Below are 115,343 nucleotides of genomic sequence, written 5' to 3' on the forward strand. Positions count from 1 at the left end.
TGTGGAAGTCGAGCGAGAGCTGGGTGACACCAGGGACCGAGAGATCGTAGTCCGGGATGTCGTGGCCGAGCTTGCGGGCGAACGGGAGGTACATGCCGCCGACGCAGCAGTCGACGTGGAAGAGGACGCCGCGGCGCAGGGCGATCTCGCCGAGCTCGCGGATGGGGTCGATGACGCCGAGCGCGTACGAGGGCGCAGAGCCGACGATCATGATCGTGTTCGGTGTGATCGCCGCATCCATGGCGGCGGGATCGGCGCGGAAGGTGCTCGGGTCGACGGGGACGACCACGGGCTTCACGTCGAAGTAGGCGCACGCCTTGAAGAAGGCGGGGTGGGTGGTCTCGGGGAGGACGAGCTCGGGGGCCACGATCTCCGGGCGGTTCTTGCGGGCGTGATCCCGGGCGGTCTTGACGGAGAGGAGGATGCTCTCGGTGCCGCCCGAGGTCATGCTGCCCTTCGCCTTGGGGCCGCCGTTCATGAGGTCGATGGCGGCGGCGATGACGTCGCGTTCCATCTCGAGGACGGAGGGGAACGAGGTGGGGTCGAGGCCGTTCTCCGTCAGAAACAGCGCGTTCGCTTCCTTGACGAGGCGCATCGCCTCGGGTCCGGCGTCGTAGATGTAAGCGAAGACGCGGCCCTCGGCCCAGGGGACGTCGTGGGTCTTCTTCTTCTCCAGTTCGGCTAGCAGGTCCGTGCGAGAGCGGCCCTCGGCAGGAAAGGACATGGGTTCAACTTCTCCGATCCGTGCGCTCCGAGGGGGCCCGTGACAGTCAGGGGGGACTGGCGAGATCCCTCAGGAAATCGAACAACAGGGCGCGCACGATGTCCGGCTTCGCCGGCTGCGTCCAGTGCTCACCGCGCGGCGTCGTCGGGCAGCGCCACACGGAGTCCTTCGACGAGCGGTCGAGGGTCTTTCTCCAGGCGGGAGCGCAGGGAGCGCGACATCTCCACGTGCAAGAAGGTGGCGCGGCGGCGTGTGCTCACGGCGGCCTGCACATTCGTCGTACCGCCGAGTTTGTCGATCTCGGTCGGGTAGGTGCGGATCTCGACCGACGTGAGGTGCTCTCGCAGACGTGCGGCGATGGGGGCGACGTCGAGCTTGGTCCGCGACGGGCTGAGCACCATGTCGACCCCCGGGGCGGATTCGTCCTTGAAGCCGTGGAGCTGGAGGGTCAGGAAGCGCGGGTCCACGTCGAGCAAGGCTTCATGCGCGCTGCCGAAATGCGACATCGGGATGTGGGCGACGTCGGAGGCGCTGCCCCCGGCCTCGTCGTCGCCAGGGGGTTTGTGGTTCGTGGCGGCGTAGCGGTGGACGGTGTTGATGAGCAGGGCGCGCGCCTTCAGGCCCTCGAAGGCGGCGATGCCGATGGGCAGGGTGCCGCCGTCGTAGAACGTGTGGGGAGCCTCGACGACGAGCCGCCTCGCCGGGCCGACGCGGAGGAGAAGCGCACCCGCGCCACGTCGCTGGTCGTCGCGCTCGACCACGGCGAGAAGATCGCCACGCCCGAGCAGCGGCTTCACCTCGAAGCCAGGTGGGAGGCGGCCGACTTCTCGAGCGATGGTGTCCGCCGGAGGCGCTGCGGGGTCGCTCACGCGGCGCACGAGGGCGGCGATGAACACGCCATAGGTCCGCGTCTCGGCAGGGTCCGGTGGGACGAACTTCAGGTCGCGCCCACCGCCGCGCCGCACGAGCCGGAACAGGTGCTCGATGGGTGCGAGGTCGGAGCCCGGACGAGCAGGACTGGCCGAGGCGTCCGAGGGCGCCGGCTCGCTCGTCGGTGAGGCAGAAGCCGCACTGGTGGACGAGACGGAAGGGTCGCTCGTGGACAGGGGGTGCGCGCCCCCCTGGAGGCTGCTTGAGGAGGGCGGGCCACTCGGCGGGGAGGCACCGCTGCCCGCACCCCCGCAGCGGCAGCCCCCACTTCCGATCACGAGCGCCAGTCCCAGGCCAGCGACGCCAAGGCGCGCCATCGGTGCCTCTCCTTCATGCGAGGGGTGGTAGCAGAGCGGATCCGTGGAGGGGCCGTCAAGGACCCCTACCTTCGCACGGGGTGTTACCCTCCCGCGCCCTCACGGACCGACCTCGATGGATCAGCTCGACCTCTTCGCCGCAGAAACCCCACCACCTCCTCGTCCACGGGATCCGGCCGTGTGGATCGCGCGGCTGCTCCTGCTGCGGGAGCCGAGCCTCGACGAGGGCGCGGTGCTGCGCGAGGTGCGCTTCCGCCGCGGGCTCAACGTGGTGTGGGCGCCACCGACGCCACCGAAGGGGGGAAACCGCCTCCGTGAAGGGCGCCTCAGCGGGCACACCGCCGGGAAGACGACGCTCTGTCGGGTGCTCCGCTACCTGCTCGGCGAGGAGCGCTATGGCACCGCGCGGACGCAGGAGCGGATCCGTGTGCGCTTGCCCGAGGGCTGGGCGGTCGGCGAGATCGTGGTGCAGGGGGAGCGCTGGGTGGTGGGGCGCCCGTTCGCGCTGGGGCTCCATCCGTTTGCGGTGCGGGGCGTGTCCGTGGAGGAGGCGCTCGCGCGGCGGGGTCCTTACCAGGACTTCCTCGCGGCGGTCTCGGAGGCCACCGCGGCGAGCCTGCCGGTGCGTGCGCTGCCTCATGCGAGGCGGCCGCTCGACTGGTCGCACCTGCTGACGTGGGTCGCGCGGGATCAAGAGGCCCGGTTCGCGGGGGTCGTGGAGCTGCGGCATCCAAGCAGCGAGTCGTCGAGCCCGAGCCCGACGGTAGCCGACCGGCACGTGGTGCTCCGCGCGGCGCTGAACCTGGTGTCGGACGAGGAGCGCGAGCTGCAACAGGAGCAGGAGGAGCTGGCCGAGCGGCGCAAGCGCCTGGAGAGCGAAGGCGCGTTGCTGCGACGTCGCGCAGAAGAGGACCGGCGGCGGCTGGTGTCCTTGCTGGCGCTCTCTCCCGACGAGGGAGAGGCAGGGCCGCTGTTCGCGACCCTCCTGCGCGAGCATGTGGTCGCACGGCGCGCGGAGCTGGAGCGGGAAGAGGCCGCCCTCGGCGAGCTGGAGGTCGAGGCGGAGGAGGCCTACGCCGAGGCCACGAGGGCCGCGGGGGAGCAGGCCGTCCGCGAGCATCAGCACCGCGAGGCCGAGGCGGCCGTGGAGCGTCAGGTGACGCGCGCGGGGGAAGGAGCGTCGAGGGAGGCGTCATTCCCGCCTCAGGCGCAGCGGTCCGAAGATGCGCGCCGCTCGGAGGCGAGCGTGGCGCCGAGGGCGGGTGTCGGGGCGAGCGCCGCGCCTCCTGACGGGGCGGCCCTCGTCGCGCCCGCTGTGCCACGTCAGAGTGCGGAGATCGTGGCTCCTCCCGGACCGCGCGCGACAGGCCGCTGCAATGTGCTCCTGTCTGTGGCGCTGGAGCGCGGCTGCCCCCACGCTGCGGCTGAGGCCGAGGCGCACGCCGCACACGCCGCACTTCCGCTGTTCGCTGCGAGCTTCACGCGCGTCGCCGAAGCTGCGCTTCCCGCGCCGACGGGCTCGGTGGGCATCGCCGGAACGACGGCACACAGCCTCCCGGACGCGGCCGAGGTCCTCGCAACGCTGGAGTCGGCTGCCGCTGCTGCACGCGAGGCGTGGGCGGCGGCTTCGACCGAGCGCGCCACCCTGCATGGCCTCTATGTACAAAAGAACGCCGCCGTCCAGACCCTCCGGGCACGCATCGCAGAGGGTCGCGCCTCGCTCGCCGAGGCCGAGCGGCTTCATACTTACGCGAGCGCGTCACTCGACGACGTGCAGGAACACGAGCAAGCTCTCGCTCGGGCGGCTCGCGCGGCCGATGCGCTCTCGAAGCGGAAGGCGCAGCGTCAGCGCCAGCACGGGGAGGCGCTGGGCCGCTTCTCGGGTCGCTTCGACGACGTGATCCAGGCGCTGCTCGGGCGGGAGGTCGGAGGGCGGGCCGATGTGCGAGGCGGCGAGATCGGTCTGCACATCACCGAGCACGGGGAGCGCGACGGCGCGGCGATGGAGACCGTGAAGGTGCTCGCCTTCGATCTGGCAGCGCTCTCGCTCGGCGCAGAAGGGACGGGGCACTTCCCGGGGCTCTTGATCCACGACGGTCCGCGCGAAGCCGATCTCGACGAGCTGATCTACGAGCGGCTGTTCCTGTACGCCGAGGAGCTGGAGGCGCGCTTCCCGGGAGAGCCGCCGTTCCAGTACCTGATCACCACCACGGCGCCGCCGCCGGAGCGGCTCCGCCAGGCCCCCTGGCTGCTCGAGCCGCGGCTCGATGCTTCCACGCCAGAAGGGCGGCTGCTGCGGATGGACCTCTGAGTTCCCGCAGGAGAGGTCCCATCAGAACGTGGCTTCGACCTCGGCGACCTCGGAAGCCGACAGGTCCAGTGCGCCAGCCGCGGCGCTATCCCGGACGCTCTCCTCGCGCCTCGCGCCAGGGATGGGGATGACCACCGGGCTCTTCGCGATCATCCACGCCAGCACCAGGCGATGCGGAGACAGGCCGCGGCGCTGCGCGAGGGCGGCCAGCCGCTCCATGGTCCCCAGAGAGCGGGCGCCGCTCGCTCCACCGAAGGGTGAGTAGGGCAAGAAGGCGAGCCCCAGCCGCTCGCAGGCGGCGAGCACGCCGTCCTCCTCGGGACTCCGGTCTCCGGGGTTCCACCGGTTCTGCACGCTGTTGATGGGCACGACGCGCCGCGCTTCGTCGATCTGCTCCGCGCTCACGTTGGAGAGCCCCACGTGGTGCACCTTGCCCTGCTCCCGGAGGCGGGCGATGGCGCCCACGCTGTCCACGAAGGGGACGTCCGTGTCGGGCGCGTGGAGCTGGTACAGGTCGATGCGCTCGACGCCGAGCGCCTTCAGGCTGGCCTCGCAGGCGGCCACGAGCTGCTCCGGGCGGGCGTCTCGCTTCCAGGCGCCGTCCGGTCGGACGAGGCCTCCCTTCGTCGCAACCACCACCAGCTCTCGTCGACCCTTCAGCGCCTTCGCGATGAGCCGCTCGTTGTGGCCGATGTCGCGGTGGTCGTGACAGTAAACGTCGGCCGTGTCGATGAGCCGCATCCCGGCGTCGAGCGCCGCATGGATGGTACGGATCGCCTGCGCTTCGTCGGGCCGCCCCTGGATCGAGAGGTACATCCCGCCCAGCCCCACCGCGCTCACCATCGGCCCGTCGGGCCCCAGCCGCCGCTCTTTCATCCCGCCTCCTCTTGGGGCCGTCGTAGCAAACGAGGCGTTCGGGGAGGAGTCAGGGACTTCTTGAAGACGCGGACCGGCTCAGGAGGAAGCCTCGCGCGAGGGTGCCGGGCGCGCGCTGGCACGCTCCGCCTCTGACCTCGCGCCCTGCTCCACCCACACGAGGCCTTCGATCCCGTCGACCTGGACCTCGACCATGCTCGCCGTGAGCTCGCTGGTCGCCATCCACACGATCTGTTTCGCGCTGGCGTCGTACACGCGGACCATGGCCATGGGGTCGCCCTCCGCGGCCCTCGCCGCCCGGGTCCGCTCAGGGTTTGGAGGAGGGAGCTTCGCCTGCCGTCCTCCATCGATGCGTCGCGGGGGAACACGGAACATCCACCAGGCGACGGCCAGGATGGCCAGGAGCAGGAGCAATTTACTCATGGCATGCGCGCACCTCGGGCGACCGGAGCGTGGAGACACCGCATCCTAGCGCGGCCTCCAGCGCACTGGGTGCCCTCGTCGTGCGGGGCCTCGTTCGGTCGTCCGCAGCGCGTCGGGAAGCGTCGCTCCGCCATGGCACCCAGCATGCAGATCCGGGCTGAACGTGATGTGAAAGGAGGAGGCATGGGAAAACTGTCGACGTCGGCATGGGTGCTTCACGATCTGGGCCTCGCCGCAGGGTTCGGTGGACCGCTCTTCGGCAAGATCGCGCTCGGTGAGGCGGTCAAGGACATCCACTCCGAGGAGGAGCGGGGGCTGGTCCTCCACGATGCCTGGAAGCGCTACAACCGGGTCACGGCGATCTCGCTGGGCGCGGCCGCCGCAACCTGGTTCATCGGCCGGACGCTGCTCTCGGGGCGCTCGGTGAGCCGGGAGGCGCGCCAGCTCGTCCTCGCCAAGGACATCGTGCTCGGCGCGACCATCGCGGCGGGGGTGGCGAGCATGATCAGCGGTGAGATCAAGAGCCGGGAGGCGCACGGTGGGGCCGTCCCCGTGCGGAGCGGGACCGAGCCCTCGGAGCGGACGCCACCGATCGCCCGCGCGGCGCAGCGGGTGCTCTCGGTCGTCGGGCCGATGGAGATCGCCCTCGCCGGTGCCGCGATCGGCATCACGTCGGTGCTGGCCATGAAGTCCGGTCGCTCCGGGAAGTGGAGCTTCCTGTCGCGTCTGCTGCCATGAGCACGAGGAGCACGGGGCGCTGCCAGGCCTTGCCCGCGGCGCCCCGGGGCTTCTTCTCGAGAGAGCGCCGGGGGGTTCGAGGCCGTCGTGAAGCGGAGCGTGGGGCGTGGCGGAGGCCGTCAGGGCTCGCAGTCGGGCGCTTCCTCTCGGTAGGCTTCGCCGCTGTCCACGGGCACCTTGCCCCCCTGATCGTGGGGCACGATCACACGGCACACACCGTCGATGGTCCCACCCATGTCGTCGATCGCGCGAAAGCCGAGGTTGTACACGCGCGCGTCACCGTTGCCTTTGCGCTCGGAGAGCAGGTCGACCGAGTCACAGGTCAGGTTGGCGATGTCGTCCTCGGTGTTGCCGTCGCCGGTGTCGTTGCGCGGCTCGTCGCTCGTCGCGTACGTGAAGAAGGCCCTCACATCGGGCTCACAGAGCTCGTTCACATCGATGCAGTCGTCGATGGAGAGGGTGTGCGTCTTGTGGTTCGGCGGCCACAGCTCGATGGTGGCCGCCTCGAAATCGTTCAACGAGATGCACGTCGCGCCCCCGTCACCGCCGCTCTGACATCCGGTGAACAGAGCGGTCGTGGTGACAAGGAGCAAACTCAGCGCGGAGAGACCGTGTGCTCGCTTCATCATCTGTTGATCGGTAGCGGAGAAAGCACGCACGAGCCAGGAGAAATGCCCGCCGGATTGTGGCTCATCACGATCTCACACCGCCGAGGTGAAGGCCTCATCGACGATGGCACGCGCCTCCGTGACGATGCGATCGAGGTGAGACGGCCCGAGGAAGCTCTCGGCGTAGATCTTGTAAACGTCCTCGGTTCCCGAGGGGCGGGCAGCGAACCAGCCGTTCTCGGTGACGACCTTGAGCCCGCCGATCTCCGCGTTGTTTCCGGGCGCGCGGGTGAGTTTGTCGAGGATGGGCTCTCCGGCGAGGGAGCCGGCGCGCACGGTCTCCGGGGACAGTCGCTTGAGCACATTCTTCTGGCCCGGCGTCGCTGGTGCATCGATGCGGGTGTAGGTCGCAGCACCATGGCGGGCGGCGAGCGCCTCGTAGTGCTCTCCAGGATCTTTTCCGGTGCGCGCCAGGATCTCGGCGGCGAGCAGATCCAGCAAGATGCCGTCCTTGTCGGTGGTCCAGACGTAGCCGTCACGCCTCAGGAACGAGGCCCCCGCGCTCTCCTCGCCGCCGAAGCCCAGTGAGCCTTCCAGGAGGCCGTCGACGAACCACTTGAAGCCGACGGGGACCTCGACCAGAGGGCGCCCGAGCTCACGAGCCACGCGATCGATCATCCCGCTCGAGACCAGGGTCTTGCCAACGGCAGCGCCAGCAGCCCAGCCAGGTCGATGTCGGAAGAGGTAGTCGATGGCCACCGCGAGATAATGGTTGGGGTTCATCAGCCCCACGCTGCGGGTGACGATGCCGTGGCGATCGGCGTCGGCGTCGTTGCCGAAGGCGATGGCGTATCGGTCCTTCAAGGCGACGAGGCCGGCCATCGCGTGGTGCGAGGAGCAGTCCATCCGGATCTTGCCGTCGTGATCCACGGGCATGAAGCCGAACGTCGGGTCCACGGCGGGGTTCACCACCGTGATGTCGAGCCCGTAGGTCGAGGCCAGAGGTTCCCAGAACGCGACGCTGGCACCGCCGAGGGGGTCGGCGCCGATCGCGATCTTCGCGCCTCGGATGACCTCCATGTCGATGGCCTGCTCCAGATCCCGCACATAGGGGCGGATGAAGTCGTGGTGGTGCGTGGTCGGGGCGCGTACCGCCGCCTCGTACGCCATCCGCCGCACCTCGGCGAGCCCGGCCAAGAGCAAGGCGTTCGCGCGGTCTTCGATCCACTTCGTGGCGACGGTGTCGGCAGGACCACCGTGCGGGGGGTTGTACTTGATGCCGCCGTCCTCCGGCGGGTTGTGCGAGGGGGTGATGACGATGCCATCGGCGAGGTCGCGCTTGCGTCCGCGGTTGTGCACGAGGATCGCGTGCGAGACGACAGGGGTCGGGGTGTAGCCGCCCTCGGCCGCGATGAAGACGTCCACGCCTGCGGCGGCGAGCACTTCCAGGGCCGTGCGCTGGGCGGGCTCGGAGAGGGCGTGCGTGTCCATCCCGAGGTAGAGCGGACCGGTGATGCCTCGGGCACGGCGGTACTCGCAGATGGCCTGGGTCACGGCCAGGATGTGGGCTTCGTTGAAGCTCCTCCGCGCGGCCGAGCCGCGGTGCCCGGAGGTGCCGAAGCTGACCCGGTGGTCCGGTATGCCCATGTCGGGCCGCTCGTCGTGGTACTGCGCACGGAGCCGCTCGGGGTCGATCAGCAGCGTGGAAGGCGCCGTCTTTCCGGCGAGGGGGTGCGTGGGCATGGATCCGTTCCTACCAGCTCGTCGCCGGGCTGGCGATCCGGAGCTTGTTGGCGCGGCGTGTCCGGAAGGCCCCGAGCGCCGGGGTTCGATCGAGGTCCGCGAGCCGCCCATGATGGTGTCGTCCGTCGGCTCACGAATCCCACACAGGGTGCGTGAGCGGTGACGACGCGCGCCGCCTGTGCTCCGATCGGCGGTATGTCGACCAGCGCTCCCCGCCGTCGGGCAGCCCTGAGGTTCGTCGGTGCGCTCTCGCTCGCGGCGGTCCTCACCGCCTGCCGCTCCGAGCCGACGTCACCCACGCCGTCCGAGATCCCGAGCGCGTCAGAGCCCTCCGAAGTGCCCGCCACGCCGATGCCGGATCCGGCCGTGCACGCCACGCACGCCGGCTCCCACGTCTGGTTCGAAGGCACACCTGCGCAGGCGCTCGCCAGGGCGAAGACGGAAGGGAAGCCTTCCTTCGTGTACTGGGGCGCAGCGTGGTGCCCACCGTGCAACGAGCTGGCCGCCGACGTCTTCGAGCACCCCCGCTTTCCCGAACTCATGCGCGACGTGGTGCCGGTCTACCTCGACGGTGACACGGAAGAAGCCCAGAGCTGGGGTGAGCAACTCGGGCTGTCTGCGTACCCGACGGTCCTCTTGCTCAATCCGGAGCGAGAAGAGCTGCTCCGCTTGAATGGCGCGCTGACCATCACCGAGCTGGAGACGGCGCTCCGAGCCGCGCTCGTCCGAGGGCATGGCTTCATCGAGGCCGTACGGCGCCTCGAGGAAGGCCGGGTGCAGCCGGACGACTTCCATGTCCTCGCGCACGCCGCGTGGGAGCTGCTGCCCGACACGCTCTGGCCTCAGACGCGGCGTCTGACCGCGCTGCGGCAAGCCGCGACGCAGTGTCCCACCGCCCGCGTCCAGGAGCGCGCGCAGCTCGCGGCCCACACCCTGGGGCTGGCGCTGATGGGGCGCGGGACGCACGCGCTCGAGCCGCAAATCCAGGCCATCCGCGCCGAGGCGCAGCGCTACCTCGATGCCATCTTCGTCGATCCGACGGCGTGGCGAGCGGCCCGCACCTTCATCACGATGCGCGCCACGGACGTGCTCCAGTGGTTGTACGGGGACATGCCCCGGGCGCCGCCGGCTCCAGGTACCACGCCCTCATCGTCCTCTCCCCCTGCCGTGGAGACGGCACACGCCACGGCGCCGGCCGCCCCCGCGATGGCCGACGAGGCGACTCTCCGCCAGCGCTGGCTCGAGGCGGCCGAGGCGCTCGGGAAGGACGAGAACGCTTCGAGGGAGACCCGTCTCTGGTCGGTCCGTCCGACGCTGGACATCGCGCGCCGTGAGCAGCCGCAAGGGGCGCTCTCCGAGCCGTTGCGTGACCGCGTGGAGAAGGCCGTCCAGGCGGCGGTGCTGGCCGCAGAGAGCCGATCCGAACGTCAGGCGATCGTCTCCGGTGCCTCGTACCTCCTGCGCCACGCGGGCTCTCCCCACCGCGCCCGAGCCTTGCTCATCGCGGAGTCCCGGCGCGACGCCACGCCCTGGTACTACTATACGTTGCTCTCCGCACTGGAGCAGGAGCTGGGCCGCATGGACGAGGCGCATCGCTGGTCCGCCGAGGCACGCAAGAGTGCGTCCGGGCGTGCGACGCGGCTCCAGTGGATGGCGAACGACATCGCCTTGAACGCGGAGCGCTCGGGAGCGGATCAGCGGGCATACCTCCTCGCGCTCGTCGACCAGTACTACACGCTCGCCACGCAGCTCGATGATGGCTTCTCGGGGCGCAACAGATCCCGCGCGGAGCAGGTCGCGCGCGCGCTCGCACCGCACAAGCAGGATCGGGACGTCATCACCATGCTCGCCCGCCACCGGCCTCGCTGCTCCACGCTGCCGGAGGAGCGACGGGCCTTCTGCGAGCGCCATTTCGACGCCCTTCGCTGAAGCAGGAGCGCCGCACGCCCTCCTGCCGCAGTTGACACCCCTCGGAGAAGCGCACAAGCCAGGGCCATGGCCATCGGAGTGTTCGCCCGGCTTCGCGCCGTCCACGTCTCGACGGTGCTCGCGCTGCTCATCGTCTCAGGTTGCGCCGGTGCTCCGCCTCCTTCGTCCGCGTCGATCGCTCCCGGCGAAGCGCGGCATGACCCCACCTCGACGGCGTCTGCCTCGCACCAGGAGGGAGGCCATGACGAGCACGCGCGCTCCGGATCCGCACACGAAGCGACTCCGGCAGGCGCCCGGATCGATCAGCAGCTCGCCGAGGTCGCGCGGATCCATGGCGGCGCCGGCCCCTGGGCGGTCGCAGGCTACCGGATGGGCCGGTATGCCCTGGAGCGGCTCGGCCTCACGCACCAGAGCTTCGACCTGGAGGTCATCCACCACAGCCCCCGCTCGGTGCAGTTCACGTGCATCGCCGATGGCGCTGCGGCCGCCACGGGCGCGAGTCTGGGCAAGCTGAACCTCTCCCTGGTCGAAGAGGCCGACGAGGCCGCCGTGGCCACCACGTACAGGCGCCGCTCCACGGGCGCCTCGATCACGCTCCGCCCCACCGCGACGTTCAAGGCGCGCTTCAAGGATGTCCCGAGAGAGCAGCTCCCCGCGGCAGGGCGCGTGGCCATGGAGTTGCCCGAGACCGAGATCTTCGAAGAGCAGCGCTGATCGCGGTGCGCCCTCCGCGCGGCGCCGCGCGGTGTCAGCGGTCCAGATCCGGGCGCAGTGAGGCAGGTTCCAGCTCCGCCATGCACCGCTCGAGCAGCCGCCTCAGCCGCTTCACGGGTTCGCGGATCGGCGCGACGTCGGGGACCCCGGGGGCGGCGAGGACGAGGCCACCACCGAACGAAGCGCTCGCGGGGCGGTAGTGAACGATCAGCTCCCGTCCCTCCGGCCTGCGCACGATGCCGGAGCCGAAGGTCTCCGCGTAGCGCGCGTGGAACCGCTCGCGCAACGCATCGGGACATCGCCCCACGGTGGCCAGAGAGGCCGGCCACCCCTCGGGATCACCGAGCGCCCACGAGAGCGCCCACGCCGCCGGCACCGGCACGCCGTCGCGGAGGAGCTGGCCGAGGCCGAGCCGAAGCAGAAGCGGGAGCTCACCCGCGCGCGGCTCTTCGGGGGGTGGAAGGCGCGCGTAGACGGGCGTCTCTTCACCCATCCACATCGCTCCGAGCAACCCGGAGGCGTACCCTCGGAACGACGCACTCCGCGCGTAGCACTCGTGCAAGGCCAGGATCTCGGCTTCGAGGGCCGCGCGCTCCACCTCGCCGACGGGCGCATGCCGCGCGTCGTGGAGCAAGCGACGCTCCAGCCCATAGAAGAACAGAAAGACGTAGCCGATATCGATGTCCGGCTCGCGCCGGCCCCTGGCCAGCCAGCCCAGGTACTCCGCGCGGTGCTGCGGTGACAGCTCGCGGTAGGCAGGCCAGCACGTCATGGTCTCTTCGAGGCGCGCGGCGCGACCCCCCTCGACGGGCAAGCGAGGGTCGATCAGCGCAGGCTCCACATCGCAAGGCTCGGCGACGGGAGGAAGGTGGGCACCGACGTAGATCATGCCGCTCGCGATGCGCTGTTCCGCAATCGTCAGCTCGGCACCGCCGGGCGGAATCCAGGTGGCCGAGGGCGGGGCGTCGGCCTCGGTGGGCTTCTCCGAAACATCGGGAGACGCTTCGGACGGGTCAGGAGAGAGAGCTTGGATCTCCGCGGGGCGACGCCGCGAGTCGATCCACGCGCTCAGGGCCACGAGCCAGCGAACGGCGCGGCGCACTCTTTGCGGTGGCACGACACCATGGGAAGCCAGCTGGCGCGTGTCGTCAATCGAGGGGTCGCATGCCTCGCGACGGACTACGTCCGATCGGTGACGCGCGTCGTCGCTACGGTCTTCGAGCCCCCCGCAGCGCGCCTGGCACTCGGGCCATCGGGTCACTCCATTGCATGCACCGCACCGCATCCAGCCAGAGCGCAGAATGCCTTCCCGCATCGCTCATCCACAGCAACGGAGCATCTGGTTAGTCTGAGTGTAGGAAGGTCACCTGAACGCCCACCCGAACACACATGTCAACCGTCCAGAGTGCCTGCGAACGAGGGCTTGGGGCGAGCAAGTTGGTCGTCGTCCCCGGCAGATCATCGTCACCCTCCATGTCGGGCTGTGAGACACTCGCGCACGCCGGCCAGGGTCTCCCATCTCGGCACGGCACAGCACGGGAGGCGAGCATGATCCGACGCTCTTTGTATCTAATCTCAGCGCTTACGACAGGCTTCACGCTCATGGCGTGCGGGGGCGATGATGGAGACGGTTCCTCCACGACCAGCACCAGCACCAACGTCGGAGGCGGCGGCCAGGGGGGTGACGGCGGCCAAGGGGGTGACGGAGGCCAGGGGGGTGACGGAGGCCAGGGGGGCGGGACCGTCGAAGGCTGCGGTAACGGCGCCATCTCTGGCTCCGAGGGCTGCGACGACGGAAACACGAACTCCGGCGATGGCTGCAGCGCCTCCTGTACGGTCGAGGAGGGATATGCATGCAGCGGCGAGCCGAGCGTGTGCGGCCCCGCCTGCGGCGACGGCCTGATCGTCGGCGCGGAGGGCTGTGACGACGGCAATACGACGGCGGGCGACGGCTGCAGCCCGACCTGCACGGTCGAGCCCGGGCACACCTGCAGTGGTGAGCCGAGCGTGTGCGCGGCCGTGTGTGGCGATGGTCTCGTGGCGGCCGGCGAGGGCTGCGACGACGGCAACACGACGGCGGGCGATGGCTGTAGCCCCACGTGCACGGTCGAGTCCGGTTTCACGTGCAGCGGCGAGCCGAGCACCTGCAGCACCGCGTGCGGCGACGGCATCGTCGCGGCGTCCGAAGCGTGCGACGACGGTAACAACACGAACAACGACGGCTGCAGCGCCCTGTGCCTGGTGGAGCCCGGCTACACCTGCACCAACGCCTCCGGCTCGCCCTCGCAATGCACCACGACGTGCGGCGATGGGATCGTGATCGCTGGCGTCGAGGCCTGCGACGACGGCAACACCATGGGTGGTGATGGATGCAGCTCCAGCTGCACCGTCGAAGCCAACTACACGTGCTCCAACGCGCCGAACATGCCGAGCGTGTGTGTCGCGGGCTGCGGCAACGGGATCATCTCCGGCGGCGAGCAGTGCGACGACGGCAACATGGTGAACGGCGACGGGTGCAGCTCCAGCTGCACGCTCGAGCCCGGCTTCACCTGCGCAGGTGTACCGAGCAACTGCTGCTTCAACGAGGTCGAGCCGAACAACTCGTCGGCAACCGCCAATGGTCCCCTCGCGGTCGGCGCGAAGGTTTGCGCCGCGATCACCCCCGCCGTCGACCTGGACTTCTTCTCGTTCGTCCTGCCGACGGCCGGTGACATCACCGTGGAGACCTTGCTGGGTTCGGGGCTCCCCGGCACCTGCCCGAGCAGCATCGATACGGTGATCCGCCTGTACGGGCCGGATGGCACCACCGAGATCGCCAACAACGACAACAAGGCGAACGGGGACTTCTGCTCGAGGATCGATCCGGTCTCGCACCCCGCCGTGCGCAACCGGCCTGCTGGGACGTACTACGTTCGGGTCGAGGACTGGGGGAACGACACGACGATCGCCTCCTACCGCCTCTCGGTGAAGGCCACCGTCTGCGGCAACGGGATCGTCGAGGGGACCGAGAAGTGCGACGGCGGCCCTGGCTGCAGCGCGACGTGCCAGCTCGCCTCTCCTGGTCCGGGACAGAGCCTGGCGACGGCGACGCCCTTCCCTGGCTGCAACATCACCCCGAACTCGAACGCGCGCGTCGACGTGCCGAGCTGCTTCCCGCAGGTCGGAGGGGTCCACTGGTACTCCTACAGCACCGGCAATGGCCTCCTCTCCCTCACCGCGAACGCCGCGGGAGCCGTGGCGCTCTACAACAACGTCGGTGAGGAGCTGGGCTGCTTCCCCGACGTGACCCAGGCGCCGCTCGGTTCGCTGACCACGGCGGGCGGGACGGTGTACGTCGCGGTGGCGGTGCCGACGGCCATCAACTGCCTGACGTTCAACCAGATGCCGTACACGGGCGTCGGCAAGAACGCGACCGACATCAACATCACGTTCAACACGCCGCCGACCTTCGACTACGGCATGACCGTGGGGAACAACGCGATCTACCTGGGGACGAGCACCGAGGTGTACAGGTTCCCCAAGACCGGCAACTCCACGTCCGAGGAGTTCGGTACGGACGAGGGCGTGCAGTTCAGCCACCTCGGCTATGACCTGCAGTACGCGAGCGGCAACCTGATCAGCGCCAGCAAGAGCGCCAGCGCGAGCACGAGCCGGCTGATCCGCGTGTACGCCGAATCGAGCAACATGTGGGGCCCGACGTCCTGGGATCTCACGCCCAGCTACCCCACGAGCGCGCCCTTCTACACCATCACCTACGATGGAGCGGTGCTCATCGGGGCAACGCGGACGACGCAGGGCAGCGTTCAGTTCTACTCGGTCTCTGCCACGTCACCGGGGACGCCGGTCTCGCTCGGCTCGAACCCCACCGTCGGGTACGTGGTCGGCCTCGCCGCCGACAGCCAGTACTTCTACGTGGCGGGTGTCGGGTCGGTCGGCAAGGGCGTGTTCCGGATCAGCCGCGCGAACGTCACGGCCCCGGCCGTGCGCATCGCGAAGCTCGAGACGAGCACGCAGCACAACTCGCTCGTGGTCGACAACACGAACAACGCCAACTACCTGTATGTGCGCGCAGACGGAGAGACGCACGTGGTCGCGAGCCCTGGCGGCACCGCGATCCACGGCGGCGCGCTGTCCAAGCTGGGAACGTCCAGCGACTTCGCGATGACCTACGATCCCGCGACGAACGCGATCTTCTTCCTCGAATCGGAGAGCGCCGGCGTCGCCCGGATCTACCGCCTCCAGTAGCCGCCCTTTCTCTCGCCTTCCTCCCCTCCCCTCACCCGTCGCGCGGGGCTCCCGCGCGATGGGGATGGTGGCTGAGACCCACCAGATTCCCCTCCGGATCCCGCACGTAGAGCGTGAAGGGGCTCTCCCTCTCCACGGGGAAGCCAGCCACCTTCAGCCGCTCTCGCCACACCTCGCGCAGCTCGGGCTGGATGCCGAGCGCCATGCAGTGAAAGCCTGGCGCCGCATCTTCCCGTCTCGGCCCTTCCAGCGCCGCGCGCTCGATGGCCAGGAACGCTCCGCCACCAAGCTCGACCCAGATCGAGCGAGGTGCGCCCGCTTCATCCTCCCATCGCTTCAGCAAAGGGAGGCCGAGCGCATCGACGTAGAACGCCTCCGCGCGTCCCAGATCTCGGACGACCACGGCGAGGTGATGGATGGCGAGCCGTTCTTCCATGAAAGTCCCTCTGGCATGGCCAGCGGCCGGCGCACAGGGTGCCCACCCGCACACAACCCCCGCCCCTCGGTCTTCTCCGCCCTCGACGCTGCGGGGCAGGCCGCCGACGCCTTTGACATCGCCTCTCCTCTGGCGATGATGGCGCCGATGCGCTCGAAGCTGGCCTGGCTCGCCCTCCTGCCCGTGCTGACCCCTGCATGCTCACCGCCCGCGGTGACGCCGGCTCCGCGCGACGCAGCCTCCCCACCCACCTCGAAGGAAGCGCCCCGCGCGCCCTCGGATCGGCCCGCCATCCTGGGCCCCGAGGCCAGCGCCATCACCTTCGATCGGCTGGCAAAGTTCAGCGAGCCGGGCTGGCATGTCCCCCGAGGCGTCGCGTACTCGCCCGACGGCAAGCTGCTCACCTACCTCGCGAGCGAAGCGAAGGACGATCAGATGGCGCTCTTCGCCTTCGATCTCCAGACGAAGAGCTCCAAGGTGCTCCTCCGCGCGAGCGACCTGGTGAAAGAAGAGAAGCCCCTCTCCCGTGAGGAGGAGCTGCGCCGCGAGCGACAGCGCAAGAAGATCGTCGGCGTGACGCAGTACGGGTGGGCCCGTCGCGCTCCCGTCATGCTCGTCCCGCACGGCGGCGATGTCTTCGTACGCGCCGAGAGCGGCGCGATCACCCGCCTCACCGAGACGCCGTCCCCCGAGATCGATCCGCAGATCTGCGAGGGGGGCGAGAAGGTCGGCTTCGTGCGCGACGGCGAGCTGTTCATCATCGACGTGGCCACGCGCCGCGAGACGCAGCTCACCAAGGGAGCACCGGCCGGTGTCACCCGAGGTCTGAGCGACTACGTGGCCCAGGAGGAGTTCGATGAGCCGAGCGGCTTCTGGCTCTCACCCGACTGCACGCGCCTCGCCTACCTGGAGGTCGACGAACGCCAGGTCGGCCTCCACCCGATCGTCGGCTTTCGCGGCGGCCAGCCCGATCTGATGCAGCAGCGCTACCCCGAGGCCGGAGGGAGGAATCCCCAGGTCCGCGCAGGGATCCTCGACCTCAAGACGCGCCGCACGAGCTGGCTCACCTGGCCCAAGGGCAAGGAAGCCGAGGAGCGCTACCTGGTGCGCTTCACCTGGAGCCCGGACAGCAAATCCCTCTGGTTCCAGTCGCTCGACCGGGAGCAGAAGCACCTCGCGCTGCTCCGCGCCGACGCCGCGACCGGGGCCACCTCGGAGGTGCTGGGGCAGAGCTCGAAGACCTGGATCGATCCCGGGGAGCTGCGCTTCCTGGAGCGCTCGCCTCGCTTCCTCTGGACGACCGCCGTCGACGGTCACGATCACCTCTCCCTGCACGAGGTCGGGACCGGTGCGCGCGTCGCGCAGCTCACCTCCGGGAGCTGGGACGTGAACGCCATCAAGGGCGTGGATGAAGAGAAAGGCCAGGTGCTGTTCACCGGCTCGCGCGACACCCCGCTCGAGAACCACCTCTATGTGGTCCCCCTGGCCGGCGGCGAACCGAAGCGCCTCACCACCGAGCACAGCGACCACGCGGTGGCCGTCAGCCGGAATGGCTCGGGGTGGACCGACATGCACTCCGCCGTGGATCGTCCCCCCCAGGTCGAGATCCGGGCAGCCGATGGTTCCCTGCTCGGCGCGCTCCCTACCCCCGAAGATCCGGAGATCAAGGCGCTCCGCATCCGCGCGCCAGAGCTCATCACCGTGCGTGGCCCCAGCGGCGACACGCTGCACGGCGCCCTGTTGAAGCCTCGGGCCGTCGAAGACGGCAAGCGATACCCCGTGATCGTCATGGTCTATGGCGGCCCGGGGGTGCAGACCATCCGCAACGGCTGGTATCCACGCCTGCTCTGGCAGCACCTGGCTGACCGCGGCTTCGGCGTCTTCGCGCTGGACAACCGGGGCTCGTCGGGGCGCGGCCCCGCGTTCGCGAGCACCCTGTACGGCCGCCTCGGCGAAGTCGAGCTGGCCGACCAGCTCGCAGGGGTCGGCTACCTCCGGTCCCTCTCCTGGGTGAACCCCGACCGCATCGGCGTCTACGGCCACAGCTATGGCGGCTACATGAGCATCCTCTCGATGCTCAAGGCGCCCGACCACTTCCGCGTCGGCGTGGCTGGCGCTCCCGTCACGGACTGGCGGCTCTACGACACGGGGTACACCGAGCGGTTCATGGGCCTCCCCGCAAAGAACGCGGACGGCTACAAGGCCTCCAGCCTCATCCCGCTGGCCCCCAACCTCCAGGGCAAGCTCCTCCTCGTCCACGCCCTCATGGATGAGAACGTCCACTTCCAGAACTCCGCAGAACTCATCGACGCCCTGGTCGCAGCCGACCGCACCTTCGACCTGCTCGTCCTCCCCGGCGAGCGGCACGGCTACCGCACCCCGGCCTCGAAGCGCTACGTGAACCGGCGGGTGGTCGACTACTTCATCGAGCACCTCTGAGCGTCTTGCCCAGCGGACGCACGTCGTCTAAGTTCCGCCTCGCGGTCCAGACCGCACCGGGGAGTCGCACAGTCCGGTAGTGCACGAGCTTTGGGTGCTCGTTGTCGCGGGTTCAAATCCCGCCTCCCCGACCCAGCCCTTTGAGTTTGCTGGAAAGAACGGCGCGGGCGCCAGAGACGGCGGCATCTCGCCCAGCGCGACATCGAGACGACGACCGACGCCACGCCGGTCCAGATGTCCAGCGAAGGGTCCCAGCAATGCCCAGCGGCAAAGTATGGCAGCGGAACTCAGCATCATCCGCACCCCTTACCGCATCTCACGGGCCGACCCCTGTGAGCGGCCTCTCGCTCCCGGAGCGGTTCGTCCCGCTTCGACTTGCCGCAACTCGCCCCTCGACCGGATCGAGCATCCGCTTGCTCCGCGGAAAATTTGTCGGGGGGTGGAGGAGAGACAGGCGTAGCGAAGAAGTGCGCCCGAAGCCGCTCACTGTCTTCATTGGTATGGATCCGGTGCCCCCAACCCTGCCCGGACTGCATAAATTTTTTTGAGGTCTTTTCCCGAGGCCACTTGGCATCGGTGTAGCCCTTGATGAGCGAGAAGAGGGCGCTGAACGATAGACGAACTGGATCGTGAACACGAATGGCTCCAGACGCCCCTCGATCAAAAAAAACGTAAGGCGTTGCTCGCCGGTCGACATAGTGACGACACGAGCATCCCCGGTGTGACTTGATTGGCTCAAGCGGATGCCCATTGAAGACACGGCCAACACGACACCGACTGCTTGGCACCATCAGGTTGGACGGGACAGTTTGTTTGCATCTCCGAGCCGCGACCTCATGAGTCTCGGCGATATCATTGACAGGCAACCATGCAACGAGGGCGACCTCCTCCGATTGATGGGTCCGTGTGAAGAAAAGAATCTCCAACCCATCAGATTGCAATCGGTCCCTCCACTCACGGAAGAGCTTTTTCCGCAATCCTGGCCGACATAACCCGAGCGTGAGGGCGTCAAAGTCGGGATCCGGGCGACAGCTCGCATCGAGGTAGTTCCCCGACTCGCCGTACAGTCGTGCTCGCGAATTGTAGGGGTAAAGAATGAGGCGGGAATGACGTTTCATTTTCCGTTCAAGCCTACGCCAGATGAAAAGCGGCCGCGACCTCTGCTCACGACCTTCACCACGCCACGGACAGCCCATCATCGATCCAGCGACGCCTCCCTGGACCTCTGCAAGCGTCTCTCGCACCTGGGCATCGGCGCCCGTCTGAACCGACTCGGGAGCGCCTGCACCTAGCACTGCTCCACCCAGTCTCCGCGTCCTCGGTCGGCGACCCGCGACAAGCCGGTTCCAGCGACGCAGGACGGCTTGATAGCTTCCCCGCATGCCGAACCGGCCCGAGCCCTGGCACGACGACGACGCCTTCTGGAAGCGCACCTGGAGCTTCCAGTTCGACGAGACCCGCTGGAAGGATCTGGAGCAGCACGTCCGTGGGCTGATCCGCCTCGTTCCCCTGCGCAAGAACCAGGAGATCCTCGACCTCTGCTGTGGTCCGGGGCGCGTCATCCTCCCCCTCGCCAGCCGAGGCTTCCGAGTGACGGGCGTGGACATCACCAGGCCCTACCTGGACCACGCCAGGAAGCGCGCCAAGGAGCGCGGGCTCTCCTGCGCATTCATCCACGACGACATGCGCACCTACCGGGCCCCCCGCACGTACGACGTGATCCTGAACCTCTTCAGCTCCTTCGGGTACTTCAAGGACCAGCGCCAGAACCAGAAGGTGCTCAAGAACGTCCACGCCTCGCTGAAACCAGGCGGCACCTTCGTCCTGGAGCTGCGCCCGCGCGAGGTCTACCAGCGCATCTTCCAGCCCCGCGACTGGGACATGAAGGACGGCGTCGTCGTCCTGAAGAACCGGCGCCCCAACGCCGCATGGACCTGGCTCGACAGCACCTGGACCCTGGTCGAGAAGGGCCGCCCCGTCACGTTCGACGTCTCGCACCAGCTCTACGGGAAGGACGACCTCTTCGCGATGATGAGCAAGGCGGGATTCCAGGATCTGAAGGCCTACGGTCACCTGGACGGGCGCCCGTTCGATGAGCAAGCCATGAACCTGGTGATCGTCGGCACCCGCGCCTGATCCTCTCCCTCACGGCGACATGCGCACACGCCGCTGCCAGAACGCCCCTCCCACCCAGCGCCGCTCCTGCCCGTAGAACAGCGCCAGGTTCTCCCGGTACGCGGCGTGAATGGCCTCCAGCCGCGCCAGGTACCGCGCGACGCCTCCACCATCACCCGAGCGCCACGCGAGCAAGGCCTCCCCCGCCCGTAGCCCCGTGTAGAGCGCGTTCATCATTCCCTGCGACGAGAGCGGGTCGAACGACAGCGCGGCATCGCCCACCGCCAGCCATCCTTCCCCTCCGAAGCGATCCAGGCGCGCGCTCCCCGCATCGATCCCGCGTGGACGCCCACCCATCACGTACCCATGCCGCGCCAGCACCTCCTGCACGGCCCTCGTCTCGCGGACCCGCGCACCGAACCCCTCCTCGGACAGCAGGACTTTCCGGTCCGCCAGATCCGGATCCGTCAGAAAGGCCACCACCCGCTCCCCTGACGGCACCCGCGCCGAGTACCACCACCCGGCTCGCTCCGCCTCGATCAGCGTGCGCCCGTCCCGATCCGCCAGCGTCGACGCCCCCCACATGGCCTCGCCCCGTGACCGGAAGCGCACGAAGAACGCCACCAGCGCATCCTCCTGCGACCGCGATGCGCCCAGCCGCCGCGCGACCGCGCTCGACCTCCCCGTGGCATCGATCAGCGCGTCGCACGACAGCGTGAGCGCCTCCTCGCCCTCGACGACCCGCAGCGCGAACCCACCTCCAGGCGCCCGCTCCACATCACCGATCCGTGCCCTCCCGAGCACCTCCGCCCCGACGTCGCGCGCCGCAACCCGCAGCGACGCATCGAACCGGGCCCGATCCACGTGCCAGCCGGCGCCATTCACGCCGAACAGGAAGTCGGTCCCTCGCAGCGCCACGTCTCCCCACGCCGACACGTTCCCGTGACAGCGCAGATGCCCGTCGGCCTCGACGCGCTCCAGCACCCCCAGATCACGAAGCAGCGGCCGCGCCGCGGGAGGCAGCGCCTCGCCCACGCGGAACGCCCCCTCCGCAGCCGCATCCACCAGGAGCACGTCCCTCCCCGCCCTGGCGAGCACGATGGCCGCAGCCGCCCCCGCCGGCCCTCCACCCGCGATCACCACCTCGTGATGTCGATGGCGCTTCACGTCTTCTTCGGCAACCGCACGGGGAGTGGCGCATGCCGCAGCGCCTCCTCGGAGCCCCAGCCAGCCTCCTGCACCGCGCGTCGCCTCAGCACCTCACGCGGGAGCCTCCGCCCTCCGGGCACGCCCAGCGGCTCCGCCATCGGCAGCACGCCCGGCGTCGGCGGCTCCACGCCCTTCCCGAAGGAGGCCACGCCCATGACCGGTGGGAAATCGCGGTCCCCCTCGACCCCTCTCCTCAGCTCCACCAGACCCATCCCTCCGAACACCTCGACCATCTGCTCCATCTGCTCGACCGTCGTCCCCTTCAACGGCGCCACCCAGGACGCGCGGCGCGCGAAGGCGGCGAGGCGCTCCTCCCGTGGCAGCCTCGGGTTCATGACCTTCTCGTACGCCGCTGGTGTCAGCACATGGTTCGGCACCCGCGCGGGCCAGAAGGAAGGGACGAACGGGTCGTAGTCCGGATCGTAGCCGGAGCGGCAGTACGCGGTGTCCGCCTGCCACGGGAGCCCCATCCAGCGCGTCAGGTCCCCCGGCCCTTGTGCATGCAAGGGCCCTGCAGACGACAGGACCACCGCCTGGGTCAGCGTCGCGCCGTGATCCGGCTCGGGCTCTCCAGACGGCCGCTGTCGAATACGGAATGGCGCCGAATACATCGAGAGGTGCCGCATCGGCCAGGTCAGCTCGCAGCCAGGATGGAAGGCGTCAGCGAGACAGGCATCGAGCGCCGCCCGATCGAGCATCGCGGGCTGCTCTGCGAGCGGCACCTGCTCGATTTCCCGTGGCAGCTCTCGCTGCGGATCCCAGTCGGCCACGAAATCACCGGCGGCCCACAACTCGAGGACGCGGTACTGGGTCGGCGAGACCGCCGCATTCTGACGCGGAGACTCACCAGCGGGCACCTCCATCGCGTCGCCATAGAGCCAGGGCCACGGGAGCTGATCCCCATTCGCCTGCCCCGGATCGCGGAACGCCTGGAGCACCTGCCGACGCAGCTCACCATAGATGTCGTATTCACCTTCAGCAGGCTTCGCCGCCAGCTTCTGCACGTACTCGGGATCCTCGAAATGGTTCGCTCCACCCCACCCGAACTGGGTCGCGAACCCCTGGTTGACCCACTGATGCTCCGTCAATCGCTGCAGGATCGGGTACACATCCCGCTGGAACGACACCTGCGCCGGAAGACGGAGCCACTCGTTTTGCACGTACAGATCGAACATCAGATCGTACAGCGTGCGCACCGCGGTCACCGTCGGCGCATAGTTGGGCGGCGCAGTCACCACCCAGGCTGGCTCCACGGGGATGCGCTGCCCCTCGATGCGCACCTCGGCCGTCACGGGACCATCGGACGTATCGTCGTACCAGCCATCGGCATTGATGAAGCTGTCCTCGTCCGACGGAATGTAGATGGGCTTCCCCTCCGGCGACGCCGACTTGCCATGACCCCCGAGAAAGACGAGGCGCCCCGCCTCGTCGGTCCTCAACTCACCGAGGTAGACCTCTTCCTCCTGAAACTTCCCCCGGAACTGCGTGGCCTCCCCTCTTTGCTCCTTGCCACGGATGGAACGCGCCCCCCCGTCGATGGTCAACACGTCGCGCGCTGGCCCCTCCACCGAAGCATTGCGCAGCGGCAGCGCCACCGACGCCGCCTCCGGGATATCCAGCGAAAGCTGCCACCGGTACCAGCTCGCCTTCCGGTTCGCGACGTGGACCGTCCACGTGATGTCGGCCCAGTCCGCGGTCAGCTCACGGATCAGCTCCCCGGCCGCGTTGTAGCCATAGATGCGGAACCGCGCCGCCTGCCGCTTCAGGGCCCCCTCGTCGTCGCGATGCTCGAGGGGCCCTTCTCCCGGCGGCGTCGTCACCTCCGGCCCGTAGAAGATGCCGGACGCGCTGTTGCCGACCCTCGCCACCCCGATCGCCGGATGAATCGCAGCCCGCACGATCTTCGTGTCCTTCGCGGGTGGATAGTCACCTCCCGGGCACGCTGATTTCGACTTCGTCTTCTTCCCCTCCTGCTCGGCGCCCTCGAGCCCTGCGCACCACGAGAGCGCCCGCGGTTCGACCGGCTCGCCCACGGGCACGCCGTTCACGTTGCGCCGGACCCGCGCCGAGGCCTGATAGACGGCCTTCCGGGCCAGCGCCAGGCTACCCACGGGGGCGTGCTCGGGCAGGGCGTGCCATGTGTTGAACGCCAGGTTCTCCCCGTAAGTGGCCTGCCCGCGCGTTCCCAGATCCTGCTGCGGGAGAATCAGCGTCGCCACATGGACGGGCGGGCTCTTCTCCTCGCTCCACGGCCTCGTCGCCTCATCCGTCGGCATCTCCTGCTCGCTGGTCTGACGCTGGATGAGCAGCTGGAAGCGCGCCTCCCCTTGCTTCATCCGCGCGTGAAGATCGGCTCGCAGATAGAACGGGTCGTCCACGTCCGGCGGGTCTCCCGACCCTGGCGGCGCCTTCTCCGGCGTGAGCTTGTACTTCACGAACGCGCCCTCGCCGAACTTGAACGGCAGCACGCTCCAGTAGGGTGACAGCAGCACCGATGGAACCAGCTTCTCCATCGCGTCCAGCACCTCTTTCGTCCGTGGGTGCCGCGCCAGGTACTCGTCGAGCTTTCCATTCAACGACTGGCAGGTGAACGCGCACATGTCCTTCGCGGTATCGACGAAGAACACATCGTGGTTCTGGAGAATGAAATCGTGCGTCGTCGCGCTCTCTTCGCCCTCCAGGATCTTCTTCCCTTCGACGTCGAACACCTTCAGCGCAATCCCCACCGTGCCGCCCACATCGGGCACACCAGGCTGAACGTCGCTGGAGAAGCGCACCCAGACCTCGTACTCCGACTTCTGCGCAAAGATCCCCACACGCAGCTCCGGGGGCAGATCCTCCCGGATGCGCAGCGTGCCATGCGCGACACCGTGGAGGCGCAGGAACACGGGACGGGTCGCAGGGTCCCGCCCGGCGACCACCGTCCTCCCCTGCGCGTACCGCACGAAGAGGTCGACCAGAGCCTCGACGGCATTCTCATCGCAACCGCAAGGCGGCGCCGGCAGCTCCGGCGCGTCCGACGCTTGCGTCGGCTTCGCTGTGGGTGGCTTCATCACGAATACCTCCGCGCTGAGTAAAAATGCCAGGGCAGCGAAAACGATTTCAATCGACGAAAGCGTCGCATTCACGACGCTGGCTGTGGTAGCTGCCGTGAATGCGATGCACGTCGTCGCCCCGCAGGTTCATGCTATGACGAGAAAACACGATCTCTCAAAGATTTTTCCGATCTGTCTCCTCGCATTCCTGCCGGGATGCGCGGTCGAAATCGCCGAACCGACCGAGGAAGACCTCGTCGTCGGCGAGGCCATCTCCGAGCTGGAATACAGCCCCGGTGCAGGGTGGAATCTCGCTTGGTCGGACGAGTTCAATGGCACCAGCTTGAACAGCGCCAACTGGAATGTGCTGACCAGCAACTGGGACCCGGTCACCAACAACTGCAACTTCGGCACGGGTGAGCTGGAGTTTCCGCGAGCCCAGAACGTCAGCGTGAGCGGCGGAAAGCTCATCCTCTCGGCGCAGCGCACCGGCGACAACCCCCGACACGCGAACTGCAGCGGCTTCGCGCCGCGCTCGTTCTATTCGGGCCGGATTCATACCAAGGGCAAGGTCGAGCGCCGCTATGGCAAGATCATCGCCAGCATCAAGATCCCGTCCGGGTATGGCATGTGGCCGGCGTTCTGGACCCTCGGCGCCAACATCTCCAGCGTCGGATGGCCTGCCAGCGGCGAGATCGACATCCTCGAATGGCACTCCAACTCGCCGACCTGGATGCAGTCCGCCGCCCACTGGTTCAACGGAACGGATCGCCACTGGGGCACGGGCGCCAGCGGCGGTTACAACCTCGCCGACTCGTTCCACCTCTACGAGGTGGAGTGGACGTCGAGCAACATGACCTTCCGGCTCGACGGCAACATCGTCGCCAACAACGTCTACACCCACAACGAGAGCGAGTTCCAGCAGCCCCACTACATCCTGCTGAACCTCGCCATCGGCGGGAACTGGTACGGCGATCCCAGCCCCGCCAGCATCGACCTCCCCTCGGGCGTGACCAAGACGATGGAGGTGGAGTGGGTGCGCTGGTACGAGCGCGGAACCACCTCGGGCCCCACCCTCGTCAACCCCAGCTTCGAGTCCGGCCTGACCGGGTGGACCACCTGGAGCCCCAACGGCACCGCCCACGCAGCCGTCTCCGAGACGTACAACGGCGCGCACGCCGGCGCGTACCACCTCACCCACTGGACCAACGGAACCCCCTTCGAGGCGTGGACGTACCAGGTGGCCAGTGGCCTGTCCTCGGGCAACTACAGGGTCCGGGCGTGGGTGCGGAAGGGAGGCCCCTTCAACTTCGCGTACCTCCAGGCCAAGACCTGCGGCTCGTGCACCCCCGTCACCACGTCCCTCGGCACCTACGGCGGCTGGACGCAGGTCGAGACGCCCATCATCAACGTCACCGGAGGGACCCTGGAGCTCGGCTTCCACTCGAACTCTCCAGGCAACGGCGCCAGCTTCATCCACATGGACAGCGTCCAGATCATCAAGCTCTGAGCGCCCTCCCCCACGGCAGCCGCTCCCTCGGATCGGAAGCGAGCCGGCTGCCGTGAACGTCCCGCTCAGGGGCGCACGAAACCGCGCGGCACCGAGGCGAGATCCTCCTTTGGATCCACCAGCGACGCTGGCGGATGCCCGTTCAGCGAGACCTGTACCTTCGCCCTCACGATCGGTCGCACGCCCACCGCCGCTTGCTGTCGGTCCGCGATCAGGTGCGCGAAATCGACCAGCATGTCCGGCTTCGTTCCCATCTCACGCACTTGCCGCTGGGTCAGCAGAGCTTTCGGGTCGACCTTCTCCCGCGCTCCCGTCTCCGGATCGACCATGTAGATCTGGAGCTTCTTCACCTTCTTGTTCCGCAGCTTCATCCGCCACGAGAACCGGTGCCCCAGCTCGTTCCACGCCACGTCACCGGGGTGCCGCCAGTGCCGCAACGGCATCACGAACTGCAACAGCAGGTACCCGTGGAGCGCCACGAGGATCAGCCTGCGAGGAACGCTTCGGGGCACACGAGGCCCCTCGTGGAGCACCGCGGGGGGCTGCCTCAGGAGCCGGCGTGGCCAGCTCGGATCGGGGAACAGCGCCAGGGCGCCGATCATCACGAACGGGAAAATGCCGATCTTGAAGATGATGGCGTTCGCCAGATGGAAGAGCGTCGCGATGGCGATGCCCCAGGGCAGCCCACGCCTGGAGAACAGCAAGAACGGCACCGAGAGATCGATCAGCAGCCCGGCATGAGCCACCGCGAGTGGGATCCCCGGCTGCGCCAGGATGGGGCCGATGATCGGCATGTGCGCGCGCGCCGGCAGCCACATGTCCAGCGGCCGCCCGGCGAGCCAGTCGCCGTTGATCTTGGCGATACCTCCGAAGAAGTAGACCAGCGCGACCTGGAGACGCAGGAGCAAGAGCGCCCAGCGGGGCACGCCTTCCCCCGGCGGTGCGGTTCCCGAACGCTCGGCGCGGCGCAGCGCCCAGAGGCGATCCAGCGAGCCGACCCGGTGCGCCGGAATGAACGCCAGGAGCAGGCCAAGCAGGCTGCACAGGTAGAGGTGGTTGAGGTACTCGGTCTTGTCGAGCAGGAAGACGTAGGTCAGCGCGGCGCCGCAGATCGCCGCCGCCACCCGGTAAAACAGGCCCACGGCGCAGAGGGCTGCGCAGACACCGAGCACGATGAAGTGCCAGATCATCCCCTGGCCGCCCCAGGGCTTGATGAAGTCGACGTAGCTGAAGAAGAACTGCGGCTCCATGTAGTAGCGCTGGATGCGGTGGTTCGCGAAGTAGCGGACCACCTCCCACGCAATGAGCCCGCTGAAGACGACGCGAAACACGGCCAGCGAAGCGCCGTCGACCTCGGTGAAGAGGTAGGCCTGCCACTGCGCCCAGAACCCCTCACGCCCAGCAGACGTGGGAGGCGCGGCGTTCCTCTCGGAGGTCGTCGGCTCCGTGATCTCGGTCGAGGACATCGATCTCGTGCCCTACCACGATGCGGTACGACGCGTGACGCCGCACTCGGCCTCGATCGCGCTTTCCTGCTCGACGAGGAGGCGGCTCGATCTGCACGACAGAGGCTGCGTCAGCCCGCTTTGCACGCACATGAAGCCATACAAAACCTGTACCAGCACGACCTCGACGCGCATGGCAGAGGCCGCGCTGCGCACCCCGCCATCGCCGCATGAGGGCGAGAAGAGGCTCTATCTGGCGTCATGACGGGACCGGGAAGCCTCCGGGATGGCCTGCATCTCTTGTGAACGATCGTGTAGAGCCGGTGTCATTGCAGGCGAGACGCACTAGAGTCGGCCCGGAAGCCGAGCTGGGACGGGACCCGCACCACCTCGGCGAAGATGAAGGTCTCTTCATCTTCCACGGGCGATGAAGGTCTCTTCATCATCCCGCGTTCGGTCAACGAGAACCTCCCCTGCGGCGCGCGCTTCACACGAGGACCATGATGCTAGAGAGAGCTTTGATCGCGACCCTCCTTGCCACGACGCTGGCGTTCGTCGGCTGCTCGGACGACTCCGGGAGCACCACCGGCGGGAATACCGTCACCGACACCATCACCAACACCAGCACGAACACCGATACGGACACGGATACCGACACCGACACGGGCGGCCCCGGATCCGGAGCGGTGGTGATCAACGAGGTGTCGGCGACCCCCAAGGCGATCCCCTACGGTGACTGGGTCGAGCTGCACAACGGTGGCGACACGCCGTTCAATCTCTCCGGCTACGGCCTCGCAGACACGGACAACACCTCGGGTGGGCCGAAGCTCGGCGGCAAGGAACTCCGCTTCCCCCAGGGTACGGTGATCGAGCCGGGCGCTTTCCTCCTCGTGATCGCCGATCAGGACATCGCCAACGGCCCGGGCCCCCACACGACCTGCGGCTCGCACGCGGCCACCTGCTTCTACGCCGAGTGGGGCGCCACCGACGATGGCGAGAGCATCTACCTGGTCGACGGAAACGACGACATCGTCGATCAGACCACCTACCCCTCCCTCGGCACCGACGGCACCCAGACCTGGGGCCGCCTCCCCGACGCCACGGGTGACTTCGCGCTCACCTCGCCCACCCCTGGCGCTTCCAACGGAGCGCCCTGAGCCCGCCCCACCACGCACGTCGTCCCCACCGATCGATCCAGCATGATCCTCCGTCACCGCCGCCAGCCCCTCCGTGACGTGCCCTCGTGTACGCACCACGGTCTCTCCATCGCGCTCCTGTCCTTCGCCTCCCTGGTCGCCTGCAGCGGCGAACAGACCGGCACCAGCGACAGCAGCACCAGCACCAGCACCAGCGATGGCGCTGGCGCATCGGGTGGAGCGGGAGAAGGAGGGAGGGGCGACGGCGGCGACGGCGGCGCTGGGGCAGGCCCCATCCAGGGCGACTTCTGCTCCACCTGTGGCGCGATCGTCACCACCGGGCGGATCGCGAACAACGATCTCGACGAAGCCTCGGGCCTCGCCGCGAGCGCGATCCACCCGAACGCCTTCTACACGCACCAGGACGCCGGCAACCCCGCCGAGGTCTTCATCGTCGGCGTCAACGGCAGCAACCTCGGCGTGATCACCCTGGAGGGCGCCGCCTCGGTCGACTACGAGGACATCGCTTGCGCCCCTTGCTCTTCCGGGAGCTGCGTCTTCGTCGGCGACATCGGCGACAACGACACCGCGCGCGCCACCTACACGATCTACCGCTTCCCCGAGCCCGCCGCAATCGGCCCGAACCAGACGATCGCCGTCGACGCGTTCCCCTTCACTTACCCTGACGGCACCCACAACGCCGAGACGCTCCTGGTGCACCCCGTGACGGGCCTGATCACCGTGGTGACCAAGGTCTCCTCCGGCCCTTCCTCCGTTTACGAGATCACCCTCCCTGGCACCCCGGGCACCGCGAGTACTGCCGTGAAGGTCGGTACCATCACCCAGCGCGCCGGGAGCCCTCGCTTCACGGGCGGCTCGGTGCATCCCGAGGCCCGAGGCGTGCTGCTCCGGACCTCGACCCACGCCTTCTTCTACGCGATGGATCCCGGCGAGCGCGTCGCCGAAGCCCTCCAGCGCACGCCCTGCATCGCGCCCGTAGCCGACGAGGATCAAGGCGAGGCCATCGCCTGGACCGCCGATGGCCGCGGCTACGTCACCGTCGGCGAGGGCAAGCGAGAGTACCTGCACGCCGTCACCTGCTCGGCCCCCTGACGCACGCGCCACCGGGAGACCGCCTCGGCTTTCCGCGGCAGCACGTCACATCCTCCCCGTCGAGAGGGCACATCCACAACGCACGCTGACTTCCACACGCGAGCGACGAGACCTCAGGATCCTGAAGCATCGTCGGACGCGATGACGGCGACGTGTCTGCAGAGCTGATAGATTCACCTCCATGAGAGGCCTATCGCAACGCGCGGGATGGTGGGGTGGCGCTCTGAGCGTGACGTTCCTCGTCGGGTGCGGCAGCCGCGGTGACGCCACATCGCCGGACGATCTACCCAACTTCGTCCAGATCACGGTGGTGGATGCGAAGCTCGGCCTGGGCAAGAGCGACGGCTCGCAATGGGACGGCCTGGGTGTCGTTCCACTCGAAGCCATCCAGGATCTCGCGAAGGCGATGTCCGTCATCGATCGACGGGCCCAGATTGCCGATCACGGGATCGCCATCCTCAGGACAGGAATCGGGATGTTCAACGCCCCCGACGCCGTGGGGTGGGCCGAACTCGTCGGTGCGGATCTGCCGCAGACTGCCACGCGTCAACAACTGGTCGCGGAGGCGGAGGACACGTTCTTGCCTGTCTGGCGTGGCCCTCCGACGTGGAACCGCGTCCCCTTTCACGCCAGCCTGGCGCTCACCGGCAGGCTCGAGGACGACGACACCCCGGGCCGGAACGATCTGATCGGCAACTTCTACATCCCGTACGACCAGCTCCTTGCCGCCCTGCGCGCGCAGCGGGTCCACCAGGTGCAGCTCTCCGAGCAGACGCACAACCAGCTCCTCTTCATCGGCGTGCTGGTCCGCCCATCCTCCTGACGCGCGGATTCTCCTGAAATCTGAGCGCTTCCACGGGATGCCGGTCATGCCCCCCACGCCCGTATCCATCGTTTCGCTGTATACCTTGCGCTAAGCCCCCCGCACCTGGATGCCGTTCGTCCCCGCCCTCGGCCAGACCGACTTCCGTGCCCTTCGCGCGGACGGGGCGGGCTACGTCGACAAGACCGCCTCCATCGCCCAGTTCCTCGCCGCTCCGACTCAGGTCATCCAGTTCACGCGGCCGAGGCGCTTCGGCAAGACCCTCTTCCTCTCCACCCTCGCCTGCTTCCTGGAGCAGCGCACCGAAGACCTCTCTCACCTCTTCCATGATCTCGCCGTGTGGCACGACGCCTCGGCCCGCGCCCATTTCCAGCAGCACCCCGTCCTCTTCCTCTCCTTCAAGGACGTGAAGGCCCGCTCCCATGCGGCCACCCTCCAGGGCATCGCGCTGGTCATCCAGAAGCTGTACCGACGCACCGCGACCTGCTCGACAGCAGCGCACTGCATCCCGACGAAGCGCGCTCCTTCGAGCGCATCCTGAACGGCGAGGCTTCCGAGGCGGAGCTTTCCCGATCCCTCGAAGCCCTCTCCGACCTCCTTCATCGCCAGCGCGAACGCAAGGTCGTCATCCTCATCGACGAGTACGACACCCCCATCCAGTCCGGCTACATCCACGGCTTCCACGACGAGGTCACGCTCTTCTTCCGCAACCTCCTCTCCGCCGCCCTCGAGGACAACCCTGCCCTCTTCAAGAGCGCGCTCACCGGCGAGATCCGACCTTACTGGGTCAACACCGCGTCGAACGAGCTGCTCCAGGACCTCGTGGCCCGCCGAGGCCTCGGCCTCTCTGCCGAGTCCGAAGCCCTCCTGCGCAGCGAGACCATCGAGGCCAGGCTCGACGAGCACATCGTCCTGCGCGACCTCGACCAGCAACCCGAGGCCCTGTGGAGCTTCCTGCTCTCCGCCGGCTACCTCAAGCCAGCCACCCCAGCGCGACGAACAAGGCCGCCTCTACGCCTCCCTGGCCATCCCCAACCTCGAGATCCGCCTCGCCTACGAGGACCTCTTCCAGGGCTGGCTCCGGCGCGGCTTGCCGGATCGGCGCCACGTCGACGCCCTGGTGACCGCCTTGTTGACCGGCGACGCGAGCACCCTGGAAGCGCTCCTGGAGCGCCTGCTCTTGAACGTCCTCTCCTACCAGGACCCAGCAGGCCGCGACCCTGAGAAGCTCTACCGCACGCCGCGTCGACGACCTGCTCACCGCCCCCTGAGTCCACCGACGAGTCGCGCCGGACGACCTTCCTGGCCCTGGCGTGCGAACGCCTTCGCAACCAGCTCGCTGTCCTCGCACGTCACCGCCCTCCTCCACCTCTGCGAGCCCTCTCCTGAAGGACCGAACGGTCGCTGGAAGACTGAACGAACGAACCAAGGGGTGGGAGCAAGTACGTCGATGTTCCCCGCCAGAACAACTCTGTTCAGTCACTTGACTTGTTAAGTCGACCGCCTCAAGTGTCTCCACGGAGGTCTTGATGAACACCGACCGTGACGAGCAAGTCCGCGAGTACCCCTTCCGCGCGCCTGGCCCCCTCGAGCCCGCCGAGGAGTGGGCTCCCCTGCGAAAGGGATGCCCCGTCGCCCATGTGCGGCTGCCCAGCGGCGACCAGGCGGTGCTGCTCACCCGCTACGACGACGTCCGCCAGGTCCTCTCCGACCCGCGCTTCACCCACAACCTCTCGGCCGAAGGTGCAGCCAGGACCACGGCCAACGAGGCGGGCGGCGTCTTCGAGCGCCAGGAAGCGTCGATGTTGACCGACGCCGACCGGCACCAGCGATGGCGCCGCATGATCATGAAGTCGTTCACCGTGAAGCACATCTCGGCCATGCAGCAGCGGATCGAGGCCATGGCCGACCAGCTCATCGACGACATGGTGAAGCAAGGTCCCCCGCTCGATCTCGCCAGCGCCCTCGGCTTCCCCTTGCCCGTGTGGGTCATCTGCGAGCTGCTCGGGATCCCCGGCGTCGACCGGGACAAGCTCGCCTACTGGTCGAACACCATGCTCAGCGTCACCCAGTACGGCCAGCAGGAGATCGACGCCGCACAGGCCGAGTTCAAGGCGTACCTGACCGCGCACATCGTCGCGAAACGCGCGAACCCCGGGGACGACTTGCTGAGCGAGCTGCTCGCGGCGGGCGACGAGGGCCAGGGGCTCTCCGACATGGAGCTGCTGCTCACGGCGCAAGGCCTCCTGGTCGCCGGCCACGAGACCACCTCGAACATGATCGGGAAGATGGTCGCGATGCTCCTCTCGGACCGCCGGCGCTGGGAGCAGCTCCTCGCGGACCCGTCCCTCGTGCGCACCGCCGTGGAGGAGGTGCTGCGCTTCGACGCCAACGCCGGCTTCGGGCTGCCCCGGTTCATCACCGAGGACATCGAGGTCGCGGGCCAGACGCTCCCCCGCGGCACGACGGTCATCTGCGCCATGGCCTCGGCCAACCGCGACGAGCGCACCTTCGCCGAGGCCGAGGAGATGAACCTCGCCCGCTCCCCGAACGCGCACCTCACGTTCGGCGCCGGCCCGCACTCCTGCCTGGGCCAGACCCTGGCGCGCACCGAGCTGCAGACGGTGCTGCGCGTGCTCCTGCGCCGGCTCCCCACCCTGGCGCTCGCCGTCCCGACCGAGGCCCTGTCGCGCCGCGCAGGGCTCCTCGTCGGCGGCCTGGAGCAGGTGTTGGTACGCTGGTGACATGTCCAGCTCGAGGCCCAGGCAGGCAGCGCACGCGAACGAGACCCGCGAGTTCATCATCACCACGGCGGAACGCCTCTTCGCCGAGGAAGGCGTGACGGCCGTCTCGAACCGCCAGGTGAGTGAGTCCGCGGGACAGGCGAACAACTTCGCCGTCGGTTACCACTTCGGAACGAAGGCCGACCTCGTCCTCGCCATCGTGCGCCGTCACACCCCGGCCATCGAGCAACGACGTGTCGAGATGCTCGCGGCGATCGCAGGCTCGTCCGACCTGCGCGACTGGCTCGGCTGTCTGGTGCGACCACTGACCGACCATCTCGCCTCGCTGGGGAGCCCGAGCTGGTATGCGCGCTTCATCGCCCAGGCGACGACCGAGCCCGCGTACCGGCAGATCGTGATCGCCGAGACGGTCATCTCGACGTCGCTGCAGGAGATCATCGAGGGGGTCTCCCGGCTCATGCCGGTCCTCCCGGACGACGTACGAACGGAGCGCAGTGACATGAGCCGGCAGCTCATCGTGCACACCTGCGCCGAACGCGAGCGGGCGCTGCAAGAAGGCACCGCCACCCCGCGCGCGACCTGGGAAGCCGCCGCGGTCGGGCTGATCGACGCCCTGGTCGGCCTGTGGCGAGCCCCCTTCACCCCGACGGGTGAGACCAAGCACGGGCGAGAACGACCAAGGAAGTGAGGATTCGACATGCGCGTGATCGTGGACCTTCCGAAATGCTGTGGCGCCGGCCAGTGCGTGCTGATCGCCCCCCAGGTGTTCGACCAGCAAGACGATGGCATCGTGATCCTGCTCGACGAGGCGCCCCCGAAAGAGTTCCACGCGGCGACCCGTGAGGCCGCGAGCGTGTGCCCGGGCGCCGCCATCCAGCTCGAAGAGGACGCTTGAACCCCTCGAGCGTGCTCGTCGTCGGCGCCTCCGTCGGTGGCCTCGCCGTCGCCGAGGGCCTGCGGCGCGAGGGGTACGAAGGCGCACTGACGCTGCTCGGCGCGGAGCAGCACCTGCCCTACGACCGGCCACCGCTCTCGAAGAAGGTGCTGTCCGGCGCCCTCGCGCCCGCGCAGACCCAGCTCCGTCCCGAAGCTGCCCTCGAGCGGCTCGGCGCGGCGCTGGTCCTCGGCGATCCGGCCGTTCGCCTCGACGTCACCGCCCGCGAGGTGACGACCGCCGCGGGGCGTCACCTGCGCGCCGACGTCCTGGTGCTGGCCCTCGGCCTCCAGCCGCGCCGCCTGCCCGGAGACGCGCTGGCCGGCGTCCACGTCCTGCGCACCCTGGACGACGCCATCGCCCTGCGCGCCGCGCTGCTCACCGGCCCCCGCGTGGTCGTCGTGGGCGACGGCGTGCTCGGCACCGAGATCGCCGCGACCGCGCGCAGCATGGGCCTCGACGTCACCCTGGTCGGCCCGCAACCGGCCCCGCTCGCGAACCAGCTCGGCCTGCGGGTCGGTGGGGTCCTCGCGCGCCTGCACGAAGGTCACGGCGTCGTGCTCCGCCTCGGAGTCGGCGTCGACGATCTGCTCGGTACCGAGGGACGGGTCTCGGGCGTCCGTCTGGCCAGCGGCGAGGTCCTGCCCGCCGACGTCGTCGTCGTGGCCATGGGCTCCCGCCCCGCCATCGGATGGCTCGAAGGCAGCGGTCTCCCCCTCGCCGACGGGATCGTGTGCGACGCCCGGTGCAAGGCCGCGGACGGCATCTACGCCGTGGGTGACGTCGCCTGGTGGCACCACGAGGGCCTGGGCACGGGGATGCGCCTGGAAAACCGGACCAACGCCGTCGAGCAGGGCATCGCCGTCGCAGGAAACATCCTCGGCAAAGACCGGCCCTACACGCCGGTGCCTTACTACTGGACCGATCAGTTCGACGTGAAGATCCAGGTCCACGGCCTCCTGTCCGGCCACACGGACGTCGCCATCGTGGAGGGAGATCCCGCGCGCGGCCAGTTCGTCGCGCTCTACGGCCGCCACGGCCAGGTGACCGGCGTGCTGGGGTGGAACATGATGAAGCAGGCCCGCCAGTTCCGGCCGCACGTGGTGGAACGAACGGCCTGGAACGACGTGGTTCCTGCAACCCGAAGCGTGACGCTGGCCGACGGCCCGTCGACGAAGACGGTGGCCATCTAGCCAGAAAGGGCGGGGTGCGCCTCGACGCCCCCCCTGGCGTAGCGCTCCCGCGCCATCAGGCGCGCTGGTACGAATTCATCACCACCCCCGAAGCGAAGGCGCGCGTGGACTCCAGCCGAAACGCGCGACGCACGTAGGCGTTCGATGCGAAGAGGGGAATCCCGGCACCGAGCAGGATCGGATGGACCTTGAGGACGAGTCGATCGATCTCCTCGGCGACGTGGGCCGCCAGCAGTCCACCTCCGCAAAGCCACACGTCCCGCTCCGACGACTCGCTTTTGAGCCGTCGCACGAGGTCCAGTGGGTCCTCCTTCGAGACCACCACCTCCCCCGAGGCCTCCTCGGCCGCGTGACGGCGACTGCACACGAATTGCCGCAGGTGCGGATAGGGATCGCGTACCCCCTCGGGGAATCCAGCCGCGAACGTGTTCCACCCCATGACGACCGTATCGAAGGTGGCGTTGTCGGGCGAGATCCCCATCGCCTTCAGCGCAGGTCCAGGCAGCGTCTCCGGAAACTCACGGACGAGCGCCTCGATGTGATCTCCCCGCATGAGGAAGGCATCGAAGGCGCCCTCCGGGGAAGCGATGAACCCATCGAGCGACGTGGCCACGAAGTAAGTGAGACGACGCATACGGTCTCCTTCCACGACATCTGTCGTGGTCCAAGAACTACTCCACCTGTCGTGGTTCTGCAAGCTACCCTCGCCCCATGGCCCGAAACGAAGAGCGTCGACGAAAGCTCCTCGACGCCTCCATCCACGTCCTCGCGCAGCAGGGCGCGCGTGGCTTGACTCACCGCGCCGTCGACGCCGAAGCCGGCGTCCCCACCGGCACCGCCTCCAACTACTTCCGCTCGCGCGACGCGCTCGTGGCCCAGATTTTCGAGCGCATCAGCGAACGGTTGAAGCCCGATCCCGAAGTCCTCGCCGCGCTCGCCAGGCGGCGCCCTTCCAGGGCCCTCTTCGCCGACTACATGCGTGACATCGTCGCCCGCCTGACCCGAGAGCGCATGGTCACCCTCGCCCTCTTCGAGCTACGGCTCGAAGCGACGCGCAATCCCGAGATCGCGCAGCGCGTCGGTGAATGGATGCGCAATGGCTTCGTGGCAGACGTCGCCTTCAATGAAAGGGCGGGGCTGCCCGGCGGACGCCACGAGATCGCCCTCTTTCACTATGCACTCGATGGCCTCTTGCTCGATCGCCTCACGATCTCGCTCGATCCCGAGACGCCGACGGACGACGTCGTCGATGCCCTGGTGTCCGGCTTGTTGCCCTCCAGGCTTCCCGGGCGTGCGGCACCGAAAAAGCGCTCCCGTTCGTGACTGGATGCCCGAGGATACGGCGCGATCACGAAGGCGAGACCCTCTCGCATTCACCCGGACGAATCAAAACGTCTCGAATTGCATTCCAAGGCACGATCGGGGCACTCGGCAAGTGCATCGACGAGGTCAACCGCCGCTTTCAATATCGCGCGCGTCATCTTCGCTTATCGGCGAGCCATGGACCACGCGCCTGAACTCCAGGCGAAGTCCGTCTGCGCATGCACGTGAAGGGAGGCCGTTTCCAGGCACCTTCCAGCCGTCGCCCCGGTGCGCACCGTGCTCGATCGCTCGTCAGAGCGATAACGATTCGAGTCATCGGCCCCCTCGCGCGTCACCCCACGCCCGCCAGCCTCACTCCTCCGCGCTCTCCGCCTGCACCGGCTCCCGCGCCAGCACCTCTTCCACCGCCTCCGCGCCGGCCTCTGCGCCAGCCGCCTCCGGCTGCTCTTCCGGGCCCAGGAAGCGCGCCACGGGCTCGAAGATCTCCGCCGCCACGTGCGCGCCCACGGCCAGGTCGCCGTGCCCGTAGTCTTCCTTCTGGCCGAAGTCGCGTCCCAGCACGATCATCCGCTTCGGGGTCTCGGGCCGGTCGCGGCCCCAGGCCTCGAAGGCGTGACGCACCGCGCGCTCGGGTGCCACCCGGTCGGCGCTCCCGGCGAAGAACAGCACCGGGATCCCGATTCCGGCGAGCCCGTCCAGCGCGCGCTCGCCATCCACGCGGATCTCGCCGTCGCCGGCGGCCCACGACAGGAAGTCGGCTTGCAGCGTCGAGGGGATGTCGCGCACCAGGTTCATCAGGATCAGCCGCGTCACCCCGGGCGCCATGTTCCTCGGGTTGGCGAACGCGCCGTGCAGGGGCGTCCGCGCCCACTCCGAGGCGAAGGCGAAGCCCTGCGCGAGCGAACGGACGGGCACCGTGGGCACGAACCCGCGGGGGATCAGCTTCACCAGCGAGGTCGGCGAGCGCACTTGCCCCGGCGAGCCGATGATCACCACCCGCCGCACCTTCTCCGCGGCGACCGTCCTCCCCAGCGCCGCGTAGAGCAGCATCCCGCCCATCGAGAAGCCCACGTAGTCGAGCTTCGGCTTCCCCGTGCGCCCGAGGATCGCGTCCACGGCCATGGGGACGTCGTGCTTCACCATCGCCCCGAAGCGCGCCCGCCGTCGCTCCAGCCAGCCGGTGAGACGCCCGCTCCGCAAGGTGACCAGCCACACGTCGCGTCCGAGCGCCGCCAGGTGCCTGGCCAGCGACCAGTCCGGATGCAGGTCCTGGTTCCGGTGGTTCGCTCCGAGCCCGTGGACGAGGAGCACAGGGGGTAGCCCAGCCGCCTCGACCGCCTCGGCCCTCTCGGCCGGCCGCGGTACCCGACGCAGCTCGATGTGGGCGCCGTCCGGGGTCGGCAGCACGTCTTCCACGTCGTAGTCGAGCGCCAGGCTCAACCGTGCCGTCCAGAACCGAAAGTGGGCCCAGGTCGCGAGGATCGCGACGACAGCGGCCCCCAGCGCGAGGAGGAGGTACGTGGTGAGGGGCCAGTTCGTCATCAGGACGACGAAATTGCTGCCACGCGTCACCTCCGCCGGCAACGCCAGGAAGCGGGTTGCCTGGGAAAGTGCGGCGCTCGGCCACCGACGCCTCCAGTTTCAGCGCGAGACTTCCCTGGACGCCGGCCGATGGGGAGGCGTCTCGCGGCTTCCCTGCCCTGGGCGGCGGTCGACGCGCACGGTTCCCCGGCGGGACTCGCCCCGGCCGACCGGAGCACGGAGGTTCGCCCCGTGAAGTCCCCCCGGGACGTCGACGCAGGCAGTGCCGCCCCGAAACTGGCCTGGTCATCCGCCGACGCACCCGGTTTCGCAGCGAAACTGCCACCGTCGGGGGTCGCCGACGCACCCAGTTTCGCCGCGAAACTGCCTCCGTCGGCCGCCGACGTACCCAGTTCACGAGGACGAACCCACCCCGGGGCCGCCGACGTACCCAGTTTCGCGCCGGAACGCCGACGGTCGCGCCAACGCACCCAGTTTCGCGGCGCGCCTCTCGAACGGCAGCGGGCGATGGACGCGATTTCCGGACCGGAAGGATGCCGCGGAGAGGGCGGGGCTCGGTGCGCGACCAGGCCCCGGACGCCATGGAGAGGGCGGGGCTCGGTGCGCGACCAGGCCCCGGACGGCGTGGAGCTCAGGGGTTCGTCGTGTAGCAGACCTTGAGGCGGGGCCTGCGGAGCACGTCGTCGTACTCGCTGCTGCGGAACGAGCTGGCCATCATGGTGGGCTCCTGCAAGAGCAGACCCTGGTTCTCGATCTCGCCGTCGATCCAGGACTTCACCAGCCCCTCCAGGCGAATCTGCGCCGTCCCTCCGCCCCACGCGAAGAAGGTGGTCACCGGGGTGGGATCGAAGGCCTGGTTGAAGTTGTTCCAGGTCACTGTGTTCTCGGCCCACGGCTCGGTGATTGCGTGGAGGTCGATCATGGTGCCGCTCGCCTTGTACAGCTCGGAGAGATAGAGCACCGCCGAATCGATCCGCGCGCCCGCGGGGATGTCGCTGATGTCGAAATAGAGCAGTGCCTGCCGGAAGCCCGCGTGCGAGTTGCCGGTGTAGATGAGGGAGATGTTGCCGGTGTTGTAGGTGGGGGTGGCTTGCCAGAGCGTGGCATCGGCCACGTAGCCGGATTCGCCGCGCCGGTACGCCTTGCAGCCGCTGAAGGCCTGCTCCGCGACGCCGGTCACCTCGGCGTCCACGGCGTCGAGGTCGTCGGTGTCCTCAGGGGTCTCGGCAGCGCAGGCCGAAAGCATCGCGGCGGCGATGGCCAGGGCGCCACGGGACACGAACGAGGAGAGGACAGAATGGGTCATGGTGCTGGCTCCGGGTCGAATTGACGTTTTCACGTGAAGGACCAACTTTCCTCATAACCTCATTCGAGGCCAGAATGGAATGACCATTCGACATCCCGATCATCGAAATGCGCGCATCGTGAATGGTCCGCCATCGTCCACCATCATCCGCCATGGTAGCCGTCGGTGACGGGACGCCTTCGGCACCAGGACGTCTTCGTTGCTTGCCGAAACGTCGTCGCCACCGGCGTCGCCTCACAACGTCGTCGCCACCGGCGTCGCTTCACAACGTCGTCGCCACCGGCGTCGCTTCACAACGTCGTCGCCACCGGCGTCGCTTCACAACGTCGTCGCCACCGGCGTCGCTTCACCAGGACGTCTTCGCTCCTGAGATGCCTTCGTCACGGTCCGGAGACGCCTTCGTTGCGGGGACGCCATCGCTGCCGGGTCGCCTTGGTCCTGGGCGGGCATCGACGTGCGGGTGCGGGGATGGGCATGCGCGCAGGTGCGTGCGCTGGCGCTGTGGAGAGCCCGCGTGACGCGACCACGAAGCGCCCGTGGCGCGATGGCCAGCGCGAGGAAATCACGCAGCGTTCGTCGCGCGCAGGCGAGGCGCCTGAGCACGGTGGAGCCGTTTCCGTACCCGCCGGGCGCCTGCTGGGCTGGCGTGTGGTTTGCGTACGGGTCGTCCGGCGGCGCCGGCAGCGGGCATCCGGTGCCTGCCAGCGGAGAAGCTCATGGAGAAGGATCCTTCGGACACGGTCGTGGTGATCACCGGCGCATCGAGCGGGATCGGCCGGGCGACGGCGCAGCTCTTCGCCGGGGCCGGCGCCTCGGTGGTGCTCGCAGCGCGCAGCAAGGAGACGCTCGAAGAGGTGGCCATCGAGTGTTCGCGCGTGGGCGGGACCGCGCTGGTCGTGCCCACGGACGTGCGGAGCGAGGACGAGGTGCGTGAGCTCGCGCGGCGAGCCATCGAGCACTTCGGCCACATCGACGTGTGGGTGAACAATGCGGCCGTCTCGCTGTTCGGACGCACGGAAGACGTGCCTTACGAGGCGTACCGGCAGGTGATCGAGACCAACCTGTTCGGGAGCATCCACGGGGCGCGCGCGGCGCTGCCGGGTTTCCGCGCGCAAGGGCACGGGGTGCTCATCAACGTGGGCTCGGTGGCCGGGATCTTCGGGCAGCCCTACACGAGCGCGTACTGCGTGACGAAGTTCGGCGTGCGCGGTCTGGGCGAGAGCTTGCGGCAGGAGCTGATGGACGCGCCGAACATCCACGTGTGCACGGTGATGCCAGCGACCGTGGACACACCCATCTTCCAGCAGGCGGCGAACTACACGGGCCGCGCGGTGCAGCCGATCCCGCCGGTGATCGATCCCTACCGGGTCGCGCACACCATCGTGGAGCTCGTGGGTAGGCCGCAGCGCGAGGTGATCGTGGGCTGGGCCGGCCGGATGATGGCGGCGCAGCACGCGATCGCGCCCGGGAGAGCGGAGCGACGGATGGCGAAGACCGTGGAGGAAAAGCACCTGACGGATCGGCCAGCGCCGCTCTCGCCGGGGAACCTGTTTTCACCCGTGCCGGAGCAGAACCATGTCAGCGGTGGCTGGAGCCGCGATGGGTCGCCTGGGCGACGGGAGCGCATCCCCGCGGCGCTGGCGCTCTCGATGCCTGCGCTCGGGCTGGCCGCGGCGGTGCTGCTGCTGCTCCGGCGTTGAGGGTCGAGGCGTCGTGATGTCGGAGCTCTTGGATGGCGAGCGCGTCCCCTGATGCGCTCGCCATCGAGCGTCTGCGCGGTGCGTGGTGTCACCGCATGACGTCTTCTCAGGGGGTCGGCGTCGGCGCTTTGGGCATCCGGTAGATCCGCTGCTCACCGTTGTAGGCGTATCCCGGCCACACCTTGTCACGGTCACCTCCGAGGAGGCGAGCGAAGGGCCCGGAAGCCCAGGGACGGTACGGGTTGGGGAACACGGCGACCCGTTCGAGCTGGCCGAAGAGCGCCTCGTAACGGGCGATGGTGTCCGCGTGGCGCTCCGGGTCGTCGTAGAAACGATCCGTCATTTCCTCGCTGGAAATGAAGTAGCTCACGCGGTTCTCCCGGTACCAGGCGAGGTCGTACGAGGACAGGGTGCGGAGGGGGACCAGGTAATGAGCGGACCTGCGGGGCACGGCGCTGTGCCACTCGAGTGCGATGCGCTGGCCGGTGGGTACGTTGTCCTCGAACCACTGGCGCGCCTGCGCTCTCGGCGCTGGCATGCCGAGCGCGGGGATGTGATCGACGATCGCCAGGAGAGGCAGCGTGATGGAGAGAAGCGCCAGCGCGACCGCGCCGATGCGACGCGCTGGGCGCTGGAGGCGCTCGGAGGGCCCCCAGCCGGCGAGGCGCTGGAGGGCGACGAGGGCGAAGAGAAAGAGGAACGGCAGGACCAGCATCACCGTCCGGTCGTTGCGGTACGCCATCCGGCTGATCAGCGGCAAATAGACGAGGGGGAAAATGGAGAGCAGGGTCAGCTCGCGGGAGCGGCGGACGTAGCTCCACACGAGGCCGACGAAACCGAGGAGGACGACGGGGCCCTCGGCGAGCCAGAGGTAGCGCGCGTACCAGACGCCCGAGTTGCCCTCGGCGCCGAGGTGGCCCGTGGTGTAGTGGGCGACCTCTTTCTTGAACCCTTCCAGGAAGGCGGGGAAGTCGAGCACGGTGAAGGGTGAGGTGGCGACGAAGGCGGCCGCTGCCATGACGAAGCCGAGGTAGAGGCGCCGGTCCTTGAGGCCCTGGGCGCCCTCACGCAGGAGCTGCGCGGCGAGGGGGAGGACGAGCAGCAAGCCGGCGTTGTACTTGGTCGAGGCGGCGAGACCGACGGCGGCGCCGGTGAGCAGGTGGTCGCGGAGAGAGCCTCGCCGGAGCACGTCGAGGGCGCAGACGAGGGTGAGCAGCACGAAGAACGTGGTGCACGCGTCCGGGGAGAAGAAGCGGGTGTTGCGGATGAACGTGGGCGAGACGGCGAGCAGGAAGGCGGCGGCGAGGCCGGCGCGCGGGGAGATCAGGCGCTTGCCGGCGACGTAGAGGAGGTAGACGCTGCCGACGCCGAACGCGACGCTGAGGCCGCGGCTCAGGAGCAGGGCGAGGGTGGACTCGCTGATCGTGCTCGCCGCGCGCGTGAAGCTCATGCCTTCGGCCGGGGCGGGCACGGCGCCGAGGGCGCGGGCGATCCCGTAGGCGACGACGTGGAGCAGGGCGTGGAGGTAGAAGAAGAGGCTGGGGTAGTTGAAGAAGCGGGGGTTGAAATCGCCGGAGGAGAGGACGGTGCGCACGACGCGCTGGTTGACCGGCTCGTCGGCGTGGTGAGTGAGGGGGAACGAGTTCGTGGTCCAGGAGAGGGTCGGGATGTCGAAGCCGAGCCCGGGGAGGCGCACGAGGAGCGCGAGCAGGAGCACGGCTGGAAGGAGGAGGGCGGGGCCGGTCAGGAAGGCGCGGAGGCGCGATACCGCATCGCTGTCGGTGGGACGGTTCGGCGATGCCAGAGGCTCGAGGGGTCTGGGCTCGCTGGGCGGCGCCTCCATGGGGGCGCATGAGGAAGGAGTGCTCCCGGGCCGTCAACCCTCCAGGGAGCAAGGTTCCCCATCGCCGATGCGGGAGGGTCGGGGTCTCTGGGAGCAAGGCTCCCCGTCGCCGATGCGGGAGAGGGTCGGGGTCTCTGTCGATCGATCGCGCTCGACGCGAGGGGCGTCGCTCAGTCGACCTCCACCCAGACCTCGAAACGACGCAGGAACGGGAGGGTCGTGGGAGGATCGTAGGCGGCGAAGGTGGGCTCCCCTCGGACCGTGAAGCCGGCGCGCTCTGCGCTGGCGATGAGCTTGCGTTGCTCGACGGCGACCCGGGCGCTGTCGAGCCGGCCGCTGAAGCGACGGACGGCGATCCGGCGCGGCGGGATGTCGCGAAAGCAGATGCGGTGGTCGCGGGGTACGGGGAGTGAACCGGAGGTCCGGTCGCGGGGCATGAGGAAGCCCACGGTGAGTCCGGCGGCGCCGTCGAGGGTGCAGCCATCCGGGGAGGTCAGGGCCGTCGTCTCGCCGACGGTGGCGGTGGCGACGACGGGGGCCGTCATGGCGATCTGCTCGCCAGCGACGTTGCTCCCGAAGATGAAGCCCGCGAGCCGTCGGAAGCCTTCGCTGAGGGCGCGAGGCCAGAAGACGCCTTCGACGATGGTGGCCGCCTCGACCATCGCGGGGTAGTGCCGGACCTCGAGCTTGCCGATGCGTCGCTCGACGGTGTGCGCAGGCTGCTCGGTGAACAGGCGGGCGAGCTGCCAGCGGACGAGGCCGGCGCCAACGAGGGACCCGAGCATGCTCAAGGTCGCGGCACGCACGGCCGGGCGTCGGATCCTGTCCGCAGCGACGAACGCGGCCACGGCAGACCCCACGGCGACCGCGGGCAGGAGGGCGCGCACGGCGCGGGCACGGCGGTTCCGCGCAAGGACGGGGGGGTCGCCATGCTCTGCGGAGATCGGGAGCAGGGTGGCGGGGGTGGCCACCTCGGACGGAGTGGGGACGAGGGGATTCTGCATGAAAGGCAGCGGCAGGCAGGGGGCGTGCCCGAGGTGAGACGGCACCCGTCGCTGCACTTCGTGAGAGCGAGGTCAGCCAGACGGCTGGGGCGTGTCGGAGAGCGAGGTCAGCCAGGCGGCTGGGGCGTGTCGGAGGGCGAGGTCAGCCGGACAAGCGGGCTTCGGTCCGAGGCATGCGCTGGCGCATGCAGAGCTTGAGGGCGTCGCGGAGGCTGCTGAGGGTGCGCACGCCAGCGAACCCGGCCTGGAGCGCGGTGAGGGTCTGGGCGACGGCGGGACGGATGCCCGTGATGAGCCCCTGGGCGCCGAGGAGCTGGATGGCGCGGAGGATGCGGAGGAGATGATCCGCCGTCACCTCGTCGACGACCTCGACGCCGGTGAGATCGAGGATGGCGTAGCGGGCACCGGACTCGACGACGGCGTCGAGGATGCGCGCGGTGATCTCGCCAGCGCGTTCGCGGTCGAGCATGCCGACCACGGGGAGCGCGAGGACGCCGTCCCAGACCTGGATGATCGGGGCCGACATGGCGTGGATCGCCGAGCGCTGCTGCTCGATGATGGCCAGCTTCTCCGCGAGGTCGAGCTCGCGACGCTTCATCTCGTCGATGTCCTGGAAGGCACCGATGACACGAACGATCTCGCCATCCTCGATGATCGGGACGCCCGCCGTGCGCACCCAGACCCGGCGGCCCTTGGCGGTGACGATCTGCAGCTCGAGATCGTAGGGGATCGCTTCTTTCGCACACGCCGTGAAGGCGGCGGTGATGTAGGGGATGTGCTCGGGCGCGTAGTAGTTGATGCCCTCCTGGGTGGAGGGCTCGTTGCCCAGCGGGATCTCGTGGATGCGGAAGGTCTCTTCGGTCCACGACTGGCTGTTGTTGCGACAGTCGACCTCCCACCCGCCGACGCGGGCGACGGCCTGCATCTTCTGGAGGAGGACCTGCTGCTGGCGCCTCGCGGCCGCCGAGGGCTGCGGCCCCGCTTCACGCCCGGATCCGTAGACGTGCTCTTCCTCGGTCGCCCGGCGAAGGCCGAAGATGAGGCGCTGGGAGGTCATGTCGCGCCGGAGGAAGCGCGCGTCGACGCGCAGCAGGGGAGCTCCATTCCTCCCCTCCTGGATGAACGCCCTGACCGGCTCGACGTCCTCCGGGTGGATCACGGCAACAAAGGGCTCCCCCAGGAGCGCGTCCTCGCGGTAGCCGAGAACGTCGCAGAAGACCTGATTGACCGCGATGAACCGCCCCTCGCCATTGACCACGCAGAGGAGATCGCCCGACGACTGGAAGAAGTGCTCGTAACGGATGGGCTGTTCGTTCTGGGCGGAGGGCATCAGCAGCCTTACAGATGCACCTCGCGCGAGTCGGGTGTCAAGCGATCCATCGGGGCTGCAACCGTCTGACCCGCCCCCCGGCGGGAAACGGCGCCTCGTCAGGGTGACTCGACCCGGTAATACGTGCTCAAGATCAGCGTCCGCTTCGAGATCCGCCAGCCCTGGGGTGTGCGAACGACCACGTCCTCGTACGTTCCGTTCGCGATCTCGACGGCGCCCGCAGGATCGACGACGTGGGTCGCGAGGAGGTAGGTGGACATTCTCGCGGTGTTGCCGTGCACCGTGACGCGGACGTTGCCATTGAGGTGCTGCGTCGAGACGTAGCCACCATTGGTGAACTCATTCAGCGCGACGTCGGCCCAGTCGTCGGGTGAGCCGCTCAGGCTGGGAGGTCCATTGCGGTCGACGCCGGGGCTGTACACCTCGAGAACGGCGTCGGGCGTGAAGCACTGCGCGTACATTGCCTTGGCGACGAGCAACCTGCCCGCGCCGACGGCATCGGTCGCTGCGGCATAGCAGTAGGTGAGCTTCGTGATCTCGGACTCGTCGACGAGCTGCTGGAGCTGATTCTGAGGGTTGCCCGAGGCGGGGGCCGTGGCGGACATCCCGCTCACGACGAGCGCCGCCATGCCGAGTGCTGCGCCGATTCGACCGATGGACACGCGAGAGGTGAAATTGCGGCTCTTGTTCATGATGTACCTCCTGTGACACGCGCAGATCTTCCAGAGGATGAAGTCACGATAAGCCAATGAGCACGCCCCCCCGCGTCGCCGGCACGAACGAGAGCAGGGCACGGAATCTTCATGGGAGCGCTGGACGCAGCGCTCTTGGCGCGGAGAGCAGGCCCTGCATCAGGTGCGGGCCGGACCGTTCAAGGACCTCCGGGCACGCCATCGCCGCCGTGAACCAGCGATGCGACAGGTGTTTCTGATGTATGTTTTCGCATGGTTGCACGTTGAGATCCAACTTCTGCACGACGAATGCGGTGCGTTACCGACGGCGTACGGGAAATCCTGCACGCATTCACCTGAGGCCGGGCCGCAGCGCGTCGGCGTGTGCGCAGGGGTCCAGGGCGGAACGCGGTCTCTTTGCGACGGCTCCCCCGCGCCGGCGTGCGGGGTGGGCCCCTTCGGGGTAGGCTGAACACTCCTTTCATCGTGCGGAGAGACGTACCCGTGCCTCATCCCTCATCTGTGTTTCGACGAAGTGAGCACGAGTCTTCGATACTAGGGGGGCACTCTTCCGCCGTCTGCCCTCGATTTGCAGATAACATCGAATTTGATTTGCAGCTCACGCCCAGAGGAAGGAGCTAGCCATGCCCGGACCGATGAGACAGGGGAGAACAGCGCTGGTCCTCGCAGGAGGTGCGGCGAGAGGCGCTTATGAAGCAGGGGTGGTGCAATACATCGTGGAGGAGCTCGCACGCGATCTCGATCACGTGCTGCGCTTCGATGTGCTCTGCGGGACCTCGGTGGGGGCGCTCAATGCATGCGGGCTCGCTGCATTCGCCGATCTCGGCCAGGCCGGGATCCGGCGGCTGCTCGAGGTGTGGACCAAGCTGGAGGTGGCCGAGCTGGTCCGCCCGGATGCGCGAGGGATCCTCGAAATGGGCACGCGGCTGCTGGGGCGGCCGGCAGGGGCGCGGGTGCCGGCGCGCGAGGGGGGCGTCATCGATCCCAGCGGACTGGAACGGCTGGTGGAGTCGAGCATCCCGTTCGCGCGGATCGAGGAGAACCTGCGCGCCGGCTACCTGGACGCGCTCAGCGTCTCCACGACCCACGTGACCACGGGGCGGACGGTGGTCCACGTGCAGCGCCGCGAGGGGGGGCTGCCCCCCTGGGGCAACGACCCGACGACGGTGGCCCGCGAGGCGAAGATCGGGCCGCAGCACGCGCTGGCGTCGTCGGCGATCCCCATCCTGTTCCGCGCGGTGAAGCTGGATGGTGATTACCATTGCGACGGGGGGCTCCGGCAGAACGTCCCGCTGTCGCCAGCGCGGCGCCTGGGGGCGACCCACGTGCTGGTGGTGAACCCGCGGCACCTGGAGGTCACGCCACTCGACGATGGGGCGGCGGAGGACGTGTTCCCGGGTCCCCTGTTCCTGCTCGGCAAGACGCTGAACGCGCTGCTCCTGGACCGGATCGACACCGACCTGGCGCGCCTGTCGACCATCAACCGGATCCTGGAGGCCGGGACGCGGGTCGCGGGGCCCAGCTTCGTGGACGATCTGAACCGGGAGATGGGCTTTCCCGAGGGGATCGGGCTCCGGCCGATGCAGGCGACGCTGGTCCGGGCGTCGGACGACATCGGGCGGATCGCGACGGAATACGTGCGATCGCCGGCCTTCGGGCGGGTATCCGGGATGGGAGGGCGTCTGCTCCGGCGGCTCGCCGAGCGGGACTCGCGCAGCGAGGCGGATCTGCTGTCCTACCTGCTGTTCGATGGGGGCTTCGCGGGGCAGCTCATCGAGCTGGGGCGCGCCGACGCCCGGGCGAGGCACGAGGAGCTGTGCGCCTTCTTCACCGAGGCGGCGAAGAGCGCCGAGGAGCGGGAGTTCGACGAGGCGCTCACCAAGCGGTTCCCCTCGCAGCCGCAGATGGAGGCGCTGGACGCGGAGTGAGCCGGGAAGCGCCGACCCGTCAGCGCGCGGGTCGGGGAGCGCCCGACGAGAAGGCCGTCACTTCTTCGCGGCCCGGTAGCCGCGGACCCAGTCGCGGGCGAGGTCGGTCAGGTCCTCCTCGCTGAGGTCTCCGTCCCTCTCCAGGAAGGCCACGACCTGGGTGGCGCGGAGGCGGTTCACGTCGTCGAGGTCCGGGTCCTCGGCCAGCACGACGAGCTGAGGGACCAGGGCGGGAAGGCGGCCGGATTCGCGGATGGACCGGACGAGGCGGTGGAAGGAGAGCTCTTCCTGGCGCGACATGCCGCTGAAGCGGAAGAGGAGGCCGCGGAAGAAGCGATCGAGATCGAGCCCCACTTCTTCGAGGCGGTCGGCCTCGGTGCCATGGGCCGCCTCGCCGTAATTGGAGTAGGCGACGCGATCGAAGCGGTCGCCCATGATGCGGAGCTGGAGCTGGAGGAAGCAGCCCAGCTTCCCGAGGTCATAGCAAAGCTCGGCATGGTCCCGGGCGACCTGCGCCGGGCGCTCGTCCATCGAGCAGCGTCCCACCGGGGGGTGGTCGCGGTAAATGGAGAGCGCCGTCGCGTGGTCCCCGGTCATGAGGGCGTGCGCGAGCGCCGGCTGGTGGGCGTCCCAGCCGGTCGAGTCGGTCTCGGCTCGGTAGACGGGAGGCTCGGCGTTGACGAGGGTGGCCACGTAAGTCCAGTCCGCGAGGGCACTGGGCGAGGGTCGGGATGCGGGTGAGATGTAGTCCGGCTGGATCCACAGGGACTCCTCGTCCGTCGTCTCGTCCTTCCTGGTGAGGACGAGGCGCTGGCGGTCGTCGGCCAGGGAGCCTTGCGTGATGCGGAAGCCTCCTCGCGCGCTGTACGAGCTCAGGCGCGGAGGCAGGCGGTCGTCACCCAGCTCGAGGACCAGGCGGTACGTGCCCTTGTCGATGCCGGTGTCGGTACCGGCGTTGCTGGGGTCCCCTTGGGAGGAGGGTGTCGTCTCGGGGAAGAAGGAGAAGACCATCCCCTCGATCCCGGGCTCGTCGCCCCGGCCGAGTCGGCCTCGCACGAGGCGGATGGGTCGGAGTTCCCGGGTGGCCGCCTCCAGGGCGTGCTCGAAGGCGTCGGTCGCGGGCCAGCTCCACCGGGAAGCCGCCCTCGGAGGGAGGTGTTCGGGAAGGGCAAGGACGTCGGACGCCCGGCCGCCGGGCTCCGAGCGGGAGGGGGCGCAGTCGAGGGTCCCCGCCGCGAGGAGGAGGGCGGCGCTGGTCAGCAGGGCGCGCGAGGCGCCTGCGCGGTGGGTCGGGGCGCTGACATCGCTCGCGTCGCGGTCGCCATCCACACGCATCGGGCTTTCTCCTGGCTGGAGGCGCCGCTCGGAGCCGGAGGGCTCTGCGAGGCGCTCGATGAGGGCTTCAGGGAGCGCCGCGCCGAGAAAGTTCCCGCGAGGGTCCGAGGAGGTGCCGATGGTGAGGTCGTGAGGTCAGCCCGACGCTTGGCTCGGTGGCGCTTCCGGGGCGCGTGCCCTCGCTGTGCGCGTCAGGAGAGGAGGCGCTGCAAGAGGCGCCGGACGGCGGCCGGATCGGGGATGCGGTGCGGGGCGCGGCTGTCGCTCGGGCCGACGTGGATGGCCACGGCGCTGGGCGGGAGGGCGGCGAAGAGGTCCTCGTCGGTCTGGTCGTCGCCCAGGGCGAGGATGGCCTCGTCGGAGGGTTCCGGAGAGAGGACGAGGGGGACGATGGCGCCCTTGTTCACGCCGTGCATCCGGATCTCGACGACCTTGTGGCCCTGGAGAATCTCCAGGGGCTGGTTGCTGAGGAGGGCGCCGAGGTGCAGCCGCAGCTCCTTGGCCTGGGATGCGCCGAAGCCGGGATCGGCCATGCGGTAGTGCCAGGCGAGGGAGGCGACCTTCTCCTCGATCAAGGAGCCGGGGGTGCTGCTGACGAACTGCTCGACGATGGGGCGGACGTGGTCTTTCCACTGGGTCTGGGGGTCGATGTTCCTGTGCCAGTCGGCATCCGGGGTGAGGCGCGACCACAGGCCGTGCTCGGCGTGCAGGCCGATGGGGAGGGCGCCGAGCCATCGCTCCAGATCCTGGTGGGGGCGCCCGCTGACGACGTGAACGCGGGTGGCGGGCCGCCGGGCGAGGTCGCGGAGGAGCGCGAGCAGCGCTTCGTCCGGCGCCGCCTGGGGCGGGGTGGCCGCGAAGGGGACGAGGGTCCCGTCGTAATCGAGGAGCAAGAGGAGGGAGGGCGCGGCGCGCAGCGAGGTCACGACGGCGTCGATCTGCTCGGCGGGGGACTCGCGAGCGCCAGCGGGCTCCCGCTGGGTCGCCGAGCGCTCGAGGGTGCCGAGGAAGAGGGAGACCCAGCGGTGGACGTCGTGGGTCATGATGCGCCGTCGAAGGGCGCTCATGCGGATGCGGCGCTCTTCGGGCGCGAGGGCGAGGGCCTGGGCCATGGCCCCCGCGGTGGCGTCGATGTCGTAAGGGTTCACCCGCAGCGCCTCGCCCAGTTCGGAGGCTGCACCGGCCAGCTCGCTCAGGATGAGCACACCGTCGTCGTCGACGCGCGAGGCGATGAACTCCTTGGCGACGAGGTTGAGGCCATCCCGCACGGGGGTGACGAGCATCACGTCGGCGGCGCGGTAGAGCGCGATGAGCTGAGACTCGGGGATGGAGCGGTAGAGGTAGTGGATGGGGGTCCAGTCGATGGTGCCGTACTCGCCGTTGATCTTGCCCACCAGCTCGTCGACCTGGGTCTTCAGGGTGACGTAGGCGTCGACCTCGGTGCGGGAAGGGACGGCCACCTGGACGAGCCGCACCTTGCCGTGCAGCTCGGGGGAGCGGGCGAGGAGCCGCTCGTACGCGAGGAGGCGCCGGGTGAGGCCCTTGGTGTAGTCCATGCGGTCGACACCGAGGAGAATGCGGCACGGGGCCGCGCGCTGCCGGATGGCGTCGGCCTCGGTGGCGAGTTCGGGGGAAGTCGCGACCTGCGAGAAGTGAGCGGCGTCGATGCCCATGGGGAACACGCCGAGGCGGACGTTGCGGCCGGCGTAGCGGAGGCGGTCCACCTCGACGTCGAGGCCGAGGATCCGCATCATCGAACGTGCAAACTGGTCGAGGTACGAGAACGTGTGGAAGCCGATGAGATCGGCCCCGAGCAGGCCCGTGAGAATCTCTTCGCGCCGGGGCAGGATCCTGAACGCTTCCGAGGAGGGGAAAGGGATGTGCAGGAAGAAGCCGATGGTGGCCGAGGGGAGGCGCTCGCGGATCATGCCGGGGACGAGCATGAGCTGGTAGTCCTGGACCCAGATGGTGTCGCCAGGGCGGTAGCGCGCGACGGTGAGATCGGCGAAGCGCTGATTGACGTGCTGGTACACTTCCCAGTCGGTCGAGACGAGGGGGATGCGATCGACCATGTAATGGAACAGCGGCCACAGCACGCCGTTCGAATACCCCTCGTAATAACGGGTGACCTCCTCCGGCTCCAGGTAGAGGGGTACCGCCCGCATGGCCTCGAGCTTCTCGTCGAGAGACCCGCGCTGCGCATCGTCCAGGTGACTCACGTCACCCGGCCAGCCGATCCAGAGCCCGTCGGACTTCGTGTGAGGCCCTCGGAGCCCGGTGGCGAGCCCGCCCGCGCTCGGCGCGACGGAGAGCTCGCCTCGATCGGTCCGCACGGTGACGGGGAGACGGTTGGAGACGATGAGTAAGCGCGGTTCTGTCATCTCTTCGGCCTTCTGGGCGGGCTCATGCCGGTCCCGCCGTGGGGTTCACGCCAGCCTTCACGCCGGTCGTCACGTCGGTCGTCGCGGCGTTCCTCGCGGTCACGCCGGACCTGGACCTTGCGCCCCTTGAGCCGGGTCGAGCTCAGGGCCTCGATGATGAGCTCCGCCGACTCGGAGGGGACCTCGACCATGGAGAAGTGATCCGCGATCTCGATGGCGCCGATGGCGCGCGAGCTGAGGGAGGCTTCGTTCGCGATGGCGCCGACGAGATCGGAGGGGCGGATGCCGGCGCTGTGGCCAGCGCTCACGAAGAGGCGGGTGACGCCGCCCTGATCCTTGCGCGCGGCGCTCCGTGAAGGAGCGCGTCCCTCGCCGCCGGGCGGTCCTTGCCAGGCCGGGGCGCGCCCTTCGCCGCGGGTGAACTCCTTCGGGCCAGCGCCACGCGGTGCGCCACGCTCGTCCTCGGCGATGAGGTCCTGCCAGCGAGCGCTCGGGGCGGCAGGCTTCCCCGCGGCTTCCGGAGCGTCTTGCCAGGCCGGCGCACGCGCAGGACCTTGCCCCTCGTCTCCAGGCGGTCCTTGCCAGGACGGGCCCCGCGGGGGGCCACGCCGCTCCCCTCCCCCCTGGTCCCAGCGGCCCTGGCCGCCCTGGTCCCAGCGACCTCGCGGTCGGTCCTGGAAGCGCGTGTCGTTGCCGCGCCACCGCGGCGCGCCTCGATCCCCGAAAGACGGGCCGCCTCGATCCCCCCAGGCCGGGCCGCGTCGATCCATCGGAGGAGGCGGCGGCGCAGGGATCTCCTTCTCCTCGTCTTCGCGATCGCCGAGGCCCCCCTGGTGTACGAGCTTCACCGCGGCGGCGGCGATGTCCATGATGTCGAACTCCTCGGCGAGGCTGGCGACGACGGAGCGGAACGCCTCCAGATCGCCCTCGCCGAGCACCTCGCGGATGGAGGTGCGGGCCACCTCGAGGCGGCGGGCCTTCAGATCGGCGACGGTCGGGAGCGAGGCGACCTCGATGCGCTGGCCGGTGAGGCGCTCGATGTTCCGGAGCAGGCGATGCTCGCGCGGCTCGGCCAAGGTGATCGCGGCGCCCTCGCGGCCTGCGCGGCCCGTGCGGCCGATGCGGTGCACGTAGACCTCGGCGGCGGGAGGGACGTCGTAGTTCACGACGTGGGAGAGGTGGTCGATGTCGAGCCCACGCGCGGCCACGTCGGTGGCGACGAGCAGCTCGGCCGCACCCGAACGAAAGCGCGACATGACGCGGTCGCGCTGCTCCTGCGAGAGGCCGCCGTGCAGGGCCTGGGCGTCGTAGCCACGCGCGTGGAGGGCCTCGGTCAGCTCGTTGACCTCGTTGCGGGTGCGGCAGAAGATCAGCGCCGAGGCCGGGCTCTCCATGTCGAGCACGCGGGTCAGCGCGGCGGGCTTGTGCGCGCGGCCGACCACGTAGGCCGACTGGCGGATGCGGGGGAGCTCGCCGGGGGCCGTCTTCTCGACGGCGATCTTCACGTGGACCGGATCGCGCAGGTGCTTGCCGGCGATGGCGGCGATGCGCGGCGGCAAGGTGGCCGAGAAGAGGACGGTCTGCCGCTCGGCGGGGGTGGCGGAGAGGATCGCCTCGAGGTCCTCGGCGAAGCCCATGTCGAGCATCTCGTCCGCCTCGTCCAGGACCACGGTGCGCATGCCATCCAGGGTCAGGGTGCCGCGGTTCACGTGGTCGAGCGCGCGGCCAGGGGTGGCGACGATGACGTGGACGCCACGGCGCAGCGCGCGGAGCTGCAAGGAGAAGGACTGTCCGCCGTAGATGGGCAGGACCTGGACCCCCATCGGGCGACCGTAGCGGTGCACGGCCTGGGCGACCTGCATGGCGAGCTCGCGGGTCGGGACGAGGACGAGGGCCGTGGGGCGCGGCGCAACGGTCTTGTCGATCTCGAGGCGGTTCAGGAGCGGGAGCGCGAAGGCCGCCGTCTTGCCGGTCCCGGTCGCCGCCTGCCCGACCAGATCACGGCCAGCGCTCAGGTGGGGAATGGACTCGCGCTGGATGGGCGTGGGCTCTTCGTAGCCGAGTTCGGAGAGGGTGGAGAGAAGGGCGGGGAGGAGGCCGAGGGCGGCAAAGCCGGACGTGGACGGGGGGGGACTGGATTCGGTCGCCATGGGTTCTTCGGAATGTCGGAGCGCAGCGCGGCGTGTTTCCGCCGCGGCGCCCGAGGCCACCCGCACCACCATCGGCGCGGCCAGGACCTCGATGCGGCGGGACCCTACCACGGCCCGGAGGCCATGAGGTCGGCAGCGAAAGGGCCCCATCAGCCGGGGCGGACCGGCGGCTAGCGGCCGCGGATGGACCGGGTTTTCCGGGACAAAAGGGCCGAGCCACCGGCTCATGGCGCACCGGCGGCTCGGAAAGCGTTCAGGATGTCCAGCTGCGGGCGGCGCCGCGCAAGGCGGCGTCCGCTGGCTCCGGGCGACTACTTCGAGGCGCGCGCCTGGCGGCGCTTCTCGATGCCGGCCTGCTCGTTCCGGACCCACTGGGGGACGCTCTCGGCTCGCTTCGCGAGGGCGGCCTCGTCGGAGCGGAGCTTGATGAGCGACTGCATCTGCGAGTCGCCGATCAGCACGCCGTTGGCGTACATGGTCGTCTCCTCCTGGCCCATCTCCGCGCGCTCCTCGGGGGTGCCGAGGACCAGGTTGTAGACGACGCCCTCGTAGTCCTCACGCTCGACGTGGGTCACCACCGCCACGCCGTTCGCCGTCTGGATGCGGTCGCCGATCATGAGTTCCTCGGCCTTGATGATCCGCGCGTCGACGGTGGGCACCGGGTGGGTGTTGGTCATGCTCACCGAGTTGCCGAAGCTGTCGATCACCCGGACCAGCGGCTTGCGCTCGCTGCCCTGCACCACGTCCATGACCGTGAGGGTGCGGCCCGTCTCGTTGGACACGACCTTCTGGCCAGGGACGATCTTCTCGATGGCCACGCTGTTGCCGTCGGCCATGGTGATGCCGGTCCCGGCCGGCATGCAGCCCCACCAGATCGAGATGTGGTCCGCGTTCTTCTGCGAGGAGAACCCGAAGGTCGGCCCCTGCACGCCGGTGACCGGATCCTTCGTGGTCACCTCGAGGTGGAGGTCGACGAACTGGCGGTGGTCGACGCAGTAGTCCGGCCAGGTGGCGTTGCCGAGCGCCGGGGCGAAGGCCTCGATCACGAGCCCCTTGCGGACCGCCGTGAACGCCTGGAGCCGGATCTGCGGGGCGCCCGTGAGGTCGGCCTTGCAGAAGCCACCGGCGGGGGTGGTGTCGCCTGGGGAGCTGAGCGAGAGCCACGCGCTCGCCTTGTCGACGACGAGCGAGTTGGCTGCGGCCGGCGTCGAGGAGCCCTTCATGGGCATGTAGAGCTTGTCGTCGTTGTACGTGGTCCCCGGGTAGATGGGGAACGCCGGGTTGTTGTTCCGGTCGCAGATGGCGGCGCCGGAGCAGACACCCCAGGTGGTGTGCTTGTAATCGCAGTCGGCGCTCTCGGTGTCGCGCTCCAGGCAAAGACGGATCTCGTTGTTCGCGTTCAGATCGTACGGCGCGCTCATGTTGATGTTGACGGGCGTCTCGGTCGCCGCGTTCACGATCTGCGTGGTCATGTGGTAGTACGACTCGTCGACGCCGTTCTTGGACGCGAAGACGAAGCTGTCCGCGTACACACCCCGGTCCACGGGGGGATTCGCCGAGTTCAGCTCCACGTCGGCCACGCCATCGGGCTCGTCGATGCCGGTCGACTCCTTGTAATCGAAGGCGAGCACGTTCAGGTTCTCGTCGAACTGGTAGCTGTCCTGGTAGACGTACTCGAGCCCGTCGATGCAGCCCGCGCGGCCCTGGGTCTTGAACTGGTTCGCGTCGGCCTCGAGCGTGAAGGCGAAGGTATCGCAGTACTCGGGCGCCGCACCGCCAGCGTTGAGGGGCTGCACATCGAGGCCGCCACCGACGACGCCCGCCTTGAGCGCAATCGCCCGCTCCCGGGCCACGGTGAGGCGCTCGAAGATTTCGGGCGCGCTCTTCGCCGTGATGCCCGAGCGGCGCATGCGGTTCTGCACGAAGCGGAACTGGCCTTCATCGGCGAGATCGAGCTTGATCGCGGTGCGCTTCTCGGTCTTCTCGAAGCGCAGCTTCATGCGGCTCATGTCCTCACGGACCACCTCGGGGGAGGGCATTTCCTCGGCGTCATCGGTCGTGACGGTGCACGCAGACGCGAGGATCGAGACAGAGACGAGGCCAACGAGATTGCGGAAGGACAGCTTGCTCATGACAGGCTCCTCGGGGTGGTCGGTGGCGAAACGGGTGTCGACGGTTCGGCGGCAATCACCTTGCTGCCGGGCTGTTCGCTGCCATCGCAGCGCTTGGTTCCCGGCGTTGCCGCGCCGTGACCAACGCTTAAGCAGGCGTCGTGCCACGGGCTCCGAGTCGCTTTTCCTGCGGAAAAACGCGGTCGACACGGGTTGTTCAACGGCCGCTGAACGAGTTGTTCAACTTTTGAGCGACGGGTTGTTCAAACGCCGTGCGACAGGTTGTTCAACGCCGTGCGATGGGTTGTTCAAACGCCGTGCGATGGGTCGTTCAAGGCCCGAGACCTGAACCATGCGCTCCCGTCACACCTGTTACACGAGCATCACCCCACCTCCCCCACTGTCGCACATCGTGGCTTCCTGCTGGGCTTACCAGGGGTACGCGCCCGCGCACGCGAAGGATCGGGTCCTGCCCTCGGGGACCATCGAGATCATCATCCCGCTCCGACGCCAGCCCCTCGTGGTCCATGAGGGCGATCGCGGGAGCCGGCAGCTCCGCGGGGCGGTGGTGACGGGGATACAGTCACGCTTCTTCGACATCGACACGGCGCAGCAGCGCGATCTCCTGGGTGTCCACGTCCGTGCCGGCTGCGCGAGCGGGTTGCTCGGCATCCCCGCAGATGCGATCGAGGAGGACCATGTCGAGCTGAGCGCGCTCTGGGGACCTGCCGCCGACGCTCTCGTCGATTCGCTCGCCAGCGCGGCGTCGCTCGCCGACGCCTTCACCTTGCTCCTCGAGGCGCTCACGTTGCAGGTCCGAACGACAGGAGGCGCGGCCCGACATCCGGCCGTGGAGGGCGCACTCACGCGACTGGCCGAGGGAGGCTGTGAGACGCCCGTGGTCGAGCTGGCGGCAGAGCTCGGTCTGAGCCATCGGCGCTTCGTCGAGCTCTTCCGGAGAGACGTCGGGACGACGCCCAAACGCTTCGCCCGGCTGCGCCGCTTCCAGGCCGTCGTGCGCGCAGCGCAGGAGGGACCCCTCACCCGAGGCCTCCCGTGGTCATCGATCGCGCAGCAGACAGGTCATTTCGACCAGTCGCACCTGGTCCACGAACTCCGCGCATTCGCGGGCATGACCCCGGGCCGCCTCGCCTCGCTCCGCCCGACCCACCGAGAAGTCCCCCTCGAGGAGCGGGGTCAGATTCTTCCAATACCCGACGACGTCCGCGTGCCAGGGTGAGCAGGCGCCACGAAGGGCAAGCGCTGGCGCGAGAGGAGTGTCCTTTGATCGTCGTCTTCGGATCCAGCGGCACGGTGGGCCGCGAGCTGGTGTCGCACCTGGTGCGCGCAGGGCATGGCCCTCTGCGCGCCGTCTACCATCGCCATCCCGTCGCGCTCTACGGCGTCGAGACGGTCCAGGTGGACGTGGCGCAGGGTCGTGGCATCGAGGACGCGCTGCGAGGCGCTCGGGCCGTGTTCCTGTTGACGGGTGACATGCCCGATCAGGCAGGCGCAGAGCTGCGCGTGGTGGAGGCAGCCGCGCGTGCAGGGGTGGAGCGGTTGGTGAAGCTCTCCGTGCTGGCAGCGCCGAGCGAGGCGTTTCCTCTCGCGCGCATCCACCGCGCCGTGGAGCGCGCGATCGAGACGACGCGCATCCCCTTCACCTTCCTCCGCCCTGGCAGCTTCATGCAGAACTTCGTGCTCCAGTACGGCCACGAGATCCGCGCGGAGAGCAGGTTCTCGCTGCCGTGCGGCGACGCGCATGACAACCACGTCGATGCAAGGGACATCGCGCGGGTCGCGGCGCGTTGCCTCACGGAGTCAGGGCACGAAGGCCGCAGCTACGATCTCGTCGGTCCGGAGCCGCTGACCTACCACGAGGCCGCCGAAAAGCTCTCGCAGGCCGTGGGGAAGACCATCGCGTACGTGGCCATCTCCAGTGACGAGTTCACGCGGCGCATGCAAGCCACCGGAGCCCCTCGGGAGCTTGCCGAGGGACTCCTGGAGATGTTCCGCTACCACGCCACGAGCGGCGTCGAGCAGCGGTCGAGCGCGATTCGCGAGGTGACCGGACAGGAGCCCACGTCGCTCGCCGCCTTCGCGCGCGAGCACGCGGCCGCGTTCCGGTCCTGAGCACTCAGTTGCTGGCAGCCTTGCGCTGATCTCGCAGCGCCTTGACCCGATCGTGGCTCTTGAGGATGGCACTGTACTGCCGCTCGACGACCATGCGGATCTCCTGCGGCAGCGTCTTGTCGAGGGCCTTCTTGTAGTCCGACTTGGCGTAGTCTTCACCGCGCTCGCACTCGCTGAGGATGGCGGCGTCGTCTCGGCCCGTCACGGCCGCCTTCAGGTTGATCCAGCCACGGTGCGCCGCTCCCGCGACGCTGCCGCCTTGCTCGGGTGCGCCGCCGAGCGAAGTCACGAGGCTCTGGAGCTCGCGAGCACACGCGGCACGCTCCTGGGAGTACGTCGAGAAGAGGGTTTTCAGCGTCGCGTCCTTCGTGTCCTCGGCCGCCACGCTGAAGCCCTTCTCGCCGTCCTTCAGCGTCTCCACGAGGTCATTGAGGATCGTCACGGCTTCCTGGTTCATGGACGTATCTCCCGCGCAAAGCGCAATCGCAACTTCGTCAGGGGCGTCGTGCTCGCGATCAAAGCTCGAGACACCCCCTGGTACCGTTGTTCTCGGTACCGCAACAACGCGGCACCGCGTCAGCAGGGGGCGTGCCAGCACTTCGTGGCAGCCAGTACGGCGAGGCGCCGAGAAGCCGCTCCTCCGGACGGAAATTCGCACGAGAAAGCCTCATTTGCGGAGAAACGCTGCCGTGCGTTTCCTGCACGTGAATGAAGAAGGATGCCGTCATGGCCACAAGCCGCGCACGGGCTCGCCTGGGCCTATTCGAGGCCCGCCCAGAACGCGAGGTGGTGCTCGGTTACGTAGTCGACGGAGCGGATTCCGCCTTCACCTGGCGCGAGGGACTGGACATGAGGGACGCTCGCTGCCGCGTCGAAACGGGGCCACGAGGGCAGCCGAGCATCATTCGGATCGCCAGTGCGCGCCAGGTTCGCCCAGTACCGGTTCATGTCGGCGGCGAGCTGCCACTGTTCTGGTGTGAGGTCGGCTTCGTGCTCGTCGAGCTGAAACTGATAGACGACCTCTGCGCTGTGGTGGGCGCCCGGAGGAAAACCGGGAGGGAATGGGATGATCGGCGGGGCGTTCCGATCCGCGAACTCGTAGGCGTGCATCACGGTGTGGTGCGCGAGCGCGTGCGTCTGCTGCCAGGTGCCGAGCGCCCATACCCGATCGGTGACCACGGCAGCCCACGCGACGCTCGGCGACTCGTACGCATCCACGGGATACTTCGCTTTCACCGCCGCGGCATGCCCTCCGAAAGCCTGCAGGAGCAAGGCGTCGTACCCCTCTTTCGTGACCTCTCGATCTGCGAGGTCGTAGAAGGTGGCAATGAACAGGCGCGCTTCGTCCCGGGTCGCGCCCGAGAGGACGGGGACGCGATGAAAGCGACCTGCCCGCAGCGCAACGGTCGGGTCTTCGGGCAGGGTCGCATCGCCGAAGGCGAACCGGGTGAAGACCGACGAGAGGGGCAGCAGGGACTCGACCGGGAGGTCACGCAGGCACGGAAGTGCGGTCTCTGGATCTACACAGCCGAGTTCCGCGGCCATGATCTGACCGAGCGCTTCCACCTCGGGGGTCGACAGCCACATCGAGGGGATGGCTGGCGCGTCGGGCATCAGGGTGCCCTCCGGGTAGTCCATGAACGCGAGGCTGCTCTGGATGGCGGCACGATGGAAAAGGGTTTCAGCGGTGGGAGAGGCGAGCTGTGCGACGACGGCGAGGCCGCCGTAGGACTCGCCGAACAGGGTCACGTTGCGGGGGTCGCCTCCGAACGCCGCGATGTTCTGCTGGACCCACCGCAAGGCCGCCTGCTGATCCTGCAGGCCGAACGTGCCGGCCCCCTCCAGGCCGGGATGCCCGAAGGCCCCCAGGATGCCGAGGCGATAGTTGAGGGTCACCACCACGACGTCTTCGTCGACGGCGAGACGCTTCGCGCCAAAGAAATGGCCTGCGCCGTTGGCGCCTCCGCCGCCATGGATCCACACCATCACGGGCTTGAGCGCGTCCGTGCGCGCCGTGTTGGGGGTGGTCACGTTCAGGGTGAGGCAGTCTTCCTCCAGGCTCTCGACGTCGGCGAACGAGGCGGCGGCCTGCGGGCACGGAGGCCCTGGTCGGGTGGCGTCGAGCACCTCGGACCAGGGCTCCGCCGGACGGGGTGAGCGCCAGCGGTGTGCTCCGACCGGCGCTGCTGCGTACGGGACTCCCTGGAACACCCGGTGGGTCTCCTCGACGGTCCCTCGCACCGGCCCGAACTCCGTCTGGACCTGTGCGTTTGCGCTCTCTGTCGGCAGGTCCTCCGGTGACCCGCTGCACGAGACGGTCATCGCGGAGAGCACCAGCAGCGTGGGCGCGGCGTTGAAACGCCAGCTTCTCCGACGAGGTGTGCTGGTTCTCCGGCGAGGTGTGCTGGATCGAGCCCAGCTTCCACCAGATCCCAGCGCGAAGGCTCTCCTCATGCGCGAAGTCTAGAAAGGGGGAGTCGGCTTCGGAACCTGCTGTGAACGCCGCAATCCTGCCGTCGCGTCCACGTCGCAGGACTCCGGCCGACGTGTCCCAGCTCGAGCCCCTCGACGCGATGGGCTTGCACGCCAGGAACTCAGCGGATCTGCGCCTCGGCCATCCCAGGGAAGGAGATGGCTCATGGGTTGGATGCCGGTGGCACGTCGGAAGGTTGCGGCCTGCGACCATCGTGTTGATCGGGCGGCGGCCGCTCGGTAGCGTGAGCCCCCGCGTGGCCCGATGCGAACGCACGATGGCAGGGAGCGGGAAGGACTGACGGATGAGGCTGAAGATGGGCTCGAACCTGGCGAGCGCGCTGCTCGTCGTCTCGTTGCAGATCACCTCCGCAGAGACGGCACGTGCCGACTCGGCCCAGCAACAGCCGCCAGCAGGCCAGGACGCTCCCCCAGCGACCTCCGCGGGGATGCCCTCTCCGGAAGCCACGGCAGCCTCTGGGCCCACGGAGGGCACTGCCGGGGAGACACGCGTCACGGCGACGCTCCAGGGCGCGGAAGGGGGCCCCACGGCGGCGCCTGGGCCGCTCGCGCCGCCCCCCGGCCCGACGCCCGCAGAGGCCCCTCCCGCGATGCAGAGGAGACCAGGCTTGATGGCCGCCGGCATCTCCCTCAGCGCCGTCGGACTGTTCACGGGGGGTCTCGGCGCGATCGCCCTCGGCACGTGCGCAGGTGCCCCATCGCGTGCGGATCGAGCAGGCGGCGATGCGAGCGGGTCTCAGGGCCGTGAGGGCGGCTGCCTCACCGGCCTCTCGTGGGGCCTGGTGATCGGAGGGACCGCGGCGATGGCGGTGGGCGTGCCGCTCCTCGTGATCGGCGCGCGGAAGGTGCCGGTCCAGGCCGCGCAGGGCGCCGCGACGCTGCTGGTCGGTCCCGGAAGCGTGGGCGTGCGCGTGACGATGTGAGCCGAGGGCCGAGTCATTTTGCCTCGGTCCGATCCAGACGAGTTCCGTCGCGCACGGCAACGCGCAGGTCAGGGGTGTCGTCGACGGTTGCTCCAGCAACAGAAGACACCAGATAAAGCTGGATAACCCGAAACCAACTGCCTCTCCGCATCATCCACCCGGGGGGACAGTCAGCAGGGAGGGCAGGCGCTCACACGCTTCGCTCATCGGGCTCCATCCATGGCCTTCGTGTTTCCGCCCTGGAGCAACACAGCGATACGAGCTGGAATCGCCGCGCTCTTGCTCGGAGGTGCGGCTGCGATCGCGGCTCCCATGATCTACATCCGGACGAGCTGGAACTCTGGACAGGGGTATGCCCCGGTTCAGCCGGTCCAGTTCGATCATCGGCACCATTACCAGGATGGGGCGATCGATTGCCGGTACTGCCACAACACGGTCGAGCGGAGCGCGACGGCGGGCATGCCTTCCATGGGGAAATGCATGGGGTGTCATGGCCAGATCTGGAACGACAGCCCGAAGCTCGAACCGGTGCGCCAGAGCTACTTCTCCGGCCTCCCGCTCCGGTGGCGGCGCGTCCACGATCTGCCCGATTTCGTCTACTTCAATCACGCGATCCACGTGAACAAGGGGGTCGGTTGCGTGACGTGCCACGGGCGCGTGGACCAGATGGCCGCAGTCCAGCAGGTCGCACCGCTCACCATGAAATGGTGTCTCGACTGCCACCGCGCGCCCGAGGGGCACCTCCGGCCTCTTGAGACGATCACCGACATGGCCTGGAGCCCAGGAGGCGCTGGAGAGACGGTGGGACACGAGGTCGCCGCCGAGCTGGGCGTCCAGCGACTCACCCATTGCAGCACCTGCCACCGCTGAGGAGACGCAATGGTCGACGACGAGCGCAAGATCTGGGAGCGAGCACCGGGTGAGCCAGCAGCGATGGCGGATCTGGAGCGCGAGTTCCCGGAGGGCGCCGACGCTCCGCCGGGCGTGAGCCGCCGTGAGTGGCTCAAGCTCGTCGGCGCGAGCCTCGCGCTCGCCGGGGCCACCGGGTGCAATGTCAGCCGGGTCGAGGGCATCCTGCCGTACATCGAGGATCCTCGGGAAGTCACGCCCGGCATTCCACGCTTCTATGCGACGAGCATGGAGCTCGATGGCTTCGCCACGGGGCTCCTGGTGCAGAGCGTCCATGGGCGCCCCACCAAGGTGGAGGGCAACCCCGACCATCCCGCGAGCCTCGGCGCGACGGGGGTGCTGGAGCAGGCCTCCGTGCTGGGGCTCTATGATCCGAGCCGCGCCAGGAGGGTCCGCCACGGCAGCGGGGCGTCGAGCTGGGAAGCGCTGGTGGAACGCTTCGGGGCGCCGCGCGCCGATCGGGGGGCAGGGCTGAGGTTCGTGCTGCTCCCGAGCAGCTCGCCGCTGGTCCACGATCTCGTCGGCCGCATCCTGGAGCGCCACCCGGAGGCGCGCTTCGCGTTCCATGCGCCCGCCACGAGCGAGGCGGCCTGGCAAGGAGCGGAGCTGGCCTTCGGGCGGCGGCTGTCACCCCAGCGGGATGTGTCGCTGGCGCGCGTCTGTCTCTCGCTCGACGCCGATTTCCTCTCGTCGATGCCGTTCTCGCTCCGGTATGCGCGGCAGTTCGCCGAGCGCCGCCGGGCGACGGGGCCGGGGAACGAGATGAACCGGCTCTACGTCGTGGAGACGGCGCTCAGTCCGACGGGGAGCATGGCGGATCATCGCTTCGCGAGGACGCCGCGCGGGATCGCCAGCTTCGCTGCGGCGGTGGTGGCCGAGCTCGCGCAGCTCCGCGGGGACGCCGCGCCACGAGGTGTCGTCGACGCCCTGAGCAAGCTGCGTGCGGAGGGGGAAGAGCGCTCGCTGGCGCAGGCCGTCGCGCGGGACCTCGCGCAAGGGCCTGGCGCGGGGCTGGTCATCGCTGGAGATCGCCAGCTCCCGGTGGTCCACGCGCTCGCGCACCTCGCGAATGCGCTGCTCGGGAGCCGGAGCGCGGCCTGGACCACGGAGTCGCCGTTGATCCAGCTCGGCGCAGCCCAGCAGAGCCTCTCGGAACTCGCCGAGGAGCTGCGCGGCGGCCGGGTGGAGACGCTCGTCGTGATCGAGGCCAATCCGTCGTATTCGACGCCCCTGGCGCTGGATTTCTCGGCGGCGATCCGGCGCGCGCCGGAGTCGATTTACCTCGGGCACCACGAGAACGAGACCGCCGCTGATTGCACCTGGTTCGTCCCGATGGCGCACTACCTCGAGTCCTGGGGGGTCGCACGCGCGTGGGACGGGACGCTCTCCACGGTGCAGCCGCTCCTGCGCCCGCTGTTCGAGGGGCGCACGGCCTCGGAGCTGCTCGCCGTCTTCGCGGGAGACCAGCGCCCGGACGCGCGCCGGCTCCTCGAAGACGCCGCGCGGCGCAACCACCAGGGTGGGGGCTTCGAGCGCTGGTGGGCCGAGGCGCTCCGGCGCGGTACGGTCGAGGGGAGCGCGTTCCCGCGCATCGACGCGGAACTCGACGAGGGGCGCCTCGCTGCGGCGCTCACCGCCTTCGCGGAAGGCCGAGCGCCGGCGGGGTCGGATATCGGAGGCGAGGCGGCATCCGAGGTCGTGGCCGAGGTGGTGTTCGCGCCGTGCGCGCGCCTGTACGACGGCCGGTTCGCCAACAACGCCTGGCTGCAAGAGCTGCCGGACCCGGTGACCAAGCTGACCTGGGACAACGCGGCGCTGCTCAGTCCGGCGATGGCACAGCGGCTCGGCGTGGAGAACGAGCACGTCGTCGAGGTCACGCTCGACGGTCGGTCGTTGCGAACGCCGGTGCTGGTGGCGCCAGGGCACGCGGACGGCGCGGTGACGTTGCACCTCGGCTACGGACGCAGGGGCGCGGAGGCGCTCGGGGTCGGCGTGGGCGTCGACACCTATGCCCTTCATCCTGCGGATGCGTCGACAGCGGCGGGGATGGTCGTGCGACGCCTCGATGGGGAGCGCTACCCGCTCGCGCGCACGCAGAAGCACTGGTCCACCCACGGGCGCCCCATCGCGCTGACGAGCACGCTCGAAGCCTACCGGGCCCACCCGGACTTCACGGCGTCCCAGAAGGGGAAACTCCCCACGCTGCTGCCCGTCGTCGAGCCGCGCGGCGAGCAGTGGGCGATGACGATCGACACCAGCATCTGCACCGGATGCAGCTCCTGCATGGTGGCCTGTCAGGCCGAGAACAACCTCCACGTGGTGGGCAAGGAGGAGGTGAGAAAGAGCCGGGACATGCACTGGCTGCGCATCGACACGTACTACAGCGGGGCGATCGAGGCGCCCGAGGTCGTGCACCAGCCGATGCTGTGTCAGCACTGCGAGAAGGCGCCTTGCGAGTACGTGTGCCCCACCAATGCGACGGTGCACAGCCCCGACGGGCTGAACGAGATGGTCTACAACCGCTGCGTCGGAACGCGGTTCTGCTCGAACAACTGCCCGTACAAGGTGCGCCGGTTCAACTTCTTCGATTACACCGAGCGCGGACCACTGAATGACCGGCTGGTGCGCTTGCAGCGCAACCCGGAGGTCACCGTCCGCGAGCGCGGGGTGATGGAGAAGTGTACGTACTGCGTGCAGCGCATCCGCAAGGCAGGGATTAACGCCAGGATCGAGGGCCGCACGGTGCAGCCGGGCGAGGTGGTGACGGCGTGCCAGCAGGCCTGCCCCACGGGCGCCATTCAGTTCGGCTCGCTCACGCACAGGGAAGAGAAGGTCGTCACCTGGCGCGAGGAGCCACGCAGCTACGCGGTGCTCCACGAGTTGGGGACGCGGCCTCGCACCGCTTACCTCGCGCGCATCAACAACCCGAACCCGGAGATCACCTGAGCCGTGACAGAGCCCCTGATCCTCGGCAAGCCTTCGGATCGCGAGCTGTCCGAGCAGCTCCTGTCGGTCGTGTGGCGACCGCAGTCGCGGCTCTGGTCACTCGCGTTCGGTGCTGCCGGGGCCGGGACGGCGCTGTTCTTCTACTGTGTGTACGTCACCTTCACCACGGGCATCGGGACGTGGGGGAACAACATCCCCGTCGGCTGGGCGTTCGGCATCATCAACTTCGTCTGGTGGGTGGGGATCGGGCACGCCGGAACGTTCATCTCCGCCATCTTGCTGCTCCTGGAGCAGCCCTGGCGGACGAGCATCAACCGCTTCGCCGAGGGGATGACGCTCTTCGCCGTCATCCAGGCGGCGATGTTCCCCGTGCTGCACCTCGGTCGGCCCTGGTTCGCCTACTGGCTCGCGCCCTACCCCTCGACGCTCCAGGTCTGGCCCCAGTTCCGGAGCGCATTGCCCTGGGATGCGGCGGCGATCACCACCTACTTCACGGTCTCGCTGCTGTTCTGGTACGTCGGCCTCATCCCCGACTTCGCGTCGTTGCGGGATCGCGCGCCGGGGCGGCTGCGGCGGGTGATTTACGGGATCTTTGCGCTCGGGTGGCGGGGGTCGACGCGCCAGCTCGCCCACTATCGGCTGCTCTATGTCCTGCTCGCAGGGCTGGCCACGCCGCTCGTCGTCTCGGTGCACTCCATCGTGAGCAGCGATTTCGCCATGGGGCTGACGCCAGGGTGGCATGCGACCATCTTCCCGCCCTTCTTCGTCGCTGGCGCCATCTTCTCCGGATTCGCGATGGTGCTGACCTTGCTGCTCCCGGTGCGTCGCATCTTCCACCTGGAGAACGTGGTGACCCAGCGCCACATCGGGGCGCTGGCCAAGATGATCCTGGTCACCGCCTGGATCGTGATCGGGGCCTACATCATCGAGTTCTTCGCGGCCTGGTACAGCGCCTCTGAATACGAGAGCTATCAGTACTTCATTGCGCGCCCGACCGCCCCTGGGGCGGCCGTGTTCTGGGTGCAGATGGTATGCAACGCCGTCGTTCCCCAGCTCCTGTGGTCCCGCCGGGTCCGTGAGAGCGGCATCGCGCTGTGGATCATCTCGGTGCTGGTGAACGTCGGGATGTGGGCCGAGCGCTACGTGATCATCGTGCTTTCCCTGCAGCGGGAGTTCTTGCCCGCGCGGTGGAGCGAGTTCGTCCCCACCTGGGTCGACATCGGCCTCTTCGTCGGGACCATCGGCTTCTTCTCCCTGCTCTTCCTGATCTTCCTGCGCCTCTTCCCGTTCATCCCGGTGGCGGAAGTGAAGGAGCTCAACCACGAGCTGCGAAAGGGGCACGGATGAAGCCCGCACTCCTCGCCGAGTTCGAGACGCCAGAGGCGCTGCTCTCGGCCATCGAGGCGCTCCACGCGCGCGGCTACCGCAAGCTCGACGCGTTCACGCCGTACCCGGTGCACGGCCTGGAGAAGGCGCTGCGGCTGCCACGCTCGAAGTTGCCCTGGATGGTGCTCCCGTTCGCGCTCACGGGCGGAGGGGGCTGCTACTCGCTCCAGCTCTACCTCAACGGCATCGACTACCCGATCAACGTCGGCGGTCGGCCGCCACACTCCGCGCCGGCGTTCATTCCGATCACCTTCGAGATGCTGGTGCTTTCGGCCGCGCTGGCGGGACTCATCCTCTTCCTCGTGCTCTGCCGGTTGCCGGAGCTTCATCACCCGATCTTCGAGGTCGAGGGCTTCGACCGCGCGAGCCAGGATCGGTTCTGGCTGGCCATCGACGAGCGGGATGCAAAGCTCGTCCGCGGGCACACCGAGCCGGAGCTCCAGGGGCTCGGGGCGAGCCGGGTGGCCTGGACCAGCAACCCGCCGCGGCCTCCCTCGGAAGCGACCGCTGGTGGAGGCGCGCCATGAAGCGACACGCCCTGGCCACCTCGGCACGCTTTGCCTCGCTGCTGCTCGCAGGAATCGCGCTCGCCTCCTGCGCACTCCAGGACGCCCCCGCCCTCGAAGGCGAGGGCGACGTGAGCGGGACGCCGGCCCTGATCGAGATCGATCTGGAGCGGATGATCTACCAGCAGCGCTACGACCCGTGGGAGGCGGCCTCCATCTTCCCGGACGGGAAGGTGATGCGACACCCGCCCGAAGGCACGGTGCCTCGTGATCGGATCACCTTCGCCCCGCAGGTCACCGACGGGGTGGACGACGAGGGCGCCTACGTGGACCGGGTGCCGTACCGCCTCGATCGACGCGCCCTCCAGCGAGGCCAGAATCGCTACGACATCTTCTGCGCGCCTTGCCATGGCGTGGCTGGAGACGGCGTCGCCCAGGTGGCGGTGGCGATGAGCTTGCGCAAGCCGCCCACCCTGGTCGACGCGCCGATCGCTGCGTATCCGGCAGGGCGGCTCTATCAGGCGATCGACGTCGGATACGGACTGATGCGCTCGTACGCGGCCGATCTGACCGTGGAGGATCGGTGGGCGGTGGTCGCCTACGTGCAAGCGTTGCAGCGCGCGCGAAGCACCGCGCTCGACGCTCTCCCCCCTGCCGTGCGCGCACGCGCCCTCTCGGAGCTGCCATGAGCGACGACGCCCCCCGCCCTCAGCACGGAACCCCTCGCTTTCAAGGGGGCCGCCGCCTGTCCACCGTCGCGCTCGGGCTCGCATTGCTCGGTGGCCTCGGGCTGATCGCAGGGCTCTTCCTGGCCCCCCAGCGCATGTTCTTCGCGTACCTCGCGGCCTTCGCCTGGGCGAGCACCATCGCGATCGGCGGGCTGATCTTCCTGATGATCGTGCTCGCCATGCGCGCCGGGTGGCCCGTCGCGGTGCAGCGGTTGACGGAGACCGTCGTCAGCGCCCTGCCCTTGCTCGCACTGCTCTTCGTGCCCGTCGCGCTCGGGCTCGAACAGCTCTACCCGTGGACCCGCCCCGAGGCAGCCGCCGACGAGCACCTGCGCCATCTCCTCGAGCACAAGCGGCCTTACCTGAACGCGGCGGGCTTCGTGATCCGCACGGGCGTGTACTTCACCATCTGGATCGCGGTCGGGGCGCTGCTGCGGCACTGGTCGCTGCGGAGGGACGAGCAACCCGGGCTCGACGTGGATCGGCGCATGACCGTCCTCAGCTCGGTCGGGCTGCCGCTCGTGGGGCTCTCGCTGGTCTTCGCGTCGTTCGACTGGCTGATGTCGCTCGACCCCGCGTGGATGTCGACGATGTTCCCCATCTACGTGTTCGCAGGCGGGTTCCTCGCGGCGCTCGCCCTGCTCACGGCGCTGACGTTCGCCGCGGACAGGGCGGGGCTCTTGCCCGGCATCACGGACTCTCACTACCACGCGCTCGGACGCTTGCTCCTGGCGTTCACTGCCTTCTGGGCTTACGCCGCGTTCTTCCAGTTCCTGCTGATCTGGTCGGCCAACCACCCCCACGAGGTGAGCTTCTACCTGCAGCGGTGGCATGGCCCGTGGAAGGCCGTGACCGTCGCGCTGTGCGCGTCGCGGTTCCTGATCCCCTTCTTCCTCCTGCTCAGCTACCGGCTCAAGCGCACACCGGCGCGCCTGGGGACGCTGGCCGCCTGGATGCTGGCCACCCATTACCTCGACATGCACTGGCTGGTGGTGCCCAACGTCCCGGAGGCGGTCGGGTTCCCCTACCACTGGCTCGACGTCTCGGCGCTGCTCTTCCTCTCCGGTGCTTGCGTCGCCTACGCGTCCCACAGGCTGCACGGCAAGGCGACCCTCCCCGTGGGGGATCCTTCCCTGCCCCGAGCCCTCCAGTACGAGAGCGTATGAGCAACGACGACCGCGAACCGCAGCTCCGCCAGGAGCCCGACGATACGCCCGTGGGACGCGTCGCCCTCGTGGCGCTGATCATGGTGGGGATCTCCGTCGCGCTGGTGATCGCCGCGACGCTGCTGCTCGACGTGCAGCTGAACGAGCTTCGACCTTCGAGAACGTGGCCAGAGGCGCGCTCCGACAGGGAGAAGTTCCCGATCATCCTGCAAGACCTCTTCGGGGAACACGGCCCTGGGCAGCTCTTGAACCAGAAGCGGCGCGCGGAGCTCGGTACCTTCCGGTGGGTCGACAGGCCGGGTGGGCGCGTGGGCGTCCCCATCGACGTGGCGATGGACCTCGTGATCGAGGAGAGCCAGCGATGAGCCGGCTCATGCTGCTCGCACTCTTGCTCGCGCTGGGTGCCATGACGTGCCCTGCCCTCGCCGGGCCTGGTGCTCCAGCTGCAGCGCCTCCGCCGGGTGGGCCTACGGTGCTCCCGGTCGCGGCACAGGGTGCCGATCTGGACGAGAGGCTCGGCCAGCAGGTCCGGACCAATCTCGTGTTCACCGACATGCTCGGCCGGACCACGCGGCTCGGGGACCATCTGAGCGATGGGCGCCCTCTGGTGCTCGTCCTCGCGTACTACCGCTGCCCGGCGCTGTGCAGCATGGTCCTGCGCGGCCTGGTCGATGGCCTCCAGCGGCTCTCCTTCCGCCCGGGCGAGGACTATCGTCTGCTCACGGTCAGCTTCGATCCGCGCGATCAGCCGACGTCTGCCGCGAAGAAGCGGGACGGCGTCGTCGCAGAGCTCGCGCGCGGACGGGGTGCGGCGACCGTTCCGCCCGACACCTGGCCTTTCCTCGTTGGCGAGGAGTCGGAGGTCCGCGCGCTCGCCTCGGATCTCGGGTTCCAGTTCGCCTACGACCCCGCGACGGACCAGTACGCGCACCCAGCGGCAGTCTTCGTGCTGACGCCCGAGGGAAAGATCTCTCGCTACCTCTACGGCGCGGATTACCCGGCCCGGGATCTCCGGCTCGCGCTGCTCGAAGCGAGCGAGGGGCGGGTGGGCAGCATCGTCGATCGGGTGATCATGACCTGCTATCGCTACGACCCGGCGACCCGACGCTATGGGCCGTACATCACGGGGTTCTTCCGGCTCGGGAGCGTGGGCATCCTGCTCAGTGTCGGCGGGCTGCTCGTCACGCTGTGGCGCCGTGAGCGGCAGGTGCGCCGCGGTCCACCGCGAGAGGGAGCGGGCCATGAATGAGTTCTTGCGCCGGCTGCTGTTCCTCCCCCCGCAGCGCTCGACGATAGCGGCAGAGATTGATCACCTCCATTACCTCGTCATCACCATCACGATGATCGGCGCCACGCTCGTGGCGGCCATCGGGGGCTATTTCCTCATCCGTTATCGGCGCCGGAAGGATCCGGATGGCCGGCCCAATGCAACATCGGGAACTCGATCTGCGCTGAAGGCCGAGGCCGCCGTGCTGGTCGTGCTGGGCGCGCTCTTTCTCTGGCTCTGGTGGATCGGCTACCGCCAGTACATGCGCCTCGCGATTCCCCCGGAGGAGTCGCTCGACGTCTACGTGACGGGCAAGAAGTGGATGTGGAAGTTCGCGTATCCGCATGGCGCCGCGTCCGTGAGCGAGATGTACGTGCCAGCGGGGCGCCCGGTGCGGCTCATCATGACGTCGCGGGACGTCATCCACAGCTTCTTCGTCCCCGACTTCCGCATCAAGCAGGACGTCGTGCCGGGCCGCTACACGACCGCCTGGTTCGAGGCGGTGCAGCCGGGGACCTACGAGATCCTCTGCACCGAGTACTGCGGGACGGAGCACTCGTACATGCGGGGCCACGTCGTGGCGCTGGGCCCGGAGGACTACGCGCGGTGGCTGAAGAGCGACGATGCCCTCCAGCCGAGGGAACCGAGGGCGGCGCTGGACGAGCGGATCGAGCGCGGGGGGCCGCCGCTTCCCGTCCAGATGCAGCTCGGGGAGACGACGATGGCGCGTCGGGGGGAGCGCGCTGCCGCGGAGCATGGCTGCCTTCGCTGCCACACGCTCGACGGGAGCCGGCACATCGGCCCCACCTTCGGGGGGCTGTATGGCCAGAAGGTCCCCCTCGAAGGGGGCGGTGAGGCGCTGGTGGACGAGGCCTTCATCACGGCCTCCATCATGGATCCGGCGGCCGTGATCCACCGCGGCTTCGCGCCGGTCATGCCGTCGTACCTGGGTCGCCTCGAGCCCGCGGAGGTGGCGGGCATCGTGGAACTCATCCGCTCCCTGCGCCTCGTCCGGCCAGCGCCCGGCGCGCTGGAGGAGGGCATCCGGAGCTTCGAGACACTGGAGGAGCAGGCACGATGAGCGACGCGCAGGCGCAGGACGAGCACGCGCCCGAGGCGGGGCACGAGGCCGACTACCTGCGCGCCGACGGCGGGCTGCGCGGGTGGCTCTTGACCATCGATCACAAACGCATCGGCATCATGTTCTACGGCCTGGTGCTGCTGTTTTTGCTGCTCGGCGGGCTGTTCGCGATGATCTTGCGCGCCGAGCTGATCACGCCGGAACCCACCCTCATCCAGGCCGACACGTACAACCGCATGTTCACGCTGCACGGCGTGATCATGGTGTGGCTCTTCATGATCCCGTCGATCCCCAACGTGTTCGGCAATTTCCTCTTGCCGCTCATGCTGGGAGCGAAGGACCTGGCGTTCCCGCGCCTGAACCTGGCGAGCCTCTACGTCTTCGCGCTGGGGGCTCTCGTGACCCTGGGGGGCGCGGTGGCCGGCGGCGCCGACACGGGGTGGACCTTCTACGCGCCGTACAGCACCACCACGCCCACGGCCGTCGTCCCGATCGTGACCGGGATCTTCATCCTCGGCGTGTCCTCGATCATGACGGGCCTCAACTTCATCGTGACCACACACACGATGCGGGCCGAGGGCATGACGTGGACGCGGGTGCCCCTGTTCGTGTGGGCCATCTACGCCACGAGCGTCATCATCCTCTTCGCCACGCCCGTCCTCGGGATGTCGATCACCCTGGTCGGCATCGATCACATCTATCACTTCGGGATCTTCGACCCGGCGCTCGGTGGCGATCCCGTCCTCTTCCAGCACATCTTCTGGTTCTATTCGCACCCGGCGGTCTACATCATGATCCTGCCTGCCATGGGCGTGATCAGCGAGGTGGTGTCGACCTTCTGCCAGAAGCCGCCGGCCTCCTACATGGCCATCTTCATCTCCTCGCTGGGCATTGCGTTCGTCGGGTTCTTCACCTGGGGCCACCACATGTTCGTGGCCGGAATGAGCACGTTCGACGCCGGCGTCTTCGGCGCGCTGTCGATGTTCGTGGCCATCTTCTCGGCGATCAAGGTGTTCACCTGGGTGGCCACGATGTACCGCGGCTCCATCCGGTTCAGCACCCCGATGCTCTATTTCCTCTTCTTTCTCTTCCTGTTCGTGTTCGGGGGAATGACCGGGGTGGCGGTTGCGACGCAATCGCTCGACGTGCACTGGCACGACACGTACTTCGTCGTCGCGCATTTCCACTTCATCATGGTCGGCGCCACGCTGACGGGGTTCCTCGCAGCGGCCCATTACTGGTTCCCCAAGATGTTCGGGCGCATGTACTCCGAGCGCATGGGCCTGCTCACGTCGGCGGCCGTCTTCGCGGGCTTCTTCCTCACGTTCTTCCCCCAGTTCTTGCTGGGAAATGCGGGGATGCCGCGCCGTTACTATGCGTATCCCGAGCGCTTCCAGTGGCTGAATGCCCTTTCCAGCGGAGGCTCGTTCCTGCTCGGAGGCGCGCTCCTGCTCACGCTGGTGAATCTCCTCGTCGCCCTCCGCTGGGGCCGAAAGGCAACGCCCAATCCGTGGGATTCACGGGGCTTCGAGTGGGAGACGGCGACGATGCCCATCAAGCACAACTTCGCCGTGCCGCCACGAATCCAGCGTGGTCCGTACGATTATCACCTGACCGAGGAGGAGGCCCATGCCCGCGTCTCGCCTGGCTGAGCACTTCGAGGATCTGGAAAAGCAGACCCACGCAGCCCGCCTGGGGATGTGGATCTTCCTCGGGAGCGAGACGCTCCTGTTCGGGGCGCTGTTCGGGCTCTACGGGGCCTACCGCGCGATGTACCCGGAAGCGTTCGCCGCCGCCGCGGCGCACAACTCCATCTGGATCGGGTCGATCAACACCGTGGTGCTGATCACCAGCAGCCTCACCGTCGCCCTCGCGGTGGTCGCCGTCCGTGCCAACCTCGGGCGACGCGCGGGCGTGTTGCTGCTGGTGAGCTTGCTCTTCGGCGTGACCTTCCTCGTCCTCAAGGGGATGGAGTACGCGGACCACATCCACCACGGCATCTTGCCGGGCAGCGCGTACCACTTTCACGAACTCCCCTCGGCCGGGGCGAACCGGTTCTTCTCCCTGTATTACCTGCTGACCGGGCTGCACGCGCTGCACGTGATCGCCGGGATGATCTTCCTGGGCGCCGTGTCGGTGGGCTGCTTCCGCGGTCGCTACGACAACCGTTACCACACGCCCGTCGAACTCGGCGGGCTCTACTGGCACCTGATCGACATCATCTGGATCTTCCTGTGGCCGCTCCTCTACCTCACCCGCCCCTGAGGGCCGATGTCATGGAACACAAGCACGGCACCACGCGGCATTACCTGATCGTCTACGTGGCGCTCCTCGCGCTGACCGCGCTGTCGTTCGGGCTGACCTTTCTGCACCTCGGCACCACGGAGACGGTCCTCGCCCTCGTCATCGCGCTGATCAAGAGCACCCTGGTCGTGCTGTTCTTCATGCACCTGCTCGAGCAGCGTACGGTCAGTGCCCTGGTGCTGGGCACGACCCTGTTCTTCATCGCGCTGCTCACGGCCCTCATGGCCGCCGACGTGGTCACGCGCGTCAACATGACACCTGCCCCATTCAGCATCACCGAACGAGCCGACGCGGAGCGTTGAGCGCCTGCGCTGGCGCGTCCGGAAGGCCGACGCGGAGCGTTGAGCGCCTGCGCTGGCGTGCCTGGAGAAGCCACCGCAGAGCGTCGATCTCCTGCGCCGGCGCGGCCTGAAAAAGCGGCGACGGTCGATCGGACATTCTACGTCCACAAGGGGGCCTTCCGGACATTTACTGTCCGTCCGACGTCTTCTCGAACGCATTGATTCGGGCTATCAATGAAGGCGCGTGAGGGTCGCATCGCTCGACACCCGGAAGGAGCGCTTCATGGACAAGATCTCGATGACCTATTTCGTGGACTTCGTGCTCAAGGCTGGCACCCCCAAGCTCACGGGCGTGCGTGAAATCAAGGAGCGCAAGGACGAGCTGTTCACGGATTTCTATCGCCAGATCCGCGAAGCGATCATCGACATGCACCGAGGAAACAAGAACGATCGTGTGCTCGACGATTTCCTCGCCGCCCAGACCGACGAGCGGCGCCGGCGAATCTATCCTGGAATCGTCGCTGGCTACCGGAAGCTGCTCGCGAGCGGCAAGGTGACCTGGTTCGATCCGCCGGTCGGAACGTGTCAGCTCGGCGATGTGAGCATCAACGTCAATCCGGAGCTGGGCCTCGTGATCGACGGCAAGCCGCACCTCGTGAAGATGTACTTCCGCGGGGAGTCGCTCTCCGCGAAGCGATTGACCGTGATGCTGAACCTGCTCACGAACGGGATGGATGGCATCGCGGCTCCCGGCACGTCGTTCGCCGTGCTCGACGTGCGCAAGGCGAAGCTGCACGCGCCGAAGGTCCCCAATCCCCGCCTCAACACGCTGCTCCGCGGCGAGGCGGCCTCGTTCGCGACCATCTACGCTTCGCTCTGAGGGGTTCGATTGCGTTGCGTGCGGGGGGGCGGTCGTGCTGCGGGCGGGGATCGAGGAGGCGGCTGGCGTCCCGGTGGATCGGCGCCCCCGACGGGCGGGGGAAGCCCCTTGAGAGGGCCGCGGGGTTCCACCTAGATTCTCGTGGATGTCGGGCGCACGCGCGGTGGTCGTCGGCGGTGGCATGGCGGGGCTCTGTGCAGCCCGAGCGCTCACCGTCGCGTTCGACGAGGTCATCCTGCTGGAACGCGACGCGTACCCGGACGGGGATGCGCCCCGGCCCGGCGTACCCCAGGCCAGGCACGCCCACGCGCTGCTCGAACGGGGGTGGATCGAGCTGGAGCGTTTGTTCCCGGGTTTCCAGGCGAGGCTGCTCGCCGCCGGCGGGCAAGAGGTGGACTCGGGCATGGACCTGGCCACGCTGCGGCCCGCCGGCTGGCAACGGCGCGCTCCCGGGCAGCGGCTGTGGCTGATGTCGCGCGACGGGCTCGAGCGCATCGTCCGGGACTTCGTCCGGCAGAGCCCCGTGATCCTGCGCGAGCGTGTGAGGGCGACGTCGCTGCTCACCTCGCCCTCGTCGCGCGCGGGGGGCCGCGTGCAGGTCACGGGCGTGCGGCTCCGCAGCCGTGAGGGAGGGGCCGCGACGGAGCTCCCGGCCGACCTCGTCGTCGACGCGAGCGGGCGGAACTCGCGCGCGATCACCTGGCTCACGGAGCTGGGGGTGCGGGCGCCCGAGGTGGAGACCGTCGACAGCTTCGCCGGCTACAGCTCACGCTGGTACCGGCGGCCCGCGCCAGCACGCTGGCCGTCGTCCTACTGGTGGAAAGGCGCCTGGGTCGATCCCAGACCCCCCGGGCAACGCCGGGGCGGGGTGCTGTTTCCCATCGAAGGGGACCGCTGGATCGCCACCTTGTACGGCTACTCGCGGGGCTACCCACCGATGGACGAGGTGGGCTTCTTGCAGGCCGCGGCAGAGCTGCGCTCCCCCGTCATCGCCACCTCTCTCGCCCACGCGGAGCCACTCGGGCCGGTGCACGCGCACCGCGGCTTGCTCAACCGATTCCATCATTACGAGCGGATGCCCGACACGGTGGACGGGTTCACCGCAATCGGGGACAGCGTGTGCGTCTTCAACCCCATCTACGGCCAGGGCATGTCGGTCCTGGCGCTCTGCGCCGTCCAGCTCCGTGACGTCGCGTCCCGCCTGGGACCACGGGATCCAGCGCTCGGGCGGACGTTCTTCGCCGAGCAAGCGCGCTTGTTCCAGGCGCCCTGGGAGCTCGCGACGGGCGCCGATTTTCGCTTCCCCGCCACCGAGGGCGCTCGCCCCCGCGGCATCGCGCTGGCCAACGCGTACACCGACGCGCTGTTCGCCGCCGCGCTGCACGACCCCGTGCTCCTCGCCGACGCTGGTCGCGTGTTCTCGCTGATGCAACCGAGCACCACACTGCTCAAACCGTCGAGGATCGCGCGGGTGGTCGCAGGTTCCGTGCTGACGCGCCTCCGTGGCGGACACGCGAGCGTGCGGTATGGAATGCCTCCGCCCGCCTGACCGCGCCGCGGCTCTCCACAGGCGATGTCGTCACGGAAGCGACGGCGACACACGCAAGGCACCATCGCGGTACCTCTGCGTCAGGACATCCTTGGTCCGTAAATGACCTAGCTGACCAGGGAACCCTGTTCTATCGCGAGAGCATCGGATACCCTCACGGATTCCGATGCCTCGTTCTGGCCAGATCACCGCGACTCCGATCCATGTCCCGAGCGTGCTCGTCGTGCTCGACGCAGCGTGGCCCGACCTGTTCGCGCGTTGTCTCGGCGCGGCGGTCCGCAGCGGTGTGCTCCTGCATCGCTGTGAAGTGGCTGCGGCAGCCACCTTCGCGACCGAGCGGCGTCCGCTGGCGATCGTGCTGTCACAGGCGGTCTACGATCTCGATCCCGAGGAGTTCGAGGCGCTCGCGCGGGACGTGCACGCCATCCTGCTCAAGGTCGACGAGGGCATCACCGAGCGAGAGCTCGAGGCCATGTTCCTGGCCATGCTGCGGGACCGAGACCGCGACAAGGATCGCGACAGGGATCGGCGCGACGATGGCGGGCGCTACCGGCTCATTCGCCAGGTCGAGGCGGAGGCGCCGATGCCGCGCGCGAGCCAGCCTCCTCCGGCGCGGAGCTCGGTGGTTCCCCCTCCCCCGTCGCGCACGATGCGGCCGAACGCCGTCATGCCGCCCGCTTCGGTGCGGCCGTCGCAGCTCGCAGGCCCTCACCCGAGCCCGGTGCCGCCCTCCGTGCGCGCACCGCTCCCGCCCAGCTCGAGCCGCACCATCCATCCCTCGCGCGCCGGCTTGCCGCTGGACACACCTCCGCCTTCGGCGCGCTCCCCGCTGTCGCATCGCGTCGCGACGCCGCCCTTCGCGACGCCCACCTATGACGCACCGCCGCCTTCGATCCGCACGGCGACGGAGAACTCCCCTCCCTCGGCGCGCCACCCCGCGCTCGCCGGACGAGGGCACCAGGGCTCGATCACGCCCATCCCTGGCAGCTTGCCGCCGCCGCCTTCGGTGCGCGGAGCTCAGCTCAACCCGAACGCGACGGGCCCTGCCTCGCAGCGGCCTCCGGGCGCCACGGGCCGCTCCTCCACCTCCATGCCGGCCGTGCAGCCCCCGGCACCCCAGCGGACCGAGCCGCGCTCTGGCGTGCGCTACGGGGGTGACGCGCTCGATGCCGTGTTCGAGGAGCAGGAGCTGCCGCACGAGACGGTGGCGCGCGGCGGCCCCGTCACCTGAGAACCCATCACCCGAGGAGCTGACAGGGACACGCAGCAGCGTGTTCGGTCAGCTCCTGAAGTTCTCTCGTGAGCGGGGGCTCTGCAGAGGGGGCACCATCATCCGGACGCCACGTCGCCCGAGCACCCGCAGCACTGCACGCGGCGGGAGCGGCGGAGGGCAGCCTGGATCGCGCCCCTGGTCCACGAGGATCCTGTCGACACACCCGAGGACGCTTTCGGCGATCAGGTCGATCCCGGCGCCTCGCCCCCCTGCCATGTCCCCTGCGAGATAGAGACCTCGGACCGGGGTGTAGACGGTCGGTCGCGCGCGCCCTGCTTGATCGCAGGTCAGCGCAGCACTCACCGGCGCAGGGGGCGTCACCCTCGTCACGCCGCAGAGGCAGGCCGTGAGATCGGGCAGGGTGCGCGCGAGGAGCTGCACCACCGCGGCCTCTAGCCCTGCGTCGTCCAGCGTCGACGACGCCACACCCGACGTCGACGGGGCGCGCGACAGCGACGACGCGGCATCATCGAGCACCATCACCTGCACGTGGAGCACCTCCGCGGGCTGCCCGAGATGCCTCGTCTCCACGCTCGTCTCCACGCTCGTCTCCACGCTCGTCTCCACGCTCGTCTCCACGCTCGCCTCTGCGTTCGTCTCCGCGCTGGAGGTCGACGCCAAGGAGGGTGCTGGGGTGGCCGTACACGTGATGGCGAGACGGACGCCGTCGTCGAGGCAGGAGACGATCACCCGGTCGCCGAGCAGCGGGCGCGTGACGCCGATCTGGAGCGCGCGCATCGCCAGCCCTGGGCGCAGCCCTCGAAGGCGGGTCGCCAGCGCCACCGATCCGACGTCGTCGCCCAGGAGGGCCAGCGTTCCCGCGGTCCCCAGCGCGCTCACCACCACACGCGCGGGCAGAAAGGTGCTGTCCGAGAGCGTCACGCCACGCGCACGACCGTTCTCCACCACCACCCGGGCCGGGCGCTGTCCCGAGCGACACGTCACGCCATGCGCCGTGGCGAGGCGCAGGCAGGTCTGGTGGAGCGCTGGGAGGTCGGGAGAGAGCGAGGGGCCGCCTGCCTCGAGGGCGTCACGGAGCGCCGCGATCGCCTCGCTTGCGGACAGCGTGGTGGCCGGTGTGCCGAACGCGAGACCGAGGAGGCTCTCGAGGAGGGAGCGGGCCGGCTCGGGCAGCCCCAGCGTGTCGAGGAGCGCCGTCAGAGGCTGCGAAGACCAGGGCGCGCGCTGCGCGTCGGAGGCCGAGAGGGCGTGGCCGAGGAGGTGCGCGAGCCGGAGCGAGGCCTGGGCTCCGAGAGCGAGGCCGAGCCCGCCCAGGAAGCGCGCGCGCTTGCCCTGCTCCAGGGACAACGAAACATCACGCCGACCGTGATCCCTCATGCGGTGCGGTGGCGAGGAGAAGGTCAGGGTCAGGGGCACTGGGCGGAAGCGCAGGGCGCCCTCGGCACCGGCACGGCGGAGCAGCTCGGAGAGCGCGCGGTGCGCTCCGAGACACAGGGAGCCAGGCGCCGGCGCGCTCACGCGTGGCGCGTCGTCCTCGGAAAACTCCGGTGGCTCGGGTTGCACGAGGGTCGTGGGGATGCCCTCCGCGGCGAGCAACGAGGCGACGGAAGCCCCCGCAAATCCCTCGCCGAGCACCACCGCGCCGTCGTCCACGCGCGCGGACCTTAGCAGAGACGGGCCAAAGGGAGCGTCCGGACGTTGACCCTCGGGAGCTGCCCCACCTAGAGTAGCTGTCGCCTCTGGCTCGCCCCCATGAAGACTTGCCCGCAGTGTAACCAGCGTTATCCCGCGGATTCCTCCTTCTGCTTCATCGATGGTGCAGCGCTGACCGTGGAGAAAGATCCCCGCGTCGGCACCACGATCGCAGGCCGCTACGTCGTCGAGGAAGCCCTGGGCATCGGCGGCATGGCGACGGTGTACCGAGCTCACCACAAGCTCATCGACCGGCCCTGTGCCGTCAAGATCCTGAGCCTCCAGCTCGCGCAGGACGCGACCGCCCGCGAGCGCTTCCGTCGCGAGGCGCGCCACGCGCAGCGCATCGCTCACCCGAACATCATCGAGGTCTTCGACCAGGGTGAGACGGATGACGGGGCGCCCTTCCTGGTGATGGAGCTGCTCGTGGGCGAGCCGCTGGCCAACGTGGTGGCGCGCACCCGGATCCCGCTCTCGAAGGCGCTGCCGATCTGGGTCCAGATGGCACGCGCGCTCGCTCGGGCCCACGATTTCGAGGTGATTCACCGGGATCTCAAGCCCGAGAACGTGTTCGTGCTCGCGGACGAGCGCGTCAAGCTGCTCGACTTCGGGATCGCCCGGTGTGCGCAGGATGCGCGGCTCACCAACCTGGGCGACATCTTCGGGACGCCGCAGTACATGGCGCCCGAGCGGGCCACCTCGATCGACTCGGGCCCCGCGGCGGATCTCTATGCGTTCGGGGTGATCATGTTCGAGATGCTCACCCAGGATCTCCCCTTCGACGCGCCCGATCCGGCGACGTGGCTGACGAAGCACGCCACGACGCCCCCGCCGCGCTTGCGGACGCTCATGCCGGAGGCGCCCGAGGCCCTCGATCGGCTCGTCGACGCCTTGATGGCCAAGAGCCCCGCGGCCCGGCCGGCCGACGCGCACCGCGTGCTCGCCGAGATCAAGGAGATCGCCGACGCGCTGGGCGTCCCCTTGCCGCCGGAGCCCGAGGGATCCTGGCCGCCCGAGGTGATCTCGGCACCGCCGAGCATGGGCCACGACCCGTGGCGCAACCGCATCGCCCTGTTCGAGCGCATGCTCGCGCGGTGCGCGCCGGCGGCGGATCCGCCTCCGGAGACCTTGCGGATCCTGGAGGCGCTCCGGGTGAGCGCACGCGAGCGGCACGAGTTTCGGCGGCGCGGGCTCGACGCGCAGGGGCAGCTCGAAGAGGTGGAGCGAGAAGGCCGGGTGGGTCGGCTCCAGATCGGGCGCGCGATGGATGCGCTCACCGTCGACGCCTCGCTGACCCGAGAAGAGGCTCGCGCCCTGCGGGCGAAGGTCGCCCCGGCCACGAACGAGGTCCAGACGTACCTCCCCCGGGTCATGGCGGCCCACAAGGACGTCCTCCACTGGGAAGGACGCACCGGCTTCATCGAGCCTTACCTGGAACTCTCCGCGAGCTACCGGCACCTCGCCGGGATCATCGACGACTGGTTCGCGGCACGACAGCGTGAGCAAGAGATGCAGTCGGAGGCGATCAACCGTGAACGGGAGGTCGCCGAGGTCGACGCGCAGATCAAGGCACTCCGGAACCGCCTCGAGGAGCTGGACCGTGAGATGAACGAGCGCCGGCGCACGTCTCATGCAACCATTGCGGAGATGGGTCGACGGTCCGACCAGATCGAGGTCGAGATGCTCCATTTGGCCAGCCGCTTTTGTGCTCCGCTTCGCGTTCGGCCGGAGCTCGCGCCCCTGTTCGTGGAACTGGAGCAGCTCTCGGACTGATGGCGGACTCGGGTTCCACCCGGTCCGGCAGGGAATCCCCTGAAGACGCCGAGCGTCGGAAGTGTGCATCCCCCGCCCGGCACGAGCCGGCACAAAGCAAGCTTCGGGAGAGCTCGATGGTTTCGACCCCGATGCACACCCGTGTCCCGAGACCGAGCCGCCTCCGCCGGGCGCTGGCGAAAATCGGGGCCGGGCTGGGCCTCGGCGTCGTGTTCGTGAGCGGCGTTGCAGGTAGCGCGCTGCTCCACCTGAACACCCCGGTGACACGGCGGGTCGGCCAGACCGTCACCAATGATCTCCTCGCGTCCCTCTTCCAGGGCCGCATCGTGGTCGGCGACATCGAGGCCCTCGGCCTTCAGGGGCTGCGCGTCCGGAACCTGGTCATCCACGAGCCGCGCGGTGGGCAGGTCGTGGACGCCAGTGGCGTCGCGGCGAGCGTCGATGTGCTGCGGATCGTGCAGAGCGCGCTCTTCGGGACCGGTGACCTGGAGGTCGCCGTGCAGTCGATCCGCGTCGATCACGTGGATGTTCTCGTCGAAGCGTCGCCCGATGGCGGGGTGACGCTGGGCCAGGCCTTCGAGGCGAAGCCGTCCGGGAAGCCGGACACCGAGCCTCCGCAACCGAGCCGGCCGACGCGCGTCGAGCTGCCGAACATCGAGGTGGGGCACATCTGGGCGCACGGGCCCATCGCGCCAGGGCAGCTGCTCGACAGCGAGGTGACGGACATGCACGCCGGGGTCCTGGTGACGTCGGACGGGGTGAGCCTCGACCTCGATCGCACGCACCTCGTCGAGCGGACGCTGCTGCCAGGGAACCTCCCGGGCTCCCGGGCGAGCCTCGCGGTGGACGTGGCGGCTCATGTCTGGCTCGGGGACACGGTGGCGCTCTCGGCCGCGGTGGCGGGCCGCGTCGGTGCGCTGGAGCTCTCGCTCGAAGGCGCCATGGACGACGACCGCGTGAGCGGCACGGTGAACGTGCCCCACGTGACGCCTGAGGAGCTGTCGTCGCTGGTTCCCGATCATCCACTCACGCAGCCGGTGAGCCTGGAGGTGCAGGTCGGTGGGGGGTTGAACGAACTCATCGACGGTGTGCTGCAGGTGAACACCTGGCCCGAGGACGCGCTGGGCGCGCAGGTCGACGTGGATGCGCAGGTGGATCTCGGGGCGAGCACGGCAGAGGCCGAGGTGGGGATCGAGGCGTTCGACCTCCAGCTCGTCGGGGCCGACCTGCCGCAGACCCAGCTCGACGCCCACGCCAAGGTCCGCGCCGGGTTCTCCGATCTGTGGGCGATCCTGGACGTTCGCACCGAGCCCACGACGCTGAGCGCGCAGCCCATCCCGGCCGCGGATCTGCACGCGGTCTACGCGCACGAGGAGATCAACGGCACCCTCACCGCGCACGAGCCGGGCATGCCGGTGGAGGGGCGGTTCACCGTCCTGCCGCAGAACGTGGTGAGCTTTCTGGTGGAGACCGAGGCGCCTTCGCTCGCCGCCGTGCCGCGCCTGGGCGGGCTGGTGCAAGGGCGCGCGAAGATCCGGGTCGAGGGGACGGCGAGCGGCGAGTCGGTGGATGTCCGGTTGCGGGGCAACCTGGGTGGGATCGGGGCGGCCGGGGCGGTGTCGCTGGGTGGGGCCACCGTCGAAGGGCGCCTCAGCGGTCCGTTCGACAAGCTGCAGGTCGACGCGCGCGTCGCTGGGCGCGGCCTCCAGGCGGGCGGGATGGCGTTCGATACGGTGCGGGTCGAGGCGCGTGGAGGGCTGATGACGCCCACGGTCAGCGCGCGGGTGACGAGCGGGGACGACGCCATCGCCGCCCGCGCGAACCTGTCGGCGACCGAGATGAGCGCGCGCCGGGTGGAGCTGTCGGTGCGCCGTGGGGGCGAGGAGTTCCACGGGAAGATCGCCCGCGTCGGCCAGACGCCGACGGGGCTGCAGGTGGAGAACATCCACATCGAGGGGGATGAGATCGGGTCGCTGAAAGGTGGCCTCGCGCTGCGTGGGAACGACATCATCGGCGGGCTGCGCGCGGAGAACCTCGACCTCGGGCGGATCAGCCAGATGGTCGGCGTGCCGGTCAAGGTGGGCGGGCTGGCGAACCTCGATCTGGCCCTCGATCGCGACGCGGCGGGGAAGCCCGCCGGGAAGCTGAACCTCGAGCTGGAGAACGGCGCGTTCGCGTCGGTGAGCGGGGTGAGCGCCCACTTCACGGCGACGATCGCGGACGAGGAGCTCCTCGCCGACGGCCTGCTGCGGCTGATCGGGGACGAGATGGTGCCAGCGCGGGAGCGGCCTCCGGTGGGCACCACGAAGCCGGCACCAGGGGCTCTCGGCTCGCCGGACGAGCTTCACTGTGGCGGCTCCATCGCCGGGATCCGCATCTCCCGCGGGCGAGGCAAGGTGACGGGCTCGCTGCTCGAAGCGCGCACCTGGGAGGGCCTCACCGGCTCGGTGGAGATCGCCACGGACCGGACCGATCTCGGCTGCGTCGCCGAGGCGTTCCCGCTCGTCCAGGCGTGGGTCAGCGACGTGCGCGGGAAGCTGCATGCCCACGCGGCCATCGCGCGCGCAGCGGGAGAGCGCTTCCCGACCCTCTCGAAGCTGGTGGTGAACACGACGGGCCTCCAGGTGGCCGGGCCGCGGGGGTTCTTCGAGGACGAGGAGCAAGCCCCCTGGGCGTCGCGTTTCATCAACGGCCAGGTCGAGGTTTCGCTCGACGGCAAGACCGGCCGCGCCCAGACCGGCGTGATCATCCACGACGGGGACACCCTCCTCGATGTCGGCGTGCGCGCCGATCTCGACCTGGCAGCGCTCCTCGACCGCCCCGAGGACCGCTGGGCCACGCTGGAGAAGACGCCCTTCTGGGCGCGGGTGCAGCTCCCTCGCCGGCGCCTCGGCACGTTCCGCCGCAGGCTCCCGACGCCCTTCAACGAGAGCGTGCCCGCGATGACGGGCGAGATCCAGGTCGACGCGCTGGCCAAGGGGACGCTGCTCACGCCCTCGCTCACGGTGCGCGCCCAGGGCTATCAGGTTTCCTACGGATCGCGGCGCGTCGCGGGCTCGGAGCGCTTCGCGTTCCCGCTCGATCTCGACCTGCTCACGACGTACCAGACCGAGCAGCTCGCCCTCGACGCCCACATCGCCAAGGGGAAGGCGCGCATCGCCACCCTCCACGGCAGCGCCAGCGTGCCGCTCGCGCTGATCCTGGGCGACGAGGCGGCGAAGGCAGGCGGCGCCGGCAAGGCCGCGCCCCGCATCACGGGTGGGCTCCTCGCCCGGATCACGAAGGCGCCGATGAGCGAGCTGCCGCTGCTCGGCGACATGGGCATCGGCGGAGAGCTGAATGGCGAGATCACCCTGACCGGGCTGGGAGAGAACCCTGCCGTCAACGTGCAGCTCGACGTGCCGGATCTCCGCATCGGGGAGGATCTCGCGTTCGACCGCACCTCCGTCTCGTTCAAGATCCAGCCCCAGGGGGCTGCCCAGCAAGACGGGCCGCCACCTGGCAAGTCGCTCCCCGAGAAGCCGACGCCCGCGGACCTGACGCGGAGCGCCACCGACGGGGTGGCCGACAAAGCGGTCGCGCGCGTCGAGCTGGTCACGAAGGACGGCGGCCAGTTCTACCTCGACGGCTACGCCGGCGTGCGCTGGGAAGACAAGCTGATCCCGGGCCTCGACACCACGCGCCCGTCCGACGTCGTGGTGCGCGCCCAGCGGTTCCGGCTCGCCGCGGCGCAGCCGGCGGTCGCCGGGGTGCTCAGCCGGATCGACGGGTATCTCGATGGCGATCTCCACCTCGGCAAGGCCCTGACCGACGGGGTCGAGCTGGACAAGCTGGAGGCGAACATGGAGGTCACCCAGGGCGTGATCCATGTGCCCGCGCTGGGGCAAGAGCTGCAAGATCTGAAGCTCCGCATCACGGCCAAGGACGGGAAGCTCTCGGTCAGCGATCTCTCCACGAACGCGATGACGGGTCGGATCACGGGGGGTGGCGAGGTTCGCCTGGATGGGCTGAAGCTGCTCGGGGCGAAGGGCGGGATCCGGATCGACAAGGGGGAGGAGATCCCGCTGACGATCGAGGGGGTGCCGCTGGGCTCGGTCCGCGCCGAGGTCGAGGTGACCGCGGAGCAGAAGCAGAAGGAGCTCGTGGTGCAGGTGAGCGTTCCGACGTTCAACCTGCACCTGCCGTCGATCGCGCCTCGCTCGGTGCAGGGGCTGGATGCGAACCCCGACGTGAGCTTGTCGCACCAGCTCGGTCCCGAGGAGGAAGAGGAGAGCAGCAGCGGCGGCTCGCGGACGGTGCTCCAGGTGCAGCTCGGCAAGATCACCGTCGATGGGTCGGGGCTCGATCTGGCGCTGACGTCGCCGAAGAACGCGCTGCCCACGGTGGTGCTCGACGGCGAGACGAAGGTGTCGGGCGACATCGTGATGACGCAGGGATCGTTCGAGGGCTTCGGCAAGCGGCTGGAGGTCGAGCGCGCCCTGGTCCGGCTGCGGCCAGAGGACACGGGGAACCCGTACGTGAACGCGGTCGCGTACTGGGACGCGCCCGACGGGACGCGGGTGTTCATCGAGTACAGTGGCGATCTGCTGCCGATCACGGACGACAAGCTGCGGATCCGGTCGGAGCCACCGCTGTCCGAGTCGGAGATCCTCTCGAAGCTGCTCTTCGGGTCCGGCGCGGACACGAGCAGCTCCAGCAGCACCGAGAGCGGGGGCGCGGGTGGCGTCGCGGCCGACGTGGGCGGCTCCATCGCGTCGTCGCAGGTGAACGCGATCATCCAGGGCCTGACGCCGCTGCGCGGGCTCTCGACCAACTTCGGGACCAACGCGCAGGGTGGCCTCAAGACCAGCGTCGCGTACGAGCTGGATCGGAACCTGACCGCCTCGGCGAGCTTCGAGGAGGCGTCCAGGAAGAGCGGCGCGGGCGCAGGGACGAGCACGACGTCCGCGGGCGCGCCAGGAGGCTCGGCCAACCAGCGCTCCAGCCGCACGGAGCTGAGCGTCGACTGGCGCTTCAAGCGAAACTGGACTCTGCGCGGGATCGTCGGCGTCGGTGGGACACAGCCCAGCTCGGGCATCCTCGATGTCCTCTGGCAGTATCGCTACTGAGCAAGGCCGGACACCTCACGGAGGCGAGCGCGATCTCGACGACACCTCGGCGCATTCGCACGCGCGGTTCCGTTGCGCCGGGCCCTTTGCATCGCGCATCATGCAGGATCGATGATCCGCCTTTTCCAGCCGCCTGGTGCATGGGGACTGCCGAACCTCAGCCCTGCATGCATGAAACTCGAGACCTGGCTGCGGCTCGCGGGGATTCCCTACGAGCTCGCGCCCCACGACTTCAGCGTCGCCCCGAAGGGGAAGATCCCGTACGTCACCGAGGATGACGGGGCTCCGCTCGGGGACTCGACGTTCATCATCGAGCACCTGGTGAAGACGCGAGGCCACGATCCGGACGCTGGGCTCTCGCGCGAGCAGCGCGCCATCGGGCTGGCCTTCCGGCGCATGCTCAAGGAGAACCTCTACTGGGTGCTGATCCAGATGCGCTTCCGTGACGCGCACAACTGGAGCTTGTACCGCCCGGTGCTCGGGGGGATGCAGGTGGGGAAGCCCGTGGAGGTGCAGCTCGCCATCGCGGACGCGATCCACAAGGGGATCTGCGAGCAGATCGCGGGGCAAGGGATGGCGCGGCACAGCGCCGAGGAGATCGACCGCATCGGGATCGGGGATCTGAGCGCCGTCTCCGACGTGCTGGGCGACAAGCCGTTCTTCTTCGGGGAGCAGCCCACCAGCACGGACGCGACGATCTACGGCTACGTCGCCAACATCATCGAGGTGCCGCTCGTGAGCGCCGTCCTCGATCACGGGCGCGCGCTGCCGAACCTGGTCAGCTACTGTGACCGCATGCGCGCTCGCTACTTCCCGGATCTGCCGCGCGCCTGACCGGTCTTGCGCCTCAGGAGGGCGCGGCCACGAGAACGAACGGATGACGAAGTCGCTGGCATCGTGCGCAGCTGGACTGGAGCTGCTCGCCATCCCCGCCTGGGTGCTCGAGCCGGAGCAGATCCGCATGATCTGGGTGAACGAGCCTGCGGCGCAGCTCTGGGGGGCGGTGGATCGGGCAGCGCTGCTGGCCCGCGATTTCTCGGACATCTCTCCGTCGATGCGGGCGCGGGTGGCGCGTCAGGCCACCGAGGCGCGTGCGGGGCGGAGCCTCATCGAGCAGACGACGTTCTACCCCCTCGGATCGCCCGTCACCGTCACGACGCACACGTCGGGGCTCTGGCTCGAGGATGGGGCATTCGGGATGCTCGTCCAGGTCGTCGAGCAGAACCGCGCTCCCGATGCGGATCTGGTCCGGGGCATCGAGGCGCTCCGGCACACCGACACGCCGGTGGCGATGGTGACCTTCGAGGGCGAGCTGCTGATGCGGAACCCGGCGGCGCTGCGCGCCTTCGGCGATGCGCCGTTCCGCGCGTGGTTCGCGGAGGGGGCGGACGGGGAGGAGGCGCTCTCGCTGCTCCAGGAGGCGAAGGCGCTGGGGAGTCTCACCACGGAGCGGCGCGCGCGTACGACGTCGGGGGAGCGGATTCACCGCGTCGACATCCACGTGGTCCGGGATCCGCTGAGCGGGGAGTCCGTGGCGCTGGTGCAGCAGCTCGACGAGACGGCTCGCACCGTGGCCGAGGAGGCAGCCGCCGAGGAGGCGCGCACCGTGGCGCGTCAGCGAGAGGAGATCCTGGCGCTCTCCGTGCCCATCCTCGACGTCGGCGAGGGCAAGCTGGCGTTGCCGTTGATCGGCGTCCTCGACGAGGAGCGCGCGGCGCTGCTCGTGGAGCGGCTCTTGCCCGCGATCGTGGCGCGACGGACGTCGTCGGTGCTGCTCGATCTCACCGGGGTGGAGCAGGTCGATGAGGGGTTCGCGGGGCGCTTGCTCCAGATCACGCGCACGGTCCGGCTCCTCGGTGCGCGGGTGGCGTTGACCGGGATCCGGGCTGATGCCGCGCAAGCCATCTCGGCGAGCGGGGAGGATCTGGGCGGCGTGCTCACGCACCGGAACCTGCGTGACGCGCTGGAGGCGCAGCGCCGCAGGTAGTGGGCATACACGCTGTCGGCGCACGCGCTGGAGGCGCACGCGCTGGAGGCGCACGCGCTGGAGGCGCACGCGCTGGAGGCGCACGAGCTATCGGCGCACGAGGGCTCGGCGCACGAGGGCTCGAGGGTCAGATGCGCTCGGCGCGCAGCGTGTCGGCCCAGTCTTTTCCGATGCGGGGTTTCCAGCGCTCCAGGTGGGCGACGCCGGCCAGCACGAGGTCGTGGGCGATGCCGCCGACGGCGAGGTGGCCGGCGCGATCGGCGTCGAGGCCGAGGATCGCGCGTGGGCCGGCGTGGCGGGCCCAGGCGGTGTCCCAGCGCTGTGCGCCGGGGAGGCCCACCACGGTGGCGTCGATGCCGTCGCGCGAGAGCAGCCACCGGAGGGCCAGGACGTCGGCGGCGCCTTCGACGATGGCGAAGGTGGTGTCGGTGCGGACCTTGTCCAGGCCGTAGAGTTCGCGGGCGGGGCGGCCGGCGGGGAAGACGTATTTCTTGTCGGTGATGGTGTCGACGCGGCGGCGCTGCAAGGTCTGGACGGCGCCGTCGGCGGCACGCCAGGGGATGATCAGGCGGTGCTCGGGGTGGGCGAACACGAGGGCGCTGCCGCGCTTCCAGAGCAGGCCGGAGCGCTCCATGACGTCACGGCCGAAGACGCTGACGAGCATCTCGATCCACGCGGCCTGGGCCTTGCCGGAGGCGGGCAGGGCTGCCCAGCCCTCGGCGCGGGCGAGGTCGAGGAGCTTGCGCTGGGCGAGGTAGAGGGCGACGTCCTTCGAGAGGGGGCCTTCGTCGATGCGGCCGATGTGCAGGAGGACGCTGGCGATGGCGGCGAAGGTGGGGTCGTCGAGGGCCTCCGGTGGGGGCGCGAGCGAGAGAGAAGCGCTGGGCTTCGTTGCAGGGCGCGCGCCGACCTTGGCGAGCGCAGGGCCGCGCCGGCCAACGAAGGGGATGGTGGTGGGCGCGCCGAAGCGGAGGTGCGCGGGGTCGAGTCCGGCGATGCGGGCGGCCTCCGAGAGGACGTCGCGGAAGTCGCGGCGCACGTCGAGGCGATGGGCGACGGCGACGAGGGAGAGGGCATCGCCAGAGGCGCCACAAGCGTGGCAGTGCACGGCGATGGTCCCGTCCTGCGCGACGCGGACCGAGCACGAGGGGGTCTTCTCGTCGTGCCAGGGGCAGAGGATCATCAGGCCGCTGCGCTGGCGTCGGGCGCCGCGGTCGAGGCCGAGGCGGTGACACAGGGCGCGCGGGTCATCGAGGGCGCGCCGCACCTCGACCGAGGTGAGCCCGGGCGCCATGCGGGGCTTCGTGAAGGCCGCGGCGAGCGTCAGGGCGGGGGCGCGCAAGGCGGCATGCATGCAGGTGGAAGGATCGCAGGGTTCCTCGGGGTGGGCGAAGAAAGCGGCGCGGCGCGATCACGGAATGGCGGCGTTTCGGCGGGTTTCAGGGCGATCAGGGGGTGCGCACGGGGGGATGAGGGGGCGCGCTGGGGGAGAGAGAGTGCGCTGAGGGTCGAGCCGTTCGCCCTGGGTGGAATCGGGGGCTGGAGCTGAGAATGGACGTGACATGGAGCGGAATCGGTCCATGGGGCGCCTGGAGGGCGTCCATGTACCCCCCTACAGGGGAACGAGCGTCCGTCCATCAGCAGGCCACAGCAGGGCATCTATGCAGGGGGCGACGTCATCTGCCCGCGGAGGGACGCCATCTGCCCGCGGAGGGACGTCTTCGGTGCGCAGGGCGATGTCATCGGCTCGCGGGGCCACGTCATCAGCGCACGAGCCAACGTCATCAGCTCGCGGGGCCACGTCATCAGCGCACGAGCCAACGTCATCGGCTCGCGGGGCAACGTCATCAGCGCACGAGCCAACGTCATCGGCTCGCGGGGCCACGTCATCAGCGCACGAGCCAACGTCATCGACTCGCGGGCCCACGTCATCGACTCGCGGGCCTACGTCATCGGCGCACGAGCCAACGTCATGGGCTCGCGGGGCCACGTCACCTGCGCACGAGTCAGGCGCACCGGCGCATGCGCCACGGTCAGCGTGGGTGTAGCGGGTGCAGGTGAAGATGATGGCTGCGCTCAGGGGCGCGACAGCCTCTCGCGCGCTGGGCACGACGCGCTGTGGTGCTCTCGGGAATGTGTGAAGCCGTGCGCTGAGCCGCCCCCCCGCCAGCCCAGCACCCGACTTCTCGCGACCCTGCGTTGCTCAATGCGTCACGGCTCGGTCTTGCGCGCGTCGTCACGGGTGACGGGGCGGGCGCCGTCTTCACCGCCGCGGGCGCCTTGGCGGGGGCCCGTCTGCATGGAGCCTCCGCCTGGCTGTGCGGCGCGAGCGGCAGGGTCGGGTTTCGCGGCGCCAGGGACCTGACCGGGGGTTCCGCCGTGCGCGCCGGGGATGGTGGTGGTCACTTGCCCGGGGAGGCCGGGCGGGGCGCCGCCGCATGCTTCAGGGGTGATGCGGATGGCGGATTCGCGGTGCGCTTGCGCGCGCGCCATCACGTCGGAGAAGAAGTAGTCGAGGTCGGGGTCGCGGGAGACGCGCTGTCCTTGCTCGCCGATGTGCTCGAGCAGGATGTGGTCCGTGGGCTGGGAAGCCATGAAGGCGGCGTCGAAGGAGACGCCCTCCATGCCCTGGAGCATGGACAGGGTCTGCTTGCCGGCCTCGGTCTGCGCGCGGACCTGCGCGTCGGAGAGGGACATGCCCTGCACGTCGAGCTTCTTGTCTTTCGCCAGCTCGCCGATCTTGTCGAGCTGTCGCTTGTGGTCGTCGATGAGGGCCTGCGCGAACTTGCGGACCTCCTCGGTCGTGCCTTTTTCGAGGGCGAGCTTGGCCTTCTCGACCTCGGTTTGTGCCAGGGCCTGGGTCGCGGCGAGGAGCCGGGCCGTGGCGAGGGGCTCGGAGTCCATGGTCGCGCCGTCGACCATGACGCCACCTTTCTGGCCCTGGCCTGGGGCCACGGCCGAGGGCCTCTCCGCTGCCACCACGTCTCCTCGGTTGCCAGGATCGCAACCGGCCATCAGTGCCAGGGCAGCCAGCATCCAGACTCGTCGCATGAGAACTCCTCCTGGTGGAGGTCCACTAGCGATGAGCGTGCCGGACGAGATGAGCATCAGGCGCGCATCCGGACAGGGCCGGGTTTCCTGGAAACGCGTCGCGTCATTTGCTCGAGTTGCCGGGAAATACGGGGTCGTATGGGGTGAAAAGGGGGGGAGTCGCGCGGGACGCGAGGGAACGAGGGGGGCGCGCGAAATTGATGCACACCTGCGAGGAGGGTCGCGGGCGGTGGATCCGCTGCGCGATCCGGCGAAGCCCTGTACAGTCCGCCCACCGAAAACCCCATTCTGGGAGGACCCCGAGCATGTCCACAAAGCTCAATGTCGAAGGCGCTCATGCCTCTGCTGATCGTGCCTGGGAGCAAGAGATCGTCCCGGCGCTGACCGAGTACATTCGCATTCCGAACAAGTCGCCGGCGTTCGATCCGGAATGGCGCGAGCACGGGCACATGGATCGTGCGGTCGCGCTGATCGCGGACTGGTGCCAGAAGCAGCCGATTGCGGGGCTCACGCTCGAGGTCGTGCGCCTCGAGGGGCGTACGCCGGTGATCTACATGGAGATCCCTGCGCGCGGGCCCGGGGGGCAGGTGGTGGAGGGGGGCGCGGATCGGTCGGCCGATACGGTGCTGCTCTACGGGCACCTGGACAAGCAGCCGGAGATGGTCGGGTGGCGAGAGCCCCTCGGGCCCTGGGAGCCGGTGCGCGAGGGCGACAAGCTCTATGGGCGCGGTGGGGCGGACGATGGGTATGCGGCGTTCGCATCGCTGCTGGCGCTGCGGCTCTGCGCGGAGCAGGGGCTGCCGCACGCGCGGTGCGTGGTGCTGATCGAGGCGTGCGAGGAGAGCGGGAGCCCGGATCTGCCGGCGTACGTGGATGCGCTGGCCGAGAGGATCGGGAAACCGAGCTTGATCGTGTGCCTGGACTCGGGCTGCGGGAACTATGAGCAGCTCTGGACGACGACGTCGCTGCGGGGGCTGATCCAGGGGACGCTGGAGGTGCGGATTCTGCGGGAGGGGGTCCACTCGGGGTCGGCGAGTGGGCTGGCGCCGTCGAGCTTCCGGATTCTGCGGCAGCTTCTGTCGCGCATCGAGGATGAGGGCACGGGGCAGGTGCAGGTGGATGCGCTGCACGTGGAGATTCCGCCGGCGCGCATCGAGCAGGCGCGGGCCGCGGCGGAGGTGCTGGGGGACCACGTGTTCGATGAGCTGCCGTTCGTGGAGGGGGCGAGGCCGACGACGGACGATCGGCAGGAGCTGCTGCTGCGTCGGACGTGGCGGCCGGCGCTGTCGGTGACCGGGGCCGATGGGTTGCCGCCGGTGGCGAACGCGGGGAACGTGCTGCGGCCGTTCACGAAGGCGAAGCTGTCGATGCGGATCCCGCCGCGGATCGTGCCGACGAGGGCGGCGGCTGCGCTGAAGGAGACGCTGGAGAAGGATGCGCCCTACGGGGCCGAGGTGACGTTCAAGGTGTCGGAGCCGTCGGCCGGGTGGGATGCGCCAGCGCTCGCGCCGTGGCTGGGTGAGGCGATGAAGGTGGCGTCGGAGGCGTTCTTCGGGAAGCCGGCAATGGCGATGGGCGAAGGGGGGACGATCCCGTTCATGGCGATGCTGGGAGAGAAGTTCCCGGAGGCGCAGTTCCTGATCACGGGGGTGCTCGGGCCGCAGTCGAATGCGCACGGGCCGAACGAGTTTCTGCACCTGGCGTACGGGAAGAAGCTGACTTGCTGCGTGGCCAGCGTGCTGGCCGATCACGCGACCCGGAAGTAGAGCGCGCCGACCGCGCAGGCTGCGATCAGGGCCCTCGTCGCGCGCAAGCTGCGACCTGGGCCCTCGTCGCGCGGAGGGTCAGGGGTTGTTGTAATAGATGAACCGGTCGGTGCCCTCGGTGACGGTCACGACGACGATGGTGTCGGCTTTGGTCGCGGCGTCGACCTGGTCGTAGGCCTCGATGATGCGGTCGGCGTGGTCAGGGGTCTGGGCGATGACGGAGAGGATCTGCTTCTGCCAGGCGTCGGCGGGGGAGACGTTGGTCGAGCTGGCGAGGACGTCCTGGAGCTTGCCACGGAGGAGTGGGAGGGCCTGGGCGAGGGGGTAAGCGGTGCCCTCCGGGTAACTCAGGGCGCGGACGACGCTCACGCCGACCTTCTCGCCGTCGATCTCGACGAGGATGTCGGTCTTCTTGCCCTGCACCGTGTAGTCGATCTCGGTCTCGGTCTTGAGGAGGGTGGCGCCTTCGCAGCGGTGCAGGAGTTCGAAGGCGAAGATCTCCGAGTAGATGGAGCTGCCGCCGAGGTTGCCGTCGAGGAAGATTTCCTGGCCGCCGGGGCTCAAGAGGGCGCTGTCGAAGTCGGGGCTGCCGGTGAGGTCGATCTGGGACTGGAAGAGGAATGGCTTGGGGGAGAGGACCTCGAGGAGGTCGATCTCGCCGCAGGAGCCGGAGATGATGCCGTACTCGGCTGGGGCGCTGCCGCCGGCGCCAGCTTCGCCGCCGGTGCCGCCGGTGCCGCCGGTGCCGACGCCTTCGCCGCCGACGCCTGCGCCGCCTGCGCCACCAGCGCCACCCGCACCGCCTGCGCCGCCGGTCGAGGTGCTGGTGGTGATGCCTCCTCCGGTGCCGGAGGTTGCGTCGACGCCGGGTGCGTCCGTGGAGCTACAGCCGAAGAGGAGGCCGAGGAGGATCGCTGCGGAAGCGAGGCGCGGGCGCATGGAGCGACGGTACACGGGTTTGGGGCTCAGGCCCATGGAGGGGTTGCCCGAGGGGCGGTGGTGCTGTGCGCAGGGAGCTTTCGGGTGTAGCGGGAGGGGGTATGCCCATCCAGTGCGTCATTCTCGACCTCGACGGTACGTTCACCGATGTCTCGCGGGAGGCTGCGGCCTTCTCGGAGGCTTATCCGAAGCTGCTCGCGGATCTGCTGGGTCGCGAGCTGGGGAGTGGCTGGGACGATTGTCTGGAGGAGACGCGGCGGCGTGCTTCGGAGCTGGGATGGGAGCACGGGGGGCACGTGGTGGCGCCGGCGGATGCGGATCCGTACATCCTCGCGACGTGTGCGGCGCAGATTCTGCTCGATCGGGTCGGGGTGCTCACGGGGGATGCGCTGCTGCGGGCGGAGGTGCTGACGGCGGTGTACCGGCGGGCGTATCAGCATACGGGTGCGTCGTTCCGGCCCGATGCGAAGGAGGTGCTGGAGGCGCTGCTCGCACGGGACTGGCCGGTGTACGTGGTCACGAACGCGGCGACGGATGCGGCGACGGCGAAGCTCGAGCAGCTGGGGCCGCGTGGGCTGGAGCGTCTGCGGATCCGGGGGGACGCGCGGAAGTTTCATGTGGCGCCGCCGTCGCGGGGTGATGCGCGGTTCGATGCGCTGCCGCAGAAGCAGCAGGTGTCGGGGCTGTCACGGCCGGTGTTTCTGGGTCGGGGGCGTTACTTCGATGCGCTGTCGGCGATCTGGGAGGAGACGGGGACGGGGCCGGAAGGCACGATCGTGTGCGGGGACATCTGGGAGCTGGATCTGGCGATGCCTGCGGCGCTCGGGGCACAGGTGCATCTGGTGGAGCGTGAACGGGTTTACGATTACGAGATCGATGAGGTGCGGGCGCTGGGAGCGCGGGGTGGGTCGAGCCGTGATCTGAGAGGCTTCCTGGCGCGGCTCGGAGGGTGAGCGAGGCAGGGCGCGATGCGCGCTTGTGGACCGGTGCGTACAGTGCGCGTCGAAAGAGGTAACGGGGCCTGCCGGGGCGGAAAAATGAGGGCGCTCGTGGGCGTGGAGAGCCTGCGAGATGGTTGCAGCCGCGTCCATCCTGGGCGATAGGGGCCAGGATCACTGCAGCGACACCAGGTGGTGCGCTCACATAGGGAGCTTCCTGATGGGAAAGAGAACTCGAATGGCTTGGACGGGCTGGGCGTCCATCGCTGCACTCGCATTCGTGGTGGGCTGCGGCGGTGAAGGGCCTGCGGGGCCTGCGGGACCGGCGGGCGAGCCGGGGCCTGCTGGGCCGGCGGGACCGGGCGGCAACGGGACGGACGGGGAGAGCGTCAGCGCCGTCAGCCCGAACACGGTGTACCTGGATCGGACGACGCAGGTCACGATCAGCGGTTATGGTACGCGGTGGAGCAACGCGCCGGAGCTCGACTTCGGCCCTGGCATCCAGGTCGTTCAGGGTTCCACCATCGTCGCGAGCCCCACGGCGATCGTGACGACGATCCGGATCTTGCCGGATGCCGACATCTTCGTGCCGCGTGATGTGACCGTGACCGAGGGCGGCACCACGGTGACGTACGCCGAGGCGTTCACGGTGATCCCGCCGATCAGCGAGGAGCTGCGTTATGGCGGCACCGTCGCGCAGGGTTCGATCTTCTTCGCGCTCGGCGAGATCATCGATCGGAACACGCCCCTCAATCCGCTGGACGACCTCACCGTCCGGCTCGGCGAGACCGGCAGCCAGTACGCACTCAGCGCCGACGAGGTGACGACGTATTCGTTCTCCTCGCTGGTGTTCATCGACGTGACCGCGCCGGCTGGTCCTTCGGACATCATCATCAGCAACGGCTTCCAGGAAGATCCGAACAACCCGCCGACGATCTCTCGCTTCCCGGGCGCCTTCCCGGTGGCAGCGCGAAACGCGACGGCCCTCACGATCGGGACCCCCGCGACGGCGTCGGTCTCGCAGCCCCTGCAGACGCACCTCTTCAGCATCCAGACGTCGACCGACGTGGATACGGTGGTGAGCGTCACGGCAAACAATGCCGACGCGCTGCCCTCGCTGCTCATGCTGCCCGAGAGCGGCCGGTTCGCCGATGTCGAGGAGCTGCTGCTCTACACGCAGGTGACGCTCCCCGCGACGGCGACGCCCGAGACCTACTACTTCATCTACTGGGACAACAACGCGGAGACTGGCTACAACTTCACCGTCACGGCCAGCGAGCCGCAAGATCCGGTCAGCGCTTGCATGAATGCCCAGGTGGTGACGCTGCCCGCGAACATCACGGGGCAGTCGCTCGCCGACCAGAATGATCAGGACTGGTTCGCCGTCGAGGTTCCCGCCGACGCCGTGGGTGGCACGCTGACCCTCGCGACGTCGCCAGGGGATCCGCAGACGGACACGGTGATCCAAGTCTATCTCGACGACTGCACCACCGTCTTCGACGAGTCCGAAGATCTCGACTACCACGAGACCCTCACCACGATGTCGCTCCCCTCGGCGGGGACCTACTACGTGCGGGTCTTCAACTCGGACTTCGGGTTCTCGGGCTCGGGCTACAACCTGTCCATCACCCTGAATCCGCCGGCTCCCGGCGATGCCAACGAGCCGAACGACACCTGCGCCACGGCGACCAATGCCGGCGCGCTGCCGGTGTCGCAGCAGAACCTGACGCTGCCCACCTCGGCCGATCAGGACTGGTTCGCCATCGACGTGCCGGCGAGCGCCATCGGGCAGCGGCTCTTCGCGAAGACGTCGCCAGGTGATGCCAACACGGACACGGTCATCCAGTTCTTCCGCGACGATTGCACCACGTCGTTCGGTGAGAGCCAGGACATCGACTACCACGATCATGTCACGAGCGCTCTGATCGCCGATGCAGGCACCTACTACGTGAAGGTGTCCAACTCGACGTTCGGGCACGCGGGCGCGGCCTACGATCTCGACGTCTCCGTCGTCGCTCCCAGGCCGACCGAGACCGAGCCGAACAACACCTCCGCCCAGGCGAACGTGTTCGCTTCGACGCTCCCGGACATCGCTGCGGAGATCTCGCCGGCGCTCGACGAGGACTGGTACGCGATCGATGTCCAGACCGGTGAGACGCTCGTTCTGCTGGTCGACGACAGCGAGACGCGGAGCTGCGCGGCAGGTCAGATCGACTCGCGCCTGTTCCTGTATCGGCCCGACCTCACCAGCATGGGAAGCACGGACAACATCGATACGCAGGGCGGCAACCTGTGCTCCTACGCGAAGCTCACGATGACCGCATCGGGGACGTACTACGTGCGGATCACCGCCGGGCAGGCGAATCCGAACGCGACGTTCGACTACACGCTGTTCGCGTACATCCTCTGAGATCGAGCCCGGGTGGCTGCGGGTCCATGCGGCCAGCAGCCACCTGAGGCGGGCGCTCTCGCCTTCCCCCCGTCACAGTCCATCCGTCGAGCCTCGCGGGCTTCTGTTCGGTGTGCCTCGAGCACGCGATGACAGGCGCTCGTCCGCCGCCTAACGTGCTGGCAGAGGAGGCGTCATGTCGATCCCGAGGCTCACGTCGCTGGTGCAGGGGGGTGGCTGCGCACGCAAGCTGCCGGCCGAGAGTCTGGTCCAGGTGTTGCGGGGGATTCCGAGCTTCGCTCATCCGTGGACCGATGCGAGGCCAGGGCCGTTCGATGATGCGGCGGTGGTGCAGCCGGAGGGGGCGGCACGGTCGATGGTGCTGACGATCGACATCGTGACGCCGATCGTGGACGATCCGAGGGTGTTCGGCGCAATCGCGGCAACGAATGCGATGAGCGATGTGTGGGCGATGGGGGGGCGGCCAGAGGTGGCGCTGGCGTTCGCGGGGGTGCCCACGGACAAGCTGCCGCTGGAGGTGCTGCGGGAGATGATGGTGGGGCTGCAGGAGGCGTGCGCACGGGCGCGGTGCGGGATCGTCGGAGGTCACACGCTGGCGGACGCGGAGCCGAAGTGCGGGCTGGCGGTGGTGGGGAGCGTGGATCCGGCACAGGTGTGGTCGCACCGGAGCGCGCAGGCAGGGGATGCGCTGATCCTGACGAAGGCGCTGGGGACGGGGATCGTGTCGCAGGCGATCCGGGCAGAGCGGGCGGATGAGGGGCTGGTGGCGCGGGCGACGGCGCAGATGTTGATGCTGAACGAGGGGGCGTGCGAGGTGGGGCTGTCCGTGGGGGCGCATTCGTGCACGGATGTGACGGGGTTCGGGCTGCTGGGGCATCTGCGGAACGTGGTGGAGGCGTCGGGGCTCGGGGCGACGATCCACGCGGGGGAGGTGCCGCTGCTGGAGGGGGTGCTGGCGCTCGCGGAGGAGGGGCTGGTCCCCGGGGGGTCGAAGCGGAACCTGGCGTACGCGAGCGAGGTGACGGGGTTCGAGGAAGGGGTGGGTGGGGCGGTGCGGGCGCTGCTCGCGGATGCGCAGACGTCAGGGGGGCTGTTGCTGTGCGTGCCCGAGGCGCGGGCGGAGGAGGCGGTGCGGCAGTTGCGCGGGGTGGGCTGTGAGCGGGCGGCGTGGATCGGGCGGCTGACGGCAGGCGATGCGGCGGGAGAGGGGGGGAAGCGGATCGAGGTGCGGCGCTGAGGGGGTCGCGGTCGGGAGGGCGTTCAGGGTGCGCTCCGCGGAGGAGCGCGCTGCGGGCAGGGAGCGCGGTGGTTCAGCGGGGGGCGCGGGCCATCATCGCGGTGCGGTGAAGTTTGATCTCGTCACGGAGGGGGACGATGAAGTCGGCGCTGATGGTCCGTTTCTGGCCCTTCATGGCGCGTGCGGTGTGCCACTTGCTCAGGCCGAGTCGGGCGCCGGCGCGGATGAAGCTGCGACCCGCAGCGCCACGCCAGCCGAAGGTGCAGCGCAAGCGTCCGATCGGGGAGCAGACGAGGTCGATCTCTTCCTGGCTGAGGTGGCCGAGGAGGACTTCGTCTCTCAAGTTGTCGCGGATCACGCGGCCTTTGCGGACGACGAGGGCGATGATGATCACGAAGAAGGCAGAGACGAAGAGGAGCCAGAGGAGGACCCAGGGGATGAGGACGCTGCCCATGGCGCCCTCCAACGCGGTGGGGAGGAAGTTCCACATGGCGTGCAGGATGACGCCGACCATGTAGCCGCCGAGGGGCGCGAGGGTGCGCACGGAGGCGCGGCTGGACTCGCGGGCGAGGCCGAAGCCGATGCCGGTCATCGCCGTGAAGAGGGGGTGGAGCCAGGGGGTGAAGACGCCGCGGATCAGGAAGACGCCGGTGAGCGCGTCCGATCCACCCCGCATGGCAGCGTTCGAGTAGTAGAGGACGTTCTCCACGGCCGCGAAGCCGAGGGCGGCGAAGGTGGCGTAGATGATGCCATCGACGATGCCGTCGAACTCGCGGCGCATGAAATAGAAGAAGCCGAGGACGGCGAGGCCCTTCCAGAACTCTTCGGCGAAGGGGGCGCTGACGGATGCGCTGACCAGCTCTCCCACCCTCGGGCCGCCGAGCTCCGTGAAGAGCGATTTGACCTCGGTGTTGATGAGGATGGAGAAGCCGGTCGCTGCAACGGCGCCCCAGAGGAACGCCATGAGCAAGCACCACCAAGGCTCGGGATCGAAGCGATCGAGGATGGAGGGGATGAAGAGGTAGATGACGAGGGGGGGAAAGGCGAAGAGGGCGCCGATGAACATGGCGCCGGCGAGCTGTCCGTCGGTCACGATGATGCCGCGGACGGCGTAGAAGAGGTTGAGGATGAGGCCGATGACCATGCCGGCGATCCACAGGGAGAGCCCGAGCCGTCGGCGCTTTTGCTCTTCGTCGTACGCCGAGGAGGCGGCACGCGGTGGGTGGCCGTGGGCTCTGCGTGGGTCGCCGTGGGGTCGCGCGGCCAGCATGTGCTGCGGGTGCATGGCGCCGTGCTGTGCGTGAGGGGCGTGGCCGTGGGGGTAGTGGCCGCCGCCAGGGGCGCCGTGCGGGTGGCCATGGGGGTGGGGTGGGCCGCCAGGGGCGCCGTGCGGTCCCCAGGTTGCGTGGGGCGGACCGTGCTGCTGCGCGCTGTGCCCTTGGTGCGGCTGGCTTCCGTGTCCCTGCGGGTGCGCCGAGGGATGGGGGAATCCGGGAGGGCGTTGGCCTGGAGGCGGTCCGTAGGGGTTGTTCATGGCCAGGTCGTCCTTGCAGGGGGCAGGGACGTCACCTGGTCAAGGTATCTGATGGCTCATGGAGCGTATACCCCCGCACCTTGCGGGGATCGCAGGTCTTCCGTGCTTCGTAGGGCGACGGATCAGACGCGTGCGATGAGGCCTCGTGTCAGGCGGACGAAGCGCAGCGTGAGCAGCACGGAGACGACGACGAGGCCCGCCGTCAGCCCCATCCACAGGCCGGTTGCGCCGAGGTCCAGGGCGAAACCGAAGAGCAAGGCCAGCGGGAAGCCGAGCAGCCAGTGCGCCGCCAGGTTGGCGAGAAAGGAGACCCGGGTATCTCCGGCGCCACGCAGGGCGCCCGCAGCGACGGCCTGGGCGCCGTCGAAGATCTGGAAGATCGCGGCGACGCGCATGAGGGATACGCCCACCTCGATCACGCGAGCGTCCTGGGAGAACAGGCCGACGAGCTGGCGGGGGAACAGGGCGAAGAGGGTGGCAGACACCAGCATCAAGGTGGACCCCATGGCAATGCCGAGCAAGCCAGGGCCCCGGGCCGAGCGGCCTGCGCCGACGGCATAGCCCACGCGCACGGCCGTCGCGCTGCTCACGCCGATCATGCTCATGAACGAGAAGCTGGCGAGGCCGATGGCGACCTGGTGCGCAGAGACGACGTGGACGCCCATCCGGCCGGCGGCCAGGGCGACGGTGGAGAAGACGCCACCCTCCACGAGGATCTGCATGCCGGCGGGGACGCCAATCCGCAAGACGGAGCGCACCGTGACGGGCTCCACGGGGCGCTCCGTGCCGGTCGTGCTCTTCTCCGGGGCGAGGTCGGCGCGAAGGCGCCTGGCGGAGGTCAGGATCCATCCGATCAGGGCCAGGCCCCCCACGCTCGCGGCGATGCCTGCGCCCAGGGCCCCCAGGCGCGGCAACCCGAGCGCTGGCAAGCCCACGTCCGCGAGCGCGTCGTCTCCTCGCACGAGCACGCTGCACACGAGGAAGTTCACCGCGTTGGCGAGCGCGACGGCCATCACGGCGGGGCGGGTGTGTCCGAGCACCTGCAGGAAGGCGCGCCCTGCAGCGAACATGGCGAAGCAGAAGGTCGCCGGGGTGTGACCCACCATGTAGGCCTGCACGCGGGGCACGAGGGCGGCGTCGATGCCGGCGGGGACGAGGAACAAGGTGACCAGGAATCCGAGGGCGATGGCCACGGTCGAGACGAGCAAGCTCGCGCGCAGGGTCGCGCCGAGCGCGGACCAGGCCCGCTCTCGCTCGCCAGCGCCGAGGGCCTGCGCTGCGAGGGGCTCGATGGCCACACCGACCCCGATGCCGAGCCCTCCCGTCGCGAAGAGGATGGCGCGCCCCATCGACGCCGCCGCGAGCTCGTCGACGGAGACCCGGCCGACGATGGCGGTGTCGACCAGCGTCATCGCCACCAGGCCAGCCTGCGCCACGGCAGTGGGCGCGGCGATGCGGGCGATGGCGAGGAGCTCGTGACGAAGGTTGGTGGAAAGGGAGAAGGCCGGGATCACGAGGGCGCGGAGGGTAGCGCGCGATGCGGTTCCACGCGATGGGCAGGGTGACGCCGACGCAGGGGGGCGCAGAGACGGGTGACGAGAAGGGGAAAGTGGGGAGGAAGGGGGTCGACGGAGGGCAGAAGCAGCAAGGCCCGCGACAGGACCGTCGCGAGCCAGGTGCTGGACTACTTGACCGAGGCGAGCGCCTTGGCGAAGCGGTCCGCGGGGACGAACTCGTTGAAGCGCGCGGCTTCCTTGCCGGTGCTGTCGAACAGGATCACCGTCGGCAGGCCCTTCACGCCGTACTTCTCCTGGAGCGCCTTCACTTCCGGATCGTCGTCGTCCGTGGCGTCCACCTTGATCGAGGTGTACCGGACGGCTTCCTTGCGCACGATCGCCTCGGGGAAGGTCTTGTGCTCCAGCTCTTTGCAGGCACCGCACCAGGAGGCGCCGAAGTCGACCATCACGGGGGTCGCCGCCGCCGTCGCCTTCTCACGAGCCGCCTTCTCGTCGGTCTCCCAGGTGATGGCGGGGACGTCGCCCTCGTGGCCCGCCGAGGCGGGGGGGAGCTGGACCCAGGACACGAACATGAAGGCGCCAACGACGGCCGGCAGGATGGAGGCCAGCTTCATCGGCTTGGAGAGGTGCGCGATGGGGGACTTGCGGCGCTCGGCCGCGATGTGCACGGAGGCGAGCCCCACGCCGATGGCGAGGATGGATCCGGCGACGATGCCGTACATGGTCTGCGGCGAGATGAGCGCCTGGAGGGCGGGCACCACGTCGCGCACGTAGGCGAGCGCCATGTACGCCAGGGCCACGCCGCAGAGCCACTTGATCCCGAGCATCCAGGCGCCGCCCTTCGGCAGGCTGACCGCGAAGGTGCCGACCACGAAGAAGAGGACGCCGAGGCCCAGGGCGAAGGAGGTCATGGCGGCGACGCCGAGCAACAGGTCACCGGTGGTCGCGATCCACATCGCCACGCCGGTCAGCCCGGGGCCGGTGCAGGGGGCAGCGATGAGGGCGCAGACCATGCCGAGGCCGAAAGCGCCCTTGAAACCGACACCACCGACGGTCGACAGGCGGTTCTGCACGCTGTCGGGGAGCGTCATCTCGAAGGCGCCGAACATGGAGGCGGCGAGCGCCAGGAAGATGATGGCGATGAAGCCGACCACCCAGAGGTTCGACATCGCGCTGCCGAGCATCTTGCCCGACATGGCCGAGACGACCCCGAGCGGCGCGAACAGCGCCACGATGCCCAGCACGAAGGTCCCCGACAGGGCCGCGGCTTGCAGCCGGCTCTTGGCTTCCTTCGCCCCGAAGATCGACACCGTGATGATGATCATCGGGTAGACGCAGGGGGTGAAGCTCGCCAGGAGGCCAATGCCGAAGCAGGCAGCGATCGCAACGAGCGGCCCCTGAGCCAGGGCCCGCTGGAACGCCGACGTGTCCGAACCAGCGACCTCCTGGGCGGATGCCAGCCCGGAGATGAAGAGCGCAGCCATCAGCAGCGCGGCTACGAGGAGTCGATGACGCGATTTCACGGGGGTCCTCCGTCGGTCTGACCGCGACGCTGACGCCGCGGGCCTCGTCCAGACTATCTGCAACCGGCGGGCCGGAGCAGGTCATCCGCACAGATGTAGATGCAACCTATCAGAACTCAAGGAGAACTCCGCGCCTTCCCGCAGCACGCGTGGACCGCGAGGCGCGTGCCCTGGTCAAAGGATTATCCATCCATCGCGAAGATGACCCCCCTCGGGAGGTCTCAGGGTGGGGCCGAGACGATCCAACCGACCAGGCTCACGGCTCGAACTTCGGCGTGGTCGGCTCGCGCGAGAAGCTCATCCGTGAGTGATCAGGTCACGTGCGGTGGGAGCGCGAGGTGGGCGCTCCTGGCTGAGTTCGGTGTGGCGTGAGGTTGGGCGCACGCTGAGGAGGGCGGGGCGAACGGTGCGATGAACGACTCGACCTACGGCTTCACGATCCGCGTCCCGGGAGGGGGCTTGAAGTCGAACTCGCCCTTCGGGACGGGCTGGTTCACGGTGGGCGCCGAGAAGTCGAAGCGGTTGCGGTTTCCTTGGGCGTCGAGAATCAGCACGCGCCGCACCTGGTTGGTCGCGCTGTCGACGTAGAGCAGGACCTTCTGGTAAGCCGGGGTCGCTTCCTTGGGCGTCCCTTCCAGCACGTAGCCCCCTTCGAACTTCATCTGCGCGGCGTTCAGGAGCTTGAGGGTGAAGTCCTTCTGGAGCTTGCCGGTGCCCATCAGGAAGGCCAGTGCCGCCGGATACTGAGACCCCTTCACGGAGGTCTCGAACATCTGCTCGTTCTCTTTCTCGTACACCTTGATGGTGGTGCCATCGGAGACGACGCGGTTCCCGTTCGGCGCGTCGTAGGTCCAGCTCATCTTTCCCGGCTTCTCGAAGACCACCTTGCCGGTCGAGACCTTCTGCACGTTCTGCACCTTGATGGTGTAGTTCTGCTTGAAGGTGGCCTGGAACGTCTTCGACGAGTCGTAGAACTGCTGGACGCGCTGCGCGATCTCCTCTGCCGTGGGCCCGGCAGCCTCGACCTCGGTCGGGAGCGAGAGCACCACGGCGGGGACGGCGAGCCCGAGAACGCAGGCGACGCCGAGACGGTAAAGGAACGAACGCTTCATGGCTTTCCGGATCTCCTTGATCGATCTGGCGCGGGCGGCTCCCGTCCCCGCTCCTGGCGCTGTCGTCACCAGGAACGGAGGCTGGCTCTCCGACCTTGCAGCCTGTTGGACGCACGGCGACCCAGGCCGATGCAGAGGGACATAGCACAACCTTCGCCAGACCGAACTCGAGGGGATATTCCCGGCCTCCCCGCCGATTTCTTGGCCCTCGTCCCCTGATCGTGGCGCCCGGCCGGGTCAGCCCTTCGCCCGGCGCAGCGCCGCCGCGAGCCCCCCGACCCCCTTGCCAGGCGTCTCTGGTCCCGCCGGGTGCCTCGCTCGGCGGCGCGGGGGTGGCGGGGGCAGCCCGGAGGCCGCCAGCGCTGCCTGGAAGTTCGCCACGTGCAGGTGGGTCATGGCGATCGCCAGCGCGTCGGCCGCGTCCGACCGTGGCGGCTCCTTCAACCCCAGCACCGCCGTCATCACCATCGCCACCTGCTTCTTGTCGGCCGCGCCCCGGCCGACCACCGTCCGCTTCACCAGGGCCGGCGCGTACTCGTGCACCGCCACCCCCGCCCGCGAGAGCCGCAGGAGCACCACCCCGCGCGCGTGCCCGAGCTTCGCGGCGCTCTGCGCGTCCTTCGCGAAGAACAGGGTCTCGACCGCCCCGGCGACCGGCGCATGCTTCGCCACCACCTCGCAGAGGGCGTCGTCGATCTCCACGAGCCTCGCCGCGAACGCCCCGTCGGTGTCCACGTCCACCACCCCGTGCGCCACGTGGATGACCCGCGACCCATGCCGCTCGACCACCCCCCACCCCAGGTGCCTCGTCCCCGGATCGATGCCGATGACCCGCATGCTCAGCAAGCTCCGTGGAGAGAGACCGCGCGCCCCGCCACCGTGACGGACGCCGCTTCGAGCTGCCGCCTCGGGAAGATCTTGTGGGGGTTCAGCAAGCCCTTCGGGTCGAACACGCCCTTGATCCGCTTCTGCAGCGCGATCAGCTCGGGCTGCTGCTCCATCGCCAGGAAGTCGGCCTTCGAGGTCCCGACCCCGTGCTCTCCGGTCAGCGTCCCTCGCATCCCCACCACCGAGAGGAACAGCCGGTTCAACGCTTCCTCCACGCGTGGCAGCAGCTCCTCGTCGTTCCAGAGCAGGTTCACGTGCAGGTTGCCGTCCCCGGCGTGGCCGTAGGTGATCATCCGGACCCCGGTCTCTCGCTCGATGGCCCGCGTCTCCTCGAGCAGCGCCGGGATCCTGTCGCGCGGGACCACCACGTCCTCCGAGATCTTGAAGCGTGCCATCGCGCGCGTCGCCGGCGAGAGCTGCCGTCTGGCCTCCCACAGCCGATCCCGCTGCGCCGCGTCCTGCGCCACCAGGATGTCGATGGCCTCCGCCGCGCACACCTCGCCGATCCGCTCCGCCTGCGCGTCGCAGTCCGAAGGCTCGCCGTCCACCTCGATGATCAGCATCGCCCGCGCGCGCTCGTCCACCGCAACACCACGTACGCGCACCGCGTCGAGCGTCCCTTCGTCCAGGAGCTCGATGCAGCGCGGTCGCACGCCCGCCGCGATCATCGCGCTCACCGCGCGCCCGCTCGCCTGCACATCCGGGAACAGTGCCAGCAGGGTCGTCACCGCGTGAGGCTTCGGGATCAGCCGCAGTGTCGCCGCCGTCGTGATCGCCAGCGTTCCTTCGCTTCCCACCAGCAGCGAGGTCACGTCGTACCCCGTCACTCCCTTCACCGTCCGCTTCCCTGTCCGGAGCTGCGTCCCGTCCACCAGCACCACCTCCAGCCCGAGCACGTAATCCCGCGTGCTCCCGTACTTGAAGGCGCGTGGGCCGGCCGCATTCTCGGCGATGTTCCCTCCGAGCGCGCACATCCGCAGCGAGTTCGGATCGGGCGGGAAGAACATCCCCTCGGCCTCCACGGCGGCGTGCAGGTCCCCGAGGATCACCCCGGGCTGCACCACGGCGACCTGCTCTTCCCGGCTGATCTCCTGGATGGCGTTCATCCCCAGCGTGGCGATCACCACCCCGCCCGCCACGGGCACGCAACCGCCGGACTTCCCGCTCCCGCCAGCGCGAGGCACGATGGGCACCTCGGCCTCGCTCGCCGCGCGCACCGCCTTCGCGATGTCGTCCGCGCTCGATGCCAGCACCACCGCGTCCGGTGCGACGGGCTCCTGATCCGAGTCGTCGCCTGCGTACGCCAGGCAAGCGTCCGGCGAGGTCAGCACCTTCGACGGACCGAGCGCGCGATCGAGCAGGGAGCGCAGCTTGTCCACCGTGGCCGCCGTCGGGCGAGGAAAACTCGGATGGAGACGCATCCCGATGGTGTACCGCGGATCGCCCCCGAGCGCAGCGCTCCCCCCCGCACCTGCGAGGTGAGTTACGTTGGCCCGATGCCCCCTCCCTCCGCCGGTGTCGGCCCCCCTCCCCTGTCATCCCCCGCCACGCGACGCCAGGACCGCTCTGTCTCCTCGCCTCCCCTGCTCGTGCTCGCCAGCACCTCGCCCTACCGCAAAGGGTTGCTCGCACGCCTCGGGATCCCCTTCATCACAGCTGCTCCCGACTGCGACGAGGACGCCTACAAGGCCTGCGCTACCTCTCCTCGCGGCCTCGCCGAGTCGCTCGCCCTCGCCAAGGCCGAGAGCTTGCGGGCCACTCACCCGGGAGCGGTCATCCTCGGCGGCGACCAGGTCGCGACCCTCGATGGCGACATCCTCGGCAAACCAGGCAGCCGCGAGGCCGCCCTCGACCAGCTCGAGCGCCTTGCAGGCCGCACCCACCTGCTCGTCACCGCGGTCGCCTTACTCCACGATGGCCAGCTCCACCAGCACACCGATCTCGCCCGGCTGACCATGCGCCCCCTCACCCGCACACAGCTCGAGCGCTACGTCGCCGCCGACGACCCCGTGGACTGCGCCGGCGCCTACAAGCTCGAGCAGCGCGGCATCACCCTTTTCTCTGCCATCCACACCGTCGATCACAGCGCCATCACTGGCCTACCGCTCCTGTGGCTGACCGGCATGCTCTCGGCGCTGGGCATCGACGTTCCGTAGTTGGTGAACCGCCCGCTTCGTGCGGATCCCTGCCCGCCTGGGTCCTCGGCGTCACCGGCTGCCGCTGGCCGGAGAGGCACGGCGCCCGCGGTCACGCAGGCGCCACCTGGCGCATCCCTACTTCGCAGAAGCCTTCTTGAGCAACCGCTCTGCACCGCGCTTCACGAAGTCACTCTTGTCCTTGCTGAACCCTTTCACGAAGGCCGGGCCTCCCTTGGGGTTGCAGCTCATCACCGCACCGAGCGCCGACTCGCGCACGAGGTCATCGTTCTTTCCCGAGGCCAGAGACCGCGCAATGCTCTCCGCCTCCTTGCGCTGCGCATCGCTGAGCTGGATCCTGGTGCACCCGTTATCCAGCGCGTTCGCCAGCAGGAACTCCTTCACGCCGCCCGCCTCGGCCCGCTTCTTCGCGTACGAGAGCAGCGCGTCGAACTTCGCCTCACAAGGATCGCCGTACCCGAGGCGCTGCGCCGCCAGACCGAGCACGCTCCCATCGGGGTCCTCGAGCAGCCGCGTGAGCTCGTTGCAGGTATCCGACGCGAACTCTTTCCCCCCTTGCAGGCTGAGGAGCACCGTGTAGCGGAGCTTGGGGTCGTCGTTCTTCAGCGATGCCAGGTAGTAATCGAACACCTCGCGGGATGACGAGTTCGTCCGGAGTAGCGTCCCGTAGACCCTGGTGCGCATCTCCGGGATCTTCGTCGTCTCGACCAGTTTCTTGATCCGCGGCAAGAGGTCCGTCTTGTCCACGCGGATCCACCCCACCGCGTAGCCGAGCGGCCCCGCGACACGCTCCGAGGTCTCGTTTTCCGCAAGCGTCAGGATCCGCTCCGAGGCGACCTTGTCCTTGAAGAGGTGGGCTCTGGCCGGCATCTTGTCGAGGGCCAGGTAGCGCACCTTCTCGTCTTCGTCCTCGGCGAGGTTCAGCAAGGTGAGCGCGCCCTTGTCCGAGTCGTCGCCGAGCAGGTCATGGTTGTCGTTCCACGCGTCGAATGCGGCGCACTCGACCCACTCCCCCTCCGGGCTCGTGGTCCGGAAGCCCTCTTCCTCGTTCCACGGACAGGCCAGCACCTTCTCGAGCTCGGCGACGATCTTCGGATCGTTGTCCGGCGCCTCGAGCCCCCTCCGAGGCGCGGCGGGCTCCACGGCCGGAGCAGCTGGCGCGGCAGCGACGGGGCCAGAAGGCGAGGCAGCAGGAGGCGGCGGCTCACCACCGCAGCCCAGACCCGAAACGGCAAGAACCCAGGCGACAACCGGCAGACAAGTTCGGACGTGAATCAAGGCCATGCTCCCCTCGCACCGTGGGCATCCCCTGAGGATGCCGCTCGCGCGCTGGCAGCCATTACTCCTCGAACGCACGGCTCGGCAATCCCCGTCGTCGGCAGGGGAGCACAGAAGAACCGGCGCCCTCCTGCGACGCTGGTCGCGCCAGCTGGCAAAGTGACGGTGTGACCACGGGTCCAGCAGCCGCCCCTGGGCTCGGTGGCCTCGCTCACGAGACTGGCGACGGATGGCGCGCAGAGCAGCGCGGCGCCGTACCGCGCTGCCTGCGCTCACCCGGTGTGAGATGCGCCTCGAGCGTTGCGGAAGGAGATCATGCCGGCGTGGCCAGCACGTCAGTGGGCATGCTCTTCCTCGTCGGGCGGCCCGACCTGGATATCGGCCATCATTCCCTTCTCGCTGTGCTCGGAGATGTGGCAGTGAACCATCCAGCGCCCCGGGTTCTCGAAGTACGAGAGGATCGTCGCGGTCTCGGCGCCGCGCACGTAGACCGTGTCGCGCAGACCCGGCTCGAACACCGGCTGGCCGTTGCGTGCGATGATCTGGAAGAACTGCCCGTGGATGTGGAACGGGTGGGCAGGGCTGACGTTGCTGCTCAGCCGGATCTTCACCGGCACGTTCGGCTCGAAGGTCTCGATCAGCACGTGCTCGTGCGTGTCGCCCACGAAGGCGGCCTTGCCATTGATGGTGAACTGAACCTCGTTGTCCACCACCCCGCCGGACAGGGCCCAGCTGTGGGTCACGGCGTCGACCTTCGTCGACGGTAGCTCCACCACCGGGTATTCCGGCGCGGGCGCCTCCTCGATCTCCCCTTCCACCGTGCCGCGGGCCAGCTCGAAGGGCATCTCGACGACGTTGTCGTTCTCGTCGAGCACCAGGATCAGCGCCTCCAGCGCAACCTCGTCCGCGTCCGGCAAGGGGCGCACCTCGAACTCGAAGCGCTGCCCTGGCGCGATTTCCACCCGGTCCAGCGGGAAGGGCTGCGGCAAGAGGCCCCCGTCCGTCGCGATGACCCGCGCCTCGGCGCCACGGATCTGCAGGTCGTACGAGAGCGCATTCGTCGCCAGGACGAAGCGCCATCGCTCCACGGAGCCTCGCGGGATGGTGAACGTCACCGGCTCGCCGCCTTCACCGCTGATCACCTTGCCATTGACGAGCAGCGTATTGCCGATGCGCCCGCGACCGATATCGGGCCCGCTCGTCAGGAAGGGCGCGATCTGGTTGGCACTGTTGATGCGCATGTCGTCGCCCACGAAGATTCGCTCGGCCGTGAAGGCGGGCGCTTCCTTTTCGTGAACGACGATGCCGCCATAGAGACCGTATTCGAACTGCTGAATCTGATGCAGATGCGTGTGGTACCAGTACGTCCCGGCGTCCGGCACGACGAAGTCGTAGGTGAACGTCTCTCCCGGCAGCACCGGGTTCTGGATCATCGGCGAGCCGTCCATTTTGTCGGAGATGCGCAGGCCGTGCCAGTGCACCACGGTCGACTCGTTCATCTCGTTCCGGAAATGAACGATGATGCGATCCCCCACGCGCGCGTGGAGGAGCGGCCCGGGGAGGGAGTCGTTGTAGTTGAGCAACCGCGTCTCGTCGCCCGGGAACAGCGGGACGGTGTTTGCCCGCGCGACGAGGTTCACCTCGAGGATGGTGGGATCGGGGTTCAGATCCTCGATCCCCGCGAGCCCCTCGACCGTGGGCAGCGGCGGAGGCGGGGGAGGCCCGCTCGTCGGCTTCGTTCCATTGTCAGCATCGCTACAGCTCAGCAGGGCAGCAGCACAGAAAAGCACGCATGAAGACCAGCGCATCAGGACGCGATGTTGAATGTCACTTTCAACAATGTCAAGCACCTCGCGGCACCAGTCTCTGGATGACTTTCCGCCAGCGCCGACCTGGCTCGGGAACCGAGGTCCCCCCAGCGCGACCCCCGCACCCCGAGATCACAGCCTCGCTCTGACCGTCCAAAGCGGTTGCACACCGCCAGGGGCTCTCTTCTGCTGACCCGTGCAGTCAACGCACGAAGGGACACTCCATGACGCTCGTCTTTCGCAATCGCAATCCACTCCCAGCACTCTTCTCCGAGGAGGCCGCCTCTCGGTTGGCTCGGCTCTCTCCCCGGCCAGAGAGAAGCTTCGACGCTCAGCCATCGGCCTCCTTCGCCCCTGATGACCGGGAACTCCTCGACGGGCGGCTCGGGGTGTCAGAAGTCCCACCGGAGCTACCCGAGGAAGTCTTCACGGAGTACGTCTTCCCCATTGCCGGCCAGGGGACGATTGCCTTCACCATCACGCCCCGAGGACCCTTCCGGATCATCCTGAGCGGTGACAAGACGCCCTCGTCGACCGATCCCGTCCTCGTCCTCGATGTCGGCGAGAAGCAGACCTGTTTCCGCAAACGGAATGACCAGAAACCCGACTCGATCATCGAGGCCACCACCGCCAAGGATGCACTCCTCAGGAGAGACGTCGCGCTGACCTACTGGTTCAGCCTCGACACCCAGAACCGCACCCTGCGCTTCGGCCTCGGCGAGATGCTCCCGGCCCTCTGCGTCTTCGAGGCACGTCTCCCGCCCAGGGCCGCCGGTCAGGAGATCGATCCCTATGCCTACATCGCCAAGATCCGACACGTCGCCCTCTCAGGCACACCGGTTCCCGTTCCCTCCGACGATTTCTTGTGGCCGGTCCCCGTCACGGTGGGGCTACCAGGACTCGTGGTCCCGACGGATCGGATCACGCTCGATGACATCGCCGCGAACCGCTGCACCACCATCGCCAACCTCGATCAGGCGTCCCAGGTGCTCTACGGCACCGTCGCTGGAGCAGGGATCACGCTCGATACGGCTGATTTCCCCGAGTTCTCTGCGGCGATCGACCGAAGCATCATGACGCCAGGCCTGTGGTGCTTCGAGAAGCTCAAGAGCAAGGCCGAGGAGTTTGGTGGAAAGCCGGATCCGCTGAAGACCTACCTGCGCATCACGATCGGACCGAACCAAGGTGATTCCCCTGGCTCGCCCTACGTGCTCGAGATCTGGCCAGGTGGCCATTACTCGCCCATCCACAACCACGGCAAGGCCAGCGCCATCATCAAGGTGCTCCATGGCCAGATCTGGGTCGAGCTGTACCCTCAGCTCTCGCCGCAGGTCCTCGACTACTATGTCGAAGCCGCCTTCCAGCAAGGGGACGTCACCTTCTTGTCACCCCGGTTCTACCAGGTCCACAAGCTGATCAACCGGAACCCTCCCGGGCGAATGACGGCGACCATTCAGTGTTATCGCTACCCCGAAGACGACACCCGCCATTACGAGTATTTCGACTACCTGGACGGCAACAACGCGGTCCAGCACTTCCAGCCCGACTCCGACAGCGAATTCGCGGCGTTCAAGTCCTTGATGCGGAAGGAGTGGGCGGCTCGCTGAAACGGCGCCGCCCCTCGACGCCAGGTTCAGTCCGCAGCGCGAAAATGCGCGTCGATCTCCCCCACGAGTAGCTCCAGGTAGTCGAGAGACAAGGCGATGGCCTCTGGCTCCAGGTTCTCCGGCGTGTCGGTGGGCAGGTGGTAGTGCCTGGGCGTCCCGGTCCGTGGGTCCACGCAACCGAGAGAAGCAGCCGCATACCCCGCCGCCGCAAAGGGAATCGCGTCCGTCCCGCCGACCGGGATCGGGTGGGGCTTCACCTCCTCGAACCGCACGTCCGAGCCAGCCACCCGATCCAGCGCCTCGCGCAGCCATGGCGCGAGGGGCACGGGCAGGATCTCCCCCTCCAGGTAGTACCGCAGCGTGCCATTGGCCGGGCTGTCGATCCCCACCACCACCGTCCGCTCCCGGTCCCAGCGACCGCGCATCCCCTCGACCAGCGCCTGTGCCCCGCCGAGCCCTGCTTCCTCGCAGCCCGTGGCCACGAAGACGAACTCCACGTCGTCCGGCTTGATCGCGCGAAGCCGACGCGCCAGCAGCAGCAGCGCCGCCACCCCGGAGAGATCGTCCATCGCTCCTGGCACCACCTCGCGCCGGAGCACGACATCCAGGTTGAACGCCGCGGTCAGCAGCGGAGGGATCGTCAGCCCCCACCGCGCCAGCGAACGCCAGCGCGAAGCCCCGAGGCTGTGGTCCAGCAGATCCAGCACGGAGAGCCCTGCCAGCGCCGCGGTCGCGAGGCGCAGCGGCTTGGCCAGCGGCCCTGGTGACGTCGCCGCCCGCGCCGCCACCGCAGGGTGAAAGATCAGCCCCGTGAACGCCGCATCGACGTGCGCCAGGAAGACCACCCGCAGCCGCGGCGCCTCCGTGGTCGCGGGCAGCGTCCCCAGCACGTTCTGCGAGAGCCGGAACGGCAACAAGCGGCGCAGGAAAAACGCTTTCCGCGTCGAGTCGGCGAGGTACGACGCGGCCGCCCCCCCGTGGAGGGCCAGCCCCAGGAGCGGCGACCGCCCCGCCACCAGCGTGCCCAGCGCCCCCAGCCCGAAGTGCAGCGCGAGGCTCGCGTAGAGGCTCTGGTTCCACGTGAACACCTGCCGCTCCGTCGCGAGCCCCAGCGCCTTCATCTCGCCCTCGACCATCGCGTGGGCGCGCGCCTCGTCATCGCTCGTGGACGCCCGCCGCGGGCACGCCTCGACCACGCGGGCGATGAAGTGGCGCGCCCACGCGATCTCGTCGAGCGCCCCCTCGGCCGACAGCGAGGGCACGTCCTCCGGGGCAGGGGTCGACGTGGAGGGCTCGGCTCGGGTGCTGGCTCCGGGGGGGGTCTGCATCGCGGCCCCGATGCTCGCACGGCCGAGCGACGCAAGGACAGCGTCTCGTGCCTCACGCCCCCCGCGTGCGGCTCAGCGCTTCCTTCCGCCCGTCGCCCCCGCTTGCACCGCCGCCTCGGCGCCCCGCCGCGCCGCTCCCCCAGCACCTCGCCCGGCCCCACCTGCCCCCATCACGGGCCGCATCGCCTCGATCTCCGCCAGCACCGCCCCGTACTCGCGCGAAAGGAACCGGTTTCCCGCGAGCGCCTGCGTCAGGTCGTCGTGCGCCCGCTGCAGCAGCCCCCCCCGCACCCCCGCGTCCCGCGACCCCCGCGCCTTCAGCACCAGCAAGGCCCCCTGCAGCGCCCGGTACGCCGGCAGCGTCGGGTTCAGCGAGAGCGCCCCCCGGATCCGGCGCAGCCCCTCCCCGATGTCCTCCTCCGCGCGCCCCCCGCGCCGCGCCATCATCGCCCGATCCCGGTGCAGCGCCGCCAGGGCCGCCAGCGGCCGCGCGCTCCGCGGGTTCTGCGTGTGCGCCCGCATCAACGCCTCGTGGGCCGCCTGGAACGCCCGCCGCGGGTTCCGGCCCGAACTCACCGCGGCCCAGCCCAGCGCCCGATCCAGCGCCGCCAGCGACAGGCGCGCCTCCCCGTCGGCGGGCGCCACCGCCAGCGCGGCCGTCAACGCCTCCCGACCAGCCCGCAGCGCCGCCTCCGGGTCTTCACCACGCGCCACCAGCACCCGCGAGAGAAGCGCCCAGGCCGCCCCCGACCCACGCAGTGCCTCCACGTCCGCAGGACTCGACCGCAGCGCCACCGCAAACGACCCCAGCGCCTTCTCCAGCGACGACCGCGCGTCGCCACCCACCACGACCAGGTGCTCCGCCAGCAGCATGTACGCGAGCCCCAGGTTGTTGTGCGACGCCACGTGCCCCGGCCGCATCTTCAGCGCGCTCTCCGCGTGCGCGATCGCGTGCTCCACCGACGGCGCCGGATCCACCCCGTGCTCCAGCTCGTACAGCGCCCGCTGCGCATGGAACCACGCCTGGTTCGCGCGCGGCGTCGGGTCGCCTGGGCTCAACGCCACCGCCCGATCCAGGTGCTCTGCGGACTCCGAGAAGAACCGCCGCGGATCGACCCCCCGCGCCACCGCCCGCTCCCCGAGCAACCCCAGCGCGATCCCGATGTCGTTGTGGGCCCACCCGTAGTTCGGATCCATCTCGATCGCCCGCCGGTTGCTCTCCACCGCGCGCCGCAGCGGCTCCTCCGTGTCCAGCCCGATCCCCGCCTCGTACTGCGCCCGCAGCCAGCTCGCCGCGCCGATCGAGTTGTACGCCAGCGGATCCGGCCCCCCCCACTGCATCGCCTGCTCCGCCTCTGCCAGCGCCTCGCGCAGCGACTCGCGCGGATCTTCCCCTTGCCGGTAGAGGCTCCAGCCCTGATGGATGTGCGCCCACGCCTTGTTCGCACCGGCCACCGCCCGCCGCGGCTCTGCCACCAGCGACTGATCGCAGCTCTGGATCACCTGCTCGTACGCCGCCCGCAGATCGGCCCCCCGGTGCCGCTCGATCCGCATCACCCCCAGCCACGCC

The 115,343-nt window shown here is 69.0% G+C and carries 87 protein-coding genes, 1 tRNA gene and 2 pseudogenes (2 of these 90 only partly in view); 50 read left to right on the plus strand and 40 right to left on the minus strand.

Annotation, left to right across the window (positions count from 1 at the left end; genetic code table 11):
• Positions 1 to 724: the 5' portion of a pyridoxal phosphate-dependent decarboxylase family protein gene (locus CMC5_RS30910; protein WP_050433764.1), read on the minus strand. Its footprint begins 710 nt before the window's first position; 724 of the gene's 1,434 nt are visible here — the first part of the coding sequence; it begins with the start codon at positions 722 to 724; its stop codon lies off the left edge, out of view.
• A 128-nt stretch (positions 725 to 852) separates the two neighbouring features.
• Positions 853 to 1,971, minus strand: coding sequence for a hypothetical protein (locus CMC5_RS30915; RefSeq protein ID WP_050433765.1), 1,119 nt, complete (start codon positions 1,969 to 1,971; stop codon positions 853 to 855).
• Positions 1,972 to 2,086: 115 nt separating this feature from the next.
• On the opposite strand from CMC5_RS30915, the gene CMC5_RS30920 reads away from it, so the two are divergent.
• Positions 2,087 to 4,282 carry a hypothetical protein gene (locus CMC5_RS30920; RefSeq protein ID WP_050433766.1) on the plus strand — a complete coding sequence of 732 codons (2,196 nt, stop codon included), beginning with the start codon at positions 2,087 to 2,089 and terminating at the stop codon, positions 4,280 to 4,282.
• Between the two features lie 21 nt (positions 4,283 to 4,303).
• Here CMC5_RS30920 and CMC5_RS30925 read toward each other — a convergent pair whose 3' ends face one another.
• The gene (locus tag CMC5_RS30925; RefSeq protein WP_050433767.1) at positions 4,304 to 5,158 is read right to left on the minus strand and encodes an aldo/keto reductase; all 855 of its coding nucleotides are present in this window, start codon (positions 5,156 to 5,158) and stop codon (positions 4,304 to 4,306) included.
• A gap of 78 nt (positions 5,159 to 5,236) precedes the next feature.
• Positions 5,237 to 5,581 carry a hypothetical protein gene (locus tag CMC5_RS30930; RefSeq protein WP_156338988.1) on the minus strand — a complete coding sequence of 115 codons (345 nt, stop codon included), beginning with the start codon at positions 5,579 to 5,581 and terminating at the stop codon, positions 5,237 to 5,239.
• Between the two features lie 183 nt (positions 5,582 to 5,764).
• Between CMC5_RS30930 and CMC5_RS30935 the strand changes: the two genes are divergently transcribed.
• Positions 5,765 to 6,319, plus strand: a complete 555-nt coding sequence (locus CMC5_RS30935) for a hypothetical protein (RefSeq protein WP_050436230.1) — start codon at positions 5,765 to 5,767, stop codon at positions 6,317 to 6,319.
• A gap of 119 nt (positions 6,320 to 6,438) precedes the next feature.
• Here the strand turns inward: CMC5_RS30935 and CMC5_RS30940 are convergent, their stop codons facing one another.
• Together CMC5_RS30940 and pgm are read right to left on the minus strand one after the other, a co-directional pair.
• Entirely contained in the window at positions 6,439 to 6,948 is a 510-nt protein-coding gene (locus tag CMC5_RS30940) for a hypothetical protein (protein ID WP_050433769.1), read from the minus strand.
• A 72-nt stretch (positions 6,949 to 7,020) separates the two neighbouring features.
• Positions 7,021 to 8,670 (minus strand): phosphoglucomutase (alpha-D-glucose-1,6-bisphosphate-dependent), encoded by a 1,650-nt coding sequence (gene pgm / locus CMC5_RS30945; RefSeq protein WP_050433770.1) that lies wholly within the window; start codon positions 8,668 to 8,670, stop codon positions 7,021 to 7,023.
• A gap of 195 nt (positions 8,671 to 8,865) precedes the next feature.
• Here pgm and CMC5_RS30950 point away from each other — a divergent pair, with 195 nt between their 5' ends.
• Both CMC5_RS30950 and CMC5_RS30955 read left to right on the plus strand, forming a co-directional pair.
• Positions 8,866 to 10,599 (plus strand): thioredoxin family protein, encoded by a 1,734-nt coding sequence (locus tag CMC5_RS30950; RefSeq protein ID WP_050433771.1) that lies wholly within the window; start codon positions 8,866 to 8,868, stop codon positions 10,597 to 10,599.
• Between the two features lie 66 nt (positions 10,600 to 10,665).
• Positions 10,666 to 11,313: an FmdE family protein gene (locus CMC5_RS30955; protein WP_082362949.1), complete on the plus strand. Its 648-nt coding sequence runs from the start codon at positions 10,666 to 10,668 to the stop codon at positions 11,311 to 11,313.
• A 34-nt stretch (positions 11,314 to 11,347) separates the two neighbouring features.
• Here the strand turns inward: CMC5_RS30955 and CMC5_RS30960 are convergent, their stop codons facing one another.
• The gene (locus CMC5_RS30960) at positions 11,348 to 12,391 is read right to left on the minus strand and encodes a TerB N-terminal domain-containing protein (protein WP_050433772.1); all 1,044 of its coding nucleotides are present in this window, start codon (positions 12,389 to 12,391) and stop codon (positions 11,348 to 11,350) included.
• Between the two features lie 524 nt (positions 12,392 to 12,915).
• Here CMC5_RS30960 and CMC5_RS46160 point away from each other — a divergent pair.
• Positions 12,916 to 15,558, plus strand: coding sequence for a DUF4215 domain-containing protein (locus CMC5_RS46160; RefSeq protein ID WP_063796380.1), 2,643 nt, complete (start codon positions 12,916 to 12,918; stop codon positions 15,556 to 15,558).
• A gap of 31 nt (positions 15,559 to 15,589) precedes the next feature.
• Here CMC5_RS46160 and CMC5_RS30970 read toward each other — a convergent pair whose 3' ends face one another.
• The gene (locus tag CMC5_RS30970) at positions 15,590 to 15,994 is read right to left on the minus strand and encodes a VOC family protein (RefSeq protein WP_050433773.1); all 405 of its coding nucleotides are present in this window, start codon (positions 15,992 to 15,994) and stop codon (positions 15,590 to 15,592) included.
• 147 nt (positions 15,995 to 16,141) lie between these two features.
• On the opposite strand from CMC5_RS30970, the gene CMC5_RS30975 reads away from it, so the two are divergent.
• The 3 genes from CMC5_RS30975 (at position 16,142) to CMC5_RS30990 (ending at position 20,569) form a co-directional block, all read left to right on the plus strand.
• Positions 16,142 to 18,433, plus strand: coding sequence for a S9 family peptidase (locus CMC5_RS30975; protein ID WP_050436231.1), 2,292 nt, complete (start codon positions 16,142 to 16,144; stop codon positions 18,431 to 18,433).
• A 57-nt stretch (positions 18,434 to 18,490) separates the two neighbouring features.
• Positions 18,491 to 18,564: transfer RNA gene (locus CMC5_RS30980), tRNA-Pro, on the plus strand.
• Between the two features lie 1,249 nt (positions 18,565 to 19,813).
• Positions 19,814 to 20,569 carry a class I SAM-dependent methyltransferase gene (locus CMC5_RS30990; RefSeq protein ID WP_050433775.1) on the plus strand — a complete coding sequence of 252 codons (756 nt, stop codon included), beginning with the start codon at positions 19,814 to 19,816 and terminating at the stop codon, positions 20,567 to 20,569.
• A 9-nt stretch (positions 20,570 to 20,578) separates the two neighbouring features.
• Here the strand turns inward: CMC5_RS30990 and CMC5_RS30995 are convergent, their stop codons facing one another.
• Positions 20,579 to 21,715, minus strand: a complete 1,137-nt coding sequence (locus CMC5_RS30995; protein ID WP_050433776.1) for an NAD(P)/FAD-dependent oxidoreductase — start codon at positions 21,713 to 21,715, stop codon at positions 20,579 to 20,581.
• The gene (locus CMC5_RS45180; RefSeq protein ID WP_156338989.1) at positions 21,712 to 24,810 is read right to left on the minus strand and encodes a LodA/GoxA family CTQ-dependent oxidase; all 3,099 of its coding nucleotides are present in this window, start codon (positions 24,808 to 24,810) and stop codon (positions 21,712 to 21,714) included. The genes CMC5_RS30995 and CMC5_RS45180 overlap by 4 nt, the downstream gene beginning before the upstream one ends.
• 136 nt (positions 24,811 to 24,946) lie before the next feature.
• Here CMC5_RS45180 and CMC5_RS31005 point away from each other — a divergent pair, with 136 nt between their 5' ends.
• On the plus strand, positions 24,947 to 26,302 hold the full coding sequence (locus tag CMC5_RS31005) for a glycoside hydrolase family 16 protein (protein WP_050433777.1): 1,356 nt from the start codon (positions 24,947 to 24,949) through the stop codon (positions 26,300 to 26,302).
• A 65-nt stretch (positions 26,303 to 26,367) separates the two neighbouring features.
• Here the strand turns inward: CMC5_RS31005 and CMC5_RS31010 are convergent, their stop codons facing one another.
• Positions 26,368 to 27,768, minus strand: a complete 1,401-nt coding sequence (locus tag CMC5_RS31010) for an HTTM domain-containing protein (protein ID WP_050433778.1) — start codon at positions 27,766 to 27,768, stop codon at positions 26,368 to 26,370.
• On the opposite strand from CMC5_RS31010, the gene CMC5_RS31015 reads away from it, so the two are divergent.
• From CMC5_RS31015 to CMC5_RS49275, 6 genes and pseudogenes are all read left to right on the plus strand, one after another.
• Positions 27,749 to 28,012 (plus strand): hypothetical protein, encoded by a 264-nt coding sequence (locus tag CMC5_RS31015; protein ID WP_156338990.1) that lies wholly within the window; start codon positions 27,749 to 27,751, stop codon positions 28,010 to 28,012. The genes CMC5_RS31010 and CMC5_RS31015 overlap by 20 nt on opposite strands.
• 235 nt (positions 28,013 to 28,247) lie before the next feature.
• The gene (locus CMC5_RS31020; protein ID WP_082362952.1) at positions 28,248 to 28,904 is read left to right on the plus strand and encodes a lamin tail domain-containing protein; all 657 of its coding nucleotides are present in this window, start codon (positions 28,248 to 28,250) and stop codon (positions 28,902 to 28,904) included.
• 42 nt (positions 28,905 to 28,946) lie between these two features.
• Complete coding sequence (locus CMC5_RS31025; RefSeq protein ID WP_050433781.1) at positions 28,947 to 29,996, plus strand: hypothetical protein; 1,050 nt, start codon at positions 28,947 to 28,949, stop codon at positions 29,994 to 29,996.
• Positions 29,997 to 30,177: 181 nt separating this feature from the next.
• Positions 30,178 to 30,819: a hypothetical protein gene (locus tag CMC5_RS31030; RefSeq protein ID WP_156338991.1), complete on the plus strand. Its 642-nt coding sequence runs from the start codon at positions 30,178 to 30,180 to the stop codon at positions 30,817 to 30,819.
• A 109-nt stretch (positions 30,820 to 30,928) separates the two neighbouring features.
• A complete protein-coding gene (locus tag CMC5_RS31035; RefSeq protein ID WP_050433783.1) occupies positions 30,929 to 31,360 on the plus strand; it encodes an AAA family ATPase in 432 nt (143 codons plus the stop codon).
• A pseudogene (locus CMC5_RS49275) lies at positions 31,357 to 31,575 on the plus strand (AAA family ATPase); the annotation flags it as partial. The gene CMC5_RS31035 and the pseudogene CMC5_RS49275, both read left to right, overlap by 4 nt.
• Before the next feature lie 217 nt (positions 31,576 to 31,792).
• On the opposite strand, the gene CMC5_RS46165 reads toward CMC5_RS49275, so the two are convergent.
• Entirely contained in the window at positions 31,793 to 32,080 is a 288-nt protein-coding gene (locus tag CMC5_RS46165) for a hypothetical protein (RefSeq protein ID WP_050433784.1), read from the minus strand.
• 268 nt (positions 32,081 to 32,348) lie between these two features.
• On the opposite strand from CMC5_RS46165, the gene CMC5_RS31045 reads away from it, so the two are divergent.
• Genes CMC5_RS31045 through CMC5_RS31060 form a run of 4 tightly spaced genes read left to right on the plus strand, consistent with a single transcriptional unit; the run spans position 32,349 to position 35,690 of the window.
• Entirely contained in the window at positions 32,349 to 33,563 is a 1,215-nt protein-coding gene (locus tag CMC5_RS31045) for a cytochrome P450 (protein WP_050433785.1), read from the plus strand.
• Position 33,564: 1 nt separating this feature from the next.
• Positions 33,565 to 34,251: a TetR/AcrR family transcriptional regulator gene (locus CMC5_RS31050; protein ID WP_050433786.1), complete on the plus strand. Its 687-nt coding sequence runs from the start codon at positions 33,565 to 33,567 to the stop codon at positions 34,249 to 34,251.
• A 9-nt stretch (positions 34,252 to 34,260) separates the two neighbouring features.
• Positions 34,261 to 34,458, plus strand: coding sequence for a ferredoxin (locus CMC5_RS31055; RefSeq protein ID WP_050433787.1), 198 nt, complete (start codon positions 34,261 to 34,263; stop codon positions 34,456 to 34,458).
• The gene (locus tag CMC5_RS31060; protein WP_063796381.1) at positions 34,455 to 35,690 is read left to right on the plus strand and encodes an NAD(P)/FAD-dependent oxidoreductase; all 1,236 of its coding nucleotides are present in this window, start codon (positions 34,455 to 34,457) and stop codon (positions 35,688 to 35,690) included. Before CMC5_RS31055 ends, CMC5_RS31060 begins: the two co-directional genes overlap by 4 nt.
• Positions 35,691 to 35,745: 55 nt before the next feature.
• Here CMC5_RS31060 and CMC5_RS31065 read toward each other — a convergent pair whose 3' ends face one another.
• Positions 35,746 to 36,324, minus strand: a complete 579-nt coding sequence (locus tag CMC5_RS31065) for a dihydrofolate reductase family protein (RefSeq protein WP_050433788.1) — start codon at positions 36,322 to 36,324, stop codon at positions 35,746 to 35,748.
• Between the two features lie 77 nt (positions 36,325 to 36,401).
• Here CMC5_RS31065 and CMC5_RS31070 point away from each other — a divergent pair, with 77 nt between their 5' ends.
• Positions 36,402 to 37,013 (plus strand): TetR/AcrR family transcriptional regulator, encoded by a 612-nt coding sequence (locus CMC5_RS31070; RefSeq protein ID WP_050433789.1) that lies wholly within the window; start codon positions 36,402 to 36,404, stop codon positions 37,011 to 37,013.
• Positions 37,014 to 37,364: 351 nt separating this feature from the next.
• Here the strand turns inward: CMC5_RS31070 and CMC5_RS31075 are convergent, their stop codons facing one another.
• Positions 37,365 to 38,555, minus strand: coding sequence for an alpha/beta fold hydrolase (locus tag CMC5_RS31075; RefSeq protein WP_050436233.1), 1,191 nt, complete (start codon positions 38,553 to 38,555; stop codon positions 37,365 to 37,367).
• Between the two features lie 631 nt (positions 38,556 to 39,186).
• Positions 39,187 to 39,861, minus strand: coding sequence for a DNRLRE domain-containing protein (locus tag CMC5_RS31080; protein ID WP_050433790.1), 675 nt, complete (start codon positions 39,859 to 39,861; stop codon positions 39,187 to 39,189).
• Positions 39,862 to 40,577: 716 nt separating this feature from the next.
• Between CMC5_RS31080 and CMC5_RS31085 the strand changes: the two genes are divergently transcribed.
• Complete coding sequence (locus CMC5_RS31085) at positions 40,578 to 41,561, plus strand: SDR family oxidoreductase (protein ID WP_050433791.1); 984 nt, start codon at positions 40,578 to 40,580, stop codon at positions 41,559 to 41,561.
• 106 nt (positions 41,562 to 41,667) lie between these two features.
• Here CMC5_RS31085 and CMC5_RS31090 read toward each other — a convergent pair whose 3' ends face one another.
• The 4 genes from CMC5_RS31090 to CMC5_RS31105 form a co-directional block, all read right to left on the minus strand.
• Entirely contained in the window at positions 41,668 to 43,404 is a 1,737-nt protein-coding gene (locus tag CMC5_RS31090) for a glycosyltransferase family 39 protein (RefSeq protein WP_050433792.1), read from the minus strand.
• Positions 43,405 to 43,574: 170 nt separating this feature from the next.
• Positions 43,575 to 44,408 (minus strand): SOUL family heme-binding protein, encoded by an 834-nt coding sequence (locus CMC5_RS43370; RefSeq protein ID WP_156338993.1) that lies wholly within the window; start codon positions 44,406 to 44,408, stop codon positions 43,575 to 43,577.
• A 142-nt stretch (positions 44,409 to 44,550) separates the two neighbouring features.
• The gene (locus CMC5_RS31100; RefSeq protein ID WP_050433794.1) at positions 44,551 to 45,738 is read right to left on the minus strand and encodes an STAS domain-containing protein; all 1,188 of its coding nucleotides are present in this window, start codon (positions 45,736 to 45,738) and stop codon (positions 44,551 to 44,553) included.
• Between the two features lie 98 nt (positions 45,739 to 45,836).
• The gene (locus CMC5_RS31105; protein ID WP_050433795.1) at positions 45,837 to 46,430 is read right to left on the minus strand and encodes a nuclear transport factor 2 family protein; all 594 of its coding nucleotides are present in this window, start codon (positions 46,428 to 46,430) and stop codon (positions 45,837 to 45,839) included.
• A gap of 623 nt (positions 46,431 to 47,053) precedes the next feature.
• Between CMC5_RS31105 and CMC5_RS31110 the strand changes: the two genes are divergently transcribed.
• Complete coding sequence (locus tag CMC5_RS31110) at positions 47,054 to 48,358, plus strand: patatin-like phospholipase family protein (RefSeq protein ID WP_063796382.1); 1,305 nt, start codon at positions 47,054 to 47,056, stop codon at positions 48,356 to 48,358.
• 57 nt (positions 48,359 to 48,415) lie between these two features.
• Here CMC5_RS31110 and CMC5_RS31115 read toward each other — a convergent pair whose 3' ends face one another.
• The 5 genes and pseudogenes from CMC5_RS31115 to CMC5_RS31130 all read right to left on the minus strand — a co-directional run bounded on the left by CMC5_RS31115 (position 48,416) and on the right by CMC5_RS31130 (position 56,356).
• Positions 48,416 to 49,693 (minus strand): hypothetical protein, encoded by a 1,278-nt coding sequence (locus tag CMC5_RS31115; protein WP_050433796.1) that lies wholly within the window; start codon positions 49,691 to 49,693, stop codon positions 48,416 to 48,418.
• Positions 49,694 to 49,884: 191 nt separating this feature from the next.
• On the minus strand, positions 49,885 to 52,074 hold the full coding sequence (locus tag CMC5_RS31120; RefSeq protein ID WP_050433797.1) for a bifunctional alpha,alpha-trehalose-phosphate synthase (UDP-forming)/trehalose-phosphatase: 2,190 nt from the start codon (positions 52,072 to 52,074) through the stop codon (positions 49,885 to 49,887).
• On the minus strand, positions 52,071 to 52,382 hold the full coding sequence (locus CMC5_RS49360; RefSeq protein WP_483772908.1) for a DbpA RNA binding domain-containing protein: 312 nt from the start codon (positions 52,380 to 52,382) through the stop codon (positions 52,071 to 52,073). Before CMC5_RS49360 ends, CMC5_RS31120 begins: the two co-directional genes overlap by 4 nt.
• A 384-nt stretch (positions 52,383 to 52,766) precedes the next feature.
• Positions 52,767 to 54,224, minus strand: a pseudogene (locus CMC5_RS47950) (DEAD/DEAH box helicase); the annotation flags it as partial.
• 311 nt (positions 54,225 to 54,535) lie between these two features.
• Positions 54,536 to 56,356 carry a Hint domain-containing protein gene (locus CMC5_RS31130; RefSeq protein ID WP_050433798.1) on the minus strand — a complete coding sequence of 607 codons (1,821 nt, stop codon included), beginning with the start codon at positions 56,354 to 56,356 and terminating at the stop codon, positions 54,536 to 54,538.
• A 331-nt stretch (positions 56,357 to 56,687) separates the two neighbouring features.
• Between CMC5_RS31130 and CMC5_RS31135 the strand changes: the two genes are divergently transcribed.
• Positions 56,688 to 57,575, plus strand: coding sequence for a helix-turn-helix domain-containing protein (locus CMC5_RS31135; protein WP_050433799.1), 888 nt, complete (start codon positions 56,688 to 56,690; stop codon positions 57,573 to 57,575).
• Positions 57,576 to 57,619: 44 nt separating this feature from the next.
• Positions 57,620 to 58,468 carry an SDR family oxidoreductase gene (locus tag CMC5_RS31140; RefSeq protein WP_050433800.1) on the plus strand — a complete coding sequence of 283 codons (849 nt, stop codon included), beginning with the start codon at positions 57,620 to 57,622 and terminating at the stop codon, positions 58,466 to 58,468.
• A 4-nt stretch (positions 58,469 to 58,472) separates the two neighbouring features.
• On the opposite strand, the gene CMC5_RS31145 is transcribed toward CMC5_RS31140, so the two are convergent.
• Together CMC5_RS31145 and CMC5_RS31150 are read right to left on the minus strand one after the other, a co-directional pair.
• On the minus strand, positions 58,473 to 58,925 hold the full coding sequence (locus tag CMC5_RS31145) for a PA2169 family four-helix-bundle protein (RefSeq protein ID WP_050433801.1): 453 nt from the start codon (positions 58,923 to 58,925) through the stop codon (positions 58,473 to 58,475).
• 302 nt (positions 58,926 to 59,227) lie between these two features.
• A complete protein-coding gene (locus CMC5_RS31150; protein ID WP_050436234.1) occupies positions 59,228 to 60,790 on the minus strand; it encodes a carboxylesterase/lipase family protein in 1,563 nt (520 codons plus the stop codon).
• A 455-nt stretch (positions 60,791 to 61,245) separates the two neighbouring features.
• Here CMC5_RS31150 and CMC5_RS31155 point away from each other — a divergent pair, with 455 nt between their 5' ends.
• The 16 genes from CMC5_RS31155 (at position 61,246) to CMC5_RS31230 (ending at position 78,118) form a co-directional block, all read left to right on the plus strand.
• Complete coding sequence (locus CMC5_RS31155) at positions 61,246 to 61,884, plus strand: hypothetical protein (protein WP_050433802.1); 639 nt, start codon at positions 61,246 to 61,248, stop codon at positions 61,882 to 61,884.
• A gap of 219 nt (positions 61,885 to 62,103) precedes the next feature.
• Positions 62,104 to 62,754 (plus strand): cytochrome c3 family protein, encoded by a 651-nt coding sequence (locus CMC5_RS31160; protein WP_050433803.1) that lies wholly within the window; start codon positions 62,104 to 62,106, stop codon positions 62,752 to 62,754.
• 9 nt (positions 62,755 to 62,763) lie between these two features.
• Positions 62,764 to 65,739: a Fe-S-cluster-containing hydrogenase gene (locus CMC5_RS31165; RefSeq protein ID WP_050433804.1), complete on the plus strand. Its 2,976-nt coding sequence runs from the start codon at positions 62,764 to 62,766 to the stop codon at positions 65,737 to 65,739.
• Between the two features lie 3 nt (positions 65,740 to 65,742).
• Entirely contained in the window at positions 65,743 to 67,086 is a 1,344-nt protein-coding gene (nrfD, locus tag CMC5_RS31170; RefSeq protein ID WP_050433805.1) for an NrfD/PsrC family molybdoenzyme membrane anchor subunit, read from the plus strand.
• A complete protein-coding gene (locus tag CMC5_RS31175) occupies positions 67,083 to 67,652 on the plus strand; it encodes a DUF3341 domain-containing protein (protein ID WP_050433806.1) in 570 nt (189 codons plus the stop codon). The genes nrfD and CMC5_RS31175 overlap by 4 nt, the downstream gene beginning before the upstream one ends.
• Positions 67,649 to 68,320 carry a c-type cytochrome gene (locus tag CMC5_RS31180; protein ID WP_050433807.1) on the plus strand — a complete coding sequence of 224 codons (672 nt, stop codon included), beginning with the start codon at positions 67,649 to 67,651 and terminating at the stop codon, positions 68,318 to 68,320. The genes CMC5_RS31175 and CMC5_RS31180 overlap by 4 nt, the downstream gene beginning before the upstream one ends.
• Positions 68,317 to 69,525: a hypothetical protein gene (locus CMC5_RS31185; RefSeq protein ID WP_050433808.1), complete on the plus strand. Its 1,209-nt coding sequence runs from the start codon at positions 68,317 to 68,319 to the stop codon at positions 69,523 to 69,525. Before CMC5_RS31180 ends, CMC5_RS31185 begins: the two co-directional genes overlap by 4 nt.
• A complete protein-coding gene (locus CMC5_RS31190) occupies positions 69,522 to 69,890 on the plus strand; it encodes a hypothetical protein (protein WP_050433809.1) in 369 nt (122 codons plus the stop codon). Before CMC5_RS31185 ends, CMC5_RS31190 begins: the two co-directional genes overlap by 4 nt.
• Positions 69,887 to 70,774: an SCO family protein gene (locus tag CMC5_RS31195; protein ID WP_050433810.1), complete on the plus strand. Its 888-nt coding sequence runs from the start codon at positions 69,887 to 69,889 to the stop codon at positions 70,772 to 70,774. The genes CMC5_RS31190 and CMC5_RS31195 overlap by 4 nt, the downstream gene beginning before the upstream one ends.
• Entirely contained in the window at positions 70,767 to 71,873 is a 1,107-nt protein-coding gene (coxB, locus tag CMC5_RS31200; RefSeq protein ID WP_050433811.1) for a cytochrome c oxidase subunit II, read from the plus strand. The genes CMC5_RS31195 and coxB overlap by 8 nt, the downstream gene beginning before the upstream one ends.
• Positions 71,870 to 73,525 (plus strand): cytochrome c oxidase subunit I, encoded by a 1,656-nt coding sequence (locus CMC5_RS31205; RefSeq protein WP_050433812.1) that lies wholly within the window; start codon positions 71,870 to 71,872, stop codon positions 73,523 to 73,525. The genes coxB and CMC5_RS31205 overlap by 4 nt, the downstream gene beginning before the upstream one ends.
• Positions 73,503 to 74,138, plus strand: coding sequence for a cytochrome c oxidase subunit 3 (locus tag CMC5_RS31210; protein ID WP_050433813.1), 636 nt, complete (start codon positions 73,503 to 73,505; stop codon positions 74,136 to 74,138). Before CMC5_RS31205 ends, CMC5_RS31210 begins: the two co-directional genes overlap by 23 nt.
• A gap of 11 nt (positions 74,139 to 74,149) precedes the next feature.
• Entirely contained in the window at positions 74,150 to 74,479 is a 330-nt protein-coding gene (locus CMC5_RS31215) for a cytochrome C oxidase subunit IV family protein (RefSeq protein WP_050433814.1), read from the plus strand.
• A gap of 262 nt (positions 74,480 to 74,741) precedes the next feature.
• Positions 74,742 to 75,338: a hypothetical protein gene (locus CMC5_RS31220; RefSeq protein ID WP_050436235.1), complete on the plus strand. Its 597-nt coding sequence runs from the start codon at positions 74,742 to 74,744 to the stop codon at positions 75,336 to 75,338.
• Positions 75,339 to 75,483: 145 nt separating this feature from the next.
• Complete coding sequence (locus CMC5_RS31225) at positions 75,484 to 76,887, plus strand: FAD-dependent oxidoreductase (protein ID WP_050433815.1); 1,404 nt, start codon at positions 75,484 to 75,486, stop codon at positions 76,885 to 76,887.
• A gap of 166 nt (positions 76,888 to 77,053) precedes the next feature.
• On the plus strand, positions 77,054 to 78,118 hold the full coding sequence (locus tag CMC5_RS31230; protein ID WP_050433816.1) for a hypothetical protein: 1,065 nt from the start codon (positions 77,054 to 77,056) through the stop codon (positions 78,116 to 78,118).
• 48 nt (positions 78,119 to 78,166) lie between these two features.
• Here CMC5_RS31230 and CMC5_RS31235 read toward each other — a convergent pair whose 3' ends face one another.
• Positions 78,167 to 79,774 carry a phytoene desaturase family protein gene (locus CMC5_RS31235; protein ID WP_050433817.1) on the minus strand — a complete coding sequence of 536 codons (1,608 nt, stop codon included), beginning with the start codon at positions 79,772 to 79,774 and terminating at the stop codon, positions 78,167 to 78,169.
• A 99-nt stretch (positions 79,775 to 79,873) separates the two neighbouring features.
• On the opposite strand from CMC5_RS31235, the gene CMC5_RS31240 reads away from it, so the two are divergent.
• The 4 genes from CMC5_RS31240 to CMC5_RS31255 all read left to right on the plus strand — a co-directional run bounded on the left by CMC5_RS31240 (position 79,874) and on the right by CMC5_RS31255 (position 88,681).
• The gene (locus CMC5_RS31240; protein WP_050433818.1) at positions 79,874 to 81,586 is read left to right on the plus strand and encodes a serine/threonine protein kinase; all 1,713 of its coding nucleotides are present in this window, start codon (positions 79,874 to 79,876) and stop codon (positions 81,584 to 81,586) included.
• A 131-nt stretch (positions 81,587 to 81,717) separates the two neighbouring features.
• Positions 81,718 to 86,694: a translocation/assembly module TamB domain-containing protein gene (locus CMC5_RS31245; RefSeq protein ID WP_050433819.1), complete on the plus strand. Its 4,977-nt coding sequence runs from the start codon at positions 81,718 to 81,720 to the stop codon at positions 86,692 to 86,694.
• Positions 86,695 to 86,805: 111 nt separating this feature from the next.
• Entirely contained in the window at positions 86,806 to 87,528 is a 723-nt protein-coding gene (locus tag CMC5_RS31250) for a glutathione S-transferase C-terminal domain-containing protein (protein WP_050433820.1), read from the plus strand.
• 43 nt (positions 87,529 to 87,571) lie between these two features.
• Positions 87,572 to 88,681, plus strand: a complete 1,110-nt coding sequence (locus tag CMC5_RS31255; RefSeq protein ID WP_050433821.1) for an STAS domain-containing protein — start codon at positions 87,572 to 87,574, stop codon at positions 88,679 to 88,681.
• Positions 88,682 to 88,808: 127 nt separating this feature from the next.
• Here the strand turns inward: CMC5_RS31255 and CMC5_RS31260 are convergent, their stop codons facing one another.
• Entirely contained in the window at positions 88,809 to 90,023 is a 1,215-nt protein-coding gene (locus CMC5_RS31260) for a CHC2 zinc finger domain-containing protein (RefSeq protein ID WP_218920099.1), read from the minus strand.
• Between the two features lie 869 nt (positions 90,024 to 90,892).
• Positions 90,893 to 91,732, minus strand: a complete 840-nt coding sequence (locus tag CMC5_RS31270) for a DUF4142 domain-containing protein (RefSeq protein ID WP_169796715.1) — start codon at positions 91,730 to 91,732, stop codon at positions 90,893 to 90,895.
• Between the two features lie 305 nt (positions 91,733 to 92,037).
• Between CMC5_RS31270 and CMC5_RS31275 the strand changes: the two genes are divergently transcribed.
• Entirely contained in the window at positions 92,038 to 93,498 is a 1,461-nt protein-coding gene (locus CMC5_RS31275) for a M20 family metallopeptidase (protein ID WP_050433825.1), read from the plus strand.
• A gap of 78 nt (positions 93,499 to 93,576) precedes the next feature.
• On the opposite strand, the gene CMC5_RS45195 is transcribed toward CMC5_RS31275, so the two are convergent.
• Positions 93,577 to 94,437 carry a hypothetical protein gene (locus CMC5_RS45195; protein ID WP_050433826.1) on the minus strand — a complete coding sequence of 287 codons (861 nt, stop codon included), beginning with the start codon at positions 94,435 to 94,437 and terminating at the stop codon, positions 93,577 to 93,579.
• Between the two features lie 101 nt (positions 94,438 to 94,538).
• On the opposite strand from CMC5_RS45195, the gene CMC5_RS31285 reads away from it, so the two are divergent.
• The 3 genes from CMC5_RS31285 to selD all read left to right on the plus strand — a co-directional run bounded on the left by CMC5_RS31285 (position 94,539) and on the right by selD (position 99,022).
• Entirely contained in the window at positions 94,539 to 95,390 is an 852-nt protein-coding gene (locus tag CMC5_RS31285) for an HAD family hydrolase (RefSeq protein WP_050433827.1), read from the plus strand.
• Between the two features lie 223 nt (positions 95,391 to 95,613).
• On the plus strand, positions 95,614 to 97,785 hold the full coding sequence (locus CMC5_RS31290) for a pre-peptidase C-terminal domain-containing protein (protein WP_050433828.1): 2,172 nt from the start codon (positions 95,614 to 95,616) through the stop codon (positions 97,783 to 97,785).
• Positions 97,786 to 97,960: 175 nt separating this feature from the next.
• Positions 97,961 to 99,022, plus strand: a complete 1,062-nt coding sequence (gene selD / locus CMC5_RS31295; protein WP_050433829.1) for a selenide, water dikinase SelD — start codon at positions 97,961 to 97,963, stop codon at positions 99,020 to 99,022.
• A gap of 73 nt (positions 99,023 to 99,095) precedes the next feature.
• On the opposite strand, the gene CMC5_RS31300 is transcribed toward selD, so the two are convergent.
• The 6 genes from CMC5_RS31300 to CMC5_RS31325 form a co-directional block, all read right to left on the minus strand.
• Positions 99,096 to 100,307, minus strand: coding sequence for a PrsW family intramembrane metalloprotease (locus tag CMC5_RS31300; protein WP_245677851.1), 1,212 nt, complete (start codon positions 100,305 to 100,307; stop codon positions 99,096 to 99,098).
• A 371-nt stretch (positions 100,308 to 100,678) separates the two neighbouring features.
• Positions 100,679 to 102,070, minus strand: coding sequence for an MATE family efflux transporter (locus CMC5_RS31305; RefSeq protein ID WP_050433830.1), 1,392 nt, complete (start codon positions 102,068 to 102,070; stop codon positions 100,679 to 100,681).
• Between the two features lie 170 nt (positions 102,071 to 102,240).
• On the minus strand, positions 102,241 to 103,557 hold the full coding sequence (locus tag CMC5_RS31310) for a protein-disulfide reductase DsbD family protein (RefSeq protein ID WP_050433831.1): 1,317 nt from the start codon (positions 103,555 to 103,557) through the stop codon (positions 102,241 to 102,243).
• Positions 103,558 to 104,021: 464 nt separating this feature from the next.
• Positions 104,022 to 104,708, minus strand: coding sequence for an outer membrane lipoprotein periplasmic chaperone LolA (gene lolA / locus CMC5_RS31315; protein WP_050433832.1), 687 nt, complete (start codon positions 104,706 to 104,708; stop codon positions 104,022 to 104,024).
• Positions 104,709 to 104,945: 237 nt separating this feature from the next.
• The gene (ruvC, locus tag CMC5_RS31320; protein ID WP_082362956.1) at positions 104,946 to 105,545 is read right to left on the minus strand and encodes a crossover junction endodeoxyribonuclease RuvC; all 600 of its coding nucleotides are present in this window, start codon (positions 105,543 to 105,545) and stop codon (positions 104,946 to 104,948) included.
• Between the two features lie 2 nt (positions 105,546 to 105,547).
• Complete coding sequence (locus tag CMC5_RS31325) at positions 105,548 to 107,017, minus strand: FAD-binding oxidoreductase (protein ID WP_050433833.1); 1,470 nt, start codon at positions 107,015 to 107,017, stop codon at positions 105,548 to 105,550.
• Here CMC5_RS31325 and CMC5_RS31330 point away from each other — a divergent pair.
• Positions 107,006 to 107,752, plus strand: coding sequence for a Maf family protein (locus tag CMC5_RS31330; RefSeq protein WP_218920101.1), 747 nt, complete (start codon positions 107,006 to 107,008; stop codon positions 107,750 to 107,752). The genes CMC5_RS31325 and CMC5_RS31330 overlap by 12 nt on opposite strands.
• Positions 107,753 to 107,869: 117 nt before the next feature.
• Here CMC5_RS31330 and CMC5_RS31335 read toward each other — a convergent pair whose 3' ends face one another.
• Positions 107,870 to 108,895 carry a hypothetical protein gene (locus CMC5_RS31335; RefSeq protein WP_050433834.1) on the minus strand — a complete coding sequence of 342 codons (1,026 nt, stop codon included), beginning with the start codon at positions 108,893 to 108,895 and terminating at the stop codon, positions 107,870 to 107,872.
• A 470-nt stretch (positions 108,896 to 109,365) separates the two neighbouring features.
• Positions 109,366 to 110,820, minus strand: a complete 1,455-nt coding sequence (locus CMC5_RS31340) for a multicopper oxidase family protein (protein WP_169796717.1) — start codon at positions 110,818 to 110,820, stop codon at positions 109,366 to 109,368.
• A 242-nt stretch (positions 110,821 to 111,062) separates the two neighbouring features.
• On the opposite strand from CMC5_RS31340, the gene CMC5_RS31345 reads away from it, so the two are divergent.
• On the plus strand, positions 111,063 to 112,445 hold the full coding sequence (locus CMC5_RS31345) for a cupin domain-containing protein (protein WP_050433836.1): 1,383 nt from the start codon (positions 111,063 to 111,065) through the stop codon (positions 112,443 to 112,445).
• 26 nt (positions 112,446 to 112,471) lie between these two features.
• On the opposite strand, the gene CMC5_RS31350 is transcribed toward CMC5_RS31345, so the two are convergent.
• Positions 112,472 to 113,773, minus strand: coding sequence for a M20/M25/M40 family metallo-hydrolase (locus CMC5_RS31350; RefSeq protein WP_050433837.1), 1,302 nt, complete (start codon positions 113,771 to 113,773; stop codon positions 112,472 to 112,474).
• A 72-nt stretch (positions 113,774 to 113,845) separates the two neighbouring features.
• Positions 113,846 to 115,343 carry the 3' end of a protein kinase domain-containing protein gene (locus CMC5_RS48710; RefSeq protein WP_050433838.1) on the minus strand. 1,979 nt of this gene lie beyond the right edge of the window, so the window shows 1,498 of its 3,477 coding nt (coding positions 1,980-3,477); its start codon lies beyond the right edge, outside the window — the gene reads right to left on this strand; the stop codon is at positions 113,846 to 113,848.

Origin of the sequence: Chondromyces crocatus, from assembly GCF_001189295.1 — a bacterium.
GTDB classification, from domain to species: Bacteria; Myxococcota_A; Polyangia; order Polyangiales; family Polyangiaceae; genus Chondromyces; species Chondromyces crocatus.

Excerpts from the sequence above, each read along its gene's own strand:
- selD (WP_050433829.1), top strand. The coding sequence starts at position 97,961 with ATGTCGATCCCGAGGCTCACGTCGCTGGTGCAGGGGGGTGGCTGCGCA.
- CMC5_RS31045 (WP_050433785.1), top strand. The coding sequence starts at position 32,349 with ATGAACACCGACCGTGACGAGCAAGTCCGCGAGTACCCCTTCCGCGCG.
- CMC5_RS31155 (WP_050433802.1), top strand. The coding sequence starts at position 61,246 with ATGAGGCTGAAGATGGGCTCGAACCTGGCGAGCGCGCTGCTCGTCGTC.
- CMC5_RS30925 (WP_050433767.1), bottom strand. The coding sequence starts at position 5,158 with ATGAAAGAGCGGCGGCTGGGGCCCGACGGGCCGATGGTGAGCGCGGTG.
- CMC5_RS31085 (WP_050433791.1), top strand. The coding sequence starts at position 40,578 with ATGGAGAAGGATCCTTCGGACACGGTCGTGGTGATCACCGGCGCATCG.
- ruvC (WP_082362956.1), bottom strand. The coding sequence starts at position 105,545 with ATGCGGGTCATCGGCATCGATCCGGGGACGAGGCACCTGGGGTGGGGG.
- CMC5_RS31115 (WP_050433796.1), bottom strand. The coding sequence starts at position 49,693 with ATGCGTGTGGATGGCGACCGCGACGCGAGCGATGTCAGCGCCCCGACC.
- CMC5_RS31030 (WP_156338991.1), top strand. The coding sequence starts at position 30,178 with ATGAGAGGCCTATCGCAACGCGCGGGATGGTGGGGTGGCGCTCTGAGC.
- CMC5_RS45195 (WP_050433826.1), bottom strand. The coding sequence starts at position 94,437 with ATGCGCCCGCGCCTCGCTTCCGCAGCGATCCTCCTCGGCCTCCTCTTC.
- CMC5_RS31325 (WP_050433833.1), bottom strand. The coding sequence starts at position 107,017 with ATGCGTCTCCATCCGAGTTTTCCTCGCCCGACGGCGGCCACGGTGGAC.
- CMC5_RS31145 (WP_050433801.1), bottom strand. The coding sequence starts at position 58,925 with ATGAACCAGGAAGCCGTGACGATCCTCAATGACCTCGTGGAGACGCTG.
- CMC5_RS31080 (WP_050433790.1), bottom strand. The coding sequence starts at position 39,861 with ATGACCCATTCTGTCCTCTCCTCGTTCGTGTCCCGTGGCGCCCTGGCC.
- CMC5_RS31210 (WP_050433813.1), top strand. The coding sequence starts at position 73,503 with ATGCCCGCGTCTCGCCTGGCTGAGCACTTCGAGGATCTGGAAAAGCAG.
- CMC5_RS31205 (WP_050433812.1), top strand. The coding sequence starts at position 71,870 with ATGAGCGACGCGCAGGCGCAGGACGAGCACGCGCCCGAGGCGGGGCAC.
- CMC5_RS31345 (WP_050433836.1), top strand. The coding sequence starts at position 111,063 with ATGACGCTCGTCTTTCGCAATCGCAATCCACTCCCAGCACTCTTCTCC.
- CMC5_RS31065 (WP_050433788.1), bottom strand. The coding sequence starts at position 36,324 with ATGCGTCGTCTCACTTACTTCGTGGCCACGTCGCTCGATGGGTTCATC.
- CMC5_RS31175 (WP_050433806.1), top strand. The coding sequence starts at position 67,083 with ATGAAGCCCGCACTCCTCGCCGAGTTCGAGACGCCAGAGGCGCTGCTC.
- CMC5_RS45180 (WP_156338989.1), bottom strand. The coding sequence starts at position 24,810 with ATGAAGCCACCCACAGCGAAGCCGACGCAAGCGTCGGACGCGCCGGAG.
- coxB (WP_050433811.1), top strand. The coding sequence starts at position 70,767 with ATGAATGAGTTCTTGCGCCGGCTGCTGTTCCTCCCCCCGCAGCGCTCG.
- CMC5_RS31350 (WP_050433837.1), bottom strand. The coding sequence starts at position 113,773 with ATGCAGACCCCCCCCGGAGCCAGCACCCGAGCCGAGCCCTCCACGTCG.
- CMC5_RS30920 (WP_050433766.1), top strand. The coding sequence starts at position 2,087 with ATGGATCAGCTCGACCTCTTCGCCGCAGAAACCCCACCACCTCCTCGT.
- CMC5_RS31275 (WP_050433825.1), top strand. The coding sequence starts at position 92,038 with ATGTCCACAAAGCTCAATGTCGAAGGCGCTCATGCCTCTGCTGATCGT.
- CMC5_RS31010 (WP_050433778.1), bottom strand. The coding sequence starts at position 27,768 with ATGTCCTCGACCGAGATCACGGAGCCGACGACCTCCGAGAGGAACGCC.
- CMC5_RS31230 (WP_050433816.1), top strand. The coding sequence starts at position 77,054 with ATGCCTCGTTCTGGCCAGATCACCGCGACTCCGATCCATGTCCCGAGC.
- CMC5_RS31255 (WP_050433821.1), top strand. The coding sequence starts at position 87,572 with ATGACGAAGTCGCTGGCATCGTGCGCAGCTGGACTGGAGCTGCTCGCC.
- CMC5_RS31165 (WP_050433804.1), top strand. The coding sequence starts at position 62,764 with ATGGTCGACGACGAGCGCAAGATCTGGGAGCGAGCACCGGGTGAGCCA.
- CMC5_RS31290 (WP_050433828.1), top strand. The coding sequence starts at position 95,614 with ATGGCTTGGACGGGCTGGGCGTCCATCGCTGCACTCGCATTCGTGGTG.
- CMC5_RS31055 (WP_050433787.1), top strand. The coding sequence starts at position 34,261 with ATGCGCGTGATCGTGGACCTTCCGAAATGCTGTGGCGCCGGCCAGTGC.
- CMC5_RS31215 (WP_050433814.1), top strand. The coding sequence starts at position 74,150 with ATGGAACACAAGCACGGCACCACGCGGCATTACCTGATCGTCTACGTG.
- CMC5_RS30930 (WP_156338988.1), bottom strand. The coding sequence starts at position 5,581 with ATGAGTAAATTGCTCCTGCTCCTGGCCATCCTGGCCGTCGCCTGGTGG.
- CMC5_RS31285 (WP_050433827.1), top strand. The coding sequence starts at position 94,539 with ATGCCCATCCAGTGCGTCATTCTCGACCTCGACGGTACGTTCACCGAT.
- pgm (WP_050433770.1), bottom strand. The coding sequence starts at position 8,670 with ATGCCCACGCACCCCCTCGCCGGAAAGACGGCGCCTTCCACGCTGCTG.
- CMC5_RS30990 (WP_050433775.1), top strand. The coding sequence starts at position 19,814 with ATGCCGAACCGGCCCGAGCCCTGGCACGACGACGACGCCTTCTGGAAG.
- CMC5_RS31110 (WP_063796382.1), top strand. The coding sequence starts at position 47,054 with ATGCCCGGACCGATGAGACAGGGGAGAACAGCGCTGGTCCTCGCAGGA.
- CMC5_RS30915 (WP_050433765.1), bottom strand. The coding sequence starts at position 1,971 with ATGGCGCGCCTTGGCGTCGCTGGCCTGGGACTGGCGCTCGTGATCGGA.
- CMC5_RS31135 (WP_050433799.1), top strand. The coding sequence starts at position 56,688 with ATGCGCTCCCGTCACACCTGTTACACGAGCATCACCCCACCTCCCCCA.
- CMC5_RS31075 (WP_050436233.1), bottom strand. The coding sequence starts at position 38,555 with ATGACGAACTGGCCCCTCACCACGTACCTCCTCCTCGCGCTGGGGGCC.
- CMC5_RS30935 (WP_050436230.1), top strand. The coding sequence starts at position 5,765 with ATGGGAAAACTGTCGACGTCGGCATGGGTGCTTCACGATCTGGGCCTC.
- CMC5_RS31100 (WP_050433794.1), bottom strand. The coding sequence starts at position 45,738 with ATGCCCTCCGCCCAGAACGAACAGCCCATCCGTTACGAGCACTTCTTC.
- CMC5_RS31185 (WP_050433808.1), top strand. The coding sequence starts at position 68,317 with ATGAGCGACGACGCCCCCCGCCCTCAGCACGGAACCCCTCGCTTTCAA.
- CMC5_RS31160 (WP_050433803.1), top strand. The coding sequence starts at position 62,104 with ATGGCCTTCGTGTTTCCGCCCTGGAGCAACACAGCGATACGAGCTGGA.
- CMC5_RS43370 (WP_156338993.1), bottom strand. The coding sequence starts at position 44,408 with ATGCAGAATCCCCTCGTCCCCACTCCGTCCGAGGTGGCCACCCCCGCC.
- CMC5_RS31310 (WP_050433831.1), bottom strand. The coding sequence starts at position 103,557 with ATGGCTGCGCTCTTCATCTCCGGGCTGGCATCCGCCCAGGAGGTCGCT.
- CMC5_RS31120 (WP_050433797.1), bottom strand. The coding sequence starts at position 52,074 with ATGACAGAACCGCGCTTACTCATCGTCTCCAACCGTCTCCCCGTCACC.
- CMC5_RS31270 (WP_169796715.1), bottom strand. The coding sequence starts at position 91,732 with ATGCGACGAGTCTGGATGCTGGCTGCCCTGGCACTGATGGCCGGTTGC.
- CMC5_RS30940 (WP_050433769.1), bottom strand. The coding sequence starts at position 6,948 with ATGATGAAGCGAGCACACGGTCTCTCCGCGCTGAGTTTGCTCCTTGTC.
- CMC5_RS46160 (WP_063796380.1), top strand. The coding sequence starts at position 12,916 with ATGGCGTGCGGGGGCGATGATGGAGACGGTTCCTCCACGACCAGCACC.
- CMC5_RS31190 (WP_050433809.1), top strand. The coding sequence starts at position 69,522 with ATGAGCAACGACGACCGCGAACCGCAGCTCCGCCAGGAGCCCGACGAT.
- CMC5_RS31150 (WP_050436234.1), bottom strand. The coding sequence starts at position 60,790 with ATGACCGTCTCGTGCAGCGGGTCACCGGAGGACCTGCCGACAGAGAGC.
- CMC5_RS30950 (WP_050433771.1), top strand. The coding sequence starts at position 8,866 with ATGTCGACCAGCGCTCCCCGCCGTCGGGCAGCCCTGAGGTTCGTCGGT.
- CMC5_RS31050 (WP_050433786.1), top strand. The coding sequence starts at position 33,565 with ATGTCCAGCTCGAGGCCCAGGCAGGCAGCGCACGCGAACGAGACCCGC.
- CMC5_RS31250 (WP_050433820.1), top strand. The coding sequence starts at position 86,806 with ATGATCCGCCTTTTCCAGCCGCCTGGTGCATGGGGACTGCCGAACCTC.
- CMC5_RS31220 (WP_050436235.1), top strand. The coding sequence starts at position 74,742 with ATGGACAAGATCTCGATGACCTATTTCGTGGACTTCGTGCTCAAGGCT.
- CMC5_RS31330 (WP_218920101.1), top strand. The coding sequence starts at position 107,006 with ATGGAGACGCATCCCGATGGTGTACCGCGGATCGCCCCCGAGCGCAGC.
- CMC5_RS30970 (WP_050433773.1), bottom strand. The coding sequence starts at position 15,994 with ATGGAAGAACGGCTCGCCATCCATCACCTCGCCGTGGTCGTCCGAGAT.
- CMC5_RS31245 (WP_050433819.1), top strand. The coding sequence starts at position 81,718 with ATGCACACCCGTGTCCCGAGACCGAGCCGCCTCCGCCGGGCGCTGGCG.
- CMC5_RS30975 (WP_050436231.1), top strand. The coding sequence starts at position 16,142 with ATGCGCTCGAAGCTGGCCTGGCTCGCCCTCCTGCCCGTGCTGACCCCT.
- CMC5_RS31020 (WP_082362952.1), top strand. The coding sequence starts at position 28,248 with ATGATGCTAGAGAGAGCTTTGATCGCGACCCTCCTTGCCACGACGCTG.
- CMC5_RS31300 (WP_245677851.1), bottom strand. The coding sequence starts at position 100,307 with ATGCACCCGCAGCACATGCTGGCCGCGCGACCCCACGGCGACCCACGC.
- CMC5_RS30955 (WP_082362949.1), top strand. The coding sequence starts at position 10,666 with ATGGCCATCGGAGTGTTCGCCCGGCTTCGCGCCGTCCACGTCTCGACG.
- CMC5_RS31005 (WP_050433777.1), top strand. The coding sequence starts at position 24,947 with ATGACGAGAAAACACGATCTCTCAAAGATTTTTCCGATCTGTCTCCTC.
- CMC5_RS31195 (WP_050433810.1), top strand. The coding sequence starts at position 69,887 with ATGAGCCGGCTCATGCTGCTCGCACTCTTGCTCGCGCTGGGTGCCATG.
- CMC5_RS31090 (WP_050433792.1), bottom strand. The coding sequence starts at position 43,404 with ATGGAGGCGCCGCCCAGCGAGCCCAGACCCCTCGAGCCTCTGGCATCG.
- lolA (WP_050433832.1), bottom strand. The coding sequence starts at position 104,708 with ATGAAGCGTTCGTTCCTTTACCGTCTCGGCGTCGCCTGCGTTCTCGGG.
- CMC5_RS31070 (WP_050433789.1), top strand. The coding sequence starts at position 36,402 with ATGGCCCGAAACGAAGAGCGTCGACGAAAGCTCCTCGACGCCTCCATC.
- CMC5_RS31105 (WP_050433795.1), bottom strand. The coding sequence starts at position 46,430 with ATGAACAAGAGCCGCAATTTCACCTCTCGCGTGTCCATCGGTCGAATC.
- CMC5_RS31130 (WP_050433798.1), bottom strand. The coding sequence starts at position 56,356 with ATGAGCAAGCTGTCCTTCCGCAATCTCGTTGGCCTCGTCTCTGTCTCG.
- CMC5_RS31240 (WP_050433818.1), top strand. The coding sequence starts at position 79,874 with ATGAAGACTTGCCCGCAGTGTAACCAGCGTTATCCCGCGGATTCCTCC.
- CMC5_RS31180 (WP_050433807.1), top strand. The coding sequence starts at position 67,649 with ATGAAGCGACACGCCCTGGCCACCTCGGCACGCTTTGCCTCGCTGCTG.
- CMC5_RS31035 (WP_050433783.1), top strand. The coding sequence starts at position 30,929 with ATGCCGTTCGTCCCCGCCCTCGGCCAGACCGACTTCCGTGCCCTTCGC.
- CMC5_RS31225 (WP_050433815.1), top strand. The coding sequence starts at position 75,484 with ATGTCGGGCGCACGCGCGGTGGTCGTCGGCGGTGGCATGGCGGGGCTC.
- CMC5_RS31025 (WP_050433781.1), top strand. The coding sequence starts at position 28,947 with ATGATCCTCCGTCACCGCCGCCAGCCCCTCCGTGACGTGCCCTCGTGT.